Origin of the sequence: Streptomyces sp. NPDC008139, assembly GCF_042957025.1 — a bacterium.
GTDB lineage: Bacteria > Actinomycetota > Actinomycetes > Streptomycetales > Streptomycetaceae > Actinacidiphila.
Window position 1 is genome coordinate 394,327 of record NZ_JBIBHM010000003.1, and the last position, 115,343, is coordinate 509,669.

Below are 115,343 nucleotides of genomic sequence, written 5' to 3' on the forward strand. Positions count from 1 at the left end.
AAGCACCCGATGGAGAAGGCCGAGGACGATCTGCGGCAACTCGGCGACACCTTCGGCGCGGTGGCCGACGGCTTCTTCAACATGGACGCGCAGATCGCCGAGGGCGCGGGCATCATGAGCGCCGACATGGGCCTGAGCGACTGGGTCGCCAAGCACAAGGCGTGGCTGGGCCACGACAAGTGGGTCAAGGACCACGACCTGTGGGAGCAGTACCAGGCGAATCCGGACTCCTGCGAGGTCGCACCGGGCGAGACCGCCCCGGCGTACTGCTCGGCGTCCGACCCGGGGCCCGAGCCCACCGACCCCGGCGCGCCGCCCACCGACAAGACGCTGACCACCGCGGACGGCGGCACCGTACACACCCAACTGACCCTGGACGACGACTACAACGTCGTCACGGAGAAGACCACCGTCACCACCGGTGCGGGTCAGACGTACACCTCGACCACCACGTACCAGGACGACCACCGGTCGTACATCACGGACACCGTCTACGCCGACGGCAGCAAGGCGCACTCCGACGTCCACATCAACGAGGACGGCAGCGGCACCATGGCCGTCACCGACGGTGACGGCAAGGAGAGCGACTACACGCGCACCGGGGCGGGCGCGGAGTGGAAGCTCGTCGGCGACGAGGACGGCGACGGCGTGGTGGACAGCGAGGAAGAACCCGACCCCAGTTACGACTACATCGGCTACTAGCGCCGTCAATCTGCCCGTCAACCGGCCCGTCAACCGGCCCGTCAACCTGCGAGGAGCACACCCGCGATGCCCAACATCTCCCTCGACTACGAGAAGATCGAGACCACTTCGTCCAAGCTGGACACCGCCAACGAGAACATCGTCCCGATGCTCAACCAGCTCCGCACCGACGTGAACAACCTGCTGGACGACGGCATGGTCTTCGAGCAGTCCAGCGCGGCGCTGAAGGAGTCGTACGAGAAGTTCAACTCCAGCCTGCTGCTCGCGGTGAAGGGCATCAAGGACTTCGCGGAGCAGTTCCGCGGCATCAAGCAGTCGATGGCGGACAACGACGCCGACCTGGCGAAGAAGATCCGCGACGCCGCCAACGGCTGACGGTCCGTCACGCACCCGCGCCGGGCTTCCCGTTGGGACGGGAGCCCGGCGCGGGTGCGTTCAGGACGTCTTGAGCGTGGTGACCGGGACCTGCACGGTGAGCGCCGTGCCGCCGGGGCCCGAGGTCCAGGCGCGGCCCGCGCGGGCGTGCGACCGTACGGCGCTGATGGACAGCCGCGCGCCGATCAGGTCGCCGTCGGACATGTTGCGCGGGGCGAGGACCAGGCCGCGCCGGGACCGCTTGGCCGCGGTGAGCCAACTGCCCAGGCCCAGCGAGAGGGAGTCGGCGGGACCGGCGGCGAGCAGGCCGATGCCGCGTTCCCTTCCGGAGACCACGATGTCCTTGAGGATCCTCTCCGCGCCGCCCATCGCGACCAGGTCGGCGTCGTCCACGATGACCACGCGCGGTCCCGCCATCGCGTCCAACGCCTCGCGCACGGCGTCGGCGGACGGGTCGGGCTCGGTCAGCAGCCGGACCTGCGGGTGCCGGGCGAGCGCCCGCAGTGGCGACTCGCGCGGGGTCAGCACCACCAGCGAGGTGCCGCCCGCGAGCAGCGAAACGGCCAGGCAGGCAAGGGCGTTGCTGCGCCCGGAGCCGGGGGGCCCGGCGACGAGGAAGGACGGCGCGCCCTGCGCGAAGTCCACGCCGACCGCGCCCGCGCCGTCGCCGCCGACGCCCAGCAGGCCCCACATCGGGCGGCGCAGACTGGCGGGCACCTTCTCGTAGACCTCGGAGAAGTCGGCCACCGCGGGCAGCGGGGCGACCGGGAACGGGCGGCGGTCGTCGGGGACGTTCACCGCGCGCCGGGTGGCCGCGGCGCCGATCCTGCGCAGCGCCTCGACCTGGCCCTGGCCGCTGTCGTCGGCGTCGAGGAGCGCGATCTGCGTCTCGGTGCGGCTGACGATGTGCCAGCCGCGGCCGTCGGGGACGGACGCGGGGACCTGGCTGGGCAGCATGCCGATGAGGTTGTAGTCGCTGCGGTCGGCCTGCCGCAGCAGCAGCTTGTGGTCGTTGTGGGCGGCGATCCGGCCCGCGATCAGGGAGCGTTCCGAGGTGGCGACGACGTGGATGCCCGCGGCCGCGCCCTCGCGCAGCAGCCGGGTGATGTCGCCGAGCAGCCGTCCGTTGTCGTAGTCGTCGATCAGCGGGGACAGCGCGTCCCAGCCGTCCACGAGCAGCAGGATGTGCGCGGGCCGTTCCGCCTCCGGCAGCAGGTCGCGCAGTTCGTTGAGCCCGGAGCAGCTCCGCGCGGAGCACGCCTCCTGACGTTCGGTCAACTCGCGTACCAAGCGGCCGAGGAGGCGTTCCAGGTGCTCGAAGTCGTGCCGGGACACCACGGCTCCGCAGTGCGGCAGCGCGGCCACGGCGGCCAGTCCGCCGCCCGCCGCGTCGATCCCGTAGATGTGCAGGTCGCTGAGGCGGGCGGTGCGCGCGGCGGAACCCGCGATGGTGCGCAGCGCCTGGGTGCGGCCCGAGCGCGGGGCGCCGATCACGTAGAGGTGCCCGAAGGTGGCCAGGTCCACGGTGGCGACCCGGCGTTCCTGGAGCTGCGGGATGTCCTCCAAGGCGTACGGGAACGGCGGCGGGAGCGTCTTCAGGCCGGTGGCGCCCGGGCGTTCGACCGCGGGCAGCTCCTCCAGCAGGACCTTCGGCTCCAGTGCGGGCAGCCACGGGCTGGGCTGCGGCTCGTAGTCGTCGAGCAGGTCGGCGGCCTCGCGCAGCGCCGCCACCAGGACCTGGAGGTCGGTGCGCGCGAGCGGCCCCTGCTCCTGCGGGGTTTCGTCGTCGCCCGCGGGCGGGGCGGCGGGGCGGCCGAGCCGGGTCCAGGACAGTTCCGCGGCGTGGACCTTGGGGCGGGCGAGCGCGGGGCGCGGCCGGCCGTCCGGGTCCTCGCTCTCCTCGGCGGGGCGTTCCGCGCCGACCCACGCGGACTGGAACGGGACGGCCGAGCGGTGTCCGTAGCGGACCAGCGCGCGTCCCGGGGTGCTCGGCGAGATGTGCACGGCGTCGCCGGTGTCGATGATGTCCTGGCTCTCGACCATGTCGGTGACGCGCAGCGCGATCCGCAGGTTGGTGTTGGCCTTGATGTCCGCGGTGACCGCGCCCGCCGGGCGCTGCGTGGCGAGGATGAGGTGGATGCCGAGCGACCGGCCGCGCTGGGCGATGCTGATCAGCCCGGTGACGAAGTCCGGCACCTCGCGCACCAGCGTGGCGAATTCGTCGATGACCAGCAGCAGCCTCGGCAGCGGCGGGAGTTGGGGGTCGGTGGCGGAGGCAGCGGCGGCGGCGCGCTTGGCCCGGTACTCGGGGTGGTCCTTGGCGTCGTGCTCGGCCAGGATCCGTTCCCTGCGCCGCAGTTCGGCGGCGAGCGAGTCCAGGGCGCGCTGGACGAGGTGCGCGTCGAGGTCGGTGACCATGCCGAGGGTGTGCGGCAGGTTGGCGCACTCGCGGAAGGCGCTGCCGCCCTTGTAGTCGACCAGTACGAAGGTGAGTTCGTCGGGGCGGTTGCCCGCGGCGAGGGAGGCGACGAAGGACTGGAGGAGTTCGGACTTGCCGGATCCGGTGGTCCCGGCGACCAGGCCGTGCGGCCCGTCGCGTACCAGGTCCAGCGACATCGGCCCGTCGTATCCGGTGCCCAGTACGAAGGTGGTGGTCGCCGGGCGCCTGGTCCAGCGGTCCACCAGCGCCCGCGCGTCCGGCGGTTCCTGGCCGAGCAGGTCCAGCAGCCGTACCTCGTCGGGCAGTCCGCTGTCGTTGTCCGGGCTGACGTCGCGCAGCGGCGCGAGCGCCCTGGCCACCCGCTCGCACCAGGCGGAGGCGACCAGGTCGGGCCGTACGCCGGTGACTTCGGGCAGTCCGGTCCTGCGGACCGTCAGATCGGTGCCGGAGACGGTGACGACCGCGCCGCACTCCTCGGGCAGCAGCCGTTCCTGCTCGTCGAGGCAGAGGCTGAAGACGCGGACCGGCGGACCCTCGGTGAGGATCTGCACCATGCCCGGCACGTCGCGCAACTGCCGTGCGCTGTCGGCGATCACGAGGATGTCGGGCGCGGTGAACATCGCGCGTCCGATGGACGAGCCGAGTGCCCGCTGCCGTGCCTGGATCTGCGAGACCAGTTCCGAGACGCGGTTGGCGACGCTCTCCGGGTCGTTGCCGATGGCCACGACCGGGCCGTTGGGCGAGTACGGCCGCAGGTGCGGCAGCCATCGCACCCAGCCCCACTCCTGTGCGCGGGACGGCTCGGTGAGCACGACGATCCGCAGGTCGCGCGGACTGTGCAGGACCGCGGACTGGGCCACGCACCAGCGGGCCAGCGCCTGGACGGGCGCGGCGGTGCCCGCGACGCCGACGACGCCGAGTTCGGTGATCTCCACGCCGATCGGGATGTCGGGCAGATTCCAGCGCACGGTGCGGTGGTTCTCGTCCTGCGCCGGGTCCTCGATCGCCTTCACCGACGGCATGTCGACGGTGCCGACCCGCAGGACGAGGTGGTCGGGGTCGCGGCGGCGGCGTTCCCACAGGCGGCTGCCGGGTCCGGTGGCGATCAGGCCGAGGGCCGCCGGGTCGGGTCCGGTGTCGCAGCGCACCCAGCGCTCGCGTACGACGGCCGCGCGGATCTCCCGCTCCACCACGCGGCGGCGGGCCCGGTAGCGGCGGCGCGACTCCACGTGCGTTTTGTGGTTGTTGCGGCGGCCCATCACCCAGTTGGAGATCGCCATCAGCGGCGTGAAGAGGATGAACACCAGGTAGAAGTACGAGTGGAAGATGCCGACCATGACCAGGCCGAGGACGACCGGCGCGAACATCATCAGCAGCGGGAACGGCACGCGGATGCGCTGTCCCGGCGGGGACGGCAGGCGCAGTGACTCGGCGTCCAGGTGCGGCGCGATGCGCGGCGGCCGGTTGAAGTCGATGCCGATGCCGTCGGCGGAGTCGGCGACCGCGGCGTCCGCCTCCACGGGGGCGACCATGCGCAGCAGCGTCGTGCCGACGGCGAGGTCGACGTCCACCGGCCACGCGGTGCGGTGGTCGGCCTCACGGCGGGCGGTGGTGTCGGCCTGCGCGGGTGTACGGGCCGCGACGGTACGGGGGTCGGCGGCCGGTCCGCGCGCCGCCTTCCTGGCCGCCTTCCGCGCGGCCCGCGCCGCCTTCTCCGCCTCGTCCACGGCGCGCGCCGCGTCCATCCGCTCCTCGGGCGTGGTCCGGTCGGGCGCGGTGCCGGTCAGCGGGTCGACGTCGGAGGGCGGGACGGGGACGCAGAGCCGAACGGAGCCGCCGTCGATCCGGTCCTCGGCGCGCTCGCGGTGCCAGTACGCGCTGCCGTCCGCGGCGATCGTCACCCACAGCCCGTGCTCGGGCGCGTCGGCGCCGCGGACCCGGATCGCGCAGCGGGCGTCCGTGCCGATCTCGTAACTGCCCTGCGCGAGCGGCCAACTGCGGCCCGCGCCGGGGCCCGAGACGCTGTGCACCTCGGCGAGCACGGGTTCGCCGGGCGCGGGCAGGACGCGGCCCGCCAGCGGGTCGGGGTCGGGCGGGGTGCCGCCGACGCCGAGGACGCTGCCCTCGCGGATGCCGCTGTCGCGGATCGGGGCCTCGGGGGCGAGCGGTGCGGCGCCGAGGTGGAGGGCGGGGCCCGCGTCGGGGTCCGCGCGCTCGGGGGCGTCGGGACGTGCCGGGTCCGCCACGGGCGCGCCGGGGCGGCCCGCGGTGGCGGGTGCGCCGTCGGCCCGGACGCCCAGCGCCTCGGCCAGGTCGCCCACGGTGCAGCCGTCGGGGAGTTCCAGCAGGTGGTCGCGGTGCACGGCGCCCGCGGTGGTGCCGACGGCGTCGACGGTGGTGAGAGTCAGCTTCACGATGTCCAACCGGGGTGGTGGGGGCGGCCGGGGGCGGCGGTCAACGGTCGGTCGGCGGTCAGTCGCCGCGCGGGGCGGGCGCGGTGGTCACGGCTCCCGAGCCCACGGACTCGGCGTCGGGTGTCCCGGCTCCGCCCGCGGACTGACCGGCGGCGGGTCCGGTGCGGGCGCGTCCTCCTGGCGGGGTCGCGCCGGATCCGGACCCGGCGGCGGCCGACGCCGAGACGCCGACCGGGCCCGACTCGGCTTCGCCGCCGCTTCGTTGACGGGGCGTCACCTGAGCGTGCCCGACGGCCCGCGCGGACCCCGTGGACGGCGCGCCGCCTGCGGACACCGCGGAGACGCCCACCGTGCCGGGCTCCTCGGCCCGTTCGACGTGCGCGTGCGGTGCCGGGGCGCGGACGGGCGCGGCCAGCGGCGGCGGTTCGTACGGCGGCAGCGACCCGATCGCGGCGGCCACCGCGCGCGGCACGGACGTCGCCCGGACCCGCAGCGGTGTGCCGTGCACGGTGAGCAGTCCGTCGCGGTCCACGTCCAGCAGCCGGGCGCGGCCGTGCGTCCTGCCGTACGCCAGCACGCGCGGCCCCGCGGCCCCCGCGAGGTCGGCGGCGTCGGGGAGCGGGCCCTGGCAGACCACGAAGGCGGGTCCTTCGTGGGTGTCGCTCCACCGGGCGGCGTCGCGCAGCGCCTGTGCGACGGGCGGGCCCGCGTGCCGGGGGTGCACGCCGTCGGCGACGGTGACGGCGCCGGGCGGCAGCCGCCGGTCGAGCTGGGCGGCGAGCGCGTGGACGAGCGGGCGGGCGACGCGTTCGTCACCGTCCAGCGAGGTGACCGGCGCGCCCGAGGCGAGGTCGAGGAAGACCGCACGGCCCCCCTCGACGCCGACGGCCGCGATCAGTACGGGCGGCGCGACCGGCTCCTGCTCCCAGCCGGCGCCGTCCCCGAGGGCCAACCCGCCCGCGAGTCCGGCGGGTTGAAGGTCGTGCCACTCCTCGTACGCGCTCCACCACACGCGCGGGTCGCGGTCGTCGGCGACCCACGGCGGCGGCGGTTCGGGGACGTCCCGGCCCGCGACGAGGACGCCGACGAGGCCGTCGTCGGTCCCGTCGCCGACCAGCACGCCGTACGGGCGGCAGCGGTCGGGGGCCGCGGCGTGGGCGGCGCGCAGCGCGCGCTCCCCGGTCCGCCAGACGCCGGGATCGTCCAACAGGCGTCCCAGCAGGCGGAGTTGCCGCCGATAGCGGACCCATCCGCGCAGCGGCGCGGTGAAGGCGTTCGCGGTGAGGCGGCTCTCGCGGCGCACCCAGCGGCGCACCACGCGCCATCCGCCGATCCGGCGGACCGACCGGTTGGTGAGGACCAGCACCGCGATGACCAGGCCGAGGACGCCCAGCACCGTGCAGATGGCGCCCCGGTGGTCGGTGAACACCTGGAGGGGCCCGCCCGCCAGGTCGACGACGGCCGGTTGCGGACGGGTCATGCGGCCGTCTCCTCGTTCTCCAGCACACCCAGCTCGCGGCGCAGCGAGCGGATCGCGTGGTGGGTACGGGACTTGACGGTCCCGCGGGGTATCCCGAGGACGTCGGCGACCTCTTCGCTGCCGCGTCCGTAGATGTGCACGTGCACCAGTACCTCGTGGTGCGCGTAGGGCAGTCGCCGCATGGCCTGTTGCAGCCACCGCCGGTCCACCACGCGGTCGGCGAGGTCGTCCCAGTCGGCGGTGTCGGGGCGGACGTCGGCCGCGCTGCCGACGGGTATCGCGCGGTCCTTGCGCCAGGTGTCGACCGCCAGATTGTGCGCGATCCTGAACAGCCAGGGCCTGATCGGCCTCTCCTGCCAGTCCAGTTGATCGGCCCTCAGCCACGCCCGCAGCAGGGTCTCCTGCACGACGTCCTCGGCGTGCCGCAGGTCGGGGGCGAGCAGCTTCGCCACGTACCGCAGCAGCGCCTCGCGTTCGCCGCGCAGCCGGGCGGCGGCCAGTTCACCGCCCGCGACGGAAGGGCCGGTTAAGCCGCTCGCCTCGCCGGAGATCTCACCGCCTGACAGTGCGTCAGGAAGATCCTGTGTCGGTTTCACCACAGTTCCCTTTCTGCCTGCCAGCTCTCCCGATCACAGTAGGCGGCCGGTCGTCACCGTCCGAGAACCCCTGATGAACACCGCGCAACAACCACATGACTCCCATGCGAATCAGCTGACCCGGCGCCAGCGGCCCGCCGGAACACCCTCTGAGCAGGGAGGAGTTCGCGGGCACCCCAGACCGGCGCGGGCCGTGGGCTCGCGATCGGCGACGGGCCCCGAACCGGGCCCGAGCGGAGGTCACGGCGAGCGCGGGTAGACGTGCGCGCCGACGCGCCGTGGAGACACCTGCCGGTGCACGACTGCGCGCCGGGCACCACCGGGCTTCACGCAAAGCACGCCCCCGCGCGCCTGTCCCGGTGTCAGCCCGCCGTGTCAGCCCGCTGGTACGACCGCCGGAAGCGCCTCACGGAATCCGGCCGTGCGCCAGGCACCGTCAGACGGGCGCCCCTTCACGACAAGCCCGCGCCCACGGCCTATCCCGGTGTCAGCGCTGCCAGCAGGACCGTGCGGTCGTCCGTGGTGGCGTCGGCGGGCTGGTCGCAGAGGAGGGTGTCGCAGAGGGACTGCAACTGCTCCTGGCCGACGTCGACTTCGGCCACTGCGGCGGCCTCGGCGGCGGCGCGGGCGGCGGCGTCGCCAACGGGGTCCGTACCGGGGCCGGTTGGGGCGCGGTCCACACCGTCGGCACCGATGACCGGGCCGCCCGGCGCCCGTTCGCCTATGCCGTGGTCGAGGGAGCGGGCGAGCCGGGCGATACCGGCGTCGATGTCGGAGCGGCGGCTCTCGATCAGGCCGTCACTGTAGAGCAGCAGGAGCGTGGGCTGGTGGATCTCCAGCACCGAGGGCTCGGCGCTCCAGGCGCTGAGCCCCAGCGGCAGTCCTGCGCCGAGCGGGACGGGGCGGGCGGCCTCGCCCGGTGCGCGGATCAGCGGCGGCGGGTGGCCCGCGCCGACGACGGTGCAGGTGTGCTGTTCCGCGTCCCACTCGGCGTACACGCAGGTGGCGAAGGTGGCGTCGGGGGTGTCGGCGGCGAGGGCGTCGAGCCGGTGCAGCAGTTCGCGCGGGTCGGTGTCCAGCGCGGCCAACGTCCGTGCGGCGGTGCGCAGTTGGATCATCGCGACGGCGGCTTCCGGGCCGTGTCCCATGGCGTCGCCGACGATCAGGCCGACCCGGCCGCCGGGCCTGGGCAGCACGTCGAACCAGTCGCCGCCGATGATGTCGTGCGGCCCCGCGGGCCGGTAGTCGTGGGCGACGCGGCAGCCTTCGAAGGTCCGGTCGGTGTCAGGCAGCATGCTCCTGCGGATGGCCAGCGCGGTACGGCGCTCGTGCTCGTATCGGCGGGCGTTGTCCAGGGCGACCGCGGCCCGCGCGGCCAGCGACTCGACGCCCGCCATGTCCTCCAGGCCGAACGGCGGCAGGTGCGGGCCGCGGGTGCAGGCGATGAAGCCGATCACGGCGCTCTGGAGGCGTATCGGCACCACGAGGAAGGACGCGGTGCGTAACAGGTCGTGGATGCGGGCGTCGCTGTGTCCCGAGGCGGCGAGCCGGTCGAAGGTGTGGGTGTCGACCGCGTCGAGCAGTTGGGCGTGGCCGGTGGCGAGCGCGCGGGCGTACGGGGTCTGGCGCGGGAAGACCAGCACCTCGTCGATCGGCAGGACGCCTTCGGTGCTCTCGGCCGCCGCCGCGCCCACGCGCAGCGCGAGCCGCCTGGCCTCGATCTGCGGCGGATCGGCGGACGTCCCCGCGCTCTCGTCGACGAGCCAGCGCTCCAGCAGGTAGACGGAGGCGGCGTCGCAGAATCCGGGCGCCATCGCGTGGACGACATGGTTTCCGGTCATATGCAGATCGAGCGCGGAACCGATGACATCGGCCGCGGGACCGACCGCCAGCCGCCCGCGGCGCGGGGGCGGCGGCTTCTCGCGGAACGCGGAAGCGGCCCCCGGCGCGTCCTCGATGGCGCTGTCCTTGGGCTGTTCGTGCGCTTCGTGTCGCAGGGTCGTGCCTTCCGCCGAGCCGTTGCGGCGGGCGGCCGAAACCACCCGGTAGCGACGTACGCACCCCGCAGCGCCCCGTCACCAGGATTCTATGATGACCGTTCAAGACGCGGCCGTCGAAAGGGACTTGTGGTGACCGGACGCAAAGATGTCCCGGAGGGCGTGGATCCGGGCAAGGCGAGCGTGGCGCGGATCTACGACGCGATGCTCGGTGGGGAGCACAATTTCGCCATAGACCGGGAGGCGTTGGCCGCTTTCACCGCCATCGACCCGCAGGTGCGGGCGCTGGCGCGGGCGAACCGGGCCTTCCTGGGCCGGGCGGTGCGCTATCTGGTCGACGCGGGCGTCCGGCAGTTCGTCGATCTGGGCTCCGGCATCCCCACGCAGGGCAACGTCCACGAGGTCGCGCAGTCGATCGCGCCGGGCACGCGGGTGATCTACGTGGACAACGATCCGGTGGCCGTCGCGCACAGCGCGTCGCTGCTCGCGGACAATCCGGACGCCGACATCGTGAGCGCGGACATCCGGCGGCCCGACGACGTACTGAACTCGCCGCAGCTACGGAAGCTGATCGACTTCGACCAGCCGGTCGCCGTCCTGATGATCACGATCCTGCACTTCATCACGCACGCGGAGGACCCCGAGGGGCTGGTCGCCGCCTACCGCGACGGGCTGCCCGAGGGGAGCTGGCTCGCGCTGAGCCACGCGACCGACCAGGACCGCCCCGGCACTGCCGCCGCCGTCGGCCAGCTCTACCGGTCGAAGGCCACCTCCCCGGTCACCGCCCGCTCCCACGACCAGATCGCCGCGCTCTTCACCGGCTTCGACCTGGTCCCGCCGGGGCTGGTCTACGTCCCGCTGTGGCGCCCCGATCCGGCCGACGAGATCCCGGACAATCCCTCGGAGTTCTGGGTCTACGCGGGCATGGGCCGCAAGAGCGGCTAGGGCGGCGGGCGCGGCAACCGCGCAGGTCCGGACAGCGGACCGCGCGGGTCCGGTTCGGCTCCCGGGCCTGTGCGCGGGCGGGTGGCGACGTACGATCAGCGGATGGCTGACATGACCGAAACCACGCCCGGCTGGCTGGCTCCCGACGAACTGGAGCTGACGCGCGCACGTATGCCGATCCTGTATGTCGACGCCGTGCCGGTGCGGGTGGACGACAGCGGGGAAGTCACCCACATCGGGCTGCTGCTGCGCATCGGGCCCGACGGGACGATCAGCCGCACGCTGGTGTCGGGCCGGGTACTGCACCACGAGCGGGTGCGCGACGCGCTGCTGCGGCATCTGGAGAAGGACCTCGGCCCGGTGGCGCTGCCCCGGATCCCGGCCTCCCCGCAGCCGTTCACCGTCGCCGAGTACTTCCCGACCGAGGGGGTCACCGCGTACCACGACCCCCGGCAGCACGCGGTGTCCCTCGCCTACGTCGTGCCGGTCGCGGGCGACTGCCGCCCGCGCCAGGACGCGCTCGATTTGGTGTGGTTCACCCCGCAGGAGGCGTCCTCGCCGCAGCTCCAGCAGGAGATGCCGGGCGGTCGCGGTGTCCTGCTCAGGCAGGCCCTGGCGAGCGTCGGCTGCCTGTCCTGACGGTCCGGTCCCGGCCCGCCGCCCTGTCATCTGTCAGGAGCGGCGGGCCGTTCCCCTTTCCTACGGTGCTGGTGGCGGCCTCGAAGGGCCGGTTCCGCGAGGAGAGGGAGAGCGACATGGGCAAGGTCATGCGGGGCGTGGCGGCGCTGGCACTTTCGGTGGCGGCCGTCGGGACGGTCGGCGCGGTGCAGGCCGACGCGGCGGGCGGCACGGTCCACGGCTGCCCGTACGGCGCCGTCTGCGTCTACCCGAACGACACGGACTGGGGCAACGACCACCCCAGCTTCGTGTACTGGAGCTACGGCGCCCACAACCTGAGCAATCAGTACGGGTGGCACGACGTGCTCAACAACCAGTCCGGCGGCGCCCGGGCGAGGCTGTGGACGGGCTACAACGGCACCGGCCAGGTCGTGGACGACCTGGTGGCGGGCGGCGCCTGGCACTACGACCTCGGCCCGGTCAACTCCATCACACTGGACCGCCCCTGACGGCCCGTCAGTCTGCTGACCGGGCCGCCGGTCAGCAGACGGGGACCCCCGGCAGCTTGTTGTCGGGCGAGTTGAGGTAGATGTTGGTCATGTAGCCGCCGTACTGCGGGAGATACGCCCACCAGTCGTTGGTGTACGGCGGGACCGACACCGTGTCGCCCTGCCTCTGGCAGGTGACCAGGGTCTCGACGCCGGCCGGGAGATCGGTCAGGACGGCGGAGCCCGTCGTGGTGCCCGCCCTGACGTGGACGCCGCTGCCCCAGGTGCCGAACCAGCTTCCCGGCCGCACCGCGCCGCCGGGCACGTTCAGGGTCCGCACCAGCCGGTCGAGGCTGGTGTACGCGGCCCCGAAGGACGTGCCGTGCGGCTGGAGGGTGAAGACGGCCACGATCGTACGGTCGCCCGCGCCGACCGTCCCCGTGGTGTGCAGCGCGACCTGGTCGATGTCCACGGAGGCCGGGGCGGCGGTGCCGTTCGGGATCCTGGACGCGGCGGCCGTGGTCCTGGAGGCGGCGGCCGTCGTGTTCGCGCAGTCGCCCGACGCCCCGAAGCCGGACCAGCCCTGCTTGACCGCCCACGGCTGCGCGAAGACGGTCGGGATGCCGAACCGCTGGTCGAAGCCGTCCGCGCCGCACCTGGTGGACTGGCGCAGATCGCCCATCACCAGGTCCCGTACCGGCGCGGGGGCGCTCTACAGCACATAGCGGTAGATCTTCACGGTGTCGGCGGCGGACAGCGCGGTGTAGCCCCAGGTGCCGGGGTACGCGGCGGGCGGCGGCGCGGTGTCGGTGAGGCCGAGCCGGGTCACCATGCGCGTGACGATGGCGCTGCCGCCGTCCCGCACCCACAGATCGCTGGCCACGTCGTCGTCGCTGCTGCGCAGCATCGCGTCGAGCCGCGCGTGGTCGGCGGGGACGCCGCCGGTCCACATACTGTCGAGGGCGATGAGCAGCTTGACCACCGAGGCGGAGCGGAACTGCGCGTCGGCGTTGAGCTGTTCGGTGAACGCGCCGGTCTGCCGGTCGAAGACGGCGACGCCCGCGGTGACGCCGGGCGGCACGGTGACGGCGGGCGCGGCCGTCCGCGCACCGGAGCCCGTACCGGACGCCGTACCGACGGCTGTGCCCGTCGCGTAGGTGTCGGTGTACGGGTGCGCCCGGCCGCTCGCCGCCGCTTGACCTTGACCCTGTGCTTGCGCCAGTGCCTGGGGGGCCACGGCGCCGAGCAGCGCGGCGGCCGTCGCGGCGAGCCCGGCCGCCCAGGCGGTCCTCCTGCGGACGGATGTCGTCATCCTGTTCCCCGTTCCTGACGGCCTGCCCGTCGCCGGCCGGACAAGATCACCCTAGGAGCGGGCCCGTGCCTACCGCTCCTGACAGGTGACAGGGCCCGCCCGTACGGCGGCAGGGCGCCGCACGGGCTAACGGCCGGTCGTGCCGGGATTCCGGGTCGTGACGGCCCCCGGAGCGGGCTGGGGGGACGACCGCTGGACGGCTGCTGGGCGGCGGTCCTCAGAGCCGGTCGGCGTCCGCGATCACTTCCATGACGAACGCGCCGGTCAGCCGGAGCCGCCGCGCCCGGTCGGCGAGGTCCGGGTCGCGGGCGAGCCCCGCCGGAAGCGGCTCCGCGCGGCGATGGGCGAGGGCCGTACGGATCAGCGGGTGCCAGCGCGGCGCGAAGGTGTCGAGGGCGTACTCCCCCGCGCCCTCCTTGGAGACGACGTCCCCGGTGGCGACCGTGCGGTGCAGCCGGGACACCCCGAGCGCGCCCCAGGTGGTGAGCGAGCGTCCCGCCGAGCGCGCCGCGACCAGCGGCTTGCCGGGCGTCTTCCCGGCCAGCGCCTTTTCGGCCCAGGCGCGCCAGTAGCCGTGCAGATTCGCCAGATTCCACGCGCGCAGGCGTTCCGGTTCCGGGTCGAGCCCGAGGGCGCCGGGGGCCGGGCCGCGCATCGGGATGCCGCGTTCGCGCAGTACCTTCCACACCACAGGGTTGACGTCGAAGGCACGGCCGCGCGCGAAGGAGTTCCCGGTGTGCGAGGCCAGCGGGCGGATGGCCGTCACCGGTCGACGGAGGTCGGCGGCCGACACGTAGACCGCGTTCACCGTGCCGGGGACCGTCACCCGCGCCCGCAGCAGCGCCCGTACGACGGGGGTGGCGTTGCCGACCGGTTGCAGAACCCGCAGCCGCCGGAGGTCCCCCGCCGTGAAGCCGCCGTCCACCGCCGCGACGACGTCGATGTCGCTGCCGCCCGCGCGCCATGCCCCGAGCGCGGCCGAGCCGACCACGTAGACGTGGGTGATCCGGCCCGGCAGCAGCCGGTCGGCGACGGACAGATAGCGGCGGGTGAGGCGGGCGGCGTCGGGATGAAGCATTCGGGGAGTCTGCCACGGGCGCCTCAGGGCCGCAGTGCGCTGTCGGCCCGGCGTCCGGCACGGGGACAGCGGTCGGTCGGTCAGCGGGCGGTCGGTCAGCGGGCGGGCGGTCGGTCGGTCAGCGGGCGGTCGGTCAGCGGGCGGTCGGTCGGTCAGCGGGCGGGCGGTCAGCGGGCGGGCGGTCGGTCGGTCAGCGGTAGTCCCGCCCGGCGGCGCGCCACTCCGGTGCGAGGATCGACCAGACCTCGGCGTCCTGCCGTACGCCCCGGTAGAGGTAGGTGGCGCGCAGCAGCCCTTCGCGGGTCATGCCGAGCCGCTTGGCGACGTTGACGCTCGGCGTGTTCTTGGGCGACACCATCCACTCCACGCGGTGGATGCCGCGTTCGTAGACCGCCCAGTCGATGATGACGCGGGCCGCCCGGGTGACCAACCCCCGTCCGGCGGCGGCCGGTTCGAGCCAGCAGCCCACCTCGCAGTTACCCGCCGCCGCGTCGAAGACCTTGAACAGGACACCGCCGACGAGCAGTCCGTCGAGCCAGATGCCGTAGAGGCGGCCCGCGTCGGCCGCCGTCTTGTCGGCGTACGACTGGAGCCAGTTCCGCGCCGAGTCCAGGTCGGCGGTGGCGTCGGCCAGGCCGATGTGCTGTCCGATGTACTCGCGCCCGCGGTCCATGTGGGCCAGGAACTCCTCGGCCCGCCACGGCTCCAGCGGGCGCAGCTCGGCGTCGTCTCCCAGGGAAATCGCGAACATCTCGTCCTCCACGTCGGCATCGCACAGCGGCGCCGCTCCACGGCACGCGCCCCCGCAGACCTACCTCAAAGGGAGCCGCTGCGACCAGCGGTTTTCGCGCGGCGCGGGTCCGTACCCCTTCGGACGTACGGGGTCAGCGGTCGGCGCGGGCGCGCCAGGCGAGGAACGGGACCAGGGGCGACTGGCCGTCCAGGTAGGCCCAGGGCATCTCGGTGGCCCGGTCCCCGAGGACCTGGAACAGCGGACGCGCGAGGCGGAGGTCCCCGGCGAGCGCGAAGGTCATCGCGAAGGTGTTGAAGGCCAGCGGCCAGTCCCGGCGGCGTACGAAGTCCGGGTGGTAGACCGAGCGCGCGGCGGCCTCGTTCACGGCGCGGACCACGTCGGCGTCGGCCAGATACGGCGACTCCGCGTCGCCGCCGAGTGCCAGCCACTCCTCCAGGTGCGCCTGGGCGACGAGGTGGCCCATCGGGCTCCCGGCGGGGGCCGCCAGCATCGACTCGCGGGCGAAGGCGTGCGTCCGGGCCCACGAGCCGCCCCACTTCGGGCAGAGCTGCTGCACGTGCTGCCGGTGGGCGGCGACATGGCCGGGCGAGCGGCGGCAGGTCGCCGCGAAGCGGCGCTCCGCGACATCGGATCCGACGCCGAGACCGCGCCCGGTGATCTGGAGGAAGTACCAGGGCGCCGCCCAGGTCGGCTCGCGCTCGGCCGCCTCCAGCAGGTGGTCCTCGGCGACGGTCAGCCGGGCCCGGAAGAGCTCCCACTGCTCGTCCGACACGTATCGCGCCGCGAAACCCGTACGGGCGTGCCAGGCCCAGGCGACGTGCCGGGCGCCGGAGACCAGCAGCGGCAGCGCGTCGTCCGGCTCGGCGGCGATCACGTCGCCGATCCACCGCTCCACACCGGCGACGCTCTGCACGCCCTCCAGCAGGAAGGTCAGGTCCTCGCCGTCCGTCGCGGCGGCCAGTTGTCCGCGGATCAGCGGCCACTGCTCGACGCCTTCGCGCGCCGCCGCCCGGATCTTGGCGAGCCGCGCGTCACCGTAGGACAGGTCGATGCCGGGGACCCGCTTGCGGCGCAGCAGGAAGGTCTCCCCCTCCGCGCGGCGCACCCTCAAGAGGCTGGTCCAGGACATACGACGCAGAATACGCCGGGCGCCCGATCGTCGCCGGTCCGGTGGTCGCCTCTCGCCAGTACGTCGCCGGTACGTCGCCGGTCCGGTGGCCTCCTCCCGCCGGTACGTCGCCGGTCCCTCGCCGGTCCGGTGGTCGCCCGCGCACGCTCCTCGCCCGGTGCGGCCCGCACGGCTCATCCGGCCCCTGGGCGTACGGCGTCCCCGGCCCGTCCGGCACGGCGCGGCCCCTGTCCGGGACCGGCGGACCGCGCCCGCGCCACCGGCGGATGCGTCCACTTCGGGGTCCAGGTGTCGGACGCCCGGCCGTCCGGCGCGGTGCCGCGCAGGTGGCGACGCAGGGCGGCCAGCGCCGGATGCGGGTTGTCGCAGCGCACCAGACCAGCGAGTGCGGTCCGTCGCGGCCTGCTGGAACCGTCCCGCGTCGGCGACGGCGACGAAGGGCGTACGGCATCGAGATCCACGCCCACCGACGCTACTCGCGGGGTACGACAATCCCGCTCTCCGGCGGACGGCCGCCGCCGGAACCCGGTTGCCCCCGTCCCGAGGCCGCTGCCACAGTCGTCGCCATGACCGCCGACTCCACCGCGACCGCCACGACCGTCACGACCGTCACGACCGTCACGACCGCTTTCACCGCGCCCGACGGGACCCGGCTCGCGTACCACGCCCTTGGCGAGGGGCCGCCGCTGATCTGCCTGCCCGGGGGGCCGATGCAGGACAGCGCGTATCTCGGGGACCTCGGCGGTCTCGCCGCGCACCGGCGGTTGATCCTGCTGGACCCGCGGGGCACCGGCGGCTCGGCGGTCCCCCGGGACACCGGCTCCTACCGCTGCGACCGGCTCGTGGACGACGTGGAAACCCTCCGCCTCCATCTGGGCCTTGACCGGGCGGATCTGCTCGGGCACTCCGCCGGTACGAATCTGGCCGTGCTGTACGTCGCCCGCCATCCCGAACGCGTCGGGCGGCTCGCGCTGATCACGCCGAGCGTCCGGGCGGTCGATGTCCCGATCACCGGGGACACGCGGCGCGGGACGGCGCTGCTGCGCGAGGGCGAGCCATGGTTCCCGGCCGCTTTCGCCGCGCTGGAGGCGGTCGTCGCGGGCAAGGGCGACGCCGAGACTTTCCGGGCCGTCGACCCCTTCTTCTACGGCCGTTGGGACGACGCGGCCCGCGCGCACCGGGACGCGGGCGAGGCGCGCAAGAACGCGGAAGCCGGGGAGGTCTTCGGTTCCGAGGGCGCCTTCGACCCGGCCGCCACCCGCGCGGCCCTGGCGCGTTTCACCTCCCCCGTCCTCGTACTGGCCGGGGAGGTCGACCTCAACACCCCGCCCGCGGCGGCGGCCGAGGTCGCCGGTCTGTTCCCGCGCGCCGAGTCGGCCGTCCAGCCCGGTGCCGGTCACTTCCCCTGGCTCGACGACCCGGCGCGTTTCGTGTCGACCGTGGCGGCCTTCCTGCGCTGACGAGCACGCGGCCGAGAGGCCGGCCGTCAGGCAGCGGACGTGATCGCCTCGTCGAGTACGTCCCTGAACGGCGTCGGCGGGCGGCCGATCAAGGTGGCGAGCGCCGGGTCGACCGCGGTGAACTCGCCCTGCCTGCCGGCCGCGAACATCCCGAGGAGGAGTTCCGCCTGCGCAGGTGAGGCGCCGCGTCCGACGAGGAGGTCCCGGTACTCCTCGTCGCCGATGACGACGCGCTTGACCGGGCGCCCGGACAGTTCGGCGGCGGTCTCCGCGACGTCGGCGAGGTCGAGCGCTTCGGAGCCGGTGAGCGGCGCGGTCGGACCCGACGGGCGTACGGACCAGTCGTCGGCGGTCAGCACGCGCGCGGTGGCCTCGGCGAGGTCGGCGTGGGCCGTCCAGGAGATGGGGCCGTCCTCCGGCGCGGCCAGCACGCCCGTGCGCACGGCGGCGCCGAGCAGCATGATCGCCGAGCTGGCGTAGTAGCCGTTGCGCAGGGAGGTCCACGGCACGCCCGAGTCGCGCAGCGCCGCCTCGGTGGCGGCGTGGTCGGGCATGGGCGCGAAGAGGGAGGTCGGGCTCGCGCCCATGTGGCTGGTGTAGAGGATGCGGCCGGCCCCCGCGGCCCTGGCTCCGTCGATCGCGGCGTGGTGCATGGCGAGGGCGGCCTCTCCGGTGACGCCGGCCGAGACGATCAGCACCTGCGCGGCACCCTCGAAGGCGTGCGCGAGGGTCGCCGGGTCCGTGAAGTCGCCCCGCCGTACGCGAACGCCTTTCTCCGCCAGGTCCCGCGCCTTGTCGGGGTCGCGGACGCTGACGCCGATCTCCTGGGCGGCGACGCGGGCGAGCAGCCGGTCGACGACGGCCCGGCCGAGTTTTCCGGTGGCTCCGGTGACAATGATCATGAGGTGTCTCCAGGTGGGTGAGGGTTTGCGCGGCTCCTCGGCGCACGGGCGACACGCGGTCGACAGATCGACATGCCGATACGTGTCGCCGCACCGGTGGCGGCACGGACACCGCCGAATCACCGCTAACGACGAACACGCTAGCACCGATATCGAATCACCGCTAACGCGATTCCTGTTACCGTCGACACCATGAGCGTCGGAGACATCGCCCCTGAGGACGGTCCGCGCGAGCGCATCCTCGCCGCCACCGCCAAGCTGCTCGCCGAGGGCGGCCGGGACGCCGTGTCGACCCGGGCGGTCGGCGCGGCTGCCGGAGTGCAGGCACCGACGATCTACCGGCTCTTCGGCGACAAGCAGGGCCTGCTCGACGCGGTCGCGGCCGACGGCTTCGCGGCCTACCTGGCCAGCAAGACGGACCTGGAGCCCGGCGCGGACCCGGTGGCGGACCTGCGGACCGGCTGGGACCTGCACGTCGGCTTCGGCCTCGCCAACCCGGCGCTCTACCAGGTCATGTACGAGCGGACCAGGGGCGCGGTGCCGCCGACACCCGCCGAGGTCGCGGGCGTGGCCGTGCTGGCCGGGCACATCCGCCGGATCGCCGAGGCGGGCCGACTGCGCGTGAGCGAGGAACGCGCCTCGCTGCTCGTCCAGGCCGCGGGCCAGGGCATCACCAACACGCTGATCTCCCTGCCGCCCGACCGCCGCGACCCGGAACTGGCCGCCCTGGCCCGCGAAGCGGTCATCGCCGCGATCACCACCGACGCCCCGGCCGCCACCGACCCCTCCCGCGGTCCCGTCACCGCCGCCGTGGCCCTGCGCGCCGTCCTCCCCCGGACCTCCGCCCTCACCGACACCGAACAAGCCCTCCTGCGCGACTGGCTCGACCGCATCGCCACCGCGAAGCCGCAGCCATAGCCGCAGCCGCAGCCCGTCCGCGCCCCGAAGGCCCGCCGTGGCTGGCGGCTGGCGGCTGGCGGCTGGCGGCTGGCGGCTGGCGGCTGGCGGCTGGCGGCTGGCGATCAACCTAGCCCTGAGCCTTCCGGTCGGGCGGTCTGATGGTCGACGGCAGGGCGCAGCCAGGGCGTGAGTTGGACGATTCCCCAGGTGGCCTCGGCGGCGAGGAAAAGCCACAGGACCCGCGAGGCGCCTTGGGCCAGCGCGTACGCCATCCACGCGGAGAACAGGGTGCGCGCGATGCCGTCGAGCAGGCCGTGTTCGGGCAGGGTCCGAACGATGCGGAGGGCGGCCCAGACGACCACCACAGAGCCCATCAGATTCGCGAACAGGGTCTGCCACACGTCGAGTTCGGGCAGGACGCCCCATCCGAGCGCGTCGCCCGCCGAGGACAGCGCGTCGTGCACCCGCGCGTAGGTCCACGGTGTGACGAACCCCACGGTGACCGCGAGGTCGTACCAGGCACTCGCGCGTACGAGGCGGAGATAGGCGGGGCGTGCGGGGGCGTGGAAACGGATCACGGGGAGGCTCCGGCCGGTTGGGGGGCTCAGCGACGGCCTCACGCTAAACAGTGGAGTACGGTCCAAGGTCAAGCTCATCGGCCGAGGGGGGGAGGCGCGGCATGCGTATCGGAGAACTGGCCGCTCAGACCGGGATGACCAGGGACGCGATCCGGTTCTACGAGAAGGTCGGCCTCGTCACGGGCCGACGCCTCACCAACGGCTACCGCGACTTCCCGCCCGAGTCGGTGGCCTGGCCGCACTACGTCCGCACCGCGCAGACGCTCGGATTCTCCCTGGCCGAAATCGCCCGGACCGGCGAGGAGTTGCGCGCGGCGCCGGACCCCGCCGTAGCGCTCTCCGCGCTGTTCGGGGAGAAGATCCGCCTCCTCGACGCCCGCATGGCCGAACTCGCCGCCCTGCGGGCCGAACTCACCGACCGTGTCGGCACAGGCTGCCCCCTCCGGGCGGTCGAACCGGACGGCGACGGCGCCACGCGCGCGACAACCCGCCCCCTGGCCCACGCCATTCGGCCAGTCGTCTGAACGACCGAACGACACGGTGCCGGTGCCGACCCGGCGGCAAGGCCCAACCCGGCCGCGACGAGCGTCTGTTCCGCGCCCGCGCCGTCGCCGCCACCCCGTGCGTACCGTCCGCATCGGGGGACACGCGTAGGCGGCGGATCGGCGAGGCATATGCCCCTGGCTGTCCGGCAAAGGGGGGTGCGGGGGCGGGATGAGGGCCGCCCCGATCTCCCCTTGGTGCCCGGCCACCAGTACCCTCTTGATCCTCACGGCACCTCCTCCACGGTTCCCGGGCGAACCCCGGTCCCCTGTCGGCGTCTTCGGCGCTCGGCCCTCCCGTGGAAGGGGCAGTTCGGGCGGACAGCCGTGACCCTCGGCAGATCGGCCCGGCTGGCGGTGGGAAATCCGAGTACGGAACAGGGCGTCGAGGTGCCGCGGACAGCGGCTCCTCCTCAAGGGGCAGCGCGAGGGGCGGAATCAGGTGGACGACGACAACGGCACGGGCATACCCGGCGAGGACGGCGCGACGGCCGGGGACGGCAAGCCGGCCGGACAGCGGCAGCCGGGCCAGAGGCCCATGGCCCGGGCGCGGAAGGCTGCGGCGCAGCCCCGTAAGCGCGCCCAGACTCCCGCCCGGGCGGCAGCGGACACGGCAGGGGACACAGAGGCGGCGGCGGACGCGAAGCCCGAGGGCGGTGCTCAGGAAGCCGCCGCGTCCGAGGCGGCGCCAAAGCCCGCGAAGGCCGCGCCGAAGCGCGCTGCCGCTAAGCCCGCCGAGAAGACCGCGGCAACCGAAGTACCCGCCGCCGCAAGCGATGTGACGGAGACTCAGAAACAGTCGGAGGCCGCTCCCATGGCGGCCGCGGCCGCGAAGGCGGCGCAGAAGCAGGTGGCGGAGAAGCCCGCCGTGAAGGCCGCCAAGACCGCGAAGACGGCGGCCAAGACACCGGCCGGGACTCCGGCGAAGGCACCCGCGAAGGCACCCGCGAAAACCGCGGCCAAGACGGCGCAGACACGGAAGACCGCGGCGGCGGCCCCACCCGCGGGCGCGGCGAAGAAGGCGGCGGGGGCCAGGCCCCCGGCGAAGGGGCGGAAGACGGCACCGGCCGCTTCGACGGCGGCGCCGTCCCAGGCCGCGGCCGAGGCCCCGGAGCCCCAGGAGCCCGCGGCCGGGACGCCGACTCCGGTCAGCAGCACCGGCCTTGTCGCCCTCCTCCACGAGAAGGGCGCGCTCGCGCCCGAGTCGGCGCTCGTCGTCCTCAAGGGCTCGCTGCTCGCGCTCGCCGCGGCTCACGAGGGCGGTGGCGCCCACGGCGACATCGCGCCCGAGAACATCCTGATCACTCCCGAAGGCGCGGTCCAGCTCGTCGACGCCGAACCGGCGGCTCCGGCCCCGGAACAGGCGGAGGCGAACGCCGAGCCGGCCGACGTACCCCCCGGCACCCCCTACAGCGCGCCCGAGCGGTGGGCGGGCGCCCCGGCGACCGCGGCCTCCGACGTCTACGCGGCGACGGCCGTCTTCCACCAGAGCCTCACCGGCGCGCCACCGTACGCGGGCGCCACGGCGGCGGAACTGGCGGCCCAGCACGCCGAGGCGCCGGTCCCGGCCGAGCAGGCTCCGGAGCCCGTACGGCCGCTGCTCGCACGCGGGTTGGCGAAGGACCCGGCGGAACGGCCGCAGAGCGCGACCGAGTTCGCCGCCGAGGCCGAGGCGGTCGCCGTCGCCGCCTACGGCGAGGACTGGGAGGAGCGCGGGCGCGGTGAACTCGCCGCGCTGGTCGTCCTGTTGGCGGCGCCGTCCGGCGAGGCGGCGGCGGAAGCGGCCCAGCAGCCGCAGGCCGCCGCCGTACCGGTCGCCGTGGCCGCGTCCGCCGCGGCCGGGGCGGGCGCGCCGCCCGTACCGCCCAAGCACGCGCCCCACCACGCCCCCGCGGGCGGCCCCGAGGCCCCCGCACCCCGCTTCAGCCGACGCGCGAAGGTCCTCGCCGTCGTCGCGGCGGCCGTGATCATCGCGGGCGCGGTGACCGTCACGGCGGTGGCGACCGGCAACAAGAGCGACGACACCGCCGTGGCGGGCCCGACGCCGACCGCCGTCACGTCGCTGACCGCGACGACGCCGACCTCCGCGCCCGCCGACCCGTCCCCGACCGTCAGCCTGTCGGCGTCGCCCACGATCAACGTCTCGCCCACCGGCACACCGACGACGGCGGTCACGCCCAGCAGGACCGTGTCGAGCACGCCCACGGGCACGCCGAGCACGCCGCCCACCACCGCGCCGACCACCCCTTCGGCCGACCCGACGACGACCGGGAAGCCCGCGGCCGGGCCGCACGTGGCGTCCATCGCCGTCACCGGTTTCGACTGCCCGACCGGCAAGCGCCGCACGGCGACCGCCACGGTGTACGTGACCTACGACGGCACCGAGGCGGGCACCTTGCACCTGACGTGGTGGCACAGCGCCACGGGCAAGCCGCAGGGCGCCGTCACACTGGCCCGGCAGACCGCCCAGTTCCCCAAGGGCGCGCAGAGCTACACCTTCACGGACCGGTACACGTTCACCCCGGACCGCGATCACCCGTACGTCGGGCTGTCCGTCTCCAGCGACCCGGCCGCCGACTCCGGCAACGGCACCTACGGAGTGGGCTGCCGCTGACCCTCCGGCACGGGTCCGGCACCGCGCGGAAGGCGTCGCGCGGTGCCGGACGCGTGTCAGTCCAGAGGTCAGGACAGCGCGGGTATCAGGACAGATCAGGCGTCAGGACAGGTATCAGGACAGGCGCCAGGCAAGTGCCGCGCGCTCACCGCGTGAAGATTCCTGCGACGAGGTTGATGGCGGTCGCGAGAATACTCGTACCGAACACGTACGACAGCAGTGTGTGCCGCAGGACGACCGCGCGGATCGTCGAACTGGAGACGTCGGTGTCGGAGACCTGGTAGGTCATGCCGAGGTTGTAGCTGAAGTAGAAGAAATCACGGTAGGCCGGGGCCTCGTCGTCGGAGTTGAAATCGATCCCGCCCTCGGACTCCTCGTAATACAGAAACGCGTACCGTGCCGCGTACATCAGATGCAGCGCGGCCCAGGCCATGAAGACACCGATGAGCGCGGTCGCGGCGTGGGCGGTGTCGGAGTTGCCGAGCAGGAACACGACGATCCCGATGAGACCGCAGAGCGCGACCGCGACGACCACGATCTCCTCGGCGAGTGGTCGCAGGTCCTCGCGCCGCGAGTTGTGCCGGGTCGCGGCGGCGTCCATCGGCCACAGCACGCACCAGCCGACCACGACGAAAAACAGCTCGGTGGCCGCGATGGCCGAGAGAATTCCCAGCGGCGTGTCGGTCGACGATCCCACGCACGCCCCGACCACCGCCCCGAAGGCGACCGCACCGGCAAGGCGCGGAGCAGCGGACGGCGAAAACCGGATACTCGTACTCACAGGCCGTAACGCTAGTGGTTCACCGCTGTCGGCACGGCAATGGCCGCGCAAAAGTGCCGTGCCGGATCGGCGCCGGGGAATCGGTCCGGGGATTCGGCCGGATTCGGGACGGGATCGCCTTCCCTACGTGTCGAGGCGGACGGTCATCTCCACCGTCACGTCGTCCCCCTCGGAAAGCCCCTCCGGTTTGCGCACGGCGTTCTTGAGCGGCAGCAGATAGCCGCCGTCCTTGGGGAAGAGCGAGGTCGCGAAATCGGTGCCGCCGATCCGGGCAAGCACCGGGATCACCCCCCACCCGTACGAGGCCGTCGTCGCCACCTCGCGGATGTCCGCGGACTCCTCCTCCGGCACGGGCACGAAGTAGTACGGCGCCGGTCCGCGCCACTCCACGACCCGCCCCGCGAACACCAGCTCCACGCCCTCAGCCCCTTCTGCCACGTCCCGCGCCTCCGTCGGGGAGAGCCAGGCTAGACCAGGACGGGTTATGTCCCGTCCGCGCCTTCGCCCGGCGCGGACGCAGCGGGCGGAGGGGGCGGGGCGAAGTGGATGGGGGCGGTGAAGTTGGCGCGGCGGGCGGCGCGGCGGAAGGTGATGAGGGCGGCGGGGCCGGCCAGCAGGATGGCGACGAAGTTGGTGACCGCGCGGCCGGTGTCCCAGCCGAGGGAGGTCGCCACGTCGAAGGCCAGGTAGCGGTGCCACTGCTCGGTGAAGGGCAGGCCCGGCAGGTAGGCGATGGAGCTGCCGGGGTCGAGCGAGAAGGGCCAGAAGGAGAGGTTGAGCAGGAAGCCGAAGAGATAGCCGGACGCCGAGCCGTAGGCCGCGAGCATCAGGATCTCGGCCTTGCCGCGGGCGCGCGGGAGGAGCCCCGCGAGCATGCCGACGAAGGCACAGCCGAACATCTGGTACGGCATCCAGGGCCCGACACCGCCGGTGAGCAGCGCGGACGCGAAGAGGGACGTGCAGCCGAGGGTGAAGCCGAAGCCGGGGCCGAAGACGCGGCCCGCGAGCACGAGGACGAAGAAGACGGTCTCGATGCCCGCGGTGCCCGCGCCGAGCGGGCGCAGGGCGGCGTTGACGGCGGACAGCACGCCGAGCATGGCCAGAGCCTTGGCGTCGATGCCGCCGTCGGCGATCTGGGCGAAGACGACGGCCAGCACGAGGATCAGCAGGACGCCGAAGATCAGCGGCGGCGCGTAGGAGGTGCCGAAGCGGCCGGGGGCGACGACGAAGGGCCAGAAGAAGGCGACCAGGCCGATGAAGGCGGCCAGGACGATGGTGACGACGGCCGTCGCGTGCATCCGGACGGCGGTGGTACGGCCCGTCCAACGCCCGGCCGGGCCCTTGCCGTTGTCCGCGCCGTCGCCCTCGCTCGTGTCCGTGGCGCCCGTCCTGGCCGTGGCCATCACTTCGCCTCGGCTTCCGCGAGCGCGTCCGCGACCTGACCGACCGTCAGGTAGGGCAGCGGGGCGAGGATCTTGGCGGCCTGCGGTGCGAAGGCCGGCGAGGCGACGATGACATCGGCGGTGGGGCCGTCGGCGACGGTCTCGCCCTCGGCCATGACGATCACGCGGTCGGCGCTCGCCGCGACGAACTCCACGTCGTGCGTGGAGATCACGACACTGCGGCCCTCGGCGGCGAGCGCGTCCACGATCCGGATGAGGGCCTGCTTGGCCTGGTAGTCGAGGCCACGGGTCGGCTCGTCCAGCAGGACGACGTCGGGGGCGGTGGTGAGCTGGATGGCCAGCACGAGCGAGAGCTTCTGGCCTTCCGACAGGTCGCGGGGGTGGGTGTCGTCGGGGATGCCGGGCGCGAGCCGGTCGAGGATCGCCCGCGCGGCGCTCGGGGTCGCCCCGGCCGACTCCCGGTCGGCCTGAGCCAGTTCGGCGCCGACCGTCTCCAGGTAGAGCAAATCGGTGGGGGTCTGCGGGACCAGGCCGACGCGGCGGCGCTCAGGTCCCGGCGTCGTACGCCGTCCGCCGAAACGTCGTGCCGAGGCCCCCGGCGCGGGTGCGGCCGGGTCCGCGCCCTGTGCGAGCCGTACGGTTCCGCCCTGTCGCGGCCCGGCGCCGTGGATCGCCCACAGCAGGGACGACTTGCCCGAGCCGTTGCGGCCCATCAGCGCGGTGACCTCACCGGCCCGCAGTTCCAGGTCCACCTCGCGGACCGCGACCACGTCGCCGTAGCGCACGACGATCCCGTGGGCGGTCAGCAGCGGTGTGCCCGTGCCGTGCGAGACGCGGACCGGCGGCACCGGGCGTCCGGCGAGCCGTTCGCGCAAGGGGACCGCGGCGCGGCGGGCGTCGCGTACGGACAGCGGCAGCGGTTCCCAGCGGGCCAGGCGGCCGAGGTCGACCACGGGGGGCGCGACCGAGGCGGTACGGAAGGCGACGGACGGCGGGGCGGAGGTGACGGTGCCGTCGCCTGTCAGGTGCAGGACGCGGTCGGCGTACTGCACGACCCGCTCCAGGCGGTGTTCCGCGAGCACGACGGTCACCCCGAGGTCGTGCACGAGCCGGGTCACGGCGGCGAGGACTTCCTCGGCGGCGGTCGGGTCGAGCGCGGAGGTGGGCTCGTCCAGCACCAGGACCTTGGGGTGGGCGGTGAGGACGGACCCGATGGCGACGCGCTGCTGCTGGCCGCCGGACAGCTCGCTCAGCGCGCGGTGCCGCAGGTCGGCCAGGCCCATCAGATCGAGGGTCTCCTCGACGCGCTTGCGCATGACGTCGGCGGGGACGGCCAACTGCTCCATGACATAGGCCAGTTCCTCCTCGACGGTGTCGGTGACGAAGCCGGCGAGCGGGTCCTGGCCCACGACGCCCACCACGTCGGCGAGTTCACGCGGCGGGTACGTCGCGGTGTCGCGGCCGTCGACGGTGACACGGCCCGCGAGTGTGCCGCCGGTGAAGTGCGGCACCAGGCCGTTGACCGTGCCGAGCAGCGTGGACTTGCCCGCGCCGGTCCTGCCGACGACCAGGCACAGTTCGCCTTCCTCCAAGGTCAGGTCCACGTCCCGCAACACGGGCTGCTCGGAGCCCGCGTACACGACGCTGACCTGGTCGAATCGGATCACAGCAGGGCCTCGCTGGGCTTGTCGGCGGTTTCGGCGGTCGTGGCGGTCGCGGCTGCTCCGCCGGGCGGCACGGCGGCGCGCCGGGCCGTGGCGCTCTTCGCGCTCTTCGCGGCGGACGTGCGCGGCGGGGGCGGCGCGGCGAAGGCGGCGATGCCCGCGAGCAGAATCGCGGCGGCGGGCAGCCACGGCAGTGACGGCCAACGCAGCGGATACAGGCTGGGGTTGAGGTCGGCGGCGTTGTAGCCGACGGTCAGGAACAGCACCGTGGCGGTGGCGACGCCGCACAGCGCGACCACCCACTCCGCGGCCCGCCAGGGGTCGGGACGGTAGCTGGTGCGCCGTATCCGCCGCCCGCCGAGCGCGAGTCCGGCGCAGCACAGCAGCGAACCGCCGAGCATGGCGGGCAGTCCGAGCGCGCGCGGGGTGGTGCCGTCCAGCAGCCCGTAGATGCCGGTGCACAGGCCGAGCATGCCGCCGAGCATCAGGACGGCGGTGGTACGGCGAGAGGCGCGGGTCGCGGTGCCGGCCCGGCCGTAGCCGCGCGAGTCCATGGCGGCGGCCAGGTGCAGGGAGCGTTCCAGCGCGTCCTCCAGCACGGGGATGAGGATGCTGCGCAGCGCCCGCAGCCCCTTGGCCCGGTCGGCCCGCAGCCGTCGGGCGCGCGCCACCCGCTGGACGCTTTCGACGAGTTGGGGGGCGACGCTCAGCGACACCGTGACGGCGACGCCGAGTTCGTACAGCGCGCCGGGCAGGACCCGCAGGGCCCGCTTGGGGTTGGCGAGGGTGTTCGCGGCGCCGATGCAGCACAGCAGGCAGGCCAGCCGCAGTCCGTCGGTCGCGGCGGACAGGGTGGCCTCGAGCGACACCGGGCCGCCGAGCTGAATTCCCGCGTACCAGTGGGGAGTCGGGATGTGCGGCAGCGAGAACATGATGTGGTCGGCGGGTGTGATGCCGCTGGCGAAGACGCAGCGGAAGACGACGCGGATCGCGACGACCGTCAGCGCGAGATACAGGTAGTACTTGAAGCCCTTCGCCCAGGGGGCGTCGGTGCGGCGCTCCGTGACGACGTAGCCGAGGACGACCAGGACCAGGCCGAGCAGCAGCGGGTTGGTGGTGCGGCTGACCGCGGTGGCCAGGGCGATGCCCCAGATCCACCAGGCGACCGGGTGCAGGGTGCGCGGCAGCCGCCGCCCGGTGTGCGGGGAGGCGGCAGCGCGCGGTGGTCCCGCGTCGGCGTGCGCGGGACCACCGGTCGGGGACGGAGGCGGGGTGGTGGACAACGCGCTACTCCGCGTTCCGCCGCCGCCGGGTCCTGACGACGATGAATCCGGCGATCACGGCCACGACGGCCGCGGTCAGTGCGAAGGGCAGGACCGAGCCGGACGAATGGCTCGCGGCGGCGGTCGGCTCCGCGTCCTGCGTGCGGGGCTGACCGGGCGACGGCGTTCCGCCCGTGCCCGTGACCGTGCCCGGCGCGGTGCTCGCGGACGCGGTCCCGGTGGGGGTCGCGGTGGGCGGGGCCGAGGTGGTGGCCGGTGTCGTACGGGTCGCGGACGGCGTGGTGGCGGCCGGTCGCGAGGTCTTCCCGGGCGCCGAGCCCGCGGTGGTGTGCGTACCGGCGGGCTTGGTCGGCCTCGGCGGGGCCGAAGTGGCGCCGCCGGACGTGGTGTTGTGCGCCCGGACGCTGTCGGGTGAGAACGTCGGACGGCCCTGCGTGCCCGCGACGTTGGTGGCGCCGAAGATCCACAGTTCCACGCCGCCGGGCTTGGGGTGGTAGCTCATCGCGCCCAACTGGCTGTAGGACCAGGTGTTCTGCCCCGCGTCGGCGTGCCAGTACGACCAGTACGCGGTCGCGGGCGGCGTCAGCACACAGGGGGCGTCCTTGGACGTCGGATACTGCTTGCCGCCCTGGTAACCGGCGTAGCCGATCCGGCAGATGAAGGCCGGACCGTCGTGCTGGGTGCCGGTGGTGGCCCAGCCGCCCTGGTTGAGCAGGGCGTAGCCGGTGGTGGGCGTGGTGCCGCAGGAGCGCAGCAGCGGGCCGCCCCAGTGGCTGAAGTCCACCGCGAGCACGACGCCCTTGGTGGTCGTGCACGCGCTCATCGGCTGCGCGGTCGCCATCGCGGGCGCCGCGCCCGCGGTGAGCCCGCCGCACACGGCGGCGAGCGTCAGCGCGAGCGCGGTGACCGTACGGGCGACGACCGATCGTGCGCCGGGCCGCCGTGGGTCGCCTGACGCGTCTGCGACGGGCGCCGCCCGCCGGGCCGTTGACCGCATGCCATGGGTCGGCCGAATGCCGCGGATCACTGGTGCCTCCCGCCCTGTTGTGCGGTGCGCCGCCGCCGTACGGTCAGCGCGCTGCCGACGGCCAGCAGCAGCGCGGCGAGACCGGCCGCCGCGAGCACGCCGGTGCCGGTGGCGGCCAACGAGCCGCCGCTGCCGCCGGAGTCCGTGCCGCCCGCGGAACCGGACGAGCCGCCGGAGCCGGAAGAACCGGACGACCCGCCGGTGGAGCCGCCGCCCGAGGGCGCGATGGGCGCGAGCGCGTGGGTGAGCGTGGTCAGCGGGGTGCCCGCGAGTGCCGGGACGGCCTGGGTGCTGGACCGCAGGTCGGAGTCGCCCGCCGCGGCGGTGATCCGGAAGCCGCCGTCCTTGTTCTGCGTGGTGCGCAGGAACTTCTGCCCGTCGCGGGCCTGTTGGGGCCGGATCTTGTCGGTGGCGAGCAACGCCTGGACGGCGAGCGCGGTGGAGTTGCTGCTGACGCCCGCCGCGCCCTGGTAACCGCCGCTGGACTGCTGGGCCTTGACGAGATACGTACGGGCCTTGGTGACCGCGTCCGCGTGTCCCGGCACCAGGACGAGCGCCTGGAGCGCGTATCCGGTGGTGTCCACGTCGGAGGCGCAGTCGGCGCCCGGCGCGTTCAGCGTGGAGGAGAAACCGCCGTCCGCGCACTGGAGTTGGAGCAGCCGGTCCACGGCGGCGGCGGGCGGGGTCTGGCCCGCGCGGGCCAGGGCGAGGACGCCGAGGGACTGGGAGACCGTCGAGTACGCCTGGTCGAAGTCGCCGGGGGCGGTGCAGGAACCGTCCTCGGCGGCGGCCGTGCAGACGTGGCCGCTGAGCGTGCCGATCAGGTCGAAGCCGCCGAAGTGCCGCGGGTCCTGGCCCATGACCTGGGCGAGCACCGCGAGTTTGGCGGTGGCGCCGCTGTACGGGCCCGGGTAGTCGGAGGTGCCCGCCGGGTCGGCGTAGTCCGCGACGTGTCCCGCGAGGTAGCCGGTGACCTTGGTCAGCGTCGGGTCCTGGCCGCCGGTGGAGGCGAGCGCGAGGGCGAGGTCGGCGGTCAGACCGTAGTCGGGGCCGTAGGCGTTGGCCAGGTGGTCGCTGCCGTCGAGCTGCTTGACCAGGTACGCGGCCCCTTCGGCCGCCGCCTTCTGGTCGGCGAGGTCGCGCAGCAGGGTGCCGAAGGACGTGCCGACCGCGCCGCCGACGGCCTGCGTGGAGGCGCGTACGTCGGACTGCTTCTGGTCGGTGTCGGAGGCGACCCGGAAGCCGCCGTCCGCGTTCTGCTGCGCGGCCAGGAACGCGCGGGCCTTGGCGATCTGCGCGCGGTACCCCGTGCCGCCCAGGGTGAGGCCCTGCACGGCGAGGGCGGCGGAGTTGACGGAGTCACCGGCTGCGGCCCGGAAGCCGCCGTCGCTGAGCTGCTTGCTCGCGATCCAGGCCGCGCCCTTGGCGACCGCCTTGGCCGCGGCGTCGCCGGGCACCAGGTCGAGGGCCATGATCGCCATCGCCGTGCTGTCCACGTCCTGGTCGCCGCCGGCTGGGATCAGGCTCGGCCAGGCGCCGCTGGAGTCCTGAAGGCTCTCCAGGTACGCGACCGGCCCCGCCGCCTTGGCGGTGTCACCCGCGCGCAGTTGGGCGATGACGCCGAGGGACTGGGAGAAGACCGAGGTGGCGTATGCGTAGTTGTTCTTGGCGGCGCAGCCGCCCGAGGTGTCGGCCGCGGCGCAGATGGTGGCGTCGAGCGCGGCGATCAGGTCGTGGCCCCCGAAGGCGCGCGGGTCGTTGCCGGTGACCTCGGCCGCGACGGCCTCCTTGGCGAGCGAGCCGCCCTGCGCGGAGGAGGTGCCGATCAGCGTCCAGTCGTCGATGCCGCGGCCGGAGCCGTCCTTGCCGTGCTGGAGGAAGTCGGTGATCCCGGCGAGGGTGTCGTCGGCGCCGCCGGTCGCGGCCAGTGCGAGCACGCCGTCGACGGTCAGGCCGAAGTCGGCGAAGCCGGTGTTCTGGCCCGCGCTGGACTCGTAGTAGTGGCCGTCCACGAGATTGCCGCGGTTGATGAGGTACGCGACGCCCTTGGCCAGGTCGGGGGTTGCCGCGGCCGGGGTGGTCGGTCCGGTCGTGGGCGGGGTGGTCGGCGGGGTCGTGGGCGGGGTCGTCGGCGCGGTGGTGGGGGGCGTCGTCGGGGGGCTCGTCGGGGTGTCGCCGTAGGTGAGGCTGCCGAGGTCGCTGGAGGTCACGGCGAGGACGGCGGCGGTCGAGGCGTACAGATCCGGGTCGGTGCCGCCGGAGCCGTCGGAGGCGAAGCCGCCGCCGTCGGTCTGCCGGGCGGCGAGCCAGGCGCGGGCGGCGGCGGCGCGGTCGGTCTGCGCCAGTACGGTCAGCGCCTGGGCCGCGTAGGAGGTCGTACCGGTGTCGCCGGAGGACGCGCCCTCGTACGCGAGGTAACCGCCGTCGGCGGACTGCGTCTTGGTGAGGTACGCCCGCGCCTTGTCCAGCACGTCGCCGGTGCCGGGCAGGTGTGTGAGGGCGACGACGGCGTCGGCGGTCGAACCGGGGTCGGAGGCGCAGCGCTCGCCGGGCGAGAGCATCGAGCCGGAGAATCCGCCGTCGGCGCACTGCATCCCGGTGAGCCGGTCGACGGCGGGCCGCGGCACAGTGGCGCCGCCGCGGGCCAGCGCGAGCAGGGCGCGCGCCTGGGTGCCGGGCGAGAACGCGCCGTGGAAGTCACCGGCCGCGGTGCAGTTGCCGAGGCTTCCGGCCGCCGCGCAGACGTTGTCCGTCAGGTCCTTGAGCAGGTCGTGGCCGCCGAAGGAGGTGGGGTCGCCGCCCAGGATCTCGGTGAGCAGCGCCAGGTTGGCCGCCGCGGCCGGGCTCGGCACGGTGACCGTGGAGTCGGGGAGCAGGTAGTCGTCGGCGTGCGCCGTCAGGTAGGCGTCGATCGCGCGGATCGTGGCGTCGGGTCCGCCGGCCGCCGCGAGTGCGATGGCGGTGTTCGCGGTGGCGCCGAAGTCGGTGCCCCAGCCGTCGAAGACGTGGTCGCCGTCGGTGAGTTGCTTCGTCAGCCAGGCGGCCGCCGCCGCCGTGTCGGCCTGTCCGCCGGGACCGGTCGGGGGCGTGGTCGGCGGCGCCGTGGGCGGGGTGGTCGGCGGCGTGGTGGTGTCGTGGGCACGGACGGAGTCCGGTGTGAACGAGGGACCGCCGGTGCTGCCGCCGATGTCGGTGGGACCGAACACCCACGCCTCGACCTCGCCGTCCTGCGGATGGTCGCCGAGCGCGCCGAGCGGGCTGTACGTCCAGGTGTCCTGTCCCGCGGGCGCGATCCAGAACGACCAGTACGCGTTCGCGGGCGGGGTCAGGACGCACGCCTCGTCGGCGGTCGTCGGGTACTGCGTGCCGCTGTCGAAGCCGTCGTTGCCGATCCGGCAGATGAAGCCGGGGCCGTCGTGCACGGTGCCGGTGGTGGTGAACCCGGCGTTGTGCAGCAGGTTCATGCCCGTGGTGGGGTGCGCGTCGCAGCCGCGCAGCACCGGGCCGTTCCAGTGCCCGTAGTCCACCGCGACGATCGCCCCCGAGGTGGGTGTGCAGTCGCCGATCGGGTCCGCGCCCGCCGGGGTCGCCACCGAGACCAGTCCGGCCGTGAGGCTGCCGAAGGTCAGCGCCGCCGCGGTGAGCAGGACGACGATGCGCGGCCGTCTGTGACGGCGGCGTGGGACAAGACGAAGCACGGGTGGCCCCCCGGGTCGGCCGACGGGGAGGGCGGGCCGCGGAGGCGAGGCGGCCTGGCGGTTGACGCGGCCGTCCTGTCGTCCGTGCCGTAGTCCTCGACGGCGATCGTGACTTACTGCTCAGCGCAGGTAATCCGGCTCGCCCGCCTCTCGGAGGGCCTACGGTTGCGGGTCAGCGCCGGACTTGGACCGGCTTCCCCTGGCTGCTGAATCGGAAATACGTTTCATAGCACCACGTCGGCGTGTGCCCCGTCAACGTGGCGGGCAGTTGCCTTCACCACTCCCCCGCGACCCTTACGTCACGCACGTGCTGCGCTAGCCTCGGCTGGTCGCCGGCTGGGGGAATCCGGTGAGAGTCCGGAGCTGACGCGCAACGGTAGGGGCCGCCTTTCGCGGTGGTCCGAGCCCGATCACCCGCTCGGAGACGCAGCATGTGCGGAAGCCTGACCACGCGTTCGGGCGGCGACCGCCACGACGGTCCTGGACTCGGCGGCGTCGTCCGCGACGCCCGGCGGCTGCGTCACCGGCGTCACGCCCGCCAGCGGCACGGGCACGGTCACGGCGCTCAACGGCACCGTCAACTCCGTTACGGCGACGTGGAGGTCGAGCCTGGACGGCTCGGCGCTGATCGCCGCCTCGCGCGGCACGACCGTCCACCTCGGTGACACGGTCTACCTGCGTTACGGGAGCTGACCGGCTCCCGCCAGCGGGCGCGCCTCCGCGGCGGTGACCGGTTCCGCCGGTTCGACGCCGTGGAGCGCGTGGGCCAGGACTTCGGCGCCGCGCACGACGCGGGGTCCCGGCCGGTTGAAGTAGGCGGGGCCGTCCAGGACCCACACGCGCCCGTCGCGGACGGCGGGCAGTTCGGCCCATGAGGGGTGGCCGGTCAGCAGGCCGGCCTCCTTCAGGGTGCGCTCGGGCCGGAAGCCGCACGGCAGCAGCACGACCGCTTCCGGCGCGGCTTCCCGCAGCGCGGTCCACTCCATGGGCGCGGTGTGCTCGCCCGGTCGCGCGAGCAGGGGTTCGCCGCCCGCGCAGCGGATCTGTTCCGGTACCCAGTGCCCCGCGGGCCACAGCGGGTCCAGCCATTCGATGGCGGCCACCCGCGGCCGGGGGCGGCCCGCCACCCGCGCCCGTACCGCCGCCAGCCGCTCCTCCAGCTCCGCCGTCCTGCGGGCCGCGGCCTCGGGAACGCCCAGCACGTCACCGACCTGGCGCACGCAGGCGAGCACATCGGGCAGGGTCTTCGGCTCCAGGCTGATCACGCGCGGGCCTTCGCCCTCCAGCACGCGTACGGAGTCGGTGACCGCGCCGTAGGAGACGGCGCACACCCGGCACAGGTCCTGGGTGAGGACCACGTCGGGCGCCAACTCGGCGAGCAGCGCGGTGTCCAGGGTGTAGAGGGAAGAGCCCCGGTGCGCGGCGCCGCCGACGGCCTGCGAGATCTCCCGGCTGCCGAGCGCGTCCGGGTCGAATTCCGCGCCGGTCACCACCGGTACGTCGGCGACCACCTCCGGCGGCCAGTCGCACTCGTGGGTACGGCCCACGAGGGCGTCGCCGAGGCCGAGTTCGACGACGATGTCGGTCGCGGCGGGGAGCAGGGAGACGATGCGCATACGGGGAACGGTAGCCGGGCGGCGGGCGGAGCCGCGGGGGCTCGCGCGGCTGGGGGGAAGCGGAGGACAGGACAAGGCCGGGTGCCACGGGTTGATCGCGGCACCCGGCCTTGGCTCAGGGGGGTTCAGCGGGGTTCAGGGGTCTGCGGCGAGGAGCGTTCAGCCCCAGGGCCCGTGCCCGGCGGAGCCGACGGTCAGCGGTCCGATCGCCAGGCTCGGCCGCCCGCTGGTGCCGTGCACCGCGCCTGCCGGGACCCGGACCGTCACCCCGCCGTTCCCGCGCGGGGTGACGGTGAACGTCCAGGTCGTGCCCGCCGCGCCGACGCCGTTGGCCGTGAGGCCGGTGACGGTGCCGTTGGACACCCGCAGGTCGGCGGCGGTCAGGCCGGTGACCTGCTGGTCGAGGGTGAGCGTCACCGGGATGGGCTTCCCGCGTGTCGCGCTCACCGCCGTGGTGACCAGCGAGCCGGTGGGCGTGTCGCCGACCCGGTACGCGCCGCCGCACACGCCCGTCAGCAGCGGGTCAGCGGTCACGGCCCGGCTGCTTGAGGTGCTGAGCACATGGCAGCCGACGCCGACGCGCACCGCGAGCCTGCCGCCGTCCTGCCGGGTCGCGGTCTGCGCACGGCCGTCCACGTACACCGTCGTGCCCCGGTATCCGTCGGTGACCGGCACGCTCACCGTGGCGACGGAGTTGCCCGGCACCGACACACCGAGGTCGGTGCGGTCGCCGACGCGGTGGAAGGACGCGCCGACCGTGCCCTTGACGGTCGGTGTCGTCACCGAGCCGTACGTCTGGTCGCCCGGCTGCGGACGCACGGTGAAGGTGTCGTAGCCCGGCGTGGACGGCGCGATGCCGTACATGTCGCGCGGGATGACGTACGAGGGGGCGGTGGCCCACGGGTGCGACCACGTCATGTTGCTCTTCTCGGCCGGGTCCCACGCCTCGCCGGTGGCGCCCGCGCCCAGGTCGATCATGTGCAGCCAACTGTTGGTGTCGTGCGAGGTGAGCAGGTCGAGCGCTTCCTGCGCGTGGCCCGCGTTGTACAGCCCCTGGAGCAGGAAGCCCGAGCAGTAGACGCTGCACGCCATGCCGCGCGAGGTGAGGTACGACGCGACCGCGTCGTACTGCTGCCGGCTCGCGGGGACGCCGAAGGCGGCGGGGAACGCGGTCGCCTGGACCGCGAAGTGCCCGGTCGGCTTCATGTCGGCGCTGAGCCCGTCGTCGTACGCGCCCTTGCCTGCGTTGTAGAACGCCGAGTTGAGGGTGGTGCGCAGACGGTCGGCGATGACGGTGAAGTTCGCCGCGTCGGCGCTCTTGCCGAGGGAGGTGGCCAGGACCGCCATCTGCGAGAAGTTGCTGTACGACAGGGCGCCCAGGATGGTGTTCTTCGCGGCGAAGACATAGCCGTCACGGCTGCCCTCGGGCCAGTCCACGATGGCGTCCGACTGGTCGATGGTGCCGAGCGCCGCGTTGTAGTCCTTGCTGAGCAGCTTGGGCACGAGCGCGTCGTACATCCGCTTGACCTGGTCGGTGGAGCCGGTCTGCCGCCAGTTGTCGTAGACGGACGTGATCACGTAGAGCGGCCATTCCTGCGGCCAGGTGCGGTGGTTGGCGAAGTAGTCCATCGAGTAGACGCCGAGTGTCGGGTCGTCGCTGAGGTAGAGGCTCGCCAACTGGTGGATGTAGTTGTCGGATTCGTACGGTCCGCGCTCGCGGGTCCAGGAGTCGACGTAGAAGTTCTGGTTGGTGGTCTCCACGGTGTTCTTGGCGAGCTGCCAGACCGAGACGAGGTCGGGGTCGGACGAGGTGAGCTGGGCGCCGCTCTCGTCGAACGGGTAGACCATGGCGAGGGCTTGGAGATTGTCGGCCGTGACGGGGACGGGCGAGTTGAGGACGTCGAGGTAGCGGAAGACGCGCATGCCCCAGGTGTCGACGCTCTGGGTGCCGCCGCGCAGGGTGACGACGTCCTGGTACTCGTTGCCCGCGCGGAGCTTGTAGCGCACGGTCGTCGGGTCGGACAGTTCCTCGCCGTAGCGGAGGGTGACCTTGCGTCCCGCCGTGCCGGGCAGGGTGAGGTGGACGCCGCCCTGCCAGGTCTGGCCGAAGTCGACGAGGTAGTTCCCGTTGCCCTTGTCGGTGATCTTCACGGGCCGCCTGAGCTGTTCCTGGACCTTGCCGAACGGGGTCGGCCGGAGGTCGGTGAACGCGGTCTTCGCGGTGGCGGCGGTCCACGCGGAGTCGTCGTACCCGTAGCGGCCGAAGCCGTCCGGGTACCGGCTCATCGTGATGTCCTCCTGCGGCATGTTCCAGTAACTGGTCCCGGTGGACTTCGCGGACGGCCAGATGTCCGCACCTGACATGCTCGTCCAGCCGGGTCCTGTGCCGACCGTGCTCGTGCTGCCGTCGGTGTAGCGGATCACCAGATACGCCTGGAAGCGCTGGTCCTTGGTGGTGTACGCGACCGCCGACAGCGCGTGCTCGCCGCCGGACCGCAGCGCTGCCGTCACGTCGAAGCCGTCGTAGCGGGTCTCCTTGTCCAGAGCCTCGGTCGGGCCGAGACCCACGAACCGCCCGTCGAGATACAGCTTGTAGACGTACTGCTTGGCCGCGTCGAAGGAGGAGCCGGTGGCGAAGACGGTGGCCCAGGCGACCTGCTTGGTCCGCTTCCCGCTCTTGTCGAGCGTGAAGTCGTGGCGCAGCAGCGCCCAGTCGTTGGTGGTGTGGGAGCTGAGGCAGTCCGTGCTGGTGCCCACGGCCAGCGCACCGTTCTGCACGGTGCCGCACGGGAAGGGCGCGCCGGTCGCGCCGAAGTCGTTGGCGTAGAGGGTCTTTCCACTGTCGGCCGCCGCCAGGCTGGTGACGGTGACGTCGTCCGCGGTGCCCGTCTCGGTGCCGCCGGTACGAAATCCGATGCCGCCCTCGGCGAAGGCGGTGTCGGTCCTGGTGTCGACGACCTTGCCGTCAAGGAAGGTGGTGAGCGTCGAGCCGACCGCCTCGATGCGGACGTCGTGCGTGGTGCCGACGGCGAGCGTGGTGTTCAGCGGTACGGGCGTGCCCGCGCGGAAGGTGCCGTTGGTCTCGACGTGCGGGACAAGGGTGTTGGGGTTGCTGGTGTCCGACGCCCTGAACTGCCACATGTAGCCGTTGCGGACGTCGGGTGAGCGGAACTTCACCCCGAGCGCGACCTTGGTCACGGTCAGCTTCACGTCGAGACGGTAGTCGGTCCAGGTGTCGACGGCGGGCGGCGCGGACCAGATCGGCGCGCTCGTGCCCCAGGTGGCGCCGGGTCCGGTGCCGAAGGTCGCGGGGGCCGACCACGCGGTGGCCCTGCCGCGCTCGTCCCAGACCCGCACCGACCAGGAGTAGCGCTCGGCGGTGCGCAGGGCGGCGCCGCCGTACGGGATCGCGGTCGCGGCGGCCGAGGCGACCTTCGCGCTGTCCCACACGACCCGGCCGCGGCCCGACTCGCCCTCGGTGACACGGAGTTCGTAGCCGGTCTGGCGGCCGACCCCGGACTGCCAACCGAAGCCGACGGTGCCGGCGGGATCGACGTCCACGGGAGCGGCCAGCGATCCGACCGTCAGGTGGGAGGGCGCGCCGCTGTTCCCCACGCCTGCCTGCTGCCCCGAGCCCTGCGCGCCCGGCGGCGCGGCGCTCGCGGGCCCGGCCAGCGGCTGGACCAGGACCAGGGCCGCGAGGGCCGAGGCCGTGGCCAAGAGGGACACCAGTCTTCGACGCATCGTCACAGTCCGTCCACGGAAAGGGATTGAATCGTTTCACTCCATCTGCTAGTGACGTTACGGACGCGTGAACGGGTGTGTCAAGACTCCTGACGCCGGGAGCCGGTGGGCGTATGCGCCGGTCAAGGAGTCGTGGCACGCGGGCTCGCGGGCCGGGACTCGGGGTGCGGGGAATCGATTCAGAGGGGGTCGAATGGCCGTCGAAGCCGAGGGGAGGGCCGCCCGGCGGCCTTCGGCTCGGGTAGCCGTCGAAACCGCCGGGCGGGTCCGCCCGGCGCGCCTTCGACAGTGCTCGTTCACGATCGAGTCGGTGGGCTGCCGGGCTCGGGCTTCGCCAGGTCGGGCGGGGTGCGGTGAGGCGGGGTCAGCGCTCCCAGGGCCAGGACGCGGAGCGGCCGGACTCCAGGAGGGGGATCATGCCGAAGGCGTGGTCGGTGAGGCCGCCGAAGGTGTGGCGGTTGCCGGTGCCCGAGGGCATGGCGCCCGCCTTGTAGCCGGCCATGTTCCACATGTAGACCGGCACGTTCTTCGGGACGAGGGCGTCGATCTCCGTTTCGCGCATGCCGCCGTGGCCACTTGCGTTGGACGGGAACCAGCCGGGCCTGGTCTGCTCGTCGGTGACCACGACGATCCGGTCGTGGCCGCGGAAGTGGGCCTTGACCGCCGACGGGATGTCGGTGCCGTCGATCCGGCCGAACTTCTCGATCAGGCGCAGGACACTGCCGCCCTTCGGCACGGCGACCGGCCTGCTGCGCATGCCGAACTCGATCAGGGTCGGGGCGGCGGCGCGTACCGCCAGGGCGGCGCCGAAGACCGCGGCCTGCTCGGCCAGGGTGATGTCCGAACTGTTCGGCGTGGAGAAGCCGAAGCCGGGGAACATCGACGGCGAGCGGTCGACCAGGATCAGCGTGCGGCCGGGCAGCGCGGGCACGTTGGCGAGCGAGAGGTTCAGCGCCTTGTCCAGCGCGTGGCCCCAGCGCAGCGATTCGACGTGCTTGTGGGCCGCCCAGAACCGGAACGGGAGCATGCGCGAGCGAGCCACCCGCTCCGGGTCGCAGATCGTGGCCGAGACCTGCGCCGCGGCCTCGTCGGACACCCCGGCGCGGTCGAAATTCCGCAGGTTGCGGACCAGCGCGAAGACACCCATCGACGGGATGACCGTCTCCCACGCGGCCTTGTCCATCGGGCCCTGGAGCCAGCCCGCCAGCGCTTCCCACGTCATGCCCGCGGCGGCGATACGGCTGCTGCCGTCGGGGCCGTCGGTCCGGTCACCGCCACCGAGGAGACCGCGGCGGTTCCCGACCGGCACGGCCATCAGCTCGGCCCGGCCTCGGACGACACGCAGCGCGGCCGGGATGTCGTCGCCGCGGCCGTGACGCCGGTCGATGGCGTGCTTGAACAGGTCGCCCTGCCAGGGCTTGTCGGCGGCAGGCGAGGGGTGGACGAGTTCGAGGACGTCACCGAAGCGGTAGCCCTTGGAATCGGTGTCGTACTTCAGCAACGACCGCTCGCTGTACAGGCGTTGTACGGCGTCGGCAACACCGCGTTTGACGGGCTTGGGGAGTCGGCGGCCGAACGTCGAGGTCCAGTAGGCGAGGAACTCGCCGGGCTCGTCGGGCCGTTGGAGCACCGAGTCGACGACCTGCCGGGAGTAGCCGGGTGCGTCGTTGCGCAGCCGCTCGGCGGTGAACTCCGCGGCGCCGACCAGCGCCGCCGTACGCATGTTGCCGTCGCCGCGCAGCCAGGCCAGGAGCGCGGCCGTCCACCGCGGGTCCTCGATCGCCAGTCGGCGGACCAGCCGCTGGTACCGGTCGTCGCGGTCGCCGCCCTTCTCGTAGAAGGTGTCGGTGCCCACGACGTTGGATATCGCGAGCAGGAAGAGCTCGGACCGCGGGTCGCGCAGGTGGCCGGAGCCGCCCTCCGCCGTCACGGTCCGCTCGCCGGACGTGGTCACGGGCGACGTGACCCGCGGCTTGACGCCGCGCTGATTGAAACGAGACATGGAAGAGTCCCCCCGCGTTGGAGGGGAAGCCCAGCGGGGCGGTGTCCGAGATCAGGGGTCGACGACGGGAACAATGCGCTCTGGGCCGCTGAGCTAAGGGTTTTCACACCCGGTGGGATTCGAACCCACGTCTCACCATGAAGAGTGGAAGTACCCGTTGTCCGCGCACCGGACACCGCCGATGCTGCGCCCCCCGAGATCAGGACGGCCGCGGTTCTGCGGGGTTCGAACCCCGCCCACCGAAGTGGTTCTACCACAAAGAAGTAACCGCGACCTGCGCACCGGGAGGTGCTGTTGTCGATCGTCAGCATAGCCACGTGCCCCGAACGCGCCGACTGATTTACCGGCCGCGCGGGCCGCACCGGCCGCAGTTCGTGGGTCCGTAAACCCATCCGCCCGTGGGTCCGTGAACCCGTAAGCCCGTAAGCCCGTCCGCCCGTCCGCCCGTCCGCCCGTCCGCCCGTGGGTCAGGACAGCACGCGGTGCCGGAAGTTGCGCAGGCCCAGCGTGAGGAAGACGGCGCAGGCGGCGATCAGGACGGGGTAGACGGCGAAGAGCGACATGTGGGTGGACTCGGTGAAAGCGGCGCGCATGCCCTCGGTGATGTAGATGAGCGGGTTGACCAGGACCAGGATCTGGAGCCAGTGGAAGCCGCCGAGGTGGACGAGGGAGAGCTTGGTCCACTGGTAGTAGGTGCCGCCGAGGAAGACCAGGGGCAGGACGACGAAGCCGAACATGACGCCGATGTTCTGCGGCTGGAAGGTGGTGCCGAGCATCAGGCCGAGCGAGGTCATGGCGACGCAGGCGAGCGGGATCAGGGTGACCACGATCCACCAGTGGACGGTGAGATGGGCGTGGACGCCGGGCGCGTGGACGACCGCGGCGATCGGGAAGACGATGACCGCCGAGATCAGGGCCTGGACGGCGCCCGACAGCACGCGGGCGACGGCGACCAGCCAGATCGGGCAGGGCGCCTGCACCCGGTCCTCGATCTCGCGGGTGTAGCCGAACTCCTGCGACATCTGGATCGCGACGGACTGGATGCCCTGGAACATGATGCTGATGGCGACGACGCCGGGCACGAGGACGGTGGCGAAGTCCGACTCCCCCGTCGAGCCCCCGGCGCCGCCGATGCCCTGCCCGATGGTGGGGAAGACGTAGAGGAAGACGAAGACCAGCAGGAACGGCTGGACGAGTGTCCGGGCGACGAACTGCCCGAAGTTCTTCCACAGCACCCGCAGGTCCCGCCGGACGAGCGCGCCGAGGGCGGTACGGCCGGCGGCGGCCACGGACCGGCTCGGCCGTACGGTGACCGGCCGGTGCGTCGGGGACAGCGGCTGCGAGGGTCCGGCCGGTGGTGCGGTCATTCCCTCAGCTCCTTGCCGGTGAGGCTGATGAACACGGTCTCCAGGGAGCTGCGCACGATCGACAGGTCGACCAGTTCGAAGCCGCCCCGCTCGGTGCTGGCGACCACGCGCGGCAGCAGGCGTTCGTCGCCCTGGACCTGGAGTTCGACGCCGCCGTCGACCAGCCGGGTGCGGACGGCGCCCTCGATGTCCCGGGTGAGGCGGGCGGCGAGGGCTTCGTGGTCGCCGCCCGCCAGCACGGTGACGATGGTGTCGGCGCCGACCCCCTGCTTGAGGGCTTCCGGTGTGTCGAGGGCGAGGATCTTCCCGTGGTCGATGATCGCCACCCGGTCGCAGAGCTGGTCGGCCTCTTCCATGTTGTGCGTGGTGAGCACGATGGTCTGGCCGTCGGCGATGAGCCCGGCCAGGATCTCCCACAGCGCGAGCCTGCTCTGCGGATCGAGACCGGCCGTCGGTTCGTCCAGGAAGAGGACGGCGGGGCGGTGCATGATCGCGCGCGCCACCAGCAGCCGCTGCGCCATGCCGCCCGACAGATTGCCCACAGGAGAGGCGGCCCAGCGCGACAGGCTGAAGCGTTCCAACGACTCGTCGGCCAGTTCGCGCGACCGCCCGGCGGAGATCCCGAACAGCAGCCCGTGGTAGTAGAGGTTCTCCCACACCGTCAGCGAGCGGTCCAGGGTGTTCTGCTGCGTCACGACCGCGATGACCTGCTTGGCGAGCGCGGGCTGCGCGACGACGTCGATGTCCCCGACGTACGCCTTCCCGCCGGTGGGGACCACGCGCGTGGCGAGCATGCCGATAGTGGTGGTCTTCCCCGCCCCGTTGGGTCCGAGGAGTCCGAAGAACTCCCCGGCGTAGACCTCGAGGTCGAGGCCGTCGACCGCCATGACGGGTGCCTTGGGATACCGCTTGCTGAGCCCGACCGTACGGATCACCGGGGGCCGGCCACCGCCGGGGCCCGTCCGCTCCACCGCTGCCTCGACCGCCATGTCCCACCTCCCGGCTCCGCTCGACCCGCATGCACGTCCGCCGCCCGGCCCGCGCCCGTCCGCCGCCCGATCGGCGCGCCCCGCCGCTCTCGTCATCGAAACACGCCCCGGCCCGCGCGGCCCGCGACAACGGTCCGACCGGGGGACGTCGGCCGACGCGGGCGGGGGCGTTTATGATGATCGCGAAAAGCGGACCGCCCGCCTCCCGGCGGGGTCCCCGACCGCCGTCGCAGGGGCTCTGAGCGGCCCGAGGAGCCGGGCCGGGGAACAGGACCGGTGCATATGCCCAATGGCCGCGGATTCCCGAAGTGGCAGTACACGGTTGCGAAGAGCCAGTAAAGGACCCATTCGGGAAACTCGTACAGGATTCAAGGGAATGACGGCGTGAATTCATTCATTCTCACACCATCCGGGTGTTCTGAACATTGATCCGGAGGCGGTCAATAGGGGCTCCGGCGGGTCCGGCCGAGGGCCGCGGGCCGGGCGGGCAGGGGGGACAGCGCATGACCGATACCCCACGGGCGGACATACCGGATTCGCAGCCGGAACGTCGCCGTATGTGACGGGGAAAGACGGACAGGACGCTACTTACGGGGAGTGTCGCGACACAAGGCGGCGGCCCGGTGCGCGGCGGGGATCGGCGCCGAAGTGCGGCCCCGAGAGGAAGTCGATGACGCACTCATGTCACACACGCCCCACTCACCCCAGTGGCTCTCTTTGAAATCAACCATGCCGCTATGGACATCTTGATTTGTGCTGCGTCATGAATGAGAATTCGTCCAATTGAGCGGCACGGAGTACACGCAATAGGGCCCGCCGCGCACACCGGGGCCTCGCGCGGCGGGACAGCGCACTCACCCGCTCCGTTACCGACAGTAGCCGGGGGTAAGTCGTTGGAGTTCTGCATACTCGGGCACCTCGAAGTCTCGGCGAACGGGCGCCCGGTGCAACTCGGCGGTGCCCGCGAGCGGACGGTACTGGCGATGTTGCTCCTCGAGGCCGGTCATGTGATCCCGGTGGAACGGCTCATCGACGCCGTGTGGGGCGACGATCCGCCGGCGACCTCGCGTGGGCAGATCCAGATCTGTATCTCCAACCTGCGGCGGCGCATCCTCGCGGGCGGCGGCGAGGACCTGATCGAGACCCGACGGCCCGGCTATCTGCTGCGGGTCCCCGCGGGCACGCTCGACCTGCACCGGTTCGAGGCCGAAGTCCACGAAGGGCAGGCCGCGTTGGCGGCCGGGGACCCGGCCGGGTCGGCCCGCATCCTGCGGGACGCGCTGCAACTGTGGCGCGGTCCCGCGCTCGCCGACGTGGACAGCACGCTGGTGCAGCAGGGAGTGGGGCGGCTCAACGAGCGACGGCTCGCCGTGCTCGGCGAAAGCCTGAAGTCCGGGCTGATCGCGGGTGAACAGCACCGGCTGATCGGCGAATTGACGTCCCTTGCGGCCGAGTATCCGCTGCACGAGCACTTCAGGGCGCTCCTGATGATCGCGCTCTACGCGGCGGGGCGGCAGGCGGAGGCGCTGGACGCGTACCGCAAGGTGCGTGAGGAATTGCAGAGCGAACTGGGCATCGACCCGGGCAGTGAACTGCGCGGCCTGCACCGGGCGATGCTCGCCGGTACGTTCGCGCTGCCGGGCGCGGAGCCGGACGAGACCACGTCGGGGCGTTCGACCAGCCGGGACAGCCGGGACCACGACGGTCAGGGGCGTCAGCCGCAGCACCGCGAAGACCAGCGGCGCGACGACCGGCGGCGCGACGATCAAAGGCACGACGACCCCCGCCGCGACGACTACCGCCGGGACGAACGCCGACGCGACGAGCAGCGCGACGAACACGGGCGGGACGAACACGGGCGGGACGACTACCGCGCGGACGAATACCGGCGCGACGACCCCCGCCGCGATCAGTGGGACCGCGCGGAGCGGGACCGCGACGACCGGTACGCAGACCGGGACGATCCGACGGGCAGCGCGCCCGCGGAGTCGGCCCGGCCGCCCACCTCGGCGGGCGGCCCCATGCCCGGCGCCCGCGCCGACCCGGAGGGCGCCTCGGAGCAGGCGCGCGGCCAGGGCGAAGGACAATCCCCGCACCAGCCGCCGACCGAGGAGCCCAAGCGGCGTGCGCCGAGCCTGCTGCCCGCCGACATCCCGGACTTCACCAGCCGCAGCGAGACCGTGAACGACATCGTGCGGCAGATCGGCGGCGACCAGCGCCACCGCAGCGACCAGGCGGTGCCCGTCTGCGTGATCGTCGGACAGGGCGGCGCGGGCAAGACGACGCTGGCCGTGCACGTCGCGCACCTGCTCACCCAGGACTTCCCCGACGGCCAGCTCTTCGCGCACCTGCGGGTCGGCGACCGTCCGGCGAACCCGTCCGACATCCTGGAGCGCTTCCTGCGGGCGCTCGGTGTCGTCGGCCCCAGCCTGCCCAAATCCCTTGAGGAACGCGCCGAACTCTTCCGCGACCTGGTCAGCGGGCGGCACGTGCTGGTCGTGCTGGACGACGCCATGACGGAGCGTCAGGTCACCTGGCTACTGCCCGGAAGCGCCGACTGCTCGGTGATCGTGACGAGCCGTCAGCGGCTCACCGGTCTGCCCACCGCGGGCCGGGTGGAGATCGGGGCGCTCAGCGAGAGCGGGGCCGCCGCGCTGCTCGCCCGCTACATCGGTGAGGCGCGGGTGGTCGCGGAGGCGGAGAGCGTCACCGAACTCTCCCAGCTCTGCGGCCGGTTGCCGCTGGCGTTACGGATCTCGGCGGCGCGGCTGGCGGCCCGTCCGCACTGGAGCGTCGCCGACCTCGTCGACCGGCTGCTCGACGAGTCCCGCAGGCTGGACGAGTTGAACCACGGTGAGATGCAGGTCAGGGCCAGCATCTCGCTGACGTACGACAGCCTGCCGGACGACGCCCGGCTGCTCTTCCGCCGTCTCGCCCTGCTCGACGTGCCCAACTTCGCGGCCTGGGTGGGCTCCCCCCTGCTCCAGGTCGACGTGCTGCGCGCGCAGGAGGCGCTCGAAGTCCTGGCGGAGGCGTATCTGATCGACGCCACCCCCGGTCCCGGCGGCCATGTCCGCTACAGCTTCCACGACATCATGCGGCCCTTCGCGCAGGAGCGGCTGGCGGAGGAGAGTTCCGAGGAGCGGCTGGGCGCGCTGGAGCGCTGGCTCGGCGCGCTGCTGTCGCTGACCGGTGAGGCGCACCGCCGCGAGTACGCGGGCGGTTATCTGGAACGACGCAGTTCGGCGGAGCGCTGGCGGCTGCCCGACCGTCTGGTGGAGCGGCTGCTGTCCGACCCGCTGGCCTGGTACGAGCAGGAGCGTACGTCGATCGTGGCGGCCGTGCGGCAGGCGGCGGCGGCCGGACTGGTCGAGCACTGCTGGGACCTGGCGCTCAGCTCGGTGACGCTCTTCGAGGCGTACTCGTACTTCGGCAACTGGCGTGAGACGCACGAGATCGCGCTCAAGGCGGCCTGCCGGGCGGGCGATCAGCACGGCGAGGCGGCGATGCGCTACTCACTGGGCTCGCTGCACATGTTCGAGCAGAGCACGGACCCGGCGATGCGGCAGTTCGAGCGGGCGCACACGCTCTACCACGAACTCGGCGACGAGCACGGCGCTGCGCTCGTACTGCGCAACATGGCCTATCTGGACCGGCTGACCGGTGACATCGCGTCGGCGCAGGAGCGGTGGGAGGAGGCGCTGGGCGTCTTCCAGGTCACCGGCGACCGGATCGCCGAGGCGCACGTCCTGCACAACATGGCCCAGGTGCACGTGGACTGCGGTGAAACGGCCACGGCCCTGCGGCTGTTGGAGCGCGCCGAGGCGATCTGCCACGAGGTCGGCAACCGCCGGGTCACCGCTCAGGTGCAGAACCGGCTGGGCGCGCTGCACCTGCGGGTCGGGCGGCTGGACGACGCGCATGTCGCCTACACGCGTGTGCTGGACAGTGTGCGGGTGACCGGCGACAAGGTCGGCGAGTGCTACGCGCTGCTGGGTCTGGCGACGGTCGACCTGCGCCGCGGCGAGCCGGGTTCGGCGCGCGCGATGCTGACCGAGGCGCTCGAACTGGCGGTGCAAGCCGGCGCCCGCATGGTGGAGAGCCGGATCGCACTGGCGCTCGCCGAGGCACTGCTCACCTCGGACGTCGAGGCGGCGCCGGAGTACGTCGAGCGCGCGCTGACCGGCTTCGAGGCGATCGGCGCGACGTTGGACAAGGCGCGCGCGATGGTGCTGCGCGGCCGGGTGCACGCGGCGTCCGGCCGTCCGCAGGGCGCGCGCGCCGACTGGCAGGCGGCGGCGGGCATGCTGACCGGGCTGCGGACGGACAAGGGCGGTGTCGCGCTGGTCGAGGAGGTGCGGCGGCTGCTGCGTACGCTGGCCGACGGGGGCGCCGACGCGGGTGTCGCGGCGGCGCAGCTTCCGGCGGAGGCCGAGCTGCACAGCTGAACGGCCAAGGAGTCGCCGGGGAGTTGGGGGAACGCCAGCTCCCGGCAGGGGGCCTGCCGGGTCGGCGGTGTTTCCGGTCGGCGTGAAGGTGCGGCCGACCGGGCGTCGTGGAGCGGGGGCGCCCGCCGGTGCGGGCAGGGAGAATCCGGGCAGCCGGCAGCACCGGGTGTCACGGGGTGGAAGGCGCCCAGCCGTGTGGGCGGCCCGGGGTCACGGGCGTCATGGTGCGGAGGTACCCGAGAGCGCGGGCGGGTGGGGGTGCCGGATCTCCGACGGTGCGGGATACCCGTGTCGGCACGGGCTTCGTGGGGAGACGATTCGCCGGATCGAACCGGGGCGCCGTGAGAAAGGGCTCATCCGGCCGACCGAGCGGCGGTCGTCGTGGGGTGGAGGCGGGGAAGCGGTGGTGCGCGGTGCGGTGGTACGGGGTGCCGGGCCGCGTGGGCCGCGGCGGAGGTCAGTCCCAGATGGTGTTGTCCGTGGAGGCGGTGGGGGTGGGGGTCGGCTTCGGCGTTCCGCCGTCGACACGTACGACCGAGGTGTGGCCGTTCGTGGACGAGTGCGTCGAGGTGACCGCGACGGCGACGCCGCCCGTGAGGGTGACGAGCAGGGCGGCGGCGGTGATGCTGCGGCGGAAGGCGCGAACCGTCATGATGCCATCTCCAAGTCTGTGGGGCCGCCGGTTCAGGTGTCCCGGTGGCTCGATGACTTCATGGTTCGGTGGACCGCTTTCGGTCCGTCCTCGCCCGGCTATCACGGTCGCTATCACGTCGCTCTCACCCGACCGCCGCAGGTCGGCGGAGGGGTCGGCGCGGCGGTCCGGCTCTCGCCCCGCCCTCGTTTCGCTATCGTCGGGGGCCGCCGGTCCTATCGTCCCGGCCCGCCGGAGCGATGGCGGAACGATAGGGGCATCCCCCAACGTCGTGGCCACCCAGGCGCGACACCGCAAAAGGCGCGCCCGAACCCGGAGGCGGGACCCCGTGAGTCTTTGCGTGCACATCGTGGACAGTGCGTTCGGCGTACCGGCAGCGGACGTCGACGTCCTGCTGCGCCAGCCCGCCGGAGACGACTGGCGTGAGCTGGTGCGCGGGCGCACCGGTCAGGACGGCCGGCTGGCGATGCTCGGTGACCGGAACATCCAGCCGGGCATCTACCAGGTGGTCTGCGACCTGGACGCGTACTACGCCGTCCTCGGCTCGCTGCCCCTGCACCCCCGGGCCATCGTCGAGTTCCGGGTGACCGAGTCCGACGCGGACATCCACCTGCCGATCGTGGTCTCCACGCACTCCTTCCTGAGCTACCGCGGCGCCTGAGGCACCGCGACTACCCCTTGGCGAGGGCCGGTTGACGCGGGAACAGATCGGCTCCCAGCTCCCCCCTCGCCCGTCCGTCGTCCAGCAGGGCGCCGACCGTGGCCTCCGGCTCGGTGGCCGCGCGCAGCGCCCCGAGGGCGATGGTCCGCAGGACGGCGGTGACATCCTCCTCGCCGAGCACGTCGGGGTCGGACCGCAGCGTCAGCTCCACCTGGTGAGCCCCTTCGGCGTTGACCCGGAGATAGAACGGGTGGCCCGCCTCGCGGGCCGGGGGCGTCCAGGTCAGGGACGCCTCGGACGGGACATCGCCCCGGTCCCGCGCCGGTACGGGCGGCGGTGACGATGCCGACGGTACGTCAGCGGGCGGCTCCGGTTCCGCCACGTAGTTGAACCAGCAGTCGTGGACGAAGAGCGAGCCGTCCGGGCCCGGAGCCTCGGCGGCCAGCCGCGCCGCCGCGTCGACGTCGTAACTGCCGTGGCGGTAGGCCAGCAGCGAGCTGAGGTGCGCGCGCTTGAGGAAGCCGGACAGCGGCGCGTCCGGGTCCACCGCGCAGAGCAGCGGCACCAGTTGGTTCATGGTGCTGACGACGGGCTGCCACAGCGGGTCGAAGCGGTTGGCACACATCAGACTCAGCATGATCCGGTTCCGGGAGAGCACTCCGGAAAGGGCCGCGCCGGTCAGCGCGGTCAGAACGCTCTGCGGCGACACCCGGTGTGCGGAGGCGGCGTCCGCGACCAGCGCGGCGAGCCGCGGGGAGCGCAACGTCGCCTGGATGCGGCGCTCGTCGGAACCGGGCGTCCTGGCGGGCAGATTGCTCAGCGGGCCGCCCGACAGGATCTTCTTCCAGTACTTCTCGGCGCCGCGGCGGTGGCCCGCCCAGGCGTCGCCGTGCTGGAGTACGGCCAGCTCGCGCGGCGCGGGCCCCGGACGGCCGTCGGCCGCCGGGTCCCCGCCGCCCCTGGCCGCCAACTCCTTGAGCTGCCTTTCCAGTTCGCGGATCGCCCAGACGTCCACCACCATGTGCGACATCGACACGGCCAGATAGCGGGGGCGGCCCGCGGCGCATATCAGCGTGCCGTGCCAACCGGGGTCGCCGACGACGGGGAAGGGCCGCGCGTACAGCTCCCGCAGCACCCGCGCGCCGTCCTGCGGGGTCACCGACGGCAGGTCCAACCGGTCCAGCCGGAGCGGGACTTCGGGGTGGACGCGCTGGAAGGGCCGGCCGTCGGCATCGGTGTGGAACGTCGTCCGCAGGCTGTCGTGACGGTACGTCAGGACGCGCAGGGCGCGGTCGATCGCGGGCGCCTGAAGTCCCTCGACGTCCCACAGCGCGGGGACGTTCACCTCCATCAGCCGGTCGGTGGCGAAGGTTTCTATCGAGCGCCAGGTCGACAACTGGCCGAAGGTGAGCGGGGCGTCGACGGGCATGGTCCCTCCGTGGCATGAGGTGGGGCACGAGGTGTGGCGTGAACTGGGGGCGCGGCGCGAGGTGAGGCGCCGACGGGGCTTCGGGGCGGCGGTCGGACGGCGGTCGTGCGGCGGTCGTGCGCCGAGAGGCGGTCGGTGGTCGGCGGGCTGGGGGCTGCGGGCCGCGCTACGGGTTCGCGTACGGCCCCTCCCCCCGCGCCCGTCGGCGCGGGGAGGAAGGTGACCAGCTGCGCGGAGCGTGGATCGCGACGGCTCAGCGACAGACGGTGCCGCGCGCGTGGCTCACGGCCGTGCAGACGACCCGGGTGCAGACCACCCGCGTACAGACCACCTTGCGCATTTGCTTCACCTCCTCCCGCTCATCGCTCCTGACGGTTTTCCGGCGGCCCTTTCGCCGCATCACACACTTATTCATGGGGCGCTTCTCCTTGTCCATACGCGCGCGTTGGCATCAAGTTCGCGGTATTCCCTGCCACCGCGTTCGGGGCGAACTTCCTTGACCCGCCAGGGCCGTGGAGTCCACGCTTCTGCCATGCCCGGAACAGCCGGGGCCACCGGTGAAAACCACGCCGGCCGCCCCGGTCGTCATTCCCGGTCCTGAGCAGCGGAACGCGTTTACCGAACCGTCAGGACCCGCGAAGAGAAACACGAAGAAGAAATTCACGGCAATGCGCCGCAGTGCGTGCGATGCCGGGCGATGCGTTCTGGAACAGCCAATCCTCGAAAGGTGGGTCATGTCCGCTCTGACTGAACGGTCCACGGCCGCGGAGCCGGTCGCCGTCATCGGCATGTCCTGCCGGCTGCCCGGCGCGAAGAGCCCCGAGGAGTTCTGGCGGCTGCTGAGCGAAGGCCGCGAAGCGGTCGGCGAGGCCCCGGCGGACCGGCGCCAGGCGGACGGTACGGCGGGATCGACGGCGGACGGTGCCGCGGACGGCACGGGCCGGGCCAGGCGCGGCGGATACATCGCCGACGTGGACCGTTTCGACGCCGCCTTCTTCGGCCTGTCCCCGGCCGAGGCCGCGGCGATGGACCCGCAGCAGCGGCTCGTCCTGGAGCTGGCGTGGGAGGCGATCGAGCACGCCCGGATCGTCCCCTCGACCCTGCACGGCACGGCGGCCGGAGTCTTCATCGGCGCCATCACCGGCGACTACGCGCTGGTCCACGACCGGCTCGGCGGCCAGGGGATCAGCAGGCACAGCGTCACCGGCACCCACCGCAGCATCATCGCCAACCGGGTCTCGCACCTGCTCGGCCTGCGCGGCCCCAGCCTCACCGTCGACTCCGGCCAGTCCTCCGCCCTGGTCGCCGTGCGGCTGGCCTGCGAGGAGCTGCGCCGCGGTACCGCGCGGACGGCGCTGGCGGGCGGTGTGAACCTGAATCTGCTCGGCGAGAGCGACCGGGCCCTGGAGCGCTTCGGCGCCCTGTCCCCCGACGGCCGCTGCCACACCTTCGACGGCCGGGCCAACGGTTACGTACGCGGCGAGGGCGGCGGTGTGGTGCTCCTCAAGCCGCTGTCGGCCGCGCTCGCCGACGGCGACACCGTGCACTGCGTCATCCTCGGCGGCGCCGTCAACAGCGGCACCGGAGAGCACCTGACCGTCCCCGACCCCGAGGCGCAGCGCGAGGTCGTCCGGCTGGCCTGCCGCGACGCGGGAGTCGCGCCCGCCGAGATCGCCTACGTGGAGCTGCACGGCACCGGTACGGCGGTCGGCGACCCGATCGAGGCGGCCGGTCTCGGGGCCTCGCTGGAGACCGAGTCCCGGGTCGCGCACGGCGCCCCGCCGCTGCTGGTCGGCTCGGCCAAGACCAACGTCGGCCACCTGGAGGGCGCGGCCGGCATCGTCGGCCTGCTGAAGGTGGCGCTCAGCATCGGCCACCGCACGCTCCCGCCCAGCCTGAACTTCACCTCGCTCCACCCGGCCATCGCGGCCGAGCAGCAGGGCATCGAGGTGGTCACCGCCGCCCGTCCGTGGCCCGGCTCCCCCGACAGCCGCCCGACCGCGGGCGTCAGCGCCTTCGGTATGGGCGGTACCAACTGCCACCTGATCGTGGCGGCGGCGCCCGAGACCGTGCCGAACGAGACCGTGCCGAACGAGACCGTCGCGCCCGAGACCGTGGCGGACGACAGCCCCGAGGTCCGCCGCGACTCCGACGCCGACGCGGCCCCGACCACCCCCTGGCTCCTCTCGGCCCGCTCCCCGCGCGGCCTGACCGCCCAGGCGGACCGGCTCGCCGCCCACCTCGCCACGCGCCCCGACGTACCGGCGCGGGACGTCGCGCTGTCCCTGCTGCGCACCCGCTCGGCCTTCGACCACCGCGCCGTCGTCCTCGGCGCGGGCCGCCCCGAACTGGACATGCTCCTGGGCGAGTTGGCGGCGGGACGACCCCACAGCGAGGTCATCACCGGGCACACCGCGACCGGCGGCGTGGGATTCGTCTTCCCGGGCCAGGGCTCCCAGTGGTGGGGCATGGCGCGCGAACTGCTGGAGATCGAGGGCCCGTTCGCCGACCGGATCGCCGAGTGCGCCCGCGCGCTGGCCCCGTACACCGACTACGACTTGGTGGACGTGGTGCGCGGTGCGCCCGGCGCGCCCGGCTTCGAGCGGCTCGACGTGGTGCAGCCGGCGCTGTGGGCCGTGATGGTCTCGCTCGCCGAGGTGTGGCGCGCGGCCGGGGTCGAACCGGACTTCGTCATCGGCCACTCGCAGGGCGAGATCGCCGCCGCGACCGTCATCGGCGCGCTCTCCCTGGACGACGGGGCCCGCGTGGTGGCCCTGCGCAGCCAGGTGCTGCTCCAGGTCACCGGCGGCCGGATGCTGTCGGTGTCCGCGCCGCTCGGCATGGTCGAGGAACGGCTGGCGGCCTACGGGTCGGCGACCCTCAGCGTGCTCAACAGCCCCACCTCCGCGGTCGTCTCCGGCCCGCTGGACACGCTCACCGAGCTGGCCGCGGGCTTCGACGCCGACGGCTTCCGCACCAAGGTCCTCAAGATCGACTACGCCTCGCACTCCCCCGCCGTGGAAGTCATCCGCGAGCAGGTGCTCGACGTGCTCGCACCGGTCCGGCCGGTCGCCGTCGACACCCCCTTCTACTCCTCGCTGACCGGCGGCCGGGTCGAGGACACCTCGGAGCTCGACGGCGACTTCTGGTACCGCAATCTGCGCCACGCCGTCCGCTTCACCGAAGCCACCCGCTCCGCGCTCGCCGACGGCAACGGCCTGTTCGTCGAGTGCAGCCCGCACCCGGTGCTGCGGCACGCGATCGAGGAGACCGCGGAGGAGGCGGGCCACGAGGCCGCCTCCGTGCCCACCCTGCGCCGCGAGGAGGGCGGCCCCGCGCAGGTGCTGCGCGCCCTCGCCGGTGCCTACGTACACGGCGCCGACGTCGACTGGACGCCCGCCGCGGCCGTACCGGGAGCCCGTACGACGGACCTGCCCACGTACGCCTTCCAGCGCGAGCGGCACTGGCTGGGCGGGGCGCCGATCCTCGGCGCGGCGGCCGGTCCCGGTGTCGCCGGCACCGCAGGACCGTCGGACGCGGCCCCGGCGCCCGTGGGGGTCCGCACTCCCGAGGCCGTACGCGATCTGGTCACCGCGAGCACCGCCGCGGTCCTCGGGCACGCGGACGGCAGCGCGATCGACCCGCGCCGCAGCTTCAAGGACCTCGGCCTGGACTCCCAGGGCACCGTCGAGCTGCGCAACCGGCTCAAGGACGCCACCGGTCTGAAACTGCCGACGACGCTGCTCTTCGAATTCCCGACGCCGAAGCGGCTGGCCGAGCGACTGGCCGAGCTGACAGCGCGGTCGACGCCGCAGACGCCGGAGGAGGACGGCGCGGACGTGCGGCCCGCCCCCAACAGCGTGACCAGCGACGGCACTTCTACCGGCACCGCTGCCGACACCGGTACGTCCGCCGGTTCCACCGTCGACCCCGACGCACCCGAGCCGATCGCCGTCGTCGCCATGAGCTGCCGCTACCCCGGCGGGGTCAGTACCCCGGAGGAGCTGTGGCAGCTCGTCGCGGACGGCACCGACGCGGTCACCGGGCTGCCCGCCGACCGCGGCTGGGACCTGGACGCGCTGCTCGGCGCGGGCCCCGACCGGCCCGGCGCCCTGACCACCGTCGGCGGCGGATTCCTGCACGAGGCGCCGGAATTCGACGCCGCCTTCTTCGGCATCAGCCCCCGCGAGGCGCTCGCCATGGACCCGCAGCAGCGGCTGCTGCTGGAGACGTCGTGGGAGGCCGTCGAGCGGGCGGGCATCGACCCGGCCACGCTCGCCGGGCAGCCGGTCGGCGTCTTCTTCGGCTCGATGGCCTCCGACTACGGCCCCCCGCTGCACCGGCCGAACGGCGGCGGTGACGGCCACCTGCTCACCGGTACGGCGCTCAGCGTCATCTCCGGCCGGGTCGCGTACACCCTCGGCCTGCGCGGCCCCGCGCTGACCGTCGACACGGCCTGCTCGTCCTCCCTGGTCGCCCTGCACCTGGCGGTCCGCGCCCTGCGCGGCGGCGAGTGCCCGATGGCGCTCGCGGGCGGCGTGACGGTGATGTCGACACCCGGCAATCTGGTGGAGTTCAGCAGGCAGCACGGACTCGCCGCGGACGGCCGGGCCAAGGCGTTCTCGGCCGACGCGGACGGCACGTCCTTCTCCGAGGGCGCGGGGGTGCTGCTGCTGGAGAAGCTCTCCGACGCCCGCCGCAACGGCCACCCGGTGCTCGCCGTCATCCGCGGCACCGCCGTCAACCAGGACGGTGCGAGCAACGGCCTCACCGCGCCCGACGGACAGGCCCAACGCGCCCTCGTACGGCAGGCGTTGGCCGACGCGCGGCTCACGGCCGACGACGTCGACGCCATCGAGGCGCACGGCACCGGCACCTCCCTCGGCGACCCCGTCGAGGCCAACGCGCTGATCGACACCTACGGCAGGGCGCCGGGCGGTGGCGACCCCGTCGCCGCGCGACCGGTCTGGCTCGGCTCGGTGAAGGCCAACATCGGTCACACGCAGGCCGCCGCGGGTGTGGCGGGCGTCATCAAGATGGTGCAGGCGCTGCGCCACGAGACGCTGCCGCGCACGCTGCACGCCGACGAGCCCACGCCGCGCGCCGACTGGGAGGCGGGACGGATCAGGCTCCTCACCGAGCAGCGGGCCTGGCCGCGCGGGGAGCGGGTCCGCAGGGCCGCCGTCTCCTCCTTCGGCATCAGCGGCACCAACGCCCACGTCGTCGTGGAGGAACCGGCCGCCGCCGACCTCCCCGCCCAGCGGACGGACCGTCAGGACACCCCTGCACAGAGCCTGTTGGCGTGGCCGGTCACCGCCCGCACCCCCGAGTCGCTGCGGCACCAGGCCCAGCGGCTGACCGGTGCCGTCGCCGGCAGGCGTCCCGAGGACGTCGCCCGCACGCTGGCCGGCCGTACCGTCTTCGAGCAGCGCGCCGTCGTCCTCGGCGCCGGAACCGACGAGCTGATCGCGGGGCTGCGCGCCCTCGCCGACGGCGACCCGGCCGGCCCCGGCACCGTCTCCGGTACGGTCAGGGGCCGCGCCCGTACGGCGCTGCTCTTCACCGGGCAGGGCGGTCAGCGGCTCGGCATGGGACGCGAACTGCACGCCGCCTTCCCGGTGTTCGCGGCGGCGTACGACGAGATCTGCACGGCCTTCGACCCCTACCTCGACCGCCCGCTGCGCGAGGTGCTGTGGGCCGAGCCCGACGGACCCGACGCGGTCCTGCTGGACGAGACCCGCTACACCCAGCCCGCGCTTTTCGCCTTCGAGACGGCCGCGTGGCGGCTGCTGCGCTCCCTCGGCGTCGAGGCCGACGTCGTGGCGGGGCACTCGGTCGGCGAGTACGCGGCGGCCTGCGCGGCCGGGGTGTGGCAACCGGCCGACGCCGTACGGCTGGTGGCCGCGCGCGGCCGGCTCATGCAGGAACTCCCGCGCGGCGGAGCGATGTTCGCCGTCGCCGCGAGCGAGGAGGAGATCCGCGGCACGCTGGCGGAGCCGCGGTACGCGGCGCGGGCCGTGGGCCTGGCCGCCGTCAACGGCCCGCTGAGCTGCGTGATCTCCGGCGAGGAGCAGACCTGCGAGGCCATCGCGCGGCGGTGGGCAGACGCGGGGCGCCGCACCAAGCGGCTCACCGTCAGCCACGCCTTCCACTCGCCGCTGATGGACCCGATGCTCGACGCCTTCCGGCGGGAGATCGCCGCGACCACCCTCGCCGAACCCCAACTCCCTTACGAGGCCGCCCTGGGCGCCGACCGCTCCTGGACCGACCCCGCTTACTGGGTGGACCAGATCCGGGACACGGTGCTCTTCGCGCCGGTCGTGGACCGGCTGGCCGCCGCCGGTACCGGCGTGCTGTTCGAGGTCGGACCGCAGGCGGTGCTCACCCCGATGGCCCGCGAAAGCCTGGCCGGTCGGCCCGGCAGCGTCGTACCGCTGGTCCGGCGCGGCCGGGACGAACAGGACGCGCTCCTGCGGGGCCTGGCCGAGGCGTTCGCCGCCGGAGCCACCGTCGACTGGGCCGCCACCGCGGCGGACGGCGCCCGTACCGAGTTGCCCACCTACGCCTTCGACCGGCGCCGCTTCTGGCTCACCGACGCGGGGCCCGACGCGGGCTCGACCGCCCGCACCTCGCTGCTGCGCCGCGCGACCACCGTCGCGGCCGACGGCGGCCACCTGCTCGGCGGACGGCTCTCGCTGCGCTCCACGCCGTGGCTGGCCGACCACGCCATCGGCGGCACCGCCGTCGTCCCCGGTACGGCGCTGGTCGAATGCGCTCTCCAGGCGGCGGAGTTGGCCGGGGCCGAGGCGGTCGGCGGACTCACCCTGCTCACCCCGCTGGTCCTGCCGCCGCTGGGCGCGGTCGAGGTCCAGGTCGCCGTCGGCGGCGAGGACGCGGACGGGCGGCGCGCGCTGACCGTGCACGCCAGGCCCGCCGACGACACCGACGCGCCGTGGACGGCGCACGCCACCGGCCACCTGACGGCCTCGGCCGACGCCGCCCCCGACGACGGCTGGGCCGCGGTCTGGCCGCCGGCCGGCGCCGAGACGGTCGACCTCACCGACGTGTACGGGCGGCTCGCCGCCGCGGGTTACGGCTACGGCCCCGCCTTCCAGGGCCTCACCGGCGCCTGGCGTGCGGGTGACGACCTCTACGCGGAGGTCCGGCTGCCCGAGGACGTACGGTCCGCCGCGGCCGACTTCACCGTGCACCCGGCCCTGCTCGACGCCGCCCTGCACATCCTCGTCCTGGAGGCCAGGAACGCCTCGTCGGCGGGCCGCCCTGTCCCCTTCTCCTTCACGTCCGTCACCGTCCCCGCGCCCGGAACCGACGCCCTGCGCGTACGGCTCACCGCGAGCGACGCCTCCGGCGACGGCACCCGGATGTCCCTGTCCGACACGGCGGGACGCCCGGTGGGCGAGGTGACGGTGAGCATGCGCAACGCCCCTGAGGGCTTCGGCCTCACGGCGACCTCGGCCCCCAAGGACATCGGCCTGTACGACATCGCCTGGGTCCCGGCCGCCGCGTCCCCGGCCCCGTCCTCCGAGGACTCAGCGGCCTGGGCGGTACTGGGCTCCGACGCCGCCGAACCCGTGGCCGCGGCTCTGCGCTCCTCCGGCCGCCCTGCCTCGGTACTCGCCGACCTCGACACCCCCCGCACGGGCGCGGCCCCGGCCGTCCTGGTCATCCCCGCACCCGAGGGCCCGACGCCCAAGGGCCCGACGCCCAAGGGCCCGACGTCCGAGGGCCCGACGTCCGAGGAACCGGCAGCGTCCGGCGACCTCCCCTCGACCGTGCGCCGCGTCCTCGCGGACACCCTCGATCTCGTACGGCGACGCGTCGCCGACCCCGAACTGGCCGGCACCCGGCTGCTCTTCCTCGCCGACCCCGACTCGCTGACCGGCGGCCCGCTCTGGGGCCTGATCAGGTCGGCCCAGACCGAGCACCCCGACGCCTTCGCCCTGGCCGACGCGAGCGGTACGGCGCCGGACGAATGGCCGCTGCTGGCAGCCGCGTTGCACCAGGCGGAGCCCCAGACGGCCGTCCGCGACGGCGCCCTGCTGGTCCCCCGGCTCGCCCTCCGCGAGACCGAGACCCACACCGGCACCAGCACCGGCACCGGCACCGAGCCGGTCGACAGCGCGCGAACCATGGACACCCCGGACACCGGAAGCGCCCTCGGCACCGGCACGGTCCTGATCACCGGCGGTACCGGCGGACTCGGCGCGCGCCTCGCCGCGCACCTCGTGGCACGGCACGGCGTGCGGGACCTGCTCCTGGTCTCGCGGCGCGGCCCGGCGGCCGAAGGGGCAGACGAGCTGGTCGCCGCGCTCGAAGCGCGCGGCGCGGCCGTACGGGTCGCGGCGTGCGACGTGGCGGACCGGACGGCGCTGACCGCCGTGCTGGACTCGATCGCGGACGACAAGCCGCTGACCGCGGTGGTGCACACCGCGGGCGTGCTCGACGACGGCGTGGTCGCGCGGCTCGACGGTGAGCGGCTGGGGAATGTGCTGCGGCCCAAGGCGGACGCGGCGTGGCTGTTGCACGAGGTGACCGCGGACCTGCCGCTGGCGGCGTTCGTCCTGTACTCGTCCGTGGCGGGCGTGCTCGGGACCGCGGGGCAGGCGGGCTACGCCGCCGCCAACGGCTTCCTGGACGCGCTGGCCGTCCACCGCAGGGCGGCGGGGCTGCCCGCGACCTCGGTCGCGTGGGGCCTGTGGTCCGCGGAGGCCGGGATGGCCACGGCGCTGAGCGCGGTGGACCAGGCGCGGCTGGCACGGATCGGCACGCTGCCGCTCGGCCAGGAGGAGGGTCTGGCGCTCTTCGACGCGGCGCTGACCGCCGACCTGGCGGGCGGCCGTACGGTGGCGGCCCGTTGGGACCTGACCGGACTGCGGGCCCGCGCGGCCTCCAGCGGGTCACCCGTACCGCCGCTGCTGCGCGGCCTGGTGCCGGCGCCGCGCCCGGCCCGCAGGACGGCCTCCGTCCGGCCCGCCGCCGCGTCCGGTGCGACGGCGCCCGCGCCCGCCGCGGGTCAGGGCGGGCTCGCCGGGAAGCTGGCCGGGCTCGACCGGGAGGCGGCGCACGCGGTGCTGCTCGACCTGGTCAGGGAGCGCGCCGCGCTCGTCCTCGGGCACGACAGGGCCGACCGGATCGAGGTCGACCGGCCGTTCACGGAGCTGGGCTTCGACTCGCTGGCCGCGGTGGAACTCCAGGAGGGCCTGGGCCGGATGACCGGCGTGCCGCTCCCGGCGACGCTGACCTTCGACCACCCGACCGTCGCGGACGTGGCGGCCCGGCTCGCCGCGGACTTCGCACCGGCCGAGCCCGTACCGGCGGGCGACCGGCTGTGGGGCACCCTCGGCGACGCGCTGTCCGCGCTGCTCGACGGCGGCGCCGCGGCCGAGGGCCCGGCCGACCCCGACGAGCGCGACCGCACCGAGGCACTGCTCCATGCGGCGCTGAGCCGGCTGCGCGACGGCGGCGAGGGACCGGGGCGGCTCCTGAGCCCGGTACTGCCCGGCGGCGGCCTCGAAACCGTCTCGGACGAGGACCTCTTCGACTTCATCGACAACCAACTCTGACATTCGCGACAACCCGACTTCGTACTGGAGGACACGGCTATGACGAGCGAAGAGCGGCTTCGCGAATATCTGAAGAAGGTGGTCGGCGACCTGACCGACGCCCGGCGCAAGCTGAGCGAGGCCGATGACCGCGAGCACGAGGCGGTGGCCGTGGTCGGCATCGGCTGCCGCTACCCCGGCGGGGTCGAGGCACCTGACGACCTGTGGGAGCTGGTGGACTCCGGCACCGACGCGACCAGCCCGTTCCCGACCGACCGCGGCTGGGACCTGGAGAAGCTGTACGACCCGGACCCCGACACCCCCGGCACCAGCTACACCCGGCGCGGCGCCTTCGTGCACGACGCGGGCGACTTCGACGCCCCCTTCTTCCGGATCAGCCCCCGCCACGCGGTGAGCACCGACCCGCACCACCGGCTCTTCCTCGAAGCGGCCTGGGAGTCCTTCGAGCGGGCCGGCATCGACCCGGCGACGCTGCGCGGCAGCAGCACGGGCGTGTGGGCCGGGATGATGTACGAGTTCTACTCGGCGCGTTTCCTCGGCGCCGTTCCCGAGGACGTCGACGGCACCCTTCTGGTCGCCAGCACCCCGAGCATGCTGTCGGGCCGGGTCTCCTACAGCTTCGGTCTCGAAGGTCCCTCGGTGACCCTCGACACCGCCTGCTCGTCCTCGCTGGTCGCGGTCCACCAGGCCGTACGCTCCCTGCGCAGTGGCGAGTGCACGCTCGCGGTGGCGGGCGGGGTCACCGTCATGGCGGAGCCCGACATGTTCGCGGAGTTCTCGCGGCAGCGCGGCCTGGCCCCCGACGGACGCTGCAAGCCGTTCTCCGCCGACGCCGACGGCACGGTGTGGGGCGAGGGCTGCGGTGTCCTGCTGCTGGAGCGCCTCTCGGACGCTCAGCGCAACGGGCGGCCGATCTACGGCGTGATCCGCGGCACGGCCGTCAACCAGGACGGCGCGAGCAACGGGCAGACCGCGCCCAACGGCAAGGCGCAGGAGCGGGTCATCGCCCAGGCGCTGGCCGACGCCCGCCTGACGCCCCGTGACATCGACGCGGTCGAGGCGCACGGCACGGCCACGCCGCTCGGCGACCCGATCGAGGCCAACGCGATCCTGTCCGCCTACGGCAAGGACCACACGCCGGAGCGGCCGTTGCTGCTCGGCACGATCAAGTCCAACATCGGGCACACGCAGGCCGCCGCGGGCATCGCCGGAATGATCAAGATGATGCAGGCGATGCGGCACGGCAAGCTGCCGCGCACCCTGCACATCGGCACCCCGACGTCGCGGGTCGACTGGTCGGCGGGCACCGTACGGCTGTTGACCGAAGAGGAGCCCTGGGAGTCGCGCGAGGACGCGCCGCGCCGGGCCGCCGTCTCGTCCTTCGGGATCAGCGGCACCAACGCGCACGTGATCCTGGAGGAGCCGCGACCGGCCCCCGCCGCAACGGAGTTCGAGACCGGGACCGACATCGGGTCGGACACCGGGACCGGCACCGGCACCGGGTCCGGCACCGGCAAGGCCCCGCTCGCCTGGGTGCTCAGCGCCCGCAGCGCCGACGCCCTGCGCGGCCAGGCCGACCGGCTCGCCCGCCGCGTCGCCGCCCAACCGGCGCTGCGCCCGGTGGACGTGGCCTGGTCGCTGGCCGCCACCCGCGCCCGCTTCGACCACCGCGCGGTCGTCGTCGGCCGCGACCGCGCCGAACTCCTCGACCGGCTCGACGGTTTCGCGCAGGGCCGGGTCGGCTCCCCGGTGACCACCGGCGTGGCGTCCGGTACGGCCAGGACGGTCTTCCTGTTCACCGGACAGGGCGGTCAGCAGCCCGGCATGGGGCGTCAACTGCACGCCGCCTTCCCCGTCTTCGCCGCCGCCCTGGACGAGGTGTGCGACGCGCTCGACCCGTATCTCGACCGGCCGCTGCGCGAGGTGATGTGGGCGGAGCCCGGCACGCCCGAGGCCGCGGAGCTGGACCGCACCTACTACACGCAGCCCGCGCTCTTCGCCCACCAGGTCGCCGCCTTCCGGCTGCTCGGCTCGCTCGGTCTGGTTCCCGACAAGGTCGCCGGGCACAGCGTCGGCGAGATCGCCGCCGCCCATGTGGCCGGTGTCTGGGACCTGGCCGACGCGGCCCGGATGATCACCGCCCGCGCCCGGCTGATGCAGCAACTCCCCTCCGGCGGCGCGATGTTCGCGATCGCGGCCACGGCGCGGGAAGTCGCCGTCACGCTGGCGGGCAAGGAGAGCCTGGCGCAGGTCGCCGCCGTCAACAGCCCCGCAGACGTGGTGGTCTCCGGTGACGAGGAGACCTGCGCCGCCGTCGCCGCCCACTGGGCGGAGCAGGGCCGGCGCACCAAGCGCCTCACCGTCAGCCACGCCTTCCACTCGCCGCTGATGGAGCCGATGCTCGACGCCTTCGGCGCCGAACTGGCCACGCTGACCTTCCGTCAGCCGACGCTGGACAGCTCCGTCAACCTCGGCGCCGACCGGAGCTGGACCGACCCCGGTTACTGGACCGACCAGGTCCGCCAGGCCGTGGGCTTCGCCGACATGACCGCGCGGCTGGACGCGGCGGGCACGGACGTCTATCTGGAGATCGGGCCACGCCCGGTGCTCTCCGGGATGGTCCGCGCCTGCCTGCCGGACGCCAAGGCCGTCGTGACCGCCGTGTCCCGGCGCACGCTGGCCGAGCCCGAGGGGCTGCTGACCGCGCTCGCCGAGGCGTACGCGGCCGGCGCGTCCGCCGACTGGAGCGCCGCGGCACCCGGCGGACAGCCCGTCGAACTGCCCACGTACGCCTTCGACCACACGCGCTACTGGCTGCTGCGGACCCCGCCGCGCGGCGACGCCGACGCGCTCGGCCTGACCGAGCTGCGGCACCCGCTGCTGGGCGCGGCGGTCGCCGTCGCCGACGGCGGACTGGTCGCCACCGGCAGGCTGACCGCGGACGACCTGCCCTGGCTGGCCGACCACTGCGTGGGCGGCGCGGCGATCGTGCCCGGCACCGCCCTGCTCGACATGGTCGTCGAGGCGGCGGCGCAGGCCGGTTACGACCGGGTCGAGGAGCTGACGTTCGAGGCGCCGATGCCGCTGCCGGTGACCGGGTCGCTCGACCTCCAGGTCGCCATCGGCGGCGACGGCTCCGTCGGGGTGCACGCCCGGCGCGGCGGCGAGGAGAGCTGGACCCGGCACGCGTCGGGCAGCCTGGCCGCGGGCCCCGAGGAGCCCGACGGCTGCGCGTGGGCCGCCACGTGGCCGCCGCAGGGGGCCGCACCGGTCGACCTGGACGCGGTCTACGAGCGGCTGACGGAGCGTGGCTACGGCTACGGCCCGGCCTTCCGCGGGCTGCGCGGCGCCTGGCGCACCGACGGTGAGCTGTTCGCCGAGGTCGAGGTGCCCGAGGGCGCGGAGAACGACGGCTTCGGTCTCCACCCGGTGCTGCTCGACTCGGCCTTCCACCCGTACGCCGCCGAGGGCGAAGGGGACGAGCTGCGGCTGCCGTTCGTCTTCCGCGGGGTGCGGCTGACCGCGGTCGGCGCGTCCGCCCTGCGGGTCCGGATCGTGACCGAGGGCGCCGACCAGTTGTCGCTGACCGCGGCGGACGAGAACGGCGGACTGGTCCTGGACGCCCGCGACATGCGGGTCAGGGCGGTGCCGGCCGCGGCCATGCGGGCGCTCGCCGGAAGCGCGGCCTCGCCCGAGGGCTACTACGGCCTGGAGTGGACCGAGACGACGCTTCCCGCGGTGAGCCCCGGCAGTTGGGCCGCGCTGGGCACCCCGGTCGCCGCGCTCCCCTTCCACGCCGACCCCGACGCGCTCGCCGCGTCCGGCGTCCGGCCCGACTACGTCCTGCTCGACACCGAGGCACTGGACACCGCCGAGGGCGCCGAACTCCCGCAGAGTGTCAGCGAGTTGACCGGCCGGGTGCTGGGCCTGCTCCAGCGGTGGGCCGACGACGCGGCCTTCGCCGCCTCCCGGCTGGTGCTCGCCACCGACCCCGACTCGCTGCGTACGGCAGGGGTTTGGGGCCTGGTGAGGGCGGCGCAGGCCGAACACCCCGGCCGGTTCCTGCTGGTGGGCGCCCGCGGCGGCATCAGCGCCGCCCTCGCGGGTCCCGGCAGGGCGGTGGCGCTGCTCGCCGCCGCGGCCGAGGCCGACGAGCCGCAGGTGCTGCTGGAGGACGGCCGTACGCTGCTGCCGCGGGTCGCCCGCCGGGTGCCCGCACCCGCCGTCGAGCCGGCCTTCGGCGACGGCACGGTCCTGGTCACCGGCGGCACCGGGGCGCTCGGCGCGCTGGTCGCCCGGCGTCTGGTCGAACGCTTCGGCGTACGGCACCTGTTGCTGACCTCGCGGCGCGGTCTCGCGGCCCCCGGGGCGCGGGAGCTGGCCGACGAACTGACCGAGGCCGCCGGGCCCGGCGCCACCGTACGGATCGAGGCGTGCGACGCCGCCGACCGCGGCGAGCTGTCCGCGCTGCTGGCCTCGGTGCCGCCGGAGCACGCGCTGACCGGTGTGCTGCACGCGGCCGGTGTCCTGGACGACGGGCTGCTCGCGGGCCAGTCGCCGCAGCGCCTGGCGGACGTGCTGCGGCCGAAGGCGGACGCGGCCTGGCTGCTGCACGAGCTGACCGCGGACCTGCCGCTGGCCGCCTTCGTCCTGTTCTCCTCCGTCGCGGGCGTGCTCGGCAACGCCGGGCAGACCACGTACGGAGCCGCCAACACCTTCCTGGACGCGCTGGCCGTCCACCGCCGGGCGGCGGGTCTGCCCGCGGTCTCCGTGGCCTGGGGCCTGTGGTCGACGGCGGGCATGGGCTCGACGCTGACGGCGGCCGACGAGGCGCGGCTGGCCAGGATCGGGGTCGCGCCGCTCGACGAGCGGCAGGGCCTCGGGCTGCTGGACACCGTGCTGACCGACCCCGACGTCGAGGCCGCCGTCGTGGCCTCCCGCTGGAGCCTGAGCGGCCTGCGCGGCGCGCAGGACAGCGGCGAGCGGATTCCCCAGATCCTGCGCGGCCTGGTCCGCGCGGGGCGGCGGACCGCGGAAGGCGGCGGCGCCCGGCAGTCCGGCGCCAACGCCGCGGGCGGCCTGGCCAAGAAGCTCGAAGGACTCACCGGTGACGCCGCGAAGTCCGCGGTCGACACCGCCGTACGCCACCACGTGGCCGCGGTACTGGCCCACGGAGCGCCCGAAGCGCTCGACCCCGACCTGCCCTTCATCGACCTCGGATTCGACTCGCTGACGGCGGTCGAACTGCGCAATCGGCTCCAGACGGACTCCGGTCTCGACCTGGCCCCGACGCTCGTCTTCGATCACCCGACCATCGGCGCCCTGGCGGAGCACCTGGCCATCGCGCTGGTCCCGGCCCCGAAGGATGACGTGACCACCATGGAAGAAGCCCTCGCCCGGATCACCGGCGAACTCAGCTCGTCCGCACCCGCGCTGCGGGACCGCATGGTCGTGGCCCTGCAAGACGCCCTCAACCGACTCGGAGTCCCGATGGACTCCCCCACCGCGGTGCTCGACGAGGCCTCCGACGAGGAGATCTTCGCCTTCATCGACGCCCAGGCGTAATCCCGCGCCGGGCGCACGGCCCGGCCACCGAGGTACAGCGACTCCCCGGCACTCCCACCGGCACTCCCCCGGCACATCGCCGGCGCACGTCACCGGCACCACCGGCTCCCGGCACCGGGCAGTCCGTCACCACACCACGAATCGGCAGAGGGCAGGAAGATGGCAGGCGAGGACAGACTCCGCGAATACCTGAAGAAGGCCACGGTCGACCTGGGTGACGCCAGGCGCAAGCTGGCCGAGGCCCAGGCACAGACGCACGAGCCGATCGCAGTCGTCGGCATGTCGTGCCGCTTCCCCGGCGCCGGTTCCGTCGACGCCTACTGGGACCTGCTCGACCAGGGCAGGTCCGCGGTCCTCGACGAGGTGCCGGGCGGCCGGTTCGACCTCGCCCCGCACGTCGAGAACGACGGGGTCTACACCACCCGCGGCGCCTTCCTCGACGACGTGGCGGGCTGGGACGCCCGGTTCTTCGGCAGTTCCCCGCAGGAGGCGCTGCGGATGGACCCGCAGCAGCGGCTGCTCATGGAGCTGACCTGGGAGGCGCTGGAGGACTCCGGTACGCCGCCGCCGAGCCTGGCGGGCAGCCGTACCGGGGTGATGATCGGCTTCTCCGACGTCCTCCAGTACCTGCGCCTGGAGCAGGCCGAGGAAGGTCTGGGCGTGCTGCACGACCCGTACGGCGGCCAGGGCGGTTCCGCCAGCGTCGTCGCGGGCCGGCTCGCGTACCACTACGACCTGCGCGGCCCCGCGCTGACCCTGGACACCGCCTGCTCGTCCTCGCTGGTGGCCGTCCACCTCGCCGGTACGGCGCTGCGCCGCGGCGAGTGCGACCTCGCGGTGGCGGGCGGCGCCTTCCTGCTGATGCACACCGACATGTACGTCAACGCCTGCTCCACCTCGATGCTGTCCCCCGACGGCCTGTGCAAGACCTTCGACGCCCGCGCCGACGGCTATGTGCTGGGCGAGGGCGCCGGGGTGGTCGTCCTGGAGCGGCTCTCCGACGCGGTACGGCGCGGCCACCGGGTGCACGCGGTCATCCGCGGCACGGCCGTCAACCAGGACGGCCGCAGCAACGGCCTGACCGCGCCCAGCCGCAGCGCCCAGGCCGACGTCATCCGCCGCGCGGTGTCCGCTGCCGGGGCGACCCCCGACGACATCGCGTACGTCGAGGCGCACGGCTCCGGCACCAAGCTCGGCGACGCCATCGAACTGGGCGCGCTCACCGATGTGTTCGGGCGCCGCAGCGAGGAACGGCCGCTGCACGTGGGCGCGGTGAAGACCAATATCGGCCACACGCAGGCCGCGGCCGGGATGGCCGGTCTCATCAAGGCCGTCCTGGCCGTCAAGCACCGCACGGTGCCGCCGAATCTCAACATGACCGAGCCCTCGGAGACCGCCGTCGCCGCGGGCGCCGTCCGCCCGGCCTCCGCGTCCCGCCCCCTCCCGACCGACGAGGCGTCGCCGCAGCTCGTGGGCGTCAGCTCCTTCGGCTGGTGCGGCACCAACGCCCATGTCGTCCTGGCGGCGCCGTCGCCCGCGGCGGCCGGGACGGGTACGGCGGCGGGCGTCGGCGCCCCGGTCCGCGCCGGTCTCGCCACCACGGGAGGCACCTCGGCCGACGGCACCGCCGAAGGTTCCGTCGAAGCCGCCCAGGCACCCGGCAGGGCCGAACTGCTGCCCGTCTCCGCCGCCGACGACGGCGCGCTGACGGCGCGGCTGGACGCACTGGCCGAGGTCGCCGGACGCACCGGCCTCGACGACCTGGCGTACACGCTGCAAAGCGGCCGCGCTGCGCTGGAGTTCAGGCGCGCGGTGGTGGCCTCCGACCCCGAGGACGCGACCGCCGCGCTGGCGACCGCGGCGCGGGCCACCGGGGTCCGTACGGTCAAGGGCCGCCCCAAGCTGGCGTATCTGCTGCCGGGCACGGGCGACCACTACCGGGGCATGGCGCGCGATCTGCACCGTACGGAACCGGCGTTCGCCGAGGCCGTCGAGACGTGCCTGGCCGTCGCCGAGGAGCGCTGCGGCATCGACCTGCGGGACACGCTGCTCGGTGAGCCCGCGCAGGCGCCGGCCGACGCGGGGGCGGGCTTTCTGGCCAGGCCCGGCAGTGGGGCGGACCTGGCGGACGACCCGGACAGCCACGCGGAGGTCGCGCACCTGTCGCTGTTCACCGTCGAGTACGCGCTGGCCAGGCTGCTGGCCACGCACGGCGTCACACCCGACCTGCTGATCGGCTACAGCCTCGGCGAGTACGTGGCCGCGACGCTGGCCGGTGTCTTCGAACTGCCCGACGCCCTGTGGCTGGTGGCGCGGCGCGCCCGGCTGATCGAGGCGGCGCCCGAGGGCCGGATGCTGGCGGTCGCCGCCGACGCCGACCGGGTCCGCGCCGAACTGGCCGTGTGCGGCGCGGCGGTGGACATCGCCGCCGTCAACGGCCCGGCCATGACCGTGGTCAGCGGAGCGCCGGACGCCGTGGCGACCGCCGCCGCCCACCTGACCGAACAGGGCCTGGCGGCACGGCAGTTGCACTCAGCGCACCCCTTCCACTCGGCGCTGCTCGCCCCGGCCCGCGCGGAGTTGGCCAAAGCCGTGGCCGCGGTGCCCCGGCACGAGCCGCGGATCCCGGTCGTCTCCAACGTCACCGGCGCGCCGCTGACCGCCGAGCAGGCCACCGACCCCGGCTACTGGGCCGACCACCTGACCAGCCCCGTGCGGTTCGCCGACGGTCTGGCGGCCTGCGCGGACCTGGGCGTGGACGGCTATGTGGAGCTGGGCCCCGGCCAGACCCTGGGCGGCCTGCTCCGGCAGAACGACCGCAGCGGCGCCAACCCCACCGTGCTCGGCACCGTCCCCGCGCAGTGGGCGGCCGGCGGCCCCACCGACGGCCGCTCCCGGCTGCTGGAGACCTTCGGCCGGCTCTGGGAGCTGGGCGCCGACCTCGACTGGACGTCGCTGCGCGGCGGGCGCCCCGGCACGCTCACGGAACTGCCCGCCTACCCCTTCCAGCGGACCCGCTACTGGCCGCGCACGGGCACGGGGACGGCCGCCGCGACCGGCACCGGCTCGACGAGCGGCGCCGTCCAGCCCGACGACTTCTGCTACGCCCCCGCGTGGCAGCAGGACGTCACCCTGCCCGCGCCGACCGCCGTGGAACCGGCCGCGCCCCTGGTGGTGTTCGCCGACGGCGACGGTGTCGGGACCCGGCTGGCCGAGCTGGCCGCGGCCTCCGGCACACCCGTCACCGAGGTCGTGCCCGGCGGCGCCTGGCGGCGCGACGGACGGCGGGTCGTCATCGACCCCGCCGACCCCGAGCACTACCGCAGGGTCGTCGCGGAAGCGCTGGCCGGGACCGCGGGACCGCTGCGCGTCGCCCACCTGTGGAGCCTGCGCGACCCGGCCCGCACCCCGCTGTTCGCCGAGGACGCCGAGCTGGTCAGGGCGGTCCGGCTGGGCTTCGACAGCCTGCTGCTCACCGTCCAGTCGCTCGCCTCGGCCGCGGCCGAACGCGGCGTCAAGCTGCTGACCGTCACCGCGGGCGCCGCCCAGGTGCACGGCGGCGACTGCACGGCCCCCGACCGGGCGCTGGCCCACGGCTTCGCGCGGATCGCCCACGCCGAGCAGCCCGGTACGGCCTGGCGCGGTGTCGACCTGGACCCGTCGGCGCCCGCTGATACCTGCGCCGCCCACCTCGCGGAGGAGATCGGCCACCGCGCCTGGCAGCACGACGACCCGGCCGCCACCCCCGCGCTGATCGCCTGGCGCGCGGGACGCCGCCTGCTCAAGGACTGGCGCCTGGTGCCGCTCCCCGCGGCCGACGGCGCGACCGGCTTCCCCGTACGCCCCGACGGCGCGTATCTGGTCACCGGCGGCACCCGAGGTCTCGGCCTCGGGCTCGCACGGGAACTCGTACGCTCCGGGGCACGGCGGCTGGCCCTGGTCGGCAGGACCGATCTGAACGCCGCGGCTGCCGCCGACCCCGAGGGGCGGGCCGCCCAAAGCCTCCGCGACATCGCCGCGTTGGAGGCGTCAGGCGCCGACGTGCTGCTGCTCACCGCCGACGTCGGCGTGCCGGAGGACCTGCGGCGCGCGCTGCGCGACTGCCGGGAGCGGTTCGGAACGCTGACCGGCGTCCTGCACGCGGCGGGCGTACCCGCGGGCGGCATGGCCGTCCGCCTGACGCCCGGCACGGCCCGTACGGTGCTCGCGCCGAAGGTGCTCGCCATGGGCCCGCTGGCCGAACTCGTCGGCCCCGGCACCCCGGAGGCCGACCGGCCGGAGCTGCTGGTCCTGTACTCCTCGGCGGTCAGCGTCTTCGGCGGCCTGGGCGAGGGCGACTACAGCGCCGCCAACACCGTCCTGGACGCGTACGGCGCGGCGCTGGCCGACGCCGCCGCGGCCACCACCAAGGTGCTGAGCGTGGCCTGGGGCCCGTGGCAGCACGACGACTGGCAGGCCGAGGCGTCCGGCGGCGCGCTGGCCGACCGGGTCCGCGAGCACCGCGCCCGCTACGGCTTCTCCGAGTCCGGCGGCAACGCGCTGCTGGGCAGGCTGGCGGGCGCCGCCCGCGGCAGCCTGCTGGCGGTGCGGATGCCGATGGCCGAGGGGCTGCGCGAGTGGGCGGCGCTGACCGACCTGGACGCGCTCGTCGCGGCCGGCGCCCCCGCCGACAGCGAACGGCCCCGCTTCCCCCGGCCGTTGCTGCGTACCGAATACGCGGCCCCGCGCACCGAGTTGGAGACGGTCATCGCCGACAGCTGGGGCCGGCACCTCGGCATCGACGGCATCGGCGTCCACGACCCGTTCTTCGACCTGGGCGGCAACTCCCTGGTCGGGATGTCCATGGTCGCCGACATCGAGAAGCGGCTCGACCGCAGGATCGCCCCGGCCGTCCTGTTCGAGCACCCGACCGTCGCCGCCTTCGCGGCGGCGCTCGACGGCGGTCCCGCCGGGACCGCCACCACCACAGCACGCGACTCCGGCCTCGCCCGGGGCGAGAGACGGCGCCGCGCCCGCGGTGCCCAGCCTTCCATCACCCGGAACTAGGAGGACGGATCCATGCCGCGCATACCCACCGAGGTGTCACCGATGGACATCGCCATCGTCGGCCTCGCCGGGCGCTTCCCCGGCGCCACCGATGCCACGGAGCTGTGGTCGGCGCTCCGCGACGGCCGCTCGGGCATCACCCGCTTCACCGACGACCAACTGCGCGCCGCGGGCGTGCCCGACGAGCTGATCGACGACCCCGCGTATGTGAAGGCGGGCGCGGTGATCGACGGGATCGACCGCTTCGACGCCGACTTCTTCGGGATCAACCCGAAGGAGGCGCAGATCCTCGACCCGCAGCACCGGCTCTTCCTGGAGCACAGTTGGCACGCGCTGGAGGACGCGGGCTGCGACCCGGCGAGCTTCGACGGCTCGATCGGTGTCTTCGCCGGCTGCGCGATCAGCACCTATCTGACGCGTAACGTCGCCCCGTCCGGGATCGGCCGCAGCGTCGGCGAGCTGACCGTGGGCCTGGCCAACGACAAGGACTCGCTGACCCTGCGCGTCGCCCACACGCTGGGCCTGTCAGGGCCCGCGTACGGCATCCAGAGCTACTGCTCGACGTCCCTGGTCGCGGTCTGCGCCGCGGCCACCAGCCTGGCCGGCTTCGAGTGCGACCTGGCGCTCGCGGGCGGCGCCGCCATCGCGGTCCCCGACGACACCGGCTACCTCTACCAGCCGGGCGGCATCAGCTCGCCCGACGGCGAGTGCCGTGCCTTCGACGCCTCCGGCCGGGGCAGCCTGGTCGGCAACGGCGTCGGCGTGGTCGCACTGCGCCGTCTGGTCGACGCGCTCGCCGACGGCGACCAGGTGTACGCGGTGATCCGCGGCTGGGCCGTCAACAACGACGCGGGCCGCAAGGTCGGCTTCACCGCGCCGGGGGTCAGCGGCCAGGCCGAGGTGATCGCCGAGGCGCTCGCCGCGACCGGTCTCGAACCCGAGGACATCGACTACATCGAGGCGCACGGCACCGGCACCGCGCTCGGCGACGCCGCCGAACTCGCCGCGCTCCAGCAGGTGTTCGACGGCAAGGAGGTCATGATCGGTTCGGTCAAGACCAACCTCGGCCACCTGGACCGCGCGGCCGGTGTGACCGGTCTGATCAAGACCGCGCTGTCGCTGCACCACGGCGAGATCCCCGCGACCCGCAACTACACCGCGCCCAATCCCCAACTGGAGTCCGGCGACGCGCGGTTGACGGTCCTCACCGAGCGGCACCCGTGGCCGCGCGGCGACCGTCCGCGCCGCGCCGGGGTCAGCGCCTTCGGCATCGGCGGCACCAACGCCCACGTGATCCTGGAGGAGGCCCCGCCGGTCGCCGCCCGCAGCACCGGCTCGGGCCGCCGCAGCGAACTGCTGGTGTGGTCCGCCCGCACCGAGGCCGCCGCCGACGAGGCCACCGCCAACCTCGCCGCGCACCTGGACACCATGGACGACGCGGACACCACGGTCGGCGCGGGCATCTCCGACGTCGCCTACACCCTCCAGAGCGGCCGCCGGCTCTTCAGCCACCGGCGCGCCCTGGTCGCGGACTCGCTGAGCGGCGCGGCGCGCGAGCTGCGCGCCGGGTCCGCCCTCGGCCGCGCCGACGGCACCGCCTCCCGGCCGGTCGCCTTCCTGCTGACCGGCGCCGCGGAGCCGTACCCCGCCGCGGCGGCCGAACTCTACGACGCGGAACCGGCGTTCCGTACCGCGCTCGACGAGTGCCGCGCCGCCGCCCAGGCCGTCGGCGGCGCCCCGCTGGCCGGACTGCTCTCCCCCGACCGCACCAGCGGCCACGACCAGCACGGGCACCGCGCCTTCGCCTTCGGATACGCGCTCGGCACGCTCCTGCGCTCCTGGGGCATCCAGCCGGACGCCCTTCTCGGGCACGGCGTCGGCGAGTACGTCGCCGGGTGCCTGGCCGGGGTCTTCTCCCTCAAGGACGCCTTCGCGCTGCTGCACCGCCGCACGGAGACCGAGGGACAGCCGCTGACCGACTGGGCCGCGGGCCACATCACCTTCGGCGAGCCCGGAACCGTCCTGTACTCCGCCGCGACCGGCGGCCGGCTGACGGCGGCCGAGGCCACCGACCCCGCGCACTGGACCGCGACCCTCACGGGCCCGCCCGCCGACCCCGGCACCGCGCTCGGCGCGCTGCTGGAGTCCGGGAACCACGCCCTGCTGGAGATCGGCGACGGCACCCTCGGCGCCCACCGCACCCTCACCGAAGGGCACGCGGACCTGCTGATCCCCGCGCTGCCCGGCGACGACGACCCGCGCGAGGCGGGCACGGTCCTCACCGAGGCCGTGGGCCGCCTGTGGCTGACCGGCGTCGACATCGACTGGTCCGGCTACCAGCACGGCCGCGACGTCCTGCGCACGAAGCTGCCCGGATACCCCTTCCAGCGCTCCCGCTACTGGATCGACGCGCCCGCCGCCGCCAAGCCCGAACTCCCCTCCGCGGCAACGGAGTCCGCCGACTCCGGCGCCGAGGAGCACGTACAGGTCATGAGCCGGGTGTGGAGCCCGGACGCGAACGGCGGCACGGGTACGGCCACCGGCCGGTTCCTGCTGTACGCCGACGCCTCCGGGGTCGGCGACGCGCTGGCCGAGCGGCTGCGAGGCGCGGGCGCCGAGGCCGTCACCGTACGGCCGACGGACGCGCCCGACACCGCCGAGGTGCCCGGCGACGGGCCGCTGACCGTGGTCGTGCTGTCCGCGCTGGACGCGGATGGGCCCGACGCGGACCCGGCCCAGGCCGTCCTCGACGTCTCCCGCGCCGTCTCGGCGTGGGGCGACCGGGCCGGGACCGGCGGTGTCGTCGTGGTCACCCGCGGCGGCCAGAGCGTCACGGCCGCCGAGCGGAGCCTCCCGGCGCAGGCCGCGGTCGCCGTCCTGCCGGTCGTCGCGGGCCAGGAGTACCCGGGCCTCGACGCCCGCGGCATCGACCTGGACCCCGCGGCCGACACCGCGGCCTCCGCCGCCCTGCTCGCCGCCGAACTGGCCGCCACCGAGGGTCCGGTGCTCACCGCCTTCCGCGCGGGCAGCCGCCTCACCCCGCAGTACCGCCCGATCGACGCGCCCAAGGCGCACACCGACGAACTGCCCGTGGTCCTGCCCGGCGAGAGCTACCTCGTCACCGGCGGCCTGGGCGACGTGGGCCTGATGGTCGCGGAGCACCTGATCCGCGGCGGCGCCGGGCGCGTCGTGCTCGCCAGCCGTACCGGACTGCCCGCCGACCCGGCGGACCCGCGCCGCCAGGCGGTCGTCCGGCTGCGCGCGCTCGGCGCGGACGTCGAGGCGCCCGCGCTGGACGTCACCGACACCGCCGCCGTACGCGCCCTGTTCGGCGCGGAACGCTTCGACGGCCTGGTGCACGCGGCGGCCGACACCTCGGAGGACACCTTCCTGCCGCTGGGCGCGCTCCAGGAGAGCACCGTCGCACGGCACTTCGCCGCCAAGTACGAGGGCGCTCGCGTGCTGCGCGACGCCGTCGGCGGGCTCGCCGGGGACCGCGCGCCGCGCTGGGGTCTGCTGTTCTCCTCGACCTCCGCGCACCTGGGCGGACTGGCCTTCGGCAGCTACGCGGCGGCCAACGCCGCGCTGGCCGCGCTCGCCGGAGCGGGCCCGGACGACGGCACCGCGCAGACCCGCTGGACCTCGGCCGCCTGGGACACCTGGGCGCCGACGCTGGCCAAGGTCGACGCCAGGACCGGCGCCTCGATGGCCGCGCACGCGATGACCGCCGAGCAGTCGCTGACCGCCCTCGACCGCGCGGTGACGCAGCCGCTGCCCGCGGTGGTCGTGGTGGCCGGCGGTCTGGCGGGCCGGCTCCCGAGCCGTCCGCAGGCGGTCACGGCGGGCGCCGGGAATACGTCCCCTGTGGCGTCCTTCCCGCGGCCCGACCTGCCGCAGCCGTACACGGCGCCGCTGACCGCCACGGAGCGCGAGCTGTGCGCGCTGTGGACCGACACCCTCGGTGTCGACCCGGTCGGCACCCGTGACAACTTCTTCGACCTGGGCGGCAGTTCGCTCTTCGCCCTCCAGATGCTGGCCACCGTGAAGTCGCGCTTCGGTGTGACGGTGCCGACGGTCACGCTCTTCGAGGCGCCGACCGTGCACCGGCTGGCGGCCGTCCTGGACGAGCAGAAGCCCAAGGCCGCCGGGGGGCCGAGCCCGGCACCGCTCCGCGCCCCGGCGGCGCCCCGTCCCCCCGCGGCGACCGTCGTCCCCGCGCCCCGGCCCGCCCCCGCGCCCGTACCCGTCGCCGCTCCGGCGCCGCGTTCGGTCGTGGCCGCGACCCCGGCCGTCAGCGCGGTCACCCAGCACACCGAGCGCGCCGAGAACACCGAACCGGAGAGCACCGAACTCGACCGGCGGATCGCCATCGTCGGCATGGCGGGCCGCTTCCCCGGCGCGGGAGATGTGGCCGGCTTCTGGCGGAATCTGTGCGAGGGCGTGGAGTCGATCCGCTTCTTCACCCCTGAGGAGCTGATCGAGGCGGGCGTCGACCCGGACATGGTCCAGGACCCGGAGTACGTGCCCGCGCGCGCCGTGCTGGACGACATCAGCGGCTTCGACGCCGGATTCTTCGGGATGAGCCCGCGGATGGCGGCGCTCACCGACCCGCAGCAGCGGCTCTTCCTGGAGGTCTGCTGGGAGGGTCTTGAGCACGCGGGATACGCCAACGAGGCGTACCGCGACCGGATCGGCGTCTTCGGCGGCTCCAACCTCTCCACGTATCTGTTCGGGATGACCTCGCAGCTCGCCGCGGGCGACATCAGCCCGTACGAGATCATCATGAGCAACGACAAGGACGCGCTCACCACGTCCGTCTCCTACCTGTTCGATCTGCGCGGACCGAGCGTCGCGGTGCAGACCTTCTGCTCGACGTCGCTGGTCGGTGTGCACCTGGCGGTGCAGAGCCTGCGCGGCGGCGAGTGCGAGATGGCGCTGGCGGGCGGTGTGTCCATCAGCGTGCCGGACCGGGTCGGCCACCGCCGCCAGCAGGGCGGCATGGAGTCGCACGACGGCCATGTGCGGACCTTCGACGCGCAGGCCAGCGGTTCGATGTTCGGCGACGGCGCGACCGTCGTGGTCCTCAAGCGGCTCTCGGACGCGCTGCGCGACGGCGACACCGTGCACGCGGTCATCCGCGGCTCGGCGATCAACAACGACGGCGCCCTGAAGGTCGGTTACACCGCCCCCAGCGTCGCCGGGCAGGCCCGTGTGGTGCAGGACGCGATGGCCGACGCACGGGTGAAGCCGGAGGATTTCGGCTACATCGAGGCACACGGCACGGCCACCCCGATCGGCGACCCGATCGAAGTCACCGCGCTGAGCCGGGCGTTCGGCACGGCGGGCGGCCCCGGCAGCATCCCGATCGGCGCGGTGAAGACCAACATCGGTCACCTCAACCACGCTTCGGGCACCGCGGGCCTGATCAAGACGGTCCTCACCGTCCGCGAGCGGATGGTCCCCGCGACCTTGCACTTCACCGCCCCCAACCCGCAGATCGACTTCGCCGACAGCCCCTTCTACGTCAACACCCGGCTGACCGAGTGGCCGGCCGAGGACGGCAGGCCGCGGATCGCCGGACTCAACTCGCTGGGCATGGGAGGCACCAACGTGCACGTCGTCGTCGAAGAGCCGCCGGCCCGCAGGGCCGGCCCCGACACCCCGCAGGGCGGCAGGCGGCACCACTTCCTGCCGGTCTCGGCCCGAACCTCCGACGCCGCCGACCAGGCCGTGAGCAACCTCGCCGAGCACCTGGCCGCGACTTCGGGGGCGAGCGTCGCCGATGTCGCCTACACCCTCCAGGTCGGCCGCAAGACCTTCGAGCACCGCCGCGCCACCGTCGTCTCCAGCGGCGAGCAGGCCGTGGCCTCGCTGGCCGGTACGGACGAGGACGCGCCGCTGTCGGCGCGGGTGGAGACCGCGCACGGCCGCCCGGTGGCCTTCCTCTTCGCCGGGGTCGGCGAGCAGTATCCGGGCCTGGTCGGCGACCTCTACCGGCACGAGCCGGTCTTCCGCGCCGAACTCGACCACTGCCTCGGCCTGTTGGCCGCGCACCTGCCGGACACCGACCTGATGGGGCTGCTGACCGGGGACCGTCCCGGCGGCGGCATGGACCTGGCGGCGCTGCTGGGCCGGGCGACCGGCGCGGCCGACGACCGGGAGGCGGAGCTGGAGCGCACCGAGATCGTCCAGCCGCTGCTGTTCGCGGTGGACTACGCGCTGGCCTCGACACTGATGGTGTGGGGCGTGCAGCCGTCGCTGATGCTCGGCTACAGCCTCGGCGAGTACGTCGCGGCCTGCCTGGCCGGGGTGCTGTCGCTGGAGGACGCGCTGGCGCTGGTGGTGCACCGGGCCCGGCTGATCTCCGGGGTGGAGACGGGTTCCATGGCCGCGGTGCCGCTCGGGCCCGACGACCTGCGCGACCGCTACGGACTGGAGGCGCGCGGCCTGGACATCGCCGCGGTCAACGGCCCGCAGACCGTCGTGGTCGCCGGTCCCGCCGACGCGCTGGCCGGCCTCGCCGCCGACCTGGAGAGCGACGGCGTCCCCAGCAGGGGGCTGCGCACCACGCACGCCTTCCACTCCCGGATGCTCGCCCCGCTCGCGGATGAGCTGACCTCGTGGGTCGCGGAGAACATCCGGCTCAACCCGCCGCGGCTGCCGTACCTGTCGAACGTCACCGGCGGTGTCGCCGACGCCAGGCTGGTGCGGGACCCCGCCTACTGGGCGGAGCACATGTGCCGTCCCGTGCAGTTCGCGGCGGCCGTCGAGACGCTGCTGGCCGATCCCGAGCTGGCGATGGTGGAGATCGGTCCCGGACAGTCGCTGGGCACGATGGTGCGCGGCGCGGGCTGCGCTCCGCAGCGCTGGGCGACGATCACCGCCACGCTGCCCGCGCAGAGCGATCCGCGTCCGGCCGACCGGGTCCTGACCGAGGCCCTGTCGCGGCTGTGGCTGACCGGTGTCGACCTGGACTGGGCGGCCTACCACGGCCGCGCCGAGCGGACCGCCGAGCTGCACCGGGGCTTCGCGCCCGGCAGGGTGCCGCTGCCCACGTACCCCTTCCAGCGGCAGCGTTACTGGATCGAGCAGACCCCGCTGATCGGCGCCAAGCCGGCCGCGGCCGCGGCTGCGACGGCGCCGGGCACGCCGGGTGTGCCCGCCAGCTTCGAGGACATCGACCGGGTGCCGAAGCTGCCGGAGGAGCAGTGGGTCTGGCAGCCGGTGTGGCGGCAGACCGCTTCCCCTGCGACGGCGGGCGCGCAGCCCGCGAGCTGGCTGGTCTACGCCGACGGGTCGGAAGCCGACGGTGTGCTGGAGGAGTTGGTGCGCGCGGCGGCTGCCGACGGCGCGACCGTGACCGCGGTCCGTCCCGGCGGCGGCTGGAGCGCCGACCCGGCGACCGGCTACACCGTACGGCCGGGCCACTCGGGCGACGCCCAGGCGGTCCTGCGCGATCTGCGCAAGCGCGGGCTCGCGCTGGAACGCGTGGTCCATCTGTGGACGCTCGCGGAGCGGCCCGACGACGAGTCGATCGCATTCGGTCTGCACACCCTGGTGGCACTGGCCCGCGCGGCCGGTGAACTGGGCTCGGGCGACTGGCAGTTGGACATGGTCACCGCGGGCGCCCACCAGGTGCTCGACGGTTCGGAGGTACGGCCCGACGCCGCCACGCTCATCGGCCCGACGCTCGTGGTGCCGCTGGAGTACCCCAACGTCACCACCAGGCTGCTCGACGTCGAGCCGGACACCCCGGCCGCCGCCGTCGCCGCGGAACTGCGCCGACCGCGGACCGACGCGGCCGTCGCCTTGCGCGGCAGCAGGCGCTGGGTGTGCGGTTACGACATGCTCCCGGCGGCGGACGACGAGAGCGCCGCGGCGGTGCTGCGCGAGCGCGGGGTCTATCTGATCACCGGCGGTCTGGGCGGCATCGGTCTGGGCATGGCGGAGAACCTCGCACGGCAGGTCGGCGCCCGGCTGGTGCTCTTCGGCCGCCGCGGGCTGCCGCCGCGTGAGCGGTGGGAGGGCATCGCCGCGGGCACCGAGGCGGCCGACGAGGCGCTGCGGGCCAGGGTGAGCCGTGTCCTGGGCATCGTGGAGCTGGGCGCGGAGGTCGAGATCGTCACGGGTGACGTGGCGAGCGCGCCCGACGTCCGGCGCGCCATCGACCTGGCGCAGGAGCGTTTCGGCGCCCTGCACGGCATCCTGCACACCGCGGGTGTGCCCGGAACGGGTCTGATCCAGTTCAAGCAGTCCGACGACTCCGAGCTCGTTCTCGCGCCCAAAGTTGCCGGCGTACAGGCCCTGGACAAAGCACTGCGAATCGGCCACGCTGATGAGACCGCGCTGGACTTCCTGGTGCTGTTCTCCTCGATCACCGCGGCCACCGGCGGCGGCCCGGGCCAGGTCGACTACTGCGCGGGCAACGCCTACCTCGACGGCTACGCGGCACGGCAGGCGGCCACCGGCCGCCGGGTCCTGTCGGTCGACTGGGGCGAGTGGACCTGGAACGCCTGGGACTCCGGTCTGTCGGGCTACGACGAGGGCTTGCAGTCCTTCTTCCGCTCGCACCGGGAAGCCTTCGGCATCACCTTCGCGGAGGGCTGGCGCTCGCTGCTGCGGGCCCTGGCCTCCGGCGAGTCGCGGGTCGTGGTCTCCACGCAGGACCTGCCGACGATGGTGAGCTACAGCACCGGCTTCACCGTCGAGGCCGTCATGGCCCCGGCGGGCGGTGGCTCCGGCTCCGCCGACCGGCACCCGCGGCCCGAACTCCTCACCCCCTACCGGGAGCCCTCGGGCCCCGTCGAGGAGCGGCTGGCCGAGGTCTGGGGCGACATGCTCAAGCTCGAACGGGTCGGCGCCCGCGACAACTTCTTCGAACTCGGCGGCAACTCGCTGCTCGGCATCGCCCTTCTCGCGGCCCTGCGCCGGGCCTTCCAGGACGCCGAGCTCCCCCCGCACATCCTCTACGAGGCCCCGACCGTCGAGGCCCTCGCCAAGGTCGTGGACGGACCCGCCGCGGACGCGGCGCCCGTCCCGGAGCCCGACGGCCAGGAGCAGGCGCGACTGCGCAGGTCCGGCCTGAAGACCGCCGCCCGGCGGCGCAGGAGCTGATCCCGCGTCAGCGGCACTCCGCACCACGCGACACCCCACGCCCCAGGCGTGGTTCAGCACACCCACACCAGCCAGCACCACCCACCAAGGAATCGGAGAGATCATGACCGTCGTAGGAGTTGTCGGTGCCGGGGTCATGGGCATCGGAGTCGCGCACAATCTGGCCCAGTCCGGTTACGAGACCGTCCTCGTCGACATCGACGAGCGGATCCTCACCGACGCCAAGGCGGCCATCAGCCGCAACTGCCGGCTCAGCCGCCTGATGGGCGGACCGGCTCTGGACCCCGACGAGATCCTGGGCCGGATCACCACCGCTGTCGGCGTCGAGGCGCTCGCCAAGGCCGACTTCGTGATCGAGAACGTCACCGAGAACTGGGACATCAAGCGCGAGGTGCACGCCGAGCTGGACCGCGTGCTCTCCCCCGAGGCGGTCGTGATCGTCAACACCTCCGCGATCCCGATCACCCGCGTGGCCGCGGTCGGCACGCACCCGGAGCGGGTCGTCGGGGTGCACTTCATGAACCCGGTGCCGGCCAAGCCGGTCGTGGAGCTGATCCCCGGCTTCCACACCGCGCAGGAGACCGTCGAGGTCACCCGGCAGCTCCTCAGCGGCATGGGCAAGAAGGCGGTGGACGTCAAGGACGCCTCCGGCTTCGTCTCCAACCGGGTGCTCATGCTCACCGTCAACGAGGCCGCCTTCCTCGTCCACGAGGGCGTCGCCACCGCGGAGTCGGTGGACGAGGTATTCCGCGGGTGCTTCGGGCACCCGATGGGTCCGCTGGAGACCGCCGACCTGATCGGCGTCGACACGATCCTCTACAGCGTCGAGGTGCTCTACGAGCACTACGCCGACAGCAAGTACCGGCCCTGCCCGCTGCTCAAGCAGATGACCGACGCCGGACTGCACGGCCGGAAGACCGGCCGTGGCTTCTACACCTACGACAACAAGGGATGACGACCATGTCCGAGAACACCACCGCCCAGACCAGCATCCTCTCCTTCATCGAGGCCCGCTTCCCGCAGGCCAGCATCGCCACCGACCAGGACATCTTCTCGCTCGGCTACATCAACTCGCTCTTCGCGATGGAGCTGGTGATGTTCATCGAGAAGACCTTCGGCCTCACCATCCCCAACGACGAACTGCGCATCGACAACTTCCGCACCGTCGAGGCCATGGCGGACCTCGTCGCCCGCCGGAGCGTCCCCGTCTCCGTCGACTGAGGAGCCAGACCATGACGAGCTTGACCACGGCGCCGCCCCTCGCGGCGGCGCCGGCGGGGACCCGGATCACCCGGGACTCGGCACGCGCGTTCGTCGACACCCACATCATGCCGGTGGCCGACGTGTACGACCGGCGGGGCGCGGTCCCCGAGGAGTTGCAGGAGCGGATCGGCGAGGCGGGCCTGTGGGCCCCCTTCTACCCGGCCGCGCTGGGCGGCCAGGACCTTGACCTGGTGACGCTCGGTCAGGTGCACGAGGAGGTGGGCCGGGGATGTTCCTCGGTCAGGTCCCTGCTCACCGTGCACACCATGCTGTCGTGGGCGCTGCTCCGCTGGGGCAGCCCCGCCCAGATCGAGCAGTGGGCGCCGTCGCTGGCCACCGGCGCGGTGCGCGGCGCCTTCTGCCTGTCGGAGCCCGCCGGTGGCGGCAGCGACACCGCGGGCATCCGTACCACCGCCGTCCAGGAGAACGGCGGGTGGCGGCTCAACGGCCGCAAGAAGTGGATCACCGGTGGCCAACGGGCGGACCTGTTCCTGGTGTTCGCCCGCACCGAGTCCAGCGTGATCGCCCTGCTCGTACCGCGCCGGTCACCCGGCGTGCGGGTGATACCGGTGGAGGACGTGCTCGGCACCCGGGCCTCGCTCATCGCCGAGCTGGAGTTCGACGATGTGCGGCTCGACTCCGACGCGCTGCTGGGGCCCAGCTCCTTCGCCTCCGGCATGGTGCTCAGCGGGACCCTCGACCTGGGCCGGTTCTCGGTCGCCTCCGGTTCCGTCGGGATCGTCCAGGCGTGCCTGGAGGCGTCGGCGTACTACACCGCGCAGCGCACGGTCGGTGGCAGCAAGCTCCGTGAACTCCAGCTCATCCGGGCGAAGTTGTCGGACATGGTCACCGATGTGCGGGCGGCCAGGCTGCTGTGCCACCAGGCCGGTGTGCTCAAGGACGCCGGGGACCCGGCGACCATCATGGCCACCTGGGTGGCGAAGTACTTCGCGTCCACCGCGGCGGCCCGGCACTCCACGGAGGCCGTACAGATCCACGGCGCCAACGGAATGAGCGCCGACTTCCCGGTCGCACGGCTGTACCGGGACGCGAAGGTCATGGAAATCATCGAGGGCAGCAACGAGATCCAGCGGATCACGATCGCTGACGAGGCATACCGGGAGTGGGCACTGTGAGCACGCTGACGCAACCGCCGGCCACCGCGCCGGCCACCGGCCCGGCGTCGCCGCCGGACGGTCCGTACCGCAAGCCCGCGCAGGGCAAGATCAAGTGCGTGGTGTGGGACCTGGACAACACGCTGTGGGACGGGGTGCTGCTGGAGGACGGCGAGGTCACCGTGCGCCCCGGCGTGGTGGAGCACATCCGCCGGCTGGACGCGCTGGGCGTCCTGCACTCCGTGGCGAGCAAGAACGACCACGACACGGCCATGGCGAAGCTGCGCGAACTGGGCCTTGAGGACCTGTTCCTGTACCCGCGGATCGGCTGGAACGCCAAGTCGGAGTCGGTCCGGCAGATCTCCGCCAAGCTCAATCTGGGGCTCGATGCCTTCGCGTTCGTCGACGACCAGGACTTCGAGCTGGCCGAGATGGAGTTCTCCGTCCCCGAGGTCACCCGGGTCAACGCACTCGACATCGACACCGAGCTGAACCGGATCGAGTTCCGGCCGCGGTTCGTCTCCGACGAGTCGGCGCAGCGCCGCGCGATGTACCACAGCCAGCTCGCGCGGGACGAGATCGAGAGCGATTTCGTCGGCACCAACGAGGAGTTCCTGGCCAGCCTGGGCATGACGTTCACCATCGCCCCGGCGGCCCGCGAGGACCTCCAGCGCGCGGAGGAACTGACCATCCGCACCAACCAGCTCAACTCGACCGGCCGCACGTACTCGTACGACGAGCTGGACGCGCTGCGCGAGTCGCCCGACCACCTGCTGCTGGTGGCCACCCTCACCGACCGGTTCGGCTCGTACGGCAAGATCGGCCTGGCGCTGGTGGAGACCGGCGACCCGAACTGGCAGCTCCACATGATGCTGATGTCGTGCCGGGTGATGTCCCGCGGGGTCGGCTCGGTGCTGCTCAGCCACATCATGGAGCGGGCGCGGGAGGCCGGTGCGGGCCTGCGCGCGGACTTCGTGGAGACCGGCCGCAACCGGATGATGCAGATCACCTACGCCTTCAGCGGCTTCCGCGAGGTGGCCAGGGAGGGCGACCGGCTGGTGCTCGGGGCCGACCTGGACCAGATCCAGCCGCTGCCCGGCTATGTCGAGGTCCAGGTGACGCGATGACGACCGTGCTGGAGGCGGCGCCCGCCGCCTCGTGGCTGCCCTTCGCGGAGCAGCCCGGCTGCGCCGGCGTGCGGCTGTACTGCCTGCCGCACGCCGGGGGTTCGGCCTCCGCGTACCGTTCCTGGTTCGGCAGGCTGGGCCCGGTGTCGGTGCGCCCGGTCCAGCCGCCCGGCCGGGAGACCCGGCTGCGCGACACCCCGTACGACCGGATGGACCGGCTGGTGCCGGACCTCGCGGACGCCGTGCTGGCCGACACCTCCCCGGAGGGGGAGACGCGGCCGTACGCGGTGTACGGGCACAGCCTCGGGGCGCTGGTCGGCTTCGAGCTGGTGCGGGAGATCAGGCGCCGCGGCGGGCCCATGCCGGTGCACCTGTTCGTCTCCGGGTGCGCGGCGCCCGGCTCGCCCGACGACGGCGACCCGCCGGTGGCGGGGATGACGCAGGACGAGGTCGTGGCGCTGCTGCGGCGGATCGGCGGCACCCCGGAGTGGATGCTGACCGACCCGACGGTGCTGCGGATGATCCTGCCGCCGTTCCGCGCGGACTTCGGGGTCAGGGACTCCTACGAGTACCGGCCGCAGGCTCCGCTGAGCGTGCCGATCACGGCGCTCGCGGCCACCGACGACCCGCGCGCGGGCATCGCCGACGTGGCGGGGTGGCGCGACCAGACCACCGGGCGCTTCACCTCGCACACCCTGACCGGCGGGCACTTCGCGGTGCTGGAGCAGGCCGCGGTCACCCACCGGTACATCGACCGGGCGCTGCGCGGCACCTGGGGCCCGCAGCTTCCGGGCCTCGCGCCCATCCACCCGCAGGAGGCATCCGTTGTTCACCACTGAACCCGCGCGCCTGCCGTCGCGGCCGGGCGGGCCGCGACGGGAGGCCGGGGACCGGCCGCCGGGGACCGCGGGCGCCGCGGTCCCGGCGGGCCGGACCCTCACCGACTGGTTCCGGCACGGCCTGGCGCTCGACGGCGGGGCCGAGGCGCTGCGCGTCGGCTCCACCGTCGTCGACTACACGCGGCTGGACGCCGCCGCGCGGGCGCTCGCCGGGACCGTCGTCGCGGCGGTCCCCGGCGGGCGGCCCCGGCGGGTCGGCCTGCTGGCCTCCCGTACCGTGACCGCCTACGCCGGTCTGCTGGCCGCGCAGTTCGCGGGCGCGGCCGTCGTGCCGCTGCACCCCGGCTTCCCCGCCGACCGCACCGCCCGGATGATCACCGCGGCCGGTCTGGACGCGCTGATCGTGGACGAGCGCGGCGCCGCCGTGCTGCCGGAGCTGGCCGGGGTCCTCGACGGCGTCCCCGTCGTCGGGGAGCCGGTCGGCGAGCCGTTGGAGCAGCCGCTGCCGACGACGCCCGACGACATCGCGTACATCCTGTTCACCTCGGGCTCCACGGGCACGCCCAAGGGGGTGCCCGTGCTGCACCGCAATGTCGACGCCTATCTGCGCTTCGTGCACGGCCGGTACGGCTTCCACAGCGGGGACGTGTTCTCGCAGACCTTCGATCTCACCTTCGACCTGGCGATGTTCGACCTGTTCACCGGCTGGGGCAGCGGCGGCACCGTGGTGAGCGTGCCGCCGACCGCGTACGCCTCGTTGGAGCGGTTCGTCGCCGAGCAGGGCATCACGGTGTGGTTCTCCGCGCCGAGCCTGGTGTCGCTGCTGCGGCGGCGGCCCCGGGGCCTGCCCGCGGGCAGCATGCCGAGCCTGCGCTGGAGCCTGTTCTGCGGGGAGCCGCTGCTGGCCCACGACGCGCGGGAGTGGGGGGCTGCGGCGCCCGGCTCGGTGGTCGAGAATCTCTACGGTCCGACCGAGCTGACCATCTCGTGCAGTGTGCACCGCTGGGACCCCGTCACCTCACCGCAGTCGTGCGTCAACGACGTGGTGTCGATCGGCCGTCTGCACCCCGGTATGCGGGCGCTGCTGCACGAGCCCACCGAGGACGGCGACGGTGAACTGTGCGTCACCGGCGACCAGATGTTCCCCGGCTATCTCGACCCGGCCGACGACGAGGGCCGGTTTCTGGAGCACGGCGGCGAACGCTGGTACCGCACGGGCGACTTGGTACGGCGGCTGCCCGGCGACGCCTTCGCGTATCTGGGCCGGCGCGACCACCAGGTGAAGATCCACGGGGTGCGCGTCGAACTGGCCGAGGTGGAGTGGGCGTTGCGCCGCGTCGAGGGCGTGAAGGAGGCCGTCGCGGTCGCCGTGGACGGCGAGTTGACGGCCTTCCTGCTCGGTGAGCGGCGCCCCCAGGCAGCCCTGGCCGAGGATCTGGCGGCCTTCCTGCCGCGCGCCCTGGTCCCCCGCCGCTTCGTCCAGGTCGAGGAGTTCCCGCTCAACGCCAACCGCAAGATCGACCGCAAGGCCCTCACGGCGCGCGCCGCGGCGGCCGACCGGTGACGGCGCCCCGCCACCGGGTGGCGGACCCGGGCGTGCCGCACGGGACCACCGCGCGGACAGCACGCGTGGGGCGGCCGACGCGGAAGGTCCGCGACGGCCGCCCCTGGCGGTACGGGTGCCGGTACGTGCCGGTGTCAGCCCTCCACGAAGGACGCGAGACGGCGGACGGTGAAGTGCTCCAGCAGGTCGGTCGGGGCGAGGTCGCACGAGAAGGCCGCGCGGATGCGCGCCGAGAGCTCGACGGCGACGAGCGAGTGACCGCCCAGTTCGAAGAAACCGTCATCCGCGCCGATTCCCTCCACCGCCAGGACCTGGCCCCAGATCTCCGCCAGCGCCGCCTCCGTGCCCTCGGCGGGCTCGGCGTACGGGGTGCGCAGCTTCGGCCGCGCGTGGCGCCGCCCGTCGTCGGCTCGCTGCTCCGCCGACGTGCCGTCGCCGGTGACCCACTGGGCGAGCCGCGGTGCGAGCGGCCCGGAGGAGATCACCACATGGGCGAGCCGGTCGGCTGCCGCCAGCGCGCGCTCCAGCAGGGTCAGGCCCTCCCGCACCGCCATCTCGTAGGCCCCGGCGGCCGGATCGCCGTGCGCCTCACGGCGCCCCGCGTCGGTCGCCCAGGTGTCCCAGTCGACGGTGATCCAGCGCCCCTCGCCGCGCAGCCGGGCCCTGCGGGCGTACGCGTCCAGCGCCGCGTTGGCCGCGGCGTGCGGGCCGAACGTGACACCGCCGAGCACCGCGGACAGCGAGGACACGGTGATCCTGCGGTCCTTGGCGCGGTCCCCGAGCACCGCCTGGAGGGTGTGGAAGCCGGCCACCTTGGGGTGCAGGTGCGTGGCGCGGTTCTCCCGGTCGGACAGGTGGGCGATCTCGAACCGGCTCGGGTCCTGCGTACCGGCCGCGTGCACCACCGCGTCGATGCCGCCGAACCGCTCGTCGGCCGCCCGGACGACGGCCCGCATCGCCTCCTGGTCGCCGACGTCCGCGCCCATGGCGATCACCTCGGCGCCGCGCGCTTCCAGATCCAGCACGTTCCTGATGTGCCGGGCGACCCGGTCGTCACCGGCCGACAGCTCCGACCAGCGCTCACGCGGCGGGAGTTCACCGCGCGAGGTCAGCACCAGACGGCAGCCGTAGCTCTCCGCGAGGTGCCGGGCCAGGGCCAGGCCGACATCGCCGAGACCGCCGGTGATCAGCACCGTCTCGCCGTCGCCGAACACCGGACGCGCGGGGTCGGTCTCCTCCAGCGGGTGCGGCTGATAGGTCCGCGCCCACAGGTCGCCGGCCCGGACGGCCGAAGGCCCTCGGTGCGGGTGGACGATCGCGGCCAGCGCCTGGTCGACCGCCGACGGTGTGACAGCGCCCTCCGCCGGGTCCAGGTCGAGGTGACGGCACGACAGATGCGCGTTCTCCTGGCCGATGGTGGGGGCCAGCGCGGCGAGCGCCGCGTGCTCCGGATGCCGCAGATCGGTGCCGGTCACGGAGACGGCCCCGGCGGTCAACAGGGTCAACTCGGCCTGCGCGGGCTCAAAGTCGGCGGCCAGCGCGCCGACCAGGCCGAGCGCGGAGTGCGTTCCCCGCTCCTGCTCCGCGGTGAAGTGCCCGTTGCCGTCGCCCTCGGGTGAGGCGAGCGAGAAGCCGTGCACGAGCGTGCGGGGCGCGACGAATTGCAGGGCCAGCAACTCCCCCAGATCCTCCGGGTGTTCGACGCGCACGGTGAAGTCCCCCGCCGCGTCCTGCCCGAACTCCCCGCCGGGCCTTGCCGTGACGACCTCGGCGCCGGCCACCGCCAGTCGGCGTACCAGCGCCTCGGCGCGCTCCTCGGCGGCCAGCACCAGCCAGGGTCCGGCCGCGCGCAGCCGCTCGTCCAGATCGCGGGTGGGCAGCGGGCGTTGCTGCCACGCGGGCAGATACGACCACTGCGCGAGGTCGTCGACACGGCCCGCGACCTGCGGCTTCTCGCCGCGGGCTCCCGGCCGTGCCTCCACCCAGTGGCGGGTGCGGCGGAAGGGGTAGGTGGGCAGTTCGGCCCGCCGTCCCTCGCCCTTGTGCAGTGCGGCCCAGTCGATCGCGGCGCCCGCCAGCCACAGTCGGCCCACGGTGGTCACGAGCCAGCGCGCCGCCGACCCGGAGGGAGCGTCGGCCTCGGGGGCGACGGTGACGGTTTCGAAGTGCCCGGTCCCGGTGTCACCGGCGGCCCTGATCCGGACGCCGATCGCCCGCAGCCCCTGTTCCAGGACGGCGGAGACGGCCGGGGAGGCGCCGCCCTCGGTGGTTCCCGGCAGCAACGAGGCCGCCGCGGCGGCCAGTTGGGACCGCCAGTCGGCCGGTCCCCGCTCCTCCTCGGCCAGCACCACGGCCGGGTCGTGCCGGGTGGTCTCGCCGTCCACCCAGCGGCCGGGGTCGCCGAGCGCGGCGACCGCGTCCTGGAGGTCGTCGCAGACCACGAAACGGCGCAGTGCGAAGTGCCCGCGCGAGACCTGGAGGGTGTAGGCGACGTCGGCCGGGTCCAGTTCGGGGTGCGCGGCCAGGTGGCCGCGCAGCCGCTCGGTGACCTCGTCGAGCGCGTCCTGGTCGCCCGCGGAGAACGCCAGCAGGTGCGGTCCGGGCACGGCGGCGCGGGCCGTACGCGGCGGGGCCTGCTCGATGACGACGTGGGCGTTGGTGCCGCCCATGCCGAAGGAGCTGACTCCGGCCCGGCGCGGCTCGGGTCCGGCCGGCCACGGCTGATTGTGCGGCAGTACGGTGAAGCGGTCGGAGGCGGCGGCCAGCGCGGGGTTGGGCTTCTCGAAGCCGGGGATGGCCAGCCGTACGCCGTCGCGGACGCCGAGCGCGGCCCGGATCAGGCCGGTGACGCCGGAGGCCCGGTCCAGGTGGCCGACGGCCGGTTTGGCCGAGCCCAGCACGATCGGCGTCTGCGGTGTCGTCTGGAACACCCGTGACATCGCGGTCAGTTCGATGCCGTCGCCGAGCGCGGTGCCGGTGGCGTGGCACTCCACGTAGCCGACGGACTCGGGCTTGACGTCGGCGACGTTCAGCGCGGTACGGATCACCGCGGCCTGTCCCTCGACGCCCGGTGCGGAGTAACCGACGCGCTCCTGACCGTCGTTGTTGACCGCGGAGCCCAGGATGACCGCGTGGATCACGTCGCCGTCGGCGAGCGCGTCGGTCATCCTGCGCAGCGCGACCACGCCGACGGCCGCGCCCATCACCGTTCCGTCGGCCGCCGCGTCGAAACTGCGGACCGTGCCCTGCGGCGAGGTGATGCCGCCCGGGTGGTACATGTACCCGGTCGGCTGCGGCAGCGGCAGGAAGGCGCCGCCGGCCAGGGCCAGATCACTCTCGAAGGTCAGCAGGCTCTGGCAGGCCAGGTGGACCGCGACCAGCGACGTCGAGCAGAAGGTCTGCACGCTCAGGCTCGGACCGCGCAGGCCGAGCTTGTACGCCACCAGGCTGGTGAGGGAGTCCCGTTCGTTGCCGACCGCGACCAACTGGCCGCCGCCGGGCTCGTCCATGACGTGCGCGACGTTGTCGAGCAGGTAGTCGGGGAAGGCGGAACCGCCGAAGACGCCGACCTGTCCCGGCGGGGCCACCGGCGGGTAACCGGCGTTCTCCAGCGCTTCCCAGGAGCACTCCAGGAAGAGCCGGTGCTGCGGGCCCATCGTCTCCGCCTCGCGCGGCGAGAAGCCGAACGCGGCGGCGTCGAAGTCGGCGATGCCGTCGACCGGACCGCCCACCCGTACGTAGTGGGGGTTGGCGGCGGTCCGCGCGGAGACGCCCGCCGCGGCCAGTTCCTCGTCGGTGATCTCGCGCAGGCCGCTGACGCCGGCCAGCGCGTTGCGCCACAGCGTGGCCACGTCCGGGGCGCCGGGGAAGCGGCCGGCCATGCCGACCAGGGCCACCGCGGAATCGTAGGCGTCGTACGCCTCGTCGGTCTCGTCCGTCTCGTCGGGTATGTCAGACACGATGTCTCCTCACAGCAGGTGGCTGCGGCCCCAGCCGCGAGAGAGCCGGTAGGTGGCGAAGGCGCCGCAGGCCACGCCGATCGCCAGGCAGACCAGCGCCGGGCGCAGCATCCGCGAGGCGTCGCCGTCGATGGCGGCGTGCAGCAGGGACATCGCCCAGTAGCCGGGCGAGGCCGGGGCGATGTGCTGGGCCCAGGCGGGCATCAGGCTGACCGGCACCAGGGCGCCGCCGAGCGCGCTGACCAGCATCGCGCCCAGGTCGGAGACCATGCCGAGGTCGCCGCGGCTGCGGACGACCGTGGCGAGCGCCGTGCCGAGGGCGAGCAGGGTGAAGCCCCACACCGCGACGGCCAGCATGATCCAGCCCAGGGTCGGCGGGACCGGCAGCCCGATCACCAGGCAGCCGAAGATCAGCAGCACGCTCTGCTGGAGCAGCAGGATCACGAAGGCCGGTACGGCCTTGCCCAGCAGGAGCTGGGCCCGTGAGGCGCGGGTGACGCGCAGCCGGTCCCAGGTGCGCCACTCGCGCTCGACCATGATCGAGTTGCCCACGATGGAGAGCGCGAAGACCGAGAACATCACCAGCGGCCCGGTGACCGCCTGGAGCGTGCCGGTCTTGAGCGCGGTCACGTACAGCGGTTTGAAGACCAGCATCAGCAGCATCGGCATCGCGATGTAGCTGATGAGCTGTCCGGGGTCGCGCAGCCGCAGCAGGGTGTTGTACTTGGCCATCAGGCCGGATCGGTAGAGGGATTCAGTCGACATCGAGCACCGCCAGGGATCGGTAGAGGTCGTCGAGGTCGGGCTTGCGGACGTCGACGGAGGTGACCGGCTGCCGCGCCTCGTGGAGCAGCCGCACCAGCGCGGCGGTCGGGTCGGTGGTGGACTCGTGGAGTTCGCTGCCGTCGGCCAGGACCACGCGGACCTCGCCGGGCAGGCCCTCCAGGAGCTGCGCGCTGGTGCCGCGGGCGACCACCCGGCCGCGCTTGGCGACGGCGATCGTCGCGGCCAGTTCGGTGAGTTCGGTCAGGTAGTGGGTGGTGTAGACGACGGCGGCGCCGTCTGCGGCGCGGAGCTTGACGGTGTCGAGCAGCGCCTGCCGGGTCTCCGGGTCGGCGCCCGCGGTGGGCTCGTCGAGCAGCAGCAGGTCGGGGCGGTGGATCATGGCGACGGCCGCCTGCGTACGGCGCTGCTGGCCGCCGGAGAGCACACCGGCCGGGCGGTCGAGGAATTCGGTCAGCCGCAGCGCGGCGGACAGTTCGTCGATCGCGGAGGTGAGGGCGCGGCGGCGCAGCCCCGAGAGGCCGCCGAAGAACTTCATGTGCTCGCGGACGGACAGCGGCGGGTAGAGGGCGATGTTCTGCGGGGAGACCCCGATGCGGCCGCGCGCCTTGGTGGGCTCCTCGCCGCCGATGCGGACGCCGCCGGAGTCGGCCCTGATGAGCCCGGAGACGATCTCGACGAAGGTCGACTTGCCCGCGCCGTTGTGGCCGACCAGTCCGACGATCTCGCCGCGGCGCGCGGTCAGTTCGAAGCCGTCGAGCGCCTGGACCTCGCCGTAGCGCTTGCTGAGTCCGGTCACTTCGAGCATGGCCCGGTCGCTGTCCTTGTCGCTCCTGGCGGCCCGCCGGTCCGGCTTCCGCGACGGTTCGTCCCGCACTCCCGCCGGCGGCGAGGGGGTCCTCAAGCTCATTGCTCCTCCTGGGAATCGGTGTGCTGCCAGTGCAGAACGCGGTGGTCAGGACCGGTGGGCGCCGGGGCGGGGCGCCCGTACCGCACGGGGTGGGGCGCCCGCGTCACTGCTCCTCCACCGATTCGGTACGCCGACGGGTGGGGAAGGAGGCCGCCGGGCGGTGGCGGGGGGCCGTGGAGCGGGGGGCCGGGGTGGTACGGGCCGCGGGGGTGCCGGAGCCGCCGGTGCTGGCGGCCAGGCCGTAGCGGCGCTGGGTGGCCGGGACGCCCCAGGCGGAGGTCTCGACCGGCGTCGCGGGCGCCGAGCCCGCGCCGCCGCGGCCGGGACGCGGGGTCCTGCCGTCGGCCGCTGCCCCGGTCTCGCGGGCCAGCCGCTCCAGCGCCTTGCCCGCCGCCTCGCGCCAGGAGTCGGCGCCGAGCCGTTCGAAGGCGCCGAGCGCGCCCCGCAGCCGGGCGGTGGCCTGCTCGTACCGGCGCTCGCGCAGGTCGAGCGTGCCGAGCGAGAACAAGATGGCGGCCTCGCCGAGGGAGTCCCCGGCCCGCTGCGTGGCGCGCAGCGCGTCGGTGCCCGCGGCCCGCCAGTCGTCGTGGGCCCGCTGGACCGCGGCCAGCGCACCGACCGCGACCGCCAGGTGCCAGCACGCCTCGGTCTCGTGGACGTCGGCCGCCTGCCGTACGGCGGCCAGCAGCGACTCGCGCTCGGTGCCGTACCACTCGCCGGGGTCGCTCAACACGGCCCGCAGCATGGGCAGTTCCATCGGCCAGCGGGTGGGGTGGTGGAGTTCGGCGGCCGAGGTGCCGCCCTGGCGCAGCAGCGCCTCGTCGGCCAGCGTCAGCCACGCGCCGAGCAGCCGCCGGCGCGGGGCCGACTCGTCCTGGTCCTCGGCCAGTTCCGCCAGGCACTCGGCGGCGTGCAGCCGGGTCAGGCCGCGCAGCCGGTAGCGGGCGGTGACGCCGCTGCCGCCGACCGGGTCGACCAGCCGGGCGTCGACCAGCGTCTCCAGCACGTCCACGGCCGACGCGGTCGCCACGTCGAGCAGCGGGGCCGCGGCCCACGCGGGGAACTCCGCCGTCGGCAGTCCGCCGAGCCGGGCGAAGAGCTGCCGTGCGGGCGCGGCCAGTTGCTCGTAGGTGCCGCGCAGCGCGGCCCGTACGTCCAGGCCCTGGTGGAACAGCTCGTCCAGCCGGCGGCGTTCGTCGCGCAGCCGCGCGGTGAGCTGGGCCAGACTCCAGTGCGGGCGGGCGGACAGCCGGGCGGCGGCGGCGCGCAGCGCCAGCGGCAGCCCGTCGCACAGCTCGGCCAGTTCGATCGCCTCGCTGGGCTCGGCCGCCACCCGCTCGCGGCCGGTCATCGCCGCGAGCAGTTCCACGGCCTCGGGAATCTGCGGCACTTCCAGCTCGACGGTGTACGTGTCGGCGGGCGCCGACAGCCGGGCCCGGCTGGTGACGAGCAGACCGCAGGTGGGGGTGCCGGGCACCAGGGGGCGCAGCAGCGTGACGTCGGCGGCGTCCTCGACGACCACCAGCATCCGCCGCTCGGCCAGCGCGCTGCGGTAGAGCGCGGAGCGGCCGTCCAGGGACTCGGGTACGGCGGCGGCGGTGAAGCCGAGCGCCCGCAAAAAGCGTTCCAGGACGTCGGAGACCTCGCGGGGACCTGCGCCGACCGGCAGCCTCGCGTACAACTGGCCGTCGGCGAAGGCCGGGGCGAGGGCGTGCGCGGCCTCGACGGCGAGCGCGGACTTGCCGACGCCCGCACAGCCGGTGATCACGGCCATCGGCGCCGAGGGCGCGGACAGCCGGTCGGTCAGTTCCGCCAGGACGTCGGCGTGGCCGGTGAAGTCGGTGATCCGGGCCGGGAGCATCCGCGGCAGCGGCAGCGGCGCGGTCGCGTCGACGGTGGCGGGCGCGGCGGTCTGCGGGAGGTCCAGGTCGCCGGAGCCGTTGAGGATGGCCAGCTCCAGCTTGAGCAGCACCGGCCCGGGCTCGATGCCCAGCTCCTCGATGAAGGTGCGCCGCACCTGGTGGTACGCGGCCAGCGCCTCGGCCTGCCGCCCGCAGCGGTACAGCGCGGTCATGAGCTGCACGGCGGGGCGCTCGCGCAGCGGGAATTCGGCGGCCAGCGCGCTGATCTCGCCCAGCACCTCGTGGTGCAGGCCCAGACGCAGCTCGGCGTCCAGGCACTCCTCCAGCACCTCGAAGCGGCGCTCGGAGATCCGTACCAGCTTCGTCTGCACCACGGGGCTGTCGACCTCGGGGAGCGGGTCGCCGTTCCACAGGTCGAGCGCCTCGCGGAAGGCCGCGCGGGCGGCGGCGGGCCGCCCGTCGGCAGCGGCGGCCCGGCCGCGGGCCGCCAGCTCGTCGAAGACGTGCAGGTCCAGCTCGCCGGGGGCGAGGTCGAGGGTGTAGCCGAGGCCGTGCATGCGGATGCGCTTGCCGAGCCCGGCGCGCTCCATCCGCTGGCGCAGCGCCGACACGGCGGTCTGCACCTGGGAGCGGGCGGTCGCGGGCGGGGCGCCGCCCCAGACCGCGTTCACCATCGTTTCGAGTCCCACACCGCGGCCGGTCTCCAGCAGCAGCAGCGCCAGCACGATCTGCTGCCGCCGCGCCGTGACCGCCACCTGCTGCGAGCCGCGCACCTCGAGGGAGCCGAGTACCCGGAACCGGACCGCGGTGCCCACCGGGGCGGCGGGCGCCTGCCCGTCCACGGTGGGCTCACCCGTCAGGTCCGTTGTCGAGTCCGATGTCGAGTCCGCGGGCGGGTTCGCAGCCGGGTCCGGCGTGGGGTCCGCCGTGGCTCTGGCGGGGAGGGGTGATGCGATCGCCATGTCCGTCAGCCTTCCTTGCAACGTGAGGCTCGCGGGGCCCGGTGCCGCCGCGGCGGGTGGGTTCAGATCAGGACTTCGTGCGGTGCCGGATGGCCGAGGAAGCCGACCGGACTGGCCGTCAGGCCGTAGGCGCCCGCCTGGAACACCGCGATGAGGTCGCCGATCTCCGCGTGGGGCAGTGACACGTCCTTGCCGAGCAGGTCGAGCGGGGTGCAGAGGCAGCCGACCACGTCGACCGTCTCGGTGGCCGGGGCGACGGCGGAACCCACCACCGCGATGGGGTAGTTGCGCCGGATCGCGCGGCCCAGGTTGCCGGTGGCCGCGAGCTGGTGGTGCAGACCGCCGTCCACCACGAGGAAGGTGGTGCCGCGGGAGATCTTGCGGTCCACGACCCTGGTCAGATAGACACCGGCCTCGCCGACCAGATAGCGGCCGAGTTCGATGACGGTGCGCGCCTGCGGGAGCGCGGGGCGGATGGCGGTGTCGAGGAGTTTGGCGAGGTTCTCGGCGATCGGCCCCAGGTCCAGGGCGCGGTCTCGGGCGGCGTAGGGGATGCCGAAGCCGCCGCCGAGGTTGAGGTAGCGCACCGGTCCCGGCGCGTGCTCGGCCAGTTCCGTGACCAGTTCCACGGTGCCGCGCTGGGCGGCGCAGATGCTCTCGGCGTCGAGATTCTGCGATCCGGCGAAGACGTGGAAGCCCTGGAAGTCCAGCCCGGCCGCGCCGATCCCGGCGAGCAGTTCCGGCGCCTGTTCGGCGTCCACCCCGAACTGCTGCGGTCCGCCGCCCAGCCGCATGCCCGAACCGCGCACCGCGAAGGGAGGGTTGACGCGCAGGGCGACGCGGGCGGTGATGCCGAGCTGTTCGCCCGCGAGCCGGACCCGGGCCAGTTCCGTGGCCGATTCCAGTTCCACGATGACGCCCGCGGCCACGGCCTGCCGGATCTCGATCGAGGTCTTGCCGGGTCCGGCGAAGCCGATCCGCTCGGCCGGGACCGTGGTGTCGAGCGCGGTGAGCATCTCACCGGCCGACGCCACGTCGAGGCCGTCGACCAGCGTGCTCATGTGGTGCAGCAGCGCGGGCATCGGATTGGCCTTGACAGCGTAGTTCAGCTCCACGCCGTCGGGCAGCGCCGCCCGCAGTTCCGCGACGCGGCGGCTGAGCAGGGAACGGTCGTAGGCGAAGAAGGGGGTGGAGCCGACGCGTTCGGCCAGCCGCCCTGCGGGCACCCCGCCGACGGCCAACTCGCCGTCCACGACGGTGAACCGGCCGTGCCGGCCGAAGCCGCCGAAAGCGTCGGCGCCCTCCGCGCCCTGACCCGGTGCCGCGCCGCTCATCGGTTGCCCTCCACGGTCCTGCGCAGCTCGACCCGGTCGAATTTCCCGTTCACCGAACGCGGCAGTTCGTCCAGGACGACCGTGCGGCGCGGCAGCATGTACGGCGGCAGCTCGCGGGCGAGCGCCTGGTGCAGTCGGGCGGTGTCGCAGGCCCCCGCGACGACCAGGACCACGTGCTGGCCGAGCCGTTCGTCGCCGACGCCGAGCGCGACCGCCTCGGTGACCAGGCCGCTGGCGTACACGGCCTCCTCGATCTCGGTGGGGCTGATCCGGTAGCCCGACGACTTGATCATGTCGTCGGTGCGGCCGACGAAGTACAGGAAACCGGCCTCGTCGCTGTAGACGGTGTCGCCCGACCAGACCGCCAACTCGGTGCCGCCGTACGGGACGGCGCCCGGCACCGGGCGGAAGCGTTCGGCGGTGCGCTCGGGATCGTTCCAGTAGCCGAGGGCCACCAGCGCGCCGCGGTGCACCAGTTCGCCGTGCTCGCCGGGCACGCACGGGGTGCCGTCGGGGCGGAGCACCAGGATCTCGGCGTTGGGGATGGCCTTGCCGATCGAGTCGGGACGGCGGTCGGACTCGTCCGGGTCGAGGTAGGTGGAGCGGAACGCCTCCGTGAGCCCGTACATCAGATACGGCCGGGCCTGCGGGAAGATCTCGCGGAGCCGGCCCAGGGTGGCGCGCGGCATCCGGCCGCCGGTGTTGGCGAAGTACCGCAGCCGTGCGGTCGCCTCCTGCGGCCACTGCTGGGCGGCCAGTTGCAGCCACAGCGGCGGTACGCAGGTGAGCGCGGTGACGCCGTGGCGGGCGCAGAGCCGTACCACCTCGCGCGGCAGCAGGTAGTTGGTGAGCACCAGGTGGGCCCCGGCGATCAGGGTGGTGGTGAGCTGGCTGAAACCGGCGTCGAAGCTGAACGGCAGCGCGGCCAGCACCACGTCGTCCTCGGTGTGCCCGAGGTAGGAGGCGACGCTCTCGGCCCCGGCGAGCAGATTGCGGTGCGAGAGCACCACGCCCTTGGGGCCGCCGGTGCTGCCCGAGGTGTAGAAGACGGCCGCGACGTCGCCGTCCACGACGGCGTCGGCGCCGGGCACCGGCAGCGGCCCGTGCTCGCGCAGCCGCTCCCACGGCACCGCGGTCCAGCGGTCGTCGGCCGGGAGTACGGTGCCGGTGTCGCCGATCAGCACCAGATGGCGGACGGTGGTGTCCGGCGGCAGTGCCGCGCGTACGGTCTCCAGCCGCTCGGCGGTGGTGACCAGCGCGGTGACCGCGCAGTCGGTGGTGATACCGGCCAGGTGGCGGCCCTTGAAGAGCGGGTTGACCGGGACGAAGACGGCCCCGGCCGCGGAGACCGCGAGCATCGACACGACGGTCTCGACGCGCTTTTCCGCGTAGACCGCGACGCGGTCGCCGCGCCGCACGCCCAACCGGTGCAGGCCGTAGGCGACTTCGGCGACCTGCTCGGCGAGTTCGCCGTAGCTGACGGTGCGGTCCTTGAAGGTCAGCGCCGGGCGGTGGGTCGCGCCGCGCGCGATCAGCCGGTCCAGGCGGGTCAGCGGCGCGGCGACCCGGCGGGCGGCCACCGCCGCCCCGTGGGGCGCCGTACCGTTCGTGGTCGGCGCACTTGCCGCCGTGCCGTTCGCCGTACCGTTCGTCGCCGTGCCGCGTGCTGTCGTCCGGCCCGTCGTCGGTTCGCTGACCGCCGACGCGCTCACCGTCGGCTCACTCATGGCCGGCCGCGAGTTCCGGCGTGACGAAGTCGGCGACGGTCGCCCACAGCGAGCCGACCGTGGCGAAGGTCTCCTCGGTCAGCAACTCGTCGTCCAGCTCCACCCCGAAGTGGTCCTCCAGGTCCGCGAGAAGCTGCACGACGCCCATCGAGTCCAGCCCCAGCGCGGCCAGATCGGCGTCCGCCGTCAGCTCGTCGCCCTCCGCGTACGGCAGGCGGGGCAGCAGGACGTCCTGAAAGGTGCGCGGTATCTCCCGCGTCGTCTCGGCCATGGTGATCGGTCCCCTTGTCTTCGTCCGGTCTTCGTCTTCGTCCGGGGCGCGGGACCCACCCGCGCACAGATGTCACTTGACCGCCGGCCGCTCTCGAACCGCCATCGCAGCGCTCTCGCCCGGTCCCTCGGACGAGGTGACGCGGGTTCCCCGGGCGATGGCGCGGCCCCCTGCGGCGGCCCCCGGACAGTGGGCCGATAGCGGATCGATAGCGCGCCGGGAGCCGGTATCCGGGGGCGGTGAGCGGAACGAGGGCGGCGTGATGGCGGCCCGACGCACCATGGGCGGAGCACGAACGGAACCTGACCCGCCGCGGCACCGCATTGATCCACGAAGGGGAGGCACCCTCCATGCTCACGGGGATATCCGACCTCGCGCCGACACCGGACCGCCCGCCGGAACACCCGCGTCCCGCGGGATACGACCGGCACCCGGCCGGCGGCCACGACAGCGGCGATCTCGTCGCGGTCTACCAGTACGCGACCCGCAGCGGCGCCGTCACCCCCGGCTCGATCGACCTGGTCGCGCTCGAACTCGGCCTGTCCGCGGGGGAGGTGTTCGCCGCCGCCGCACGGCTGGTGGAACTGCGGCTGCTGCGCACCGACGAGACGACCGGCACCGGGCTCGTACCGGTGGACCCGCACTCCGCGGCGACCCAGCTCACCTCGCCGATCGAGCGGGCCATCCTCCAACAGCGCGAACTGGCCGACCGGTTGCGCGCCAGGATCGACTCCATCGCGGGCGGTCCGGGCGGCGCGGAAGGGCCGCTCGGCGTCATCGACGCCGTCGAGGGCGAGGCCGAGATCCGCGGCCTGCTGCGGCTGGCGGCCGGTGACTGCGCCACGGAGGCGATCGTCCTGCGCCCCGGTCACGACGCGCGGATCGCGCCCGACGACCTCTTCGACGCCTGCTACGACACGCTCGGCACGGAGATCGACGTACGGGTGCTCTCGCCGCACCGCGACCGCGCCGACTTCGCCTCCCGCGCCCGCGCCAAGAAGCTGACGGAACGCGGCGCGTCGATCCGCACCATCCGCTCCGTGCCGCAGACGGCGGTGGTCTTCGACCGCGCGCTGGCCGTGGTGGTCACCGCGGGCGAGGCGGGCGGACCGCCCACCGCGCGGCAGGTCCGCGACGAGACGATGATCCGGTGCATGGTCGACATGTTCGACCTGCTGTGGGACGGCGCCGCGCCCTTCGCGATGGAGGAGGCGGGCTACGCGGAGGACATTAACGACGACCTCCAGCGTTCCATCGCCCGGCTGATGGCCCAGGGCCTCACCGACGAGGTCGTGGCCCGCCGCCTGGACATGTCGGTCCGCACCTGCCGCCGCCACATCGCGGCCCTGCTGCGCAGCCTGGGCTCGGTCAGCCGCTTCCAGGCCGGCGTCCAGATCGCCCAGCGCCTGTCCCTGGAGGAGGCCGCCTGAACCCGCCCCCCGCACACCCGTCCCCGACCCGCACGGCGGCGACCGACCCACACCGGGTCGGCCGCCGCCGTGGGTTGCGGGGGCGGCGTGCGCGGGCCGGTGCCAGATGTGGCGGGAGCGGTACGGCGGTACGCGGAACGGTCCCGGCATGGCCGCGCCGCCCTCGCCGCGGGTGGTCCGTGGCGTGGGCGGCGCGGTCAGCAGCGGCCGGGCGGAACGGTGTCAGGCCGGGGTCAACTCCGGGGTCGGCTCCTGGACCGGGGTCAGTCCGTGGGCCAGGCCCGACAACGGCCGGGTGCCGCCGAGTTGGTTCAGATCGGCGCCCTCCCAGCCGCGGGCGCGCAACTCGGTCAGGACCCGCGGCGCGCGCAGCATCCGGCCGCCCGCCACGGTGTAGGAGGCGTCGAGGTCCACGGCGGCCAGCCCGTTGACCTCGGCGACGACGGCGGCCAGCGCGTTCGCGGCCACCGCTTCCGTACGCGCCGCGCGGGCGCCCTCCCCTGCCGTCACCCGGAAGGCGTCGGGGCGGCGCGCACCGGGCAGCGCGGAGCCGGTGTCCAGGCAGTGCAGCCGCAACTCCCGCTCGTCCAGGGGCCGTTCCGTCGTGACCTCGGCGAGCAGCCGACCGTCTTCCACGGACACCCGCGCGGACCGTACCGCCGGATGCGCCAGCAGCACGCGCTCGGTCGCGTCCAGGTCCACCGCGTCGGGTCCGAGCCGGGCCAGGCGGCGCGGGGCGGGGGCGGCGAAGACGAAGAGCGCGGCGGCCTCGTCGAGCCGCAGGTCGACGGCCGCGTCGCGGTGCGCCTCCAGCAGCCGCCCGTACCCGCGCAGGAAGTGCTCGACGGCCGCCGCGTCCATCACGTCCGCCCGCGCGTTGAGGCCGACGGTGACTCCGTCGTCCCACTCCCCGACCCGCAGATAGGTGTCGGTCTCGGACAGCGCCCACGCGGTCGGCTCCGGTGTCCGCAGAAGGCGCTCCTTGCGGGTGCCGCAGCTCTTCGTCCCGTGGTTGAGGAAGTTGACCTCGGAGGAGGTCCTGATCGGCGCGCCGCGCCGGAAAGCGTCCTGGGCGACCAGCTCCACGATCTCGTCGTACGGCGCGTACGCGTGCTCCTGCGCCGTCTCCAGCGCGGCGGCGACCCGCGCGACCACCTCGGCGAATCCGGGGTCGCCACCGAGGTCGACCGAGACGAGCGCCGGCGAGAACATGCACGTCAGCACGGACATCCGGGGTCCGTCCTGGCGGTGGCTGGTCAGCCAGCGGTGGGTGACCGTCCGCTCGCCGGTGTACGTGGCCATGGCCACCGCGTACGCCGCCAGGTGCACCGCGGAGGGCCACACCCGCAGCCGGGCGGCGATCTCGCGGACCGCGGTGAGCAGCGCGGGCGAGGTGAGCGTCGCCCCGAAGGCGGCGACACCGTCGGGCGCGGCCGGCTCACGGCGCCGCACGAACATGTCGGCGGGCAGCTCGGGCACCGCCCGCTGCCAATAGCGCAGCATCCGCGCCCGCTCCGGCGACGGCCGCGCCTCGATGGCCGCGAGGTCGGCGGGCTGGTACGCGACCGGCGCCAACTGCGCCCGGCGGCCGGTGGCGAGCGTGCCGAGCAGTGCCTCGAAGTCGCGCTGGAAGAGCTGCATGCTCCAGTCGTCGAAGGCCGTGTGGTTGAGGACGAGCGCCAGCGTGCGCGGCACTCCGCCCGTGGTGACCGCGCAGGCCCTGATCGGCCACTCGCGTTCCGGGTCGAACTCGGTGGTGGACATCTCGGCGATGACCGCCGCGGGTCCCGGCGTACCGTCCTGCTCGGTGGCGGCCACCAACAGCGGCATCGGCCCCGGCGGTTCGACCCGCTGTCTCGGGCCCGGCCTGGCGTGCGCGTCGAAGACCGTGCGCAGCCCCTCGTGCCTGCGCACCAGATAGGCCAGCGCGGACCGCAGGCCCGTCAGGGAAAGTCCCTGCGGCAGCGGGTAGTTGGTGACGATGTGCGCGTCGTGACGAGCGCCCGCGGGCACCTGCTGGTACCTCAGCCAGTGGTACCGCTGCCCCCAGCAGAGGTCCGCGCTTCTCACCTCGGGCATCCCGCCCTCCTTCCAAACCGTGAGTGGGACCGGCCCGGCCGCATTCGCGCGGGCCCGTGAATCACCTCCCAGCATCAGGCCCGAACGGGAATAACGGCAGCGTTTCACGGTGGCCGCTTGTTGACGGCAAAAAGCTGCCATCGGGATTCGTCTCGGTGCAACCCGGCAAGGGTTGACGGGAGTTGCGCCGTCCGGGAATCTCATGGTGTCGGAGAAACCAGATCCGGCATCCGGGGCCCACTCGGGTCCCGAATTTCCTTACATGGAAGGTGTGGTTCCTTTGTCCAAGACCGCCGTGAAGGCCGCCGTCAAGGCCGCGTCCAAGGCCGCCAGCAAGGCTGCCGTCAAGGCCGCTGACAAGTCGGCGACCAAGGCCGCGTCCAAGGCGGCCAGCAAGGCTGCGAGCAAGGCCGCGTCGAAGGCGGCCGTCAAGGCCGCGGTGAAGGCCGCGTCCAAGGCCGCCTGATCTCGGACCTGCACCATGTCTGAGCTCACGGCCGTGTGACGTCCGTCGCCGGCAAGGCGCCGCGTCCGCCATCAGGCGGCCGGCGCCCTGCCGGCGGGCAGCCCTCCCCCAGGGCCGGACGGCCGACCGCTCGGGCCCACTTCTCCCAGGGAAGGGGAAAGTCCGGTGGAACACGCCGAGATTATCGAGCACCTTCAGCATTCCCTCTCCGTGATCCTGGACCGGCCGCTCCCCGAATTCAGCGCGGATACCAGGATTCTCGAAGACCTGGAGATCGACTCCATGCGTTTTGTCGAACTCCTCATGAGCCTTGAGGACACCATCGGCCTCGAAGTCGACCCCGACACTCTCGAACCCGAGGTATTCCAGTCCGCAGGCTCCTTTGCCGACTACATCAAAATCCGGCTGGACCTCACGCGGGTCGCCGGTTAGCCGAACACGGCACGGCCCAACGGAGGATTCGATGAGGGACACGCTCGTGGCGTGTGAAGCGGCGGCCCATGACGGCGGGTTCACGCCCGGCCTGGAGCTGGCGCTGCGCACGGTGGAGGTCGGCGCTCCCGCGGGACGCGTCGCCGCTTTCCCGGCGGGCCGGGTGCCCACGGGCGCCGAGGTCGTGCCGCACCGCCTCGCGGAAATGGAGGGCGTCGCCTTCGTGGCGTGGCCCCACCGGCCCGCAGAATCCGCCGCACCGGCCTCGTACGACGGGCCCGACGACCGCCGCACCGTATTCGCCGCGCTGCTCGGCGCGGTACGGGTGGGCGTGTCCCGCAGGCTCCTCGACGACGCGGTCGCCCACCTGTCCGGACGGGTGGGCGGCGGCGAGCCCCTGATCCGCAAACAACTCGTGCTCGGCACCGTCGCCGACGTCATGACCGCGCTCGACGCCGTACGCCAACTCCTGCTCGTCGGCCACCGCGTCCCCGCGGCCGTGGCCGACGCGCACGACCGGATCACCGCGCTCGACTGGGACACCGCCAAGCTCTTCGGGGCCTCCGGTTACCTCGCCGACGGACCGGTGCGCGCCGCGTACGTCGGCCGGCTCGCGGCGGACTGCTGGACCGACCGGGAGGACGTACAGCCATGATCCCCCTCGACACCCCGCTGCGGGAGCTGCGCGAACAGTGCCGGGAAGCGGGCCGGGAACTGCGCGCCCACGCCCTGGCCGTCGACGCCGACCCGGCCGGCACGGCCCACCTCGACCTGCCCGTCATGGCGCTGGTCAGGTCCGCCTCCACCCCCAAGGACTACCGCTCCGGCTCCGCCGTGGACGACGGCGGCTACTCCGACACCTGCCTGTCCCGCGTGGTCGCCAGCGTCGAACTGGCCCGCGGCGACGCGGGGGTGCTCAGCGCCAACACCGGTCCCTCCCTGGCCGGCGTCGCTGTCGACACCCTGGGCAACGAGGCACAGCGCGAACTGTTCTACGACACCATCGCCGACGGTCGCGCCTGGACCTTCTTCGGCATGACGGAACCGGAGCACGGCACCGACGCCACGGCGATGGAGAGCAGGTTCGACGCGGCGGGCGACCCCGCCGACGGTTACCTGCTCTCCGGCTCCAAGCGCTATGTCGGCAACGCCTCCCGGGGCGCGATCGGCGTGGTCTTCGCCAGGACCGGGCGCAGCCCGCTCTCCATCCGCGGCGCGCTGATCCGGCAGCCCGCGCCCGGCTTCCACGGCGAGCCGCTGGACATGATCGGTCTGCGCGGCGCGCGGATCTGCCGGCTGGACCTCGACGAGGTGCCCGTGCCGCGCGAGATGCTGCTCGGCGCCCACCTGCCCGCCTCCCGGCGCGGCCTGTGGGGGATCAGCAGGACCTTCAACGCGATGCGGCTCCAGATCGCCGCGCTGGCCCTGGGCACCGCTCTCGGCACCCGCGACTACGTGACCGAGCAGCGTCCCGGCTGGTCGGGGCACGAGGTGGTCTCCGCCCGGCTCGACGCGGCCACGGCGCTGCTGTACGAGTCCGCGGCGGCCGTCGACCTCCAGCCCGACGTCGTACGGCCGCCGTCCATGGCGAAGCTGCACACCACCGATCTGGCCGTGCGCACCACGCACTGGGCCGCCCGGGCGCTCGGCCCCGGCGCGCTGATCGAGCACCCGCTGCTGGAGAAGTGGAGCCGGGACGTGCTCGCCTTCGAGTTCATGGAGGGCACCAGCAACATCCAGCGGCTGCACATCACCCACGACCTGGCTGCGCGGAAGGGACGGACATGACCGCCACGGACCTGACGGCGCGCCCGGCCACGGCGTCCGTCCCCGCTCCCGCGACAACTCCCGCGCCCGCGACCTTCGCGTGGTCCGCCCGGCCGGTCACGGAGGCCGACCACGACGCCGTACTGGACCTCTTCACCGAGTCCGACTTCTACTTCCGCACCGCCCGCCCCGCCACCCGCCCGCAGTGGGAGATCCTCGCGCTGCTCGACGAGGACACCCGTCTGCTGAGCGCCGACGGACGGCCCGTGGGCCTGTACGCCCTGGAGGCGATGGGCGCCGAGCACGCCTGCCACTACGTGCTGCACCTGCGGCTGACCTCACGGCTGCGCACGGACGCCTGGGCGTCGGCGTACCGCGAGCTGGTCCGGGCGCTGCGCTGGCAGCGCGAGGTGGTCCGACTGGCCGTCGTCGTCCGCGAGTTCGACGACCGGGGCCTGACCGCCGCCCGCCTGGCGGGCTTCACCGAGGAAGGCGTCCTGACCGGACACGTCGTCCACGACGGACACCGCCGCGGTTCCGTCTTCCTCTCCCGGATCTGGGAGCCCACGTCATGATGCTGCGCGGATACCGGGGCGCCGACCTGCCCCTGCTCACCGGCCATTGGCTGCCGGGCGAGCTGCTCGGCCTGTCCGTGCCCGGCAGGCCCGCCCTGGCGGAACCGGCCCGGGTGCCGGCGCCGGAAGGTCCCGGCGAGGACGGAGCGCCGGGCCAGGACGACGAGTTGTGCGTCGTGCCCGGCACCGGCTTCGTCCGGCTCGCCGCCCTGGACTGGGTGCACCGCAGGGCGCGGCTGGAGATCGGCCTGCGCCCCGGGGCCGAGACCAGCGCGGAGCCGCTGCTGAAGGCCGCCCTCGACCACGCCTTCCGGGTGCTCGGCCTGAGCCGGGTCTTCGGCTGGGTCACCCCGGCCGTTCCGCTGCCCGACGGGCTCCCGCGCGACGCCCTGCTGCGTGACGCGGGGCTGAGCCCGGAGGCCGACATCCCGCGGGCGCTGTGGCTGGACGGCCGCCCGGTGGCCCGACAGATCTGGGGAGCGACCCGCCATGGCTGACTTGACCCTGCTCGGCACCGCCGAGGCCGCCGCGCGGCTGAGCGCCGCGTCGCAGGCCGCCCGCGGCTTCCTCGGCCTCGACCCGGTCACCCAGAACGGCCCGCTGCTCGCCCGCGAGCTGGCCCGTACCGGAGCGCAGGTGCTCCAGGCCGGGGACGTGCTGCTCGGATACGTGCCCAACCCCGCGCAGCCGCGCCAGGGTTGGGTCGCCACCACGTCCGCCGACCCGGAGCCGCTGGCCGCCCTGCTCGCCTTCCTGCGCACCTACCGCCGGTGCACGTCGTATGTCGCCGAGGTCCCCGACGGCTCACCGGCCGTGCCCGCGCTCGAAGCCTGCGGCTTCACCGGCGCCGGCCGGCTGCCCGGCCATGTCTTCCACACCGGCGGCTACCACGACGTGCTGGTCTACTGCGCCACCGAGGAGGGCTGACCCATGCCGTTCGTGACCGTCCGGCATTTCACCGAGGACGACATCCCCACGCGTACCGCCCTGTTGCGCGAGTCGCGCTTCCAGGCGAATCTCACCGACTTCGCGGTCGTCAGCGACGACGACGCGCTCACCGCCAACCAGCGCCGCACCCTCACGCGTGAGCACGACGTCAAGCGGATGTTCACCATGTGCGACTCCCGCGGCGCGACCGTCGGCTTCGCCTGGATCACCTCGATCGACTGGCCCGGCCAGACCTGTGAGCTGTCCTTCGGCGTGCTGCCGGAGTGCCGGGGCCCGTACGGCGCGACCGCCGTCACCGCCGCGCACGCGTACATCCGCGCGGAGTTGAACATGCGGGTGGTCGTCAACCAGGTCCTGGAGCACAACACGATGCTGGTGTCGTCCGGTGAACTCACCGAGCAGCGGCGGGTCCGCTGCGCGTACGACTCCTACACCGTCGGCGAGTGGCGCACCGCCTGCTACTGGACCGAGAGCGAGCAGGACGTGCACCGCCGGCGTGAGCAGGTCGCCGACCGGCGCCGTGCGATCGCCGCCCGTATCCGCTCCACGTCGTCCCAGCCGTCATGAGCGCCCGCGCCGCGGAAGGCGGCTATCTGCACCACGCGACGATCGTGGGCGACACCGTGGTCTTCGTGTGCGAGGACGACCTGTGGACGGTGTCCGCCGAGGGCGGCACCGCGCGGCGGCTCACCGCGGGCACGACCGCGTGCGCGGGCCCCCGGCTCTCGCCCGACGGCCGCCAGGTCGCCTTCACCGGCTCCCCCGACGGCCTCACCGAGGTCTGCCTGACGTCGGTCTCGGGCGGTCCCGTCCGCCGGCTGACCCACCAGGCGGGCCGGTGCACGGTCACCGGCTGGCACCCGCTGACCGGCGAGATCCTGTACGCGAGCACCGCGGGCCAGCCCGAGGGCTTCGGCTTCCGGCTGTTCGCCGTGCACCCCGACGGCGGCCCGCCCCGGCTGGTCGAGGCGGGCCCCGCCGCGTCCGTGTCGTACGGGCCCGGCGGCGGTTCGGTGATCGGCCGGAGCATCGCCGACCCGGCGCGCCGCAAGCGCTACCGCGGGGGGGCGGCCGGTGAACTCTGGGTGGACGACGACGGATCCGGCGCGTACCGGCGGCTCGCGCTGCCCGCGGGCAATCCGGCGGACCCCTGCTGGGTCGGCAACCGGATCTACTTCATCAGCGACCACGAGGGCACCGGCAACGTCTACTCCTGCCACTCCGACGGCACGGGTCTGACCCGGCACACCGACCACGACGAGTACTACGCGCGCGGTCTGTCCAGCGACGGCCGCCGGCTGGTCTACCACAGCGGCGCGGTCCTGCACGTGCTGGACCCGGCGCGCGGCGGCACCCGGCGGCTGCGGGTGGAGCTGGGCCCCTCGGGCGTCCAGCACCAGCGCCGCATCGTGTCGGCCACCGGTTTCCTGGACGGGGCGCGGATCGGCCCCGACGGGCAGACCCTCGCGGTCACCGCCCGCGGCAAGGCGTTCACGCTCGCGCCCTGGTCGGGTCCGGTACGGCGGCACGGGCGCCCGGACGGTGTCCGCTACCGGCTGCTGAACTGGCTCGCCGACGGCGAGCGGCTGGTCGCGGTCGCGGGCGACTCAGGGCCCGGTGAGCGGCTGGTGCTGCTGCCCGCGGAGGGCGGCTCGGAGCTGCTCGGCGTGCCGCTGGCCGACCTGGGCTATGTCACCGCGCTGGCCGCCTCGCCCGCCACCGGGCAGGTCGCCTTCGCCACCAACCGGCAGGAGTTGTGGAGCGTCGACACCGACCGGCCGAAGCTGGAGCCGCGGCTGCTCGACACCAGTGCCCATGAGCGGATCGAGGATCTGGCCTGGTCGCCCGACGGCCGCTGGCTCGCCTACACCTATCCGGACACGCCCAGGAGCACGGCCATCAAGGTCGCCGAGGTGGACACCGGACGCACCTCGCGGATCACCCGCCCGGTGCTGCGGGACGCGCTGCCGTCCTTCGACCCGGCGGGCCGCTACCTGTACTTCGTCGGTCAGCGCGACCTGACGCCCGAGCACGACCAGGTCCAGTTCGAGATCGGCTTCCCCTTCGGCGCCCGGCCGTACGCGGTGCCGCTGACCGCCGACCGGCAGCCGCCGTTCGCTCCGCCGCAGCAGTCGGCGGGCGGCGCGTACTCCCCCGACGGGTACGACGAGGGCGATCCGGAAGGGCCGGTCGCCATCGACTTCACCGGTATCGAACGGCGCCTGGTCCCGCTGCCGGTCCCCGAGGGCCGGTACGCGGCGGTGCTCGGTCTGCCCGACTGCGTGCTGCTGCTGTCGGTACCGCTCAGCGCGCCCGAGCCGGACGACCCGCAGCAGCAACAGGAGGGCAGCGTCACACTGGTGGACCTGGCGACCGGCGACGTGACCGAGGACTACCTCGGGCCGGTCGACGAGATCAGCACCGACCGCACCGGCACGGCGCTGCTCTACCGGCACAACCACCGGCTGCGCGTGGTGCCCGCGGGCGCGCCCAAGGAGGCCGTGGAGGACTTCGACTCGCCCATCGCCCCGCCGGGGCGGCCCACCGGCTGGGTCGACCTGGACCGGGTCAAGATCCCGTTCGTGCCTGCCGCAGAGTGGCGGCAGATGTTCCGGGAGGCGTGGCGGCTCCAGCGCGAGAGCTTCTGGAACGCCGACATGTCGGGGGTCGACTGGGACGCGGTGCACCGGTGCTATCTGCCGCTGCTCGACCGGGTCGCGACCCGCGCCGAACTCTCGGACCTGGTCTGGGAGTTGCACGGCGAGCTGGCGACCTCGCACGCGTACGAGCGCGGCGGCGACTACGGCGCGCCGAGCGGTGAGGCGCAGGGGTTCCTCGGCGTGGACTGGGAGCCCGCGCCGCAGGCCGAGGGCCGCTGGCGGATCGCGCACGTGCTGCGCGGCGACCCGTGGAACCCCGACGCCACCTCGCCCTGCGACCGGCCGGGCGTCGACATCCGGCCGGGCGACGAGATCGCCGCGGTCGACGGGCACCTCGTGGGGCCCGGCGGGCCGGCGGAACTGCTCACCGGTCTCGCGGGCCGCGAGGTCGAACTGACCGTGCTGCGCGGCGGCGCCGTCCCGCGCCGGGTGGTGGTCCGCGCGGCCCGCAGCGAGGCCCGCGCCCGCTACCTGGACTGGGTGGCGCGCAACAGCGCTTACGTGGACACCGTCTCCGACGGCAGGCTCGCGTATCTGCACGTGCCGGACATGTTCAGGACCGGATACGCGGACTTCGTACGGCAGTTCCTCGGCGGTCTGGACCGGGAGGGGCTGGTGGTCGACGTGCGGTTCAACGGCGGCGGCCATGTCTCTCCGCTGCTCCTCGACCGGCTCGCGCGCAGCCGCACGGGTACCGAGCACGGCCGGTGGAGCGGCGCGGTGCCGTACCCGCTGGAGTCGCCGCGCGGTCCGATGGCGGCGCTGATCAACGAACAGACCGGCTCCGACGGCGAGATCTTCGGCCATATGTTCCGCGAGCGCGGCCTGGGCACGCTGGTGGGCACGCGGACGTGGGGCGGCACGATCGCCACCTGGCCGCGGCACGGGCTGGTCGACGGCACGGTGACCACCCAGCCCGAATTCTGCTACTACTTCCGCGGGGTCGGGGCGGGGCTGGAGAACCGGGGGGTCGAGCCGGACATCACGGTCGCCGTGGTCCCGGCGGGGCCGCAGCCCGGCCTGGACGCGCAGTTGGCGACGGCGGTGACGCACCTGCTGACGGTGCTGCCGACACCGGCGTCGACGGACGGCTCCGGCATGGACCTCGCACCGGCCGACGCCGGGGCGGTCGACGCCGGGGCCGTCGGCGCCGCGACGGGACGGAGCGGCGGATGAGCGTGCCGGAGGCGGCGGGGCGGGCCGCGGCCGGATCGCTCGTCCCCACCCCTCTGGCGGCGAGCCCCTTTGAGGCCGGGCCGGTCGCGGCGGGAACGGTCGCGGCCGGGACCCGTGCGGCGGAAACGGTCGCGGCCGGGACCCGTGCGGCGGAAACGGTCGCGGCCGGGTCGGTCATGGCCGGTCCGGCCGTCACAACGCCCCTGGTGGCGGCTCCTGTGGGGGCGGGGGCGATAGCGGCTGGGACGCATGCGGCGGGAACGGCGTCGGCGGGAACGGTCGCGGCCGGAGGGGCCCTCGCCCCGCCCGTCGCCGGGACCTGCGAGGTGTGGCTGGTGCCGGTGCGGCGGCGGGAGGCGTGGGCCGGTCTGCTCGGCGCCGAGGAGCGGGAGCGGTGGCAGGTGCTCGGTGAGGGCGCGGCGGCCGATACGTTGCTGACCTCGCGGGTGGCCCAACGGCTCGTCGTGGGGCGCTACTTGGGCGTGCCACCGGCCGAGGTGGCCGTCGAGCGCGGTTGCGCGCTGTGCGGCGCGCCCCGGCACGGCCGCCCCCGGGTGGCGGACGCCGCCTTCGACTTCTCCGTCTCGCACACCCGCGAGTGGCTGCTGATCGCGGTCGTCGGCAGCGGCCTGATCGGCGCGGATCTCGACCAACTCGACGCGGACCGTGACGCGGATGGCCTCGCGGCGCTCACCCTGACCCCCGCCGAGCGCGCCGCGTACGACCAACTCCCGCCCAGCGCACGCCCGGAGGCGTTCCTCGACGCCTGGGTGCGCAAGGAGGCGGCGATGAAGCTGACCGGCCACGGCCTGTCGGCTCCTCCCGCGGCGATCGACGTCAGCACTGCGCTGGCCACGGCGCCGACCGTGCGGGACTGGCCCCGCGCCCCGCTCCACCTCGCCCCCCTCGCGGCCCCGCCCGCCCATCGCGCGGCCCTGGCCACGACGGTTCCGGTGACCCACGTCCGGCGGCGCACGCTCCCGGAGTGACGGTAGCCACGCATGGCACCCCATGCCCGAGAGCCACACCCGACCGCGTACCGATGCGTTTCGGACGGTGTCGGGCGGCGGTCGGCGCGACGCGCGCGGGTGCGCGACGGCACGGCGCGGCGTCGCCGGTCGGTGCCGCCGCGCCGACATCACGTGGGCGCCTCGTTCGGGGCGTGACGTCCCGTCACCGAAGGCGTGACCACCGGGTCGCATCGGCGTGAAACGGCCCGAATCCGCCCTACCGGCGAGTGCGGAGAGCGAACTAGCCTCGACACCAAGTTAGTTGCCTACGGCACTTAGTGCTACAGGCACTGACCTCTGCTGTCCCTGGCACCGCTCTGGCACCTTCCGCACCGGCAAGACAGGAGTGTCCGTCATGGCCACCGCCGCGCACCCGCCCGTTGCCGTCACCGCCCCCGCCGCTCGCGGGACGTGCCCCTTCGCCCCACCGCCCGCGTACGAACAGGCCCGAGGCGAGGAGGGGTTGAGCCGCGTCCGGCTGTGGGACGGCACCTCGTGCTGGATGGTGACCCGGCACGCGGACATCCGCTCCGTGCTGCGGGACCGGAGCTTCAGCTCGGACGCCAGGCGGCCCGGCTTCCCGTTCCTCTCGGCGGGCCTGCGGACGCTCGCCACCGACCGGCCGACCTTCATCCGGATGGACGACCCGGACCACGCCCGGCTGCGCCGCATGCTCACCGCCGACTTCATGATCCGCAAGGTCGCCGAGATGCGGCCGGCCGTACGCCAGGTCACCGACGACCTGCTGGACCGGATGGCCGCCCGCGCCGACCGCACCACGGACCTGGTCGCCGACTTCGCGCTGCCGCTGCCCTCCATGGTCATCTGCCTGCTGCTGGGCGTCCCCTACGCCGACCACGCCTTCTTCCAGCGGTGCAGCAGCACGATGCTGCGCACCGACGCGCCGCCGCGGGAGGTCGGCGCGGCGCAGGACGAACTGGGCGCCTACCTCGCCGGGTTGGCCCGCGCCAAGCGGGCCGCGCCGGACGACAGCATCATCAGCCGCCTCGCCGAGCAGGACGTCCTGGACGACGACGAGATCGCGTCGATGGGCCGGCTGCTGCTGGTGGCCGGGCACGAGACCACCGCCAACATGACCGCCCTGTCGGTCCTCGCCCTGCTGCGCGAGCCCGCCCAGGCCGAGCGGCTGCACGAGGCGGCCCGGCTCGACGAGGACGGCGACGGCTCCGCCCTCGACACCGCCGTCGAGGAGCTGCTGCGCTACATGACGGTGGTCCACAACGGGATCGGCCGGGTCGCCGTCGAGGACGTGGAGGTCAGCGGCACGCGGATACGCGCGGGCGAGGGCGTCCTGTGCATGATCGGCGCCGCCAACCGTGACGAGGACGCCTTCCCCGACGGCGGCCTGCTCGACCTCGGCCGCCCCGGCGCCCGCCGCCACCTGGCCTTCGGCTTCGGCGTCCACCAGTGCCTCGGCCAGCCGCTCGCCCGCCTCGAACTGCGCGTCGCGCTGCCCGCCGTACTCCAGAGGTTCCCCGGCCTGCGCCTGGCCGTCCCCTTCGAAGAGCTGCGCTTCCGCCACGAGATGGCCGTCTACGGACTGCACGCGCTCCCCCTCGCCTGGTGAACCCCGCCGCTCCGCAACGAAAGGAACGCCTCATGCGTGTCCACGTCGACACCGACAAGTGCTGCGGCTCCGGCATGTGCGTCCTGGCCGCGCCCGGCGTCTTCGACCAGCGCGACGAGGACGGCATCGTCCGGCTGCTGGCCGACGAGCCGCCCGAGGCGACGTGGGACGACGTCCGCGAGGCCGAGGTGGGCTGCCCTGCGCAGGCGATCGAGACGGTCGAGCCGTAGGCCGTAGCCGCATGACGTACAGCCGTACAGCCGCGGTGGTCCGGGGGCGCTCCGCCGGGAGCGCCCCCGGGTCACCGGCCGCCCGGCAGTTCCCACCGCCGGTCGTAGAAGGGGTACAGGCGGTGGGGCGCGACGCGCAGGTCCATCGCGCGATGTCCTGTCCCGGTCCGCCGCGGTCGCTTGCTGCCCGGCTCAGGCGACGTAGCGGGCGAGTGAGGTGACGACCGCGGCCGGGCGGCGTGACCCTTCGATCTCGATGGTGCTCTCCAGCCTCACCTGGACGGCCGCGTCCAGGCGTGCGGCCTCCGCGAGCCGCGCCGTGGCGCGGATCCTGGAGCCTTCGAGCACGGGCGTGACGAACCGGACGCGGTCCAGGCCGTAGTTGACCGCGAAGGAGACGTTGTCGACGCGGTAGAGCCGGGTGGTGAGTTCGGCGAGCAGCGACAGGGTGAGGTAGCCGTGGGCGACCGTCCGCCCGAAGGGGCCGGAGGCGGCGCGGTCCGGGTCGACGTGGATCCACTGGTGGTCCCCGGTCACGTCGGCGAAGGCGTCGATACGCCCCTGGTCGACCGCGATCCAGTCGCTGGCCCCCAGGTCCTCGCCTTCGGAGTCGGCCAGATCCGTCAGGCCGTCGAATATCCGCACGTGCCTCGTCCCTTCTGGTTGTCGTCCGGGCCGCTTCCCCGGCGCCGGTGCCGGGAGTCGTCGCCGGGCTGCCGCCGCGTGATCGTCCGGGAGTCGAACCGCCACCGGCCGTCCACGCGGCGGAACCGGTCGGCGTAGGTGTTGCGGGTGACGAGCAGGGCCCGCTCACCGGGGAATCGCTGGGTGACCTCGATGCCGCAGGTCCCGTACGCCTCGTCCCGCGAACCGCCTGGTGCGAGGCTGATGTCGTGCACGCGGTGCCGGGTGTGCGTGGCGCCGTCGTAGGTGAGGACGTTCTCCCGCATCCAGTCCTCGACGTCGGCGCCGGGCATTCCCAGCCAGGTGCCGTCGCCGAAGAGGCGGGCGAAGCGCGCGAAGTCACCGGTGTCCACGCTGTCGCAGTACGCGGTCAGCAGGGCGGTGATCCGCCGGACGTCCTGGGCGTCGAGCGCCGGGCCCCGGGGTGTGGGGCCCGGCGCGTCGAGCGGGTCGCGCCGGGTCACGAGGGCTGCTTCGCCAGTTCCTTGGGCTTGCCGCCGACGAACTGGAAGGCCACGAGCGACTTGCTGAATCCGTCGCGTCCGTCACCGAAGTTGATCAGCGAGCCGTCCTTGCCCGCGGCGCCCGCGAAGGGCGTGATCGCGTCGATCGCCTTGGCGAGCTTGTCCCCGTCGGTGTCGCCGTTGGTGGCGTCGAGCCCCTTCTTCAGGACGGTGAAGGCGTCCCAGGTGGCGCCCGCCTGCTCCGCCAGGCCCAGCGCGAGCGCGTCCGCGCTGCCGCCGTACTCGGTGGCGTACGCCTTGATGAAGTCCTGGTACTCCGGCTTGGACGGCTGCTGGTTGGCCAGCGTGTAGATCGCCGGGAGCTTGGTGTACGCGTCGCCGCCGATCTTCAGGGCGTCCGGCGCGATGAGCGAGCCGAAGCCGACGACGGGCACGTTGACCCCGGCCTCCGCCATCGTCTTGAGCATGAGTCCCGCGTCGGCAGCCGCGGAGCCGATGTGGACGACGGCGTCCGGGTGCTCGCCCTTCAGCTTGGTCACGGCCGAGGTCAGGTCGGTCGCGCCCAGCGTGTAGTGCACGGTGTCGCCCGGGTCCATGCCAGCCTGCTTCGCCTGGTCGACGATCGGCTTCCACAGCGTCGATCCGGTCGGGCCGTCGTCCGCGGTCACCACCGGGTGCTTGTAGCCGAGCGACTTGAGCAGGTCGATCAACTGGACCGGGTAGTCGCTCTGGTCGACGGTGGTGCGGAAGGTGTACTTCGCGCCGTCCATCAGGGCGGGCGAGATCGTCGAGGAGTTGATGAAGACGATCTTGCGCGGCTCGACGATCTTGCGGATCGCCAGTCCCTCAATGCTGGTGTAGCCGCCCATCATGACCCCGGCCTTGTCGACCGTGATGGCCCGCTGGGCGACCTTGGCCGACTCGTCGGCGGTGAGCTTGTCGTCGTAGACCTTGAGGGAGAGCTTCCGGCCGCCCGCGCCGCCGTCCGCGTTGATCGTCTTCACGGCCAGCTTTGCCGTGTTGACCATCTGCTCGGCCACTGCCGCGTTGCCGCTGGTGAGCGGGGCTGCGAAGCCAATGACCAGGGTCTTGCCGCCGCCACCGCTGGAGGTGCTGCCCCCGCCGTTGGAGCCGCAGGCGGCGAGCGACATCGTGGCGGCGAGCGCCAGGACGCCGACGCCGAAGAGGGATCTGTGCACAACAGGCTCCTTAACGAAGTGAAATGATGGATCGCCGGCGACGGCGCGTACGCGCGTCACGGGGAGGGTGGGCGGGCTCAGCCGCGAGCGGGCTCAGCCGGATGTGCTCTCGGTCGGGGGCGGCCTCGGCCGGACCCGGCCTCGGTCGCGTGGCGCGGTCTCAGCCGGAGGTGGCCTCGGGCCGCCACTGGGGCAGGCCGATCCCGTCGGCGATCCGCAACTGATACGCCTGGACGCGCTGGCCGACGCGGACCTCGTCCACGGGGCAGCCGGTGATGTTGCCCATCATGCGCGGCCCCTCGTCGAGGTCGACCAGCGCGATCACGTACGGCGCGTCCTCGTCGAATCCGGGCATGCCCGCCTGCCGGACGACGGTGTACGTGTAGACGGTGCCCCGCCCGCTCGCCGCCTCCCACTCGGGCGTCGCCGCACACACGCGGCAGATCAGCCGCGGGTAGTGCTGCGTGGCGTGGCAGGACGGGCAGCGCTGGATCAGCAGCGTGCCTTCCTGGGCGGCGCGGAAATAGGTGGTGCTGACGGGGTCGAGTTCGGGGAGCGGCTTCGCCCAGGTGTCGGCCACGTCGATGACGTCGAGGGTCCCCTGTGGGCCGCGGATGTTCTCGGTTGCCATCTGCCTCATCTGCCTTTCCCGAGGATGGTGACGCCGATCGTGGAGAACCAGCCGCCGGAGCCGGCCGCGAGCGCCACCTCGCAGTCCGGCACCTGCACCTCACCGGCCTGGCCGCGCAGTTGCCTGACCGCCTCGATCAGCAGGAAGATCCCGCGCAGTCCCGGATGGCAGGCGGACAGGCCGCCGCCGTCGGTGTTGACGGGCAGCTTCCCGCCGAGCCGGAGGTTGCCCTCCTCGGCGAAGGGACCGCCCTCGCCCGGCTTGCAGAAGCCCAGGCTCTCCAGCAGCAGGATGACCGTGATGGTGAAGCTGTCGTAGAGCATGGCCATGTCCACGTCGGCCGGGGTCAGTCCGGCGCGCGCGAAGGCGTCGGGGCCGGAGCGCGCCCCCGCCGTGGTGGTCACGTCCGGCGCCTGCGAGATGTTCCAGTGGTTCTGGCGGGCGGCCGTGCCCAGGATCGAGACGTACGGCTGTCTGAGGTCGCGGGCGCGCTCCTCGGTGGTGACGATGACGGCGCCGCCGCCGTCGGTGATCGCACAGCAGTCGAACAGGTGCAGCGGGTCGGCGATCATCCGGGAGTCGAGGACGTCGTCCACGGTCAGCGGCTTGCGGTAGATGGCCTGCGGATTGTGGGCCGCGTGTTCGCGGACCGCGACGGCGACGCTGGCGAGCTGTTCCGGCGTGGTGCCGTACTCGTACATGTGACGCTGCGCGGCCATCGCGTACGCGGCGACCGTCGTCTTGCCGTACGGCTCCTCGTACGCCGCGCCGCCGACGGGCCTGCGGCCGTACGCCGTGCCGAGGCTCCGTCCCATCCGGGTCAGCAGGTCGCTGCCGTAGGTGAGGAGGATCGTGTCCGCCATGCCGGACCGGATCGCGGCCTCGGCGTGC

72 protein-coding genes, 1 pseudogene and 2 riboswitches (2 of these 75 only partly in view) are annotated in these 115,343 nt (G+C 73.8%); of the genes and pseudogenes, 34 read left to right on the top strand and 39 right to left on the bottom strand.

Annotation, left to right across the window (positions count from 1 at the left end; genetic code table 11):
• Positions 1-702 carry the 3' portion of a hypothetical protein gene (locus tag ACFZBB_RS08240; RefSeq protein WP_391119050.1) on the top strand. Its footprint begins 201 nt before the window's first position, so 702 of the gene's 903 nt are visible here — the last part of the coding sequence; the start codon falls outside the window, past its left edge; its stop codon occupies positions 700-702.
• Between the two features lie 66 nt (positions 703-768).
• Complete coding sequence (locus tag ACFZBB_RS08245; protein ID WP_188282265.1) at positions 769-1,077, top strand: WXG100 family type VII secretion target; 309 nt, start codon at positions 769-771, stop codon at positions 1,075-1,077.
• A gap of 60 nt (positions 1,078-1,137) precedes the next feature.
• On the opposite strand, the gene ACFZBB_RS08250 is transcribed toward ACFZBB_RS08245, so the two are convergent.
• The 4 genes from ACFZBB_RS08250 to ACFZBB_RS08265 all read right to left on the bottom strand — a co-directional run bounded on the left by ACFZBB_RS08250 (position 1,138) and on the right by ACFZBB_RS08265 (position 10,049).
• Entirely contained in the window at positions 1,138-5,931 is a 4,794-nt protein-coding gene (locus ACFZBB_RS08250) for an FtsK/SpoIIIE domain-containing protein (protein WP_391119052.1), read from the bottom strand.
• A gap of 58 nt (positions 5,932-5,989) precedes the next feature.
• Complete coding sequence (locus ACFZBB_RS08255) at positions 5,990-7,411, bottom strand: hypothetical protein (protein ID WP_391119054.1); 1,422 nt, start codon at positions 7,409-7,411, stop codon at positions 5,990-5,992.
• On the bottom strand, positions 7,408-8,007 hold the full coding sequence (locus tag ACFZBB_RS08260; protein WP_391119056.1) for a sigma-70 family RNA polymerase sigma factor: 600 nt from the start codon (positions 8,005-8,007) through the stop codon (positions 7,408-7,410). The genes ACFZBB_RS08255 and ACFZBB_RS08260 overlap by 4 nt, the downstream gene beginning before the upstream one ends.
• 476 nt (positions 8,008-8,483) lie before the next feature.
• The gene (locus tag ACFZBB_RS08265) at positions 8,484-10,049 is read right to left on the bottom strand and encodes a SpoIIE family protein phosphatase (RefSeq protein ID WP_391119058.1); all 1,566 of its coding nucleotides are present in this window, start codon (positions 10,047-10,049) and stop codon (positions 8,484-8,486) included.
• A 159-nt stretch (positions 10,050-10,208) separates the two neighbouring features.
• Here ACFZBB_RS08265 and ACFZBB_RS08270 point away from each other — a divergent pair, with 159 nt between their 5' ends.
• From ACFZBB_RS08270 to ACFZBB_RS08280, 3 genes are all read left to right on the top strand, one after another.
• On the top strand, positions 10,209-10,949 hold the full coding sequence (locus ACFZBB_RS08270) for an SAM-dependent methyltransferase (protein WP_391119297.1): 741 nt from the start codon (positions 10,209-10,211) through the stop codon (positions 10,947-10,949).
• Between the two features lie 111 nt (positions 10,950-11,060).
• On the top strand, positions 11,061-11,588 hold the full coding sequence (locus ACFZBB_RS08275; protein WP_355341772.1) for an NUDIX hydrolase family protein: 528 nt from the start codon (positions 11,061-11,063) through the stop codon (positions 11,586-11,588).
• Between the two features lie 116 nt (positions 11,589-11,704).
• Entirely contained in the window at positions 11,705-12,076 is a 372-nt protein-coding gene (locus ACFZBB_RS08280; protein WP_391119060.1) for a hypothetical protein, read from the top strand.
• A 31-nt stretch (positions 12,077-12,107) separates the two neighbouring features.
• Here ACFZBB_RS08280 and ACFZBB_RS08285 read toward each other — a convergent pair.
• The 5 genes and pseudogenes from ACFZBB_RS08285 to ACFZBB_RS08305 form a co-directional block, all read right to left on the bottom strand.
• Positions 12,108-13,367, bottom strand: a pseudogene (locus ACFZBB_RS08285) (hypothetical protein).
• 217 nt (positions 13,368-13,584) lie between these two features.
• On the bottom strand, positions 13,585-14,445 hold the full coding sequence (locus ACFZBB_RS08290) for an aminoglycoside adenylyltransferase domain-containing protein (protein ID WP_391119062.1): 861 nt from the start codon (positions 14,443-14,445) through the stop codon (positions 13,585-13,587).
• Positions 14,446-14,635: 190 nt separating this feature from the next.
• Positions 14,636-15,196 (bottom strand): GNAT family N-acetyltransferase, encoded by a 561-nt coding sequence (locus tag ACFZBB_RS08295; protein WP_391119065.1) that lies wholly within the window; start codon positions 15,194-15,196, stop codon positions 14,636-14,638.
• Between the two features lie 133 nt (positions 15,197-15,329).
• Complete coding sequence (locus tag ACFZBB_RS08300) at positions 15,330-16,328, bottom strand: hypothetical protein (RefSeq protein WP_391119067.1); 999 nt, start codon at positions 16,326-16,328, stop codon at positions 15,330-15,332.
• 173 nt (positions 16,329-16,501) lie between these two features.
• Positions 16,502-16,789 (bottom strand): hypothetical protein, encoded by a 288-nt coding sequence (locus ACFZBB_RS08305; RefSeq protein WP_391119069.1) that lies wholly within the window; start codon positions 16,787-16,789, stop codon positions 16,502-16,504.
• 105 nt (positions 16,790-16,894) lie between these two features.
• On the opposite strand from ACFZBB_RS08305, the gene ACFZBB_RS08310 reads away from it, so the two are divergent.
• A complete protein-coding gene (locus tag ACFZBB_RS08310) occupies positions 16,895-17,788 on the top strand; it encodes an alpha/beta fold hydrolase (protein WP_391119071.1) in 894 nt (297 codons plus the stop codon).
• 26 nt (positions 17,789-17,814) lie between these two features.
• Here ACFZBB_RS08310 and ACFZBB_RS08315 read toward each other — a convergent pair whose 3' ends face one another.
• Entirely contained in the window at positions 17,815-18,690 is an 876-nt protein-coding gene (locus ACFZBB_RS08315; protein WP_391119073.1) for an NAD(P)H-binding protein, read from the bottom strand.
• Positions 18,691-18,882: 192 nt separating this feature from the next.
• Here ACFZBB_RS08315 and ACFZBB_RS08320 point away from each other — a divergent pair, with 192 nt between their 5' ends.
• Positions 18,883-19,608 (top strand): TetR family transcriptional regulator, encoded by a 726-nt coding sequence (locus ACFZBB_RS08320; RefSeq protein WP_391119075.1) that lies wholly within the window; start codon positions 18,883-18,885, stop codon positions 19,606-19,608.
• Positions 19,609-19,712: 104 nt separating this feature from the next.
• Here ACFZBB_RS08320 and ACFZBB_RS08325 read toward each other — a convergent pair whose 3' ends face one another.
• Positions 19,713-20,168, bottom strand: a complete 456-nt coding sequence (locus ACFZBB_RS08325; RefSeq protein ID WP_391119077.1) for a hypothetical protein — start codon at positions 20,166-20,168, stop codon at positions 19,713-19,715.
• Positions 20,169-20,269: 101 nt separating this feature from the next.
• Here ACFZBB_RS08325 and ACFZBB_RS08330 point away from each other — a divergent pair, with 101 nt between their 5' ends.
• A complete protein-coding gene (locus tag ACFZBB_RS08330; RefSeq protein ID WP_391119079.1) occupies positions 20,270-20,692 on the top strand; it encodes a MerR family transcriptional regulator in 423 nt (140 codons plus the stop codon).
• 832 nt (positions 20,693-21,524) lie between these two features.
• A complete protein-coding gene (locus tag ACFZBB_RS08335; RefSeq protein WP_391119082.1) occupies positions 21,525-23,324 on the top strand; it encodes a protein kinase in 1,800 nt (599 codons plus the stop codon).
• 145 nt (positions 23,325-23,469) lie between these two features.
• Here ACFZBB_RS08335 and ACFZBB_RS08340 read toward each other — a convergent pair whose 3' ends face one another.
• From ACFZBB_RS08340 to ACFZBB_RS08400, 13 genes are all read right to left on the bottom strand, one after another.
• On the bottom strand, positions 23,470-24,105 hold the full coding sequence (locus tag ACFZBB_RS08340) for a DUF1345 domain-containing protein (protein ID WP_391119084.1): 636 nt from the start codon (positions 24,103-24,105) through the stop codon (positions 23,470-23,472).
• 123 nt (positions 24,106-24,228) lie between these two features.
• On the bottom strand, positions 24,229-24,522 hold the full coding sequence (locus tag ACFZBB_RS08345; protein WP_355341469.1) for a DUF1905 domain-containing protein: 294 nt from the start codon (positions 24,520-24,522) through the stop codon (positions 24,229-24,231).
• Positions 24,523-24,587: 65 nt separating this feature from the next.
• The gene (locus tag ACFZBB_RS08350; RefSeq protein WP_391119299.1) at positions 24,588-25,403 is read right to left on the bottom strand and encodes an ECF transporter S component; all 816 of its coding nucleotides are present in this window, start codon (positions 25,401-25,403) and stop codon (positions 24,588-24,590) included.
• 104 nt (positions 25,404-25,507) lie between these two features.
• Positions 25,508-27,175: an ATP-binding cassette domain-containing protein gene (locus tag ACFZBB_RS08355; protein ID WP_391119086.1), complete on the bottom strand. Its 1,668-nt coding sequence runs from the start codon at positions 27,173-27,175 to the stop codon at positions 25,508-25,510.
• Positions 27,172-28,359, bottom strand: a complete 1,188-nt coding sequence (locus ACFZBB_RS08360) for a CbiQ family ECF transporter T component (protein WP_391119301.1) — start codon at positions 28,357-28,359, stop codon at positions 27,172-27,174. Before ACFZBB_RS08360 ends, ACFZBB_RS08355 begins: the two co-directional genes overlap by 4 nt.
• A 100-nt stretch (positions 28,360-28,459) precedes the next feature.
• Entirely contained in the window at positions 28,460-29,452 is a 993-nt protein-coding gene (locus ACFZBB_RS08365; RefSeq protein WP_391119088.1) for a hypothetical protein, read from the bottom strand.
• Between the two features lie 26 nt (positions 29,453-29,478).
• Complete coding sequence (locus tag ACFZBB_RS08370) at positions 29,479-33,180, bottom strand: prenyltransferase/squalene oxidase repeat-containing protein (RefSeq protein WP_391119090.1); 3,702 nt, start codon at positions 33,178-33,180, stop codon at positions 29,479-29,481.
• 106 nt (positions 33,181-33,286) lie between these two features.
• Positions 33,287-33,435, bottom strand: a riboswitch (cobalamin riboswitch).
• Positions 33,436-33,475: 40 nt separating this feature from the next.
• A riboswitch (cobalamin riboswitch) is annotated at positions 33,476-33,617 on the top strand.
• A complete protein-coding gene (locus tag ACFZBB_RS08375) occupies positions 33,591-33,827 on the bottom strand; it encodes a hypothetical protein (RefSeq protein ID WP_391119092.1) in 237 nt (78 codons plus the stop codon). Its footprint overlaps the riboswitch before it by 27 nt.
• 33 nt (positions 33,828-33,860) lie before the next feature.
• The gene (locus tag ACFZBB_RS08380; RefSeq protein WP_391119094.1) at positions 33,861-34,796 is read right to left on the bottom strand and encodes an ABC transporter substrate-binding protein; all 936 of its coding nucleotides are present in this window, start codon (positions 34,794-34,796) and stop codon (positions 33,861-33,863) included.
• Positions 34,797-34,955: 159 nt separating this feature from the next.
• The gene (locus ACFZBB_RS08385) at positions 34,956-38,516 is read right to left on the bottom strand and encodes a family 78 glycoside hydrolase catalytic domain (protein ID WP_391119096.1); all 3,561 of its coding nucleotides are present in this window, start codon (positions 38,514-38,516) and stop codon (positions 34,956-34,958) included.
• A 388-nt stretch (positions 38,517-38,904) separates the two neighbouring features.
• Entirely contained in the window at positions 38,905-40,542 is a 1,638-nt protein-coding gene (locus ACFZBB_RS08390) for a TROVE domain-containing protein (RefSeq protein ID WP_391119098.1), read from the bottom strand.
• Positions 40,543-41,009: 467 nt separating this feature from the next.
• Positions 41,010-41,909: an ABC transporter permease gene (locus tag ACFZBB_RS08395; RefSeq protein ID WP_391119100.1), complete on the bottom strand. Its 900-nt coding sequence runs from the start codon at positions 41,907-41,909 to the stop codon at positions 41,010-41,012.
• Positions 41,906-42,898, bottom strand: coding sequence for an ATP-binding cassette domain-containing protein (locus tag ACFZBB_RS08400; RefSeq protein WP_391119103.1), 993 nt, complete (start codon positions 42,896-42,898; stop codon positions 41,906-41,908). The genes ACFZBB_RS08395 and ACFZBB_RS08400 overlap by 4 nt, the downstream gene beginning before the upstream one ends.
• A 767-nt stretch (positions 42,899-43,665) precedes the next feature.
• Here ACFZBB_RS08400 and ACFZBB_RS08405 point away from each other — a divergent pair.
• Positions 43,666-47,346 carry a BTAD domain-containing putative transcriptional regulator gene (locus ACFZBB_RS08405; protein ID WP_391119105.1) on the top strand — a complete coding sequence of 1,227 codons (3,681 nt, stop codon included), beginning with the start codon at positions 43,666-43,668 and terminating at the stop codon, positions 47,344-47,346.
• 457 nt (positions 47,347-47,803) lie between these two features.
• Here ACFZBB_RS08405 and ACFZBB_RS08410 read toward each other — a convergent pair whose 3' ends face one another.
• Complete coding sequence (locus ACFZBB_RS08410; RefSeq protein ID WP_188281614.1) at positions 47,804-47,998, bottom strand: hypothetical protein; 195 nt, start codon at positions 47,996-47,998, stop codon at positions 47,804-47,806.
• Between the two features lie 52 nt (positions 47,999-48,050).
• On the opposite strand from ACFZBB_RS08410, the gene ACFZBB_RS08415 reads away from it, so the two are divergent.
• Positions 48,051-48,659, top strand: a complete 609-nt coding sequence (locus ACFZBB_RS08415) for a hydroxyisourate hydrolase (RefSeq protein ID WP_391119107.1) — start codon at positions 48,051-48,053, stop codon at positions 48,657-48,659.
• A 10-nt stretch (positions 48,660-48,669) separates the two neighbouring features.
• Here the strand turns inward: ACFZBB_RS08415 and ACFZBB_RS08420 are convergent, their stop codons facing one another.
• Entirely contained in the window at positions 48,670-50,088 is a 1,419-nt protein-coding gene (locus tag ACFZBB_RS08420; RefSeq protein WP_391119109.1) for a condensation domain-containing protein, read from the bottom strand.
• Positions 50,089-50,822: 734 nt separating this feature from the next.
• On the opposite strand from ACFZBB_RS08420, the gene ACFZBB_RS08425 reads away from it, so the two are divergent.
• From ACFZBB_RS08425 to ACFZBB_RS08470, 10 genes are all read left to right on the top strand, one after another.
• On the top strand, positions 50,823-59,672 hold the full coding sequence (locus tag ACFZBB_RS08425; protein ID WP_391119111.1) for an SDR family NAD(P)-dependent oxidoreductase: 8,850 nt from the start codon (positions 50,823-50,825) through the stop codon (positions 59,670-59,672).
• Positions 59,673-59,711: 39 nt separating this feature from the next.
• Complete coding sequence (locus ACFZBB_RS08430; protein WP_391119113.1) at positions 59,712-65,237, top strand: beta-ketoacyl synthase N-terminal-like domain-containing protein; 5,526 nt, start codon at positions 59,712-59,714, stop codon at positions 65,235-65,237.
• A 159-nt stretch (positions 65,238-65,396) separates the two neighbouring features.
• Positions 65,397-70,283 (top strand): SDR family NAD(P)-dependent oxidoreductase, encoded by a 4,887-nt coding sequence (locus ACFZBB_RS08435; protein WP_391119115.1) that lies wholly within the window; start codon positions 65,397-65,399, stop codon positions 70,281-70,283.
• Positions 70,284-70,295: 12 nt separating this feature from the next.
• Entirely contained in the window at positions 70,296-79,397 is a 9,102-nt protein-coding gene (locus ACFZBB_RS08440; RefSeq protein WP_391119117.1) for a beta-ketoacyl synthase N-terminal-like domain-containing protein, read from the top strand.
• Between the two features lie 103 nt (positions 79,398-79,500).
• On the top strand, positions 79,501-80,352 hold the full coding sequence (locus ACFZBB_RS08445) for a 3-hydroxyacyl-CoA dehydrogenase NAD-binding domain-containing protein (protein ID WP_391119119.1): 852 nt from the start codon (positions 79,501-79,503) through the stop codon (positions 80,350-80,352).
• A 5-nt stretch (positions 80,353-80,357) separates the two neighbouring features.
• A complete protein-coding gene (locus ACFZBB_RS08450) occupies positions 80,358-80,618 on the top strand; it encodes an acyl carrier protein (protein ID WP_188282225.1) in 261 nt (86 codons plus the stop codon).
• An 11-nt stretch (positions 80,619-80,629) separates the two neighbouring features.
• Positions 80,630-81,796: an acyl-CoA dehydrogenase family protein gene (locus ACFZBB_RS08455; protein WP_391119121.1), complete on the top strand. Its 1,167-nt coding sequence runs from the start codon at positions 80,630-80,632 to the stop codon at positions 81,794-81,796.
• Positions 81,793-82,902 carry an HAD-IIIC family phosphatase gene (locus tag ACFZBB_RS08460; protein ID WP_391119123.1) on the top strand — a complete coding sequence of 370 codons (1,110 nt, stop codon included), beginning with the start codon at positions 81,793-81,795 and terminating at the stop codon, positions 82,900-82,902. The genes ACFZBB_RS08455 and ACFZBB_RS08460 overlap by 4 nt, the downstream gene beginning before the upstream one ends.
• Entirely contained in the window at positions 82,899-83,741 is an 843-nt protein-coding gene (locus tag ACFZBB_RS08465; RefSeq protein ID WP_355341408.1) for a thioesterase domain-containing protein, read from the top strand. Before ACFZBB_RS08460 ends, ACFZBB_RS08465 begins: the two co-directional genes overlap by 4 nt.
• On the top strand, positions 83,728-85,305 hold the full coding sequence (locus tag ACFZBB_RS08470; protein WP_391119125.1) for an AMP-binding protein: 1,578 nt from the start codon (positions 83,728-83,730) through the stop codon (positions 85,303-85,305). The genes ACFZBB_RS08465 and ACFZBB_RS08470 overlap by 14 nt, the downstream gene beginning before the upstream one ends.
• A 134-nt stretch (positions 85,306-85,439) precedes the next feature.
• Here the strand turns inward: ACFZBB_RS08470 and ACFZBB_RS08475 are convergent, their stop codons facing one another.
• The 7 genes from ACFZBB_RS08475 to ACFZBB_RS08505 form a co-directional block, all read right to left on the bottom strand.
• Complete coding sequence (locus ACFZBB_RS08475) at positions 85,440-89,264, bottom strand: SDR family NAD(P)-dependent oxidoreductase (protein ID WP_391119128.1); 3,825 nt, start codon at positions 89,262-89,264, stop codon at positions 85,440-85,442.
• A gap of 9 nt (positions 89,265-89,273) precedes the next feature.
• Complete coding sequence (locus tag ACFZBB_RS08480) at positions 89,274-90,029, bottom strand: ABC transporter permease (protein ID WP_188284216.1); 756 nt, start codon at positions 90,027-90,029, stop codon at positions 89,274-89,276.
• Complete coding sequence (locus tag ACFZBB_RS08485; RefSeq protein ID WP_391119132.1) at positions 90,019-90,957, bottom strand: ATP-binding cassette domain-containing protein; 939 nt, start codon at positions 90,955-90,957, stop codon at positions 90,019-90,021. The genes ACFZBB_RS08480 and ACFZBB_RS08485 overlap by 11 nt, the downstream gene beginning before the upstream one ends.
• A 103-nt stretch (positions 90,958-91,060) precedes the next feature.
• Complete coding sequence (locus ACFZBB_RS08490) at positions 91,061-93,781, bottom strand: BTAD domain-containing putative transcriptional regulator (protein ID WP_391119134.1); 2,721 nt, start codon at positions 93,779-93,781, stop codon at positions 91,061-91,063.
• A gap of 62 nt (positions 93,782-93,843) precedes the next feature.
• Complete coding sequence (locus ACFZBB_RS08495) at positions 93,844-95,115, bottom strand: pyridoxal-dependent decarboxylase, exosortase A system-associated (RefSeq protein ID WP_391119136.1); 1,272 nt, start codon at positions 95,113-95,115, stop codon at positions 93,844-93,846.
• Positions 95,112-96,842, bottom strand: a complete 1,731-nt coding sequence (locus ACFZBB_RS08500) for an acyl-CoA ligase (AMP-forming), exosortase A system-associated (protein WP_391119138.1) — start codon at positions 96,840-96,842, stop codon at positions 95,112-95,114. The genes ACFZBB_RS08495 and ACFZBB_RS08500 overlap by 4 nt, the downstream gene beginning before the upstream one ends.
• Positions 96,835-97,113 (bottom strand): phosphopantetheine-binding protein, encoded by a 279-nt coding sequence (locus ACFZBB_RS08505; protein WP_355341384.1) that lies wholly within the window; start codon positions 97,111-97,113, stop codon positions 96,835-96,837. Before ACFZBB_RS08505 ends, ACFZBB_RS08500 begins: the two co-directional genes overlap by 8 nt.
• 350 nt (positions 97,114-97,463) lie before the next feature.
• Between ACFZBB_RS08505 and ACFZBB_RS08510 the strand changes: the two genes are divergently transcribed.
• The gene (locus ACFZBB_RS08510) at positions 97,464-98,543 is read left to right on the top strand and encodes a hypothetical protein (protein WP_391119141.1); all 1,080 of its coding nucleotides are present in this window, start codon (positions 97,464-97,466) and stop codon (positions 98,541-98,543) included.
• A 222-nt stretch (positions 98,544-98,765) separates the two neighbouring features.
• On the opposite strand, the gene ACFZBB_RS08515 is transcribed toward ACFZBB_RS08510, so the two are convergent.
• Complete coding sequence (locus tag ACFZBB_RS08515) at positions 98,766-100,622, bottom strand: condensation domain-containing protein (RefSeq protein WP_391119143.1); 1,857 nt, start codon at positions 100,620-100,622, stop codon at positions 98,766-98,768.
• Positions 100,623-100,902: 280 nt separating this feature from the next.
• Between ACFZBB_RS08515 and ACFZBB_RS08520 the strand changes: the two genes are divergently transcribed.
• From ACFZBB_RS08520 to ACFZBB_RS08575, 12 genes are all read left to right on the top strand, one after another.
• Positions 100,903-101,088, top strand: a complete 186-nt coding sequence (locus ACFZBB_RS08520) for a hypothetical protein (protein WP_355342376.1) — start codon at positions 100,903-100,905, stop codon at positions 101,086-101,088.
• A gap of 165 nt (positions 101,089-101,253) precedes the next feature.
• Entirely contained in the window at positions 101,254-101,520 is a 267-nt protein-coding gene (locus tag ACFZBB_RS08525; protein WP_188284224.1) for a phosphopantetheine-binding protein, read from the top strand.
• Between the two features lie 31 nt (positions 101,521-101,551).
• Positions 101,552-102,175, top strand: a complete 624-nt coding sequence (locus tag ACFZBB_RS08530; protein ID WP_391119145.1) for an acyl-CoA dehydrogenase family protein — start codon at positions 101,552-101,554, stop codon at positions 102,173-102,175.
• Positions 102,172-103,308 carry an acyl-CoA dehydrogenase family protein gene (locus ACFZBB_RS08535; RefSeq protein ID WP_188284226.1) on the top strand — a complete coding sequence of 379 codons (1,137 nt, stop codon included), beginning with the start codon at positions 102,172-102,174 and terminating at the stop codon, positions 103,306-103,308. The genes ACFZBB_RS08530 and ACFZBB_RS08535 overlap by 4 nt, the downstream gene beginning before the upstream one ends.
• Positions 103,305-103,862, top strand: a complete 558-nt coding sequence (locus tag ACFZBB_RS08540; RefSeq protein ID WP_391119148.1) for a hypothetical protein — start codon at positions 103,305-103,307, stop codon at positions 103,860-103,862. The genes ACFZBB_RS08535 and ACFZBB_RS08540 overlap by 4 nt, the downstream gene beginning before the upstream one ends.
• Positions 103,859-104,359, top strand: coding sequence for a GNAT family N-acetyltransferase (locus ACFZBB_RS08545; protein ID WP_391119150.1), 501 nt, complete (start codon positions 103,859-103,861; stop codon positions 104,357-104,359). The genes ACFZBB_RS08540 and ACFZBB_RS08545 overlap by 4 nt, the downstream gene beginning before the upstream one ends.
• On the top strand, positions 104,352-104,789 hold the full coding sequence (locus tag ACFZBB_RS08550; RefSeq protein WP_391119152.1) for a hypothetical protein: 438 nt from the start codon (positions 104,352-104,354) through the stop codon (positions 104,787-104,789). The genes ACFZBB_RS08545 and ACFZBB_RS08550 overlap by 8 nt, the downstream gene beginning before the upstream one ends.
• 3 nt (positions 104,790-104,792) lie before the next feature.
• Positions 104,793-105,377, top strand: coding sequence for a GNAT family N-acetyltransferase (locus ACFZBB_RS08555; protein WP_355342394.1), 585 nt, complete (start codon positions 104,793-104,795; stop codon positions 105,375-105,377).
• Positions 105,374-108,646: a S41 family peptidase gene (locus ACFZBB_RS08560; protein ID WP_391119154.1), complete on the top strand. Its 3,273-nt coding sequence runs from the start codon at positions 105,374-105,376 to the stop codon at positions 108,644-108,646. Before ACFZBB_RS08555 ends, ACFZBB_RS08560 begins: the two co-directional genes overlap by 4 nt.
• Entirely contained in the window at positions 108,643-109,635 is a 993-nt protein-coding gene (locus ACFZBB_RS08565) for a 4'-phosphopantetheinyl transferase superfamily protein (RefSeq protein WP_391119156.1), read from the top strand. Before ACFZBB_RS08560 ends, ACFZBB_RS08565 begins: the two co-directional genes overlap by 4 nt.
• A 376-nt stretch (positions 109,636-110,011) precedes the next feature.
• Positions 110,012-111,244 carry a cytochrome P450 gene (locus ACFZBB_RS08570; protein WP_391119158.1) on the top strand — a complete coding sequence of 411 codons (1,233 nt, stop codon included), beginning with the start codon at positions 110,012-110,014 and terminating at the stop codon, positions 111,242-111,244.
• Positions 111,245-111,276: 32 nt separating this feature from the next.
• Entirely contained in the window at positions 111,277-111,474 is a 198-nt protein-coding gene (locus ACFZBB_RS08575; RefSeq protein WP_391119160.1) for a 4Fe-4S domain-containing protein, read from the top strand.
• 192 nt (positions 111,475-111,666) lie between these two features.
• Here the strand turns inward: ACFZBB_RS08575 and ACFZBB_RS08580 are convergent, their stop codons facing one another.
• The 5 genes from ACFZBB_RS08580 to ACFZBB_RS08600 form a co-directional block, all read right to left on the bottom strand.
• Complete coding sequence (locus ACFZBB_RS08580) at positions 111,667-112,119, bottom strand: MaoC/PaaZ C-terminal domain-containing protein (protein ID WP_391119162.1); 453 nt, start codon at positions 112,117-112,119, stop codon at positions 111,667-111,669.
• The gene (locus tag ACFZBB_RS08585) at positions 112,098-112,622 is read right to left on the bottom strand and encodes a nuclear transport factor 2 family protein (protein WP_391119165.1); all 525 of its coding nucleotides are present in this window, start codon (positions 112,620-112,622) and stop codon (positions 112,098-112,100) included. The genes ACFZBB_RS08580 and ACFZBB_RS08585 overlap by 22 nt, the downstream gene beginning before the upstream one ends.
• The gene (locus ACFZBB_RS08590) at positions 112,619-113,821 is read right to left on the bottom strand and encodes an ABC transporter substrate-binding protein (protein WP_391119167.1); all 1,203 of its coding nucleotides are present in this window, start codon (positions 113,819-113,821) and stop codon (positions 112,619-112,621) included. The genes ACFZBB_RS08585 and ACFZBB_RS08590 overlap by 4 nt, the downstream gene beginning before the upstream one ends.
• A 160-nt stretch (positions 113,822-113,981) precedes the next feature.
• Positions 113,982-114,461, bottom strand: a complete 480-nt coding sequence (locus ACFZBB_RS08595) for an OB-fold domain-containing protein (protein ID WP_391119169.1) — start codon at positions 114,459-114,461, stop codon at positions 113,982-113,984.
• Positions 114,458-115,343, bottom strand: partial view of an acetyl-CoA acetyltransferase gene (locus tag ACFZBB_RS08600; RefSeq protein ID WP_188284240.1) — the 3' portion only. The gene runs 284 nt beyond the window's last position; 886 of the gene's 1,170 nt are visible here — the last part of the coding sequence; its start codon lies beyond the right edge, outside the window; it ends in the stop codon at positions 114,458-114,460. Before ACFZBB_RS08600 ends, ACFZBB_RS08595 begins: the two co-directional genes overlap by 4 nt.

What these genes read in the sequence shown, in the direction of transcription:
- ACFZBB_RS08275 (WP_355341772.1), top strand. Translation starts at nt 11,061, where the DNA reads ATGACCGAAACCACGCCCGGCTGGCTGGCTCCCGACGAACTGGAGCTG.
- ACFZBB_RS08430 (WP_391119113.1), top strand. Translation starts at nt 59,712, where the DNA reads ATGACGAGCGAAGAGCGGCTTCGCGAATATCTGAAGAAGGTGGTCGGC.
- ACFZBB_RS08290 (WP_391119062.1), bottom strand. Translation starts at nt 14,445, where the DNA reads ATGCTTCATCCCGACGCCGCCCGCCTCACCCGCCGCTATCTGTCCGTC.
- ACFZBB_RS08595 (WP_391119169.1), bottom strand. Translation starts at nt 114,461, where the DNA reads ATGAGGCAGATGGCAACCGAGAACATCCGCGGCCCACAGGGGACCCTC.
- ACFZBB_RS08245 (WP_188282265.1), top strand. Translation starts at nt 769, where the DNA reads ATGCCCAACATCTCCCTCGACTACGAGAAGATCGAGACCACTTCGTCC.
- ACFZBB_RS08435 (WP_391119115.1), top strand. Translation starts at nt 65,397, where the DNA reads ATGGCAGGCGAGGACAGACTCCGCGAATACCTGAAGAAGGCCACGGTC.
- ACFZBB_RS08390 (WP_391119098.1), bottom strand. Translation starts at nt 40,542, where the DNA reads ATGTCTCGTTTCAATCAGCGCGGCGTCAAGCCGCGGGTCACGTCGCCC.
- ACFZBB_RS08485 (WP_391119132.1), bottom strand. Translation starts at nt 90,957, where the DNA reads ATGAGCTTGAGGACCCCCTCGCCGCCGGCGGGAGTGCGGGACGAACCG.
- ACFZBB_RS08270 (WP_391119297.1), top strand. Translation starts at nt 10,209, where the DNA reads ATGCTCGGTGGGGAGCACAATTTCGCCATAGACCGGGAGGCGTTGGCC.
- ACFZBB_RS08350 (WP_391119299.1), bottom strand. Translation starts at nt 25,403, where the DNA reads ATGCACGCGACGGCCGTCGTCACCATCGTCCTGGCCGCCTTCATCGGC.
- ACFZBB_RS08450 (WP_188282225.1), top strand. Translation starts at nt 80,358, where the DNA reads ATGTCCGAGAACACCACCGCCCAGACCAGCATCCTCTCCTTCATCGAG.
- ACFZBB_RS08480 (WP_188284216.1), bottom strand. Translation starts at nt 90,029, where the DNA reads ATGTCGACTGAATCCCTCTACCGATCCGGCCTGATGGCCAAGTACAAC.
- ACFZBB_RS08410 (WP_188281614.1), bottom strand. Translation starts at nt 47,998, where the DNA reads ATGACGGTTCGCGCCTTCCGCCGCAGCATCACCGCCGCCGCCCTGCTC.
- ACFZBB_RS08565 (WP_391119156.1), top strand. Translation starts at nt 108,643, where the DNA reads ATGAGCGTGCCGGAGGCGGCGGGGCGGGCCGCGGCCGGATCGCTCGTC.
- ACFZBB_RS08310 (WP_391119071.1), top strand. Translation starts at nt 16,895, where the DNA reads ATGACCGCCGACTCCACCGCGACCGCCACGACCGTCACGACCGTCACG.
- ACFZBB_RS08505 (WP_355341384.1), bottom strand. Translation starts at nt 97,113, where the DNA reads ATGGCCGAGACGACGCGGGAGATACCGCGCACCTTTCAGGACGTCCTG.
- ACFZBB_RS08440 (WP_391119117.1), top strand. Translation starts at nt 70,296, where the DNA reads ATGCCGCGCATACCCACCGAGGTGTCACCGATGGACATCGCCATCGTC.
- ACFZBB_RS08515 (WP_391119143.1), bottom strand. Translation starts at nt 100,622, where the DNA reads ATGCCCGAGGTGAGAAGCGCGGACCTCTGCTGGGGGCAGCGGTACCAC.
- ACFZBB_RS08365 (WP_391119088.1), bottom strand. Translation starts at nt 29,452, where the DNA reads ATGCGGTCAACGGCCCGGCGGGCGGCGCCCGTCGCAGACGCGTCAGGC.
- ACFZBB_RS08420 (WP_391119109.1), bottom strand. Translation starts at nt 50,088, where the DNA reads ATGCCCGTCGACGCCCCGCTCACCTTCGGCCAGTTGTCGACCTGGCGC.
- ACFZBB_RS08255 (WP_391119054.1), bottom strand. Translation starts at nt 7,411, where the DNA reads ATGACCCGTCCGCAACCGGCCGTCGTCGACCTGGCGGGCGGGCCCCTC.
- ACFZBB_RS08405 (WP_391119105.1), top strand. Translation starts at nt 43,666, where the DNA reads ATGAGAATTCGTCCAATTGAGCGGCACGGAGTACACGCAATAGGGCCC.
- ACFZBB_RS08295 (WP_391119065.1), bottom strand. Translation starts at nt 15,196, where the DNA reads ATGTTCGCGATTTCCCTGGGAGACGACGCCGAGCTGCGCCCGCTGGAG.
- ACFZBB_RS08575 (WP_391119160.1), top strand. Translation starts at nt 111,277, where the DNA reads ATGCGTGTCCACGTCGACACCGACAAGTGCTGCGGCTCCGGCATGTGC.
- ACFZBB_RS08455 (WP_391119121.1), top strand. Translation starts at nt 80,630, where the DNA reads ATGACGAGCTTGACCACGGCGCCGCCCCTCGCGGCGGCGCCGGCGGGG.
- ACFZBB_RS08445 (WP_391119119.1), top strand. Translation starts at nt 79,501, where the DNA reads ATGACCGTCGTAGGAGTTGTCGGTGCCGGGGTCATGGGCATCGGAGTC.
- ACFZBB_RS08425 (WP_391119111.1), top strand. Translation starts at nt 50,823, where the DNA reads ATGTCCGCTCTGACTGAACGGTCCACGGCCGCGGAGCCGGTCGCCGTC.
- ACFZBB_RS08510 (WP_391119141.1), top strand. Translation starts at nt 97,464, where the DNA reads ATGCTCACGGGGATATCCGACCTCGCGCCGACACCGGACCGCCCGCCG.
- ACFZBB_RS08315 (WP_391119073.1), bottom strand. Translation starts at nt 18,690, where the DNA reads ATGATCATTGTCACCGGAGCCACCGGAAAACTCGGCCGGGCCGTCGTC.
- ACFZBB_RS08500 (WP_391119138.1), bottom strand. Translation starts at nt 96,842, where the DNA reads ATGAGTGAGCCGACGGTGAGCGCGTCGGCGGTCAGCGAACCGACGACG.
- ACFZBB_RS08560 (WP_391119154.1), top strand. Translation starts at nt 105,374, where the DNA reads ATGAGCGCCCGCGCCGCGGAAGGCGGCTATCTGCACCACGCGACGATC.
- ACFZBB_RS08530 (WP_391119145.1), top strand. Translation starts at nt 101,552, where the DNA reads ATGAGGGACACGCTCGTGGCGTGTGAAGCGGCGGCCCATGACGGCGGG.
- ACFZBB_RS08535 (WP_188284226.1), top strand. Translation starts at nt 102,172, where the DNA reads ATGATCCCCCTCGACACCCCGCTGCGGGAGCTGCGCGAACAGTGCCGG.
- ACFZBB_RS08495 (WP_391119136.1), bottom strand. Translation starts at nt 95,115, where the DNA reads ATGAGCGGCGCGGCACCGGGTCAGGGCGCGGAGGGCGCCGACGCTTTC.
- ACFZBB_RS08465 (WP_355341408.1), top strand. Translation starts at nt 82,899, where the DNA reads ATGACGACCGTGCTGGAGGCGGCGCCCGCCGCCTCGTGGCTGCCCTTC.
- ACFZBB_RS08380 (WP_391119094.1), bottom strand. Translation starts at nt 34,796, where the DNA reads ATGCGCATCGTCTCCCTGCTCCCCGCCGCGACCGACATCGTCGTCGAA.
- ACFZBB_RS08550 (WP_391119152.1), top strand. Translation starts at nt 104,352, where the DNA reads ATGGCTGACTTGACCCTGCTCGGCACCGCCGAGGCCGCCGCGCGGCTG.
- ACFZBB_RS08395 (WP_391119100.1), bottom strand. Translation starts at nt 41,909, where the DNA reads ATGACCGCACCACCGGCCGGACCCTCGCAGCCGCTGTCCCCGACGCAC.
- ACFZBB_RS08555 (WP_355342394.1), top strand. Translation starts at nt 104,793, where the DNA reads ATGCCGTTCGTGACCGTCCGGCATTTCACCGAGGACGACATCCCCACG.
- ACFZBB_RS08400 (WP_391119103.1), bottom strand. Translation starts at nt 42,898, where the DNA reads ATGGCGGTCGAGGCAGCGGTGGAGCGGACGGGCCCCGGCGGTGGCCGG.
- ACFZBB_RS08415 (WP_391119107.1), top strand. Translation starts at nt 48,051, where the DNA reads ATGACTTCATGGTTCGGTGGACCGCTTTCGGTCCGTCCTCGCCCGGCT.
- ACFZBB_RS08335 (WP_391119082.1), top strand. Translation starts at nt 21,525, where the DNA reads ATGGCGGCCGCGGCCGCGAAGGCGGCGCAGAAGCAGGTGGCGGAGAAG.
- ACFZBB_RS08490 (WP_391119134.1), bottom strand. Translation starts at nt 93,781, where the DNA reads ATGGCGATCGCATCACCCCTCCCCGCCAGAGCCACGGCGGACCCCACG.
- ACFZBB_RS08320 (WP_391119075.1), top strand. Translation starts at nt 18,883, where the DNA reads ATGAGCGTCGGAGACATCGCCCCTGAGGACGGTCCGCGCGAGCGCATC.
- ACFZBB_RS08570 (WP_391119158.1), top strand. Translation starts at nt 110,012, where the DNA reads ATGGCCACCGCCGCGCACCCGCCCGTTGCCGTCACCGCCCCCGCCGCT.
- ACFZBB_RS08540 (WP_391119148.1), top strand. Translation starts at nt 103,305, where the DNA reads ATGACCGCCACGGACCTGACGGCGCGCCCGGCCACGGCGTCCGTCCCC.
- ACFZBB_RS08330 (WP_391119079.1), top strand. Translation starts at nt 20,270, where the DNA reads ATGCGTATCGGAGAACTGGCCGCTCAGACCGGGATGACCAGGGACGCG.
- ACFZBB_RS08545 (WP_391119150.1), top strand. Translation starts at nt 103,859, where the DNA reads ATGATGCTGCGCGGATACCGGGGCGCCGACCTGCCCCTGCTCACCGGC.
- ACFZBB_RS08300 (WP_391119067.1), bottom strand. Translation starts at nt 16,328, where the DNA reads ATGTCCTGGACCAGCCTCTTGAGGGTGCGCCGCGCGGAGGGGGAGACC.
- ACFZBB_RS08280 (WP_391119060.1), top strand. Translation starts at nt 11,705, where the DNA reads ATGGGCAAGGTCATGCGGGGCGTGGCGGCGCTGGCACTTTCGGTGGCG.